The following is a 115,343-nucleotide window of genomic DNA, read 5'->3' on the forward strand; positions in this document are numbered from 1 at the left end:
ATGGACGGCGCCGGTCTCTACTGCGAGGGCGTGAAGGGCGAGTGCAACCTCGGGCAGCAGGAGATCGCATTCCGCTACGCCGAGGTGCGCGAGACCGCCGACCAGCACGTGATCTACAAGAACGGAGCGAAGGAGATCGCCGCCCAGCACGGGCAGTCGCTCACCTTCATGGCGAAGTTCAACGAGCGCGAGGGCAACAGCTGTCACATCCATCTCTCGCTGCGCGCCGACGATGGCACGCCGGTGATGGCCGGGGACGGAGAGCACGGGTTCAGCCCGGTGATGGAGCACTGGATCGCGGGCATCCTGGCCACCCTGCGCGAGTTCACGCTGCTCTACGCGCCCAACATCAACTCCTACAAGCGCTTCGCGAAGGGGAGCTTCGCGCCGACCGGTGTGGCCTGGGGCATCGACAACCGCACCTGCGCCCTGCGCGTGATCGGCAGCGGATCGGGGCTGCGCGTCGAGAACCGGGTGCCCGGCGGCGACGTGAATCCGTACATGGGCATCTCGGCGATCATCGCGGGAGGACTGTACGGCATCGAGAACGAGCTGGCCCTGCCTGAGCGGTTCGAGGGCAACGCCTATGAGGCCGGCGTCGATCACCTGCCGACGACGCTGCGCGAGGCTGCGCAGCTGTTCAGCGAGTCGCGGATCGCCAGGGAGGCGTTCGGCGACGACGTCGTGGACCACTATCTGAACCAGGCGCGCATCGAGCTGGAAGCCTACGATGCCGCCGTGACCGACTGGGAGCGCGTCCGTGGCTTCGAGAGGCTCTGAGAGCGCGCCGCTGGTCGGCGTCACCACCTACCTCGAGCGGGCGCAGCAGGGCGTCTGGGATGTGCGGGCGGCATTCCTCCCCGAGCAGTACCTCACCGGCGTGACCTCGGCCGGCGGCATCGCGCTGCTGCTGCCGCCGCAGGATCCGGAGTCCGCGGATGCGGCGATCGCCGGGCTCGACGGGCTGATCCTCTCGGGTGGCGCGGATGTGGCGCCCGAGCTGTACGGGGCGGAGCGGCATCCGACGACCGACCCCGCCCGCGTCGACAGGGACTCCTGGGAGCTCGCGCTGTTCCGCGCGGCCGAGCGCCGGCGCATGCCCGTGCTCGCGATCTGCCGCGGCCTGCAACTGGTCAACGTCGCGCGCGGCGGAACCCTGCAGCAGCACCTGCCGGAGTCTCTGGGGACCGAGCGCTACCGGATCGGTGGAGGCGTCTTCGCCGAGAACCAGGTCGCGGTCGCCCGCGACACCGCGCTCGCCGCCGTGCTCGGAGAGGACGCGGTCTCGGTGCGCAGTTACCACCACCAGGGCATCGACCGGCTGGGCGAGGGGCTCGTCGCCGCGGCACACTCCGACGACGGTCTGGTGCAGGCCTTCGTCGACACCCAGGGCGGCAGTCACGTGGTCGGCATCCAATGGCACCCCGAGGAGGATGCCGAGGATCGTCGGCTCTTCCAGGATCTCGTCACACAGGCCCGTGCGTTCGCGCGGCAGAAGGAAGGCACGTCATGAGCGCGTTCACGGTGATCAACCCGGCGACGGGAGCATCCATCCGCGAGGTGTCCCGCGCGGGAGTGGCCGAGACGGATGCCGCGATCGCCAGGGCCGTCGCGGCGCAGCGGCGCTGGGCGGCGCTCGCCCCCGTGGCGCGTGCCGATGCGCTGCGCTCCTTCGCCCGCACGGTCGAGGGGGCAGCGGAGGAACTCGCGCAGCTGGAGGTGCTCAACTCCGGGCATCCGATCGGGTCGGCGCGCTGGGAGGCCGGCCACGTCGCCCAGGTGCTCAACTACTACTCCGCCGATCCGGAGCGGCTGTCCGGTCGTCAGATCCCGGTGTCCGGCGGGCTCGACGTGACCTTCCACGACCCCTACGGCGTGGTGGGGGTGATCGTGCCGTGGAACTTCCCGATGACGATCGCCGCCTGGGCGTTCGCTCCGGCGCTCGCCGCGGGCAATGCGGTGGTGCTCAAGCCCGCCGAGCTGACCCCGCTGACGGCGGTCCGTCTCGGAGAGCTCGCACGCGAGGCCGGTCTGCCCGAGGGGCTGTTCGAGGTCGTCACCGGCTCGGGTTCCGTGGTCGGACAGCGGCTGGTCGATCACCCCGATGTGCGCAAGGTCGTGTTCACCGGATCCACCGAGGTGGGCATCGAGGTCGCAGCGGGATGTGCGCGCGCGCTGAAGCCCGTGACCCTGGAGCTCGGCGGCAAGAGCGCCAACATCGTGTTCGAGGATGCCGATCTCGAGCGGGCTGCCGGCGCGGTGCCCGGCTCCGTGTTCGACAACGCCGGTCAGGACTGCTGCGCTCGCAGCCGCCTGCTGGTGCAGCGCTCGGTCTACGACCGGTTCCTCGAGCTGTTGGAGCCGGCGGTCGCCGCGTGGCGCGTGGGCGATCCGGGCCGCGATGACACCGACATGGGGCCGCTCATCTCCGCCGGGCACCGGGACACGGTCGCGGACTTCCTCGACGGTGCCGACATCGCGTTCCGCGGCACAGCCCCTCAGGGGGACGGTTTCTGGTTCGCACCGGCCGTCGTGCTCGCGGACCCCGGCGACCGCATCGCGCAGCAGGAGATCTTCGGTCCCGTCGTGGCCGTCATGCCGTTCGACGATGAGGCGGATGCGATCCGTCTCGCCAACGACACCATCTACGGTCTCGCGGGTTCGCTGTGGACCGAGAACCTCGGTCGCGCCGTGCGCGTGGCGCGCGGTGTGCGCAGCGGAGTGCTGTCGGTGAACTCGCACTCCTCGGTCCGCTACGCGACACCCTTCGGCGGGATGAAGGCCTCCGGCCTCGGGCGCGAGCTCGGACCGGATGCGGCCGAGCATTTCACCGAGACCAAGAACGTCTTCTTCGCCACAGACCCCCACTGATCCCTGAACCCCACCCGGAGGAACCATGAGCATCGATCTGACCCAGCGACTCCGTGACAAGGTCGCGATCATCACCGGCGGGGCGAGCGGCATCGGCTTCGCCACCGCGCAGCGATTCGCCGCCGAGGGCGCCTTCGTCGTGATCGCCGACGTCGACCCCACCTCGGGTGAGGCGGCGGCAGCGCAGGTCGGCGGGGTGTTCCGTCCCGTCGACGTCGCCGATGAGGCCAAGGTGAACGCGCTGTTCGACGGCGTCGCCGCTGAGTTCGGCCGCATCGACATCGCCTTCAACAATGCCGGGATCTCGCCGGCAGACGACGACTCGATCGAGACGACCGAGCTGCCGGCCTGGGATCGGGTGCAGGACGTGAACCTGAAGAGCGTGTACCTGTGCAGCCGGGCGGCGCTGCGGCACATGGTGCCCGCCGGCCGCGGCTCCATCATCAACACCGCCTCTTTCGTGGCGCTGCTCGGATCGGCGACGTCGCAGATCAGCTACACCGCCTCCAAGGGTGGAGTGCTGGCCATGTCGCGTGAGCTCGGCGTGCAGTTCGCCCGGCAGGGTGTGCGCGTGAACGCGCTCTGCCCCGGACCGGTGAACACCCCGCTGCTGCAGGAGCTCTTCGCGAAGGACCCTGAGCGCGCGCAGCGCCGCCTCGTGCACGTGCCGATGGGGCGCTTCGCCGAGCCCGAGGAGCTCGCCGCGGCCGTGGCCTTCCTCGCCTCGGACGACTCCTCCTTCATCACCGCGAGCGCCTTCGTCGTCGACGGCGGCATCACCAACGCCTACGTCACCCCGCTGTGAGATCCGCATACCTCGCTGTGACAAGGTGAGAGCATGAGCGAGCACCCCGCGGACGGCGACCTGGTCGAAGTCCGGCGCGCGGTCTATCGGCCGCTGCGGCGCGGCAACGCCCTCGAGGACACGGTGGCTCGCCTGGTGCAGACGATCCGCCTCGGCGTGGTCGCTCCGGGGGAGTCGTTGCCCCCGGAGCGCGAGCTCGCCGCCTCGTTCGAGGTGAGTCGCGACACCGTGCGCGAGGCGATCAAGGAGCTCGCCGATGCCGGGTACCTGATCGCGCGCCGCGGCCGCTACGGCGGCACGTTCGTGGCGGATCCGCTGCCGCAGCCCGCGGAGGCGGCCGGGGTCACGGCGGCGGAACTGGACGACGTGCTCGGGCTCCGGCGTGTGCTCGAGACCGGTGCCGCCCGGGCTGCCGCGAGCCGCTCGCTGGACGCGGCGACCAGAGCGGACCTCTGGGCACGCCATGAGGCGGCACTCCCGGCCGGGCCGGAGGAGTACCGCCGCCTGGACACGCTCTTCCACCTCGCGATCGCCGAGGCCGCCGGCATCCCCTCGCTGGTCGCGCTCGCCGCCGAGAACCGCGCCGATGTGAACGCCTGGCTCGACACCTTCCCGCTCATGCCGCGGAACATCCAGCACTCCGGCGAGCAGCACGAGCGCATCGTGACCGCGATCCTGGCCGGGCAGCCCGAGGCGGCCGAAGAGGCGATGCGCGATCATCTGGCCGGGTCGGAGGCGCTGCTCCGCGGCTTTCTGGTCTGAACCGACCAATCGGTAGCGTGTTGGAGGATCTGCAACGGATATCGTTGCGATTCGATCAAGAGACTTCTGATTTCGCTATACGTCGGGCCGTTCCTATGACAGACTCACCGCAAGTGATTCTCAATGGGGAGGTTTCATGCCCGGTACTCTGCCTGCATCGACGACGCCTGATCCGACGGCGACGGTCGAGACGCCCGCCGTCACCGGCGCTGTCCACATCGACGGCGTCACCAAGCGCTACGGATCCGCGGTCGCGGTCGATGATCTGACGCTCGACGTGCAACCGGGGGAGTTCCTCTCCCTGCTCGGCCCGTCCGGCTGCGGCAAGACCACGACCCTGCGCATGATCGCGGGCTTCGAGTATCCGGATGCCGGCGACATCCGCATCTCCGGACGCAGCGTGCTGAACCTGCCGCCGTATCGGCGCGAGGTCAACACGGTCTTCCAGGCCTATGCGCTGTTCCCGCACCTCACGGTCGCCGAGAACGTCGCCTACGGCCTGCAGCAGCGCCGCGTGCCGAAGGCCGAGCAGCGCGAGCGGGTGAGTGAAGCGCTCGACATGGTGCAGCTGCGCAGCTTCGCCGACCGCAAGCCGACGCAGCTCTCGGGTGGCCAGCAGCAGCGCATCGCACTCTCGCGCGCTCTGATCAACCGGCCGAGCGTGCTGCTGCTCGACGAGCCGCTCGCCGCCCTCGACCGCCAGCTGCGCGAGGAGATGCAGCTCGAGCTCAAGCTGCTGCAGGCGCGGCTGGGCACCACGTTCGTGTTCGTCACGCACGACCAGGCCGAGGCGCTGTCGATGAGCGACCGGATCGCGGTGATGCGGGCGGGCCGGATCGAGCAGCTCGACGCCCCGGCCGCGATCTACGCCGAGCCGGCATCCGCGTATGTCGCCTCGTTCATCGGGCAGCAGAACTTCGTGCACGGCACGGTGCGTGCAGACGGCGCTGCCGTCGACACCGCCATCGGGGCGATCGCCGGCCGCTGGGGTGGGGAGCGCGTCGCCGCCGGGCAGCCGGCCGTCGCCGCCATCCGCCCCGAGTACGTGCGCCTGGAGCACGGGGAGGGAGCGGGCGTGCCCGGACGCGTGCTCGGCGTCTCGCACCTCGGAGAGACCCTGCAGGTCGCGGTGCGTGTCGCGGGAGACGCGACCTTCCTGTCGCGGATGCCGGCGCCGACCGCCCCGAGCGTCGAGGTCGACGACGAGGTGCGCTGCCTGTGGGATCCGGCCGACGCCCGGCTCTTCGCCGCCGACGGCATCCCCACAACCGCCACGCACGTGATCGCGCTGCCGAAGGAGGGCGGCCGGTGACGGGTGCTCCTCCGGTCCGCGTCCTCGCGCACCGGAGCGCCGCGCGGGTGATCCGCACAGAGCTCACCCGTCGCGGGTTCCTCGCCACCGCGCTCGCCGCGGGAGGAGCCGTGCTGCTCTCCGCCTGCACCCCCGGGCAGAACGCCGCGGCGGTGCACGCCAAGGGCGGACCGCTCGAGGACCGGCTGTCGATCTACAGCTGGGGCGACTACGACGCCCCCGAAGTGCTCGAGCAGTTCACGGCCGAGAGCGGCCCCCGCATCGTGCTCGACGCCTTCAACTCGAACGAGGAGCTGATCGCGAAGCTGGTCGCCGCGCGCGGCACCTCCGGGTACGACATCGTGGTGCCCACCGGCGTCTTCGTCGGGCCGATGGCCGAGAACGGACTCCTGCAGAAGTTCAACCTCGATCTGATCCCGAACATGTCGCACGTGGCGCCGGAGTTCCGCGGACGCTCCTGGGACCCGGGCAACGAGTACTCGGTGTGCAAGGCCTGGGGGACCACGGGCTTCGTCTACGACAAGACGGTCATCTCCCGCGAGCTCACGACCTGGAGCGACTTCATCGACGCCGCCCAGAACGAGGCATCCGGGTCGACGTCGGTGCTCGACGATCCCGCGCCGCTGCTGGGCATCTATTTCTGGGCGAACGGCATCGACTGGACGACGACGGATCCGGACGACCTGGATGCGGTCGAGAAGTTCCTGGTGAAGGATCTGGCTCCGCACGTCTCGGCGTTCGACTCGTATCCGGGTGGCTCGTCGATCCCGCAGGGCTCGCACGCACTCCTGCAGTCGTACAACGGCGACGCACGCCTGGGCATCTTCGAATCCGGCGATCCGGACCGCTGGCAGTGGGTGCTCGGCAGCCCGGCGACGGAACTGTGGATGGACAACTGGGCGATCGCCGCCGGGGCTCCGCATCCCGAGGCCGCGCACGCATTCATCAACTTCGTGCTGCAGCCCGATGTGCAGCTCGCGCAGGTCGACTACATCGGCTACGACACCGGGATCAGCGGCATCCGCGAAGAGGCGGAGGCCGCGGGTCTCGAACGGCTCGACATGGTGTTCTTCGACGAGAAGCAGGTGGAGACCATGCATGAAGGCAAGCTCACGGATGCGCAGGACCGCGTCGTCTCGATCTGGAACTCGATGAAGGCGGCCGCCGGTGCCTAAGCTCAAGTTCGGTCTCGCCATCCCCGCGTGGGCCTGGCTTCTCGTCTTCTTCGTCGCCCCGATCTTCATGGTCGTGGTGTTCAGCTTCGGCTACAAGCCCAGCATCTTCGCCACGCACGCCCTCGATCATCTGTCGTTCGACCGGTACCTCGAGGCGCTGTCGCCGACGTTCTTCAGCACGTTCCTGAACACGCTGTGGATCGGCATCCTCGGCACCGTGCTGTGCCTGGTGATCGGCGCGCCGGTGGCCTACTGGATCGCGGTGAAGGCGCCGCCGTCGAAGCGCGGGCTGCTGCTCGCGCTGGTGATGGTGCCGTTCTGGACGAACTTCCTGGTGCGCACGATCGGCTGGCAGGTGATCCTGGCCCCGGAGGGATGGCTGTCGCAGCTGCTGCAGGGCATCGGGGTGATCCCCGGTCCGCTCGATCTGCTCTATTCGCGCGGCGCCGTGCTGCTGGGCGTGGTCTACAACTACCTGCCGCTCATGATCCTGCCGCTGTTCGTCGCGTTCGATCGGGTGTCCGGTCCGCTGCGCGAGGCCAGCAAGGACCTCGGCGCGGGCAGCGTGTCGACCTTCCTGCGCGTCACCGTGCCGCTGGCGCGCCCCGGCATCATCGCGGGCGTGCTGCTGGTGTACATCCCGCTCATGGGCGACTACATCACCGCCACCGTGCTGGGTGGCGCGAAGGGCAACATGATCGGTCAGGTCGTGGCGAGTCAGTTCCAGACCGCGCAGAACTGGGCGCTGGGCTCCGCGATGGCCGTGCTGCTGATCATCGTCATCATGCTGTCGATCGCCATCGCCGCCGGGCTGCTCTGGCTCGTGACGCTGCCGCTGCGACAAAGGAACCGTCTCGTCCTCGGGGAGGGATCATGACCGCCATCGCGGATGCTCCGCAGACGTCCGATGCGTCGCAGAAGAACGCGGCTCCGCGCGCTCGGCGCGGTGCCGGACGGTTCCTGCTGCCGATGTGGGCCGCGCTCGTCTTCGTGTTCCTGTTCCTGCCGATCCTCGTGATCATCGCCTACTCCTTCAACGTCGGGCGCCTGCTCGTGTCGTGGGACCACTTCGGCTTCGAGTCGTTCCTCGCGATCGTCGAGAAGCCCGCGATCCGCGATGCCGTGCTGGTCTCGGTGCGCACGGGGCTGCTCGCGGCTCTGCTCGCCACGGCCCTGGGCACGCTGGCCGGCATCGCGATGGCCCGCAACCCCGGTAAGTGGGTGTGGTGGTTCCTCGGCCTGCTGCTGCTGGTCTCGGTCACGCCCGAGATCGTGGATGCCGTCGCGCTGCTGCCGTGGCTCGTCTTCCTCGGGCAGGACGTCGGGATCGGACTGTTCAACGACGGCACCATGAGGCTCGTGGTCGGGCAGTCACTGTTCTCGATCGCGATCGTGTCGTACATCGTGCGAGCCCGCCTGGTCGGACTCGATGCGCGGCTCGAGGAGGCTTCGGCCGACCTCTACGCCCCGCCGGTGCGCACCTTCCTCAAGGTGACGCTGCCGCTCGCGATGCCCGCCGTGCTCGCCGGGTTTCTGCTGTCGTTCACGTTGAGCCTCGACAATACGGTCGTCTCGGCGTTCGTGCAGGTCTCGGGTACCACGCCGTGGCCGGTCTACGTGCTGAGCGCGCTGCGCAGCGGACTGCGGCCGGAGATCGCGGCGGTCTCGACGATCATGCTGGTGCTCACGTTGCTGGCCCTCGCGCTGGTCGCGGTGGTTCTGAAGAGAGCGGGGGACTCGGCGACCGAGATCGCCCGCACGATGGCAGGAGGATGAACGTGGGATACGCGGATCTGGTCTTCACCGGCGGCGAACGGGGCGGACGGGTGTTCCTCTCGGACGGCGCGCGCACCACCGCCCGGACGGTCGCGGTCACGGGCGGCATCATCAGCGCGGTCGGTCATGATATCTCGGGGCTGATCGGTCCCGACACCGCGGTCGTCGACCTGGAGGGCGGACTGCTCGTGCCGGGGTTCCAGGACGCGCACGTGCATCCGGTCTGGGGCGGGCTCGACATGCTGCGCTGCGACCTCGCGGCACTCGCGACGCGCGAGGAGTATCTGGCGCGGATCGCGGAGTACGCCGCCGCGCATCCGGATGACGAGTGGATCCTCGGCGGCGGCTGGCAGATGTCGGCGTTCCCCGGCGGCACGCCCACCGCGGCCGACCTCGACACCGTGCTGCCCGACCGCCCGGCGTTCCTGCCCAACCGTGACGGACACGGCGCCTGGGTCAACTCCCGGGCGCTCGCGCTCGCCGGCATCACCCGCGACACCCCTGACCCCGCCGACGGCCGCATCGAACGCGACGCGGACGGCGCCCCGAGCGGCACCCTGCACGAGGGGGCGATGGGGCTGGTCAACCGGCTGCTGCCGACCGAAGCGCCCGAACGGTTGGTCGAAGCGCTCCTGCAGGGGCAACGGCACCTGCACTCCTACGGAGTGACCGCGTGGCAGGACGCGATCGTCGGCACCGAGTACGGCGATGCGGGAGATCCGCTGCCGGCCTACCTCAGCGCCGCCGGGTCCGGTGCGCTGACCGGCAGAGTCGTCGGCTCGCTGTGGTGGGACCGTTCGCGCGGGCTGGAGCAGATCGACGACATCGTGCGCCGTCGCGAGGAGAGCACGGTCGGGCGCTTCCGCGCGCGCAGCGTGAAGATCATGCAGGACGGCGTCGCCGAGAACTTCACGGCTGCGATGCTGGAACCGTACTGCGACGGCCACGGGCATCCCCGGGAGGACTCCGGCATCTCGTTCGTCGAACCCGAACTGCTCAAGGAGGCGGCGACCCGGCTCGACGCCCTCGGCTTCACGCTGCACTTCCATGCGATCGGCGACCGCGCCGTGCGCGAGTGCCTGGATGCGGTCGAGGCGGCGCTCGTCGCCAACGGCCCGCGCGGGAACCGGCACCACATCTCGCACATCCAGGTCGTGCACCCCGACGACATCCCGCGCTTCCGCGCACTCGACGTCACCGCGAACATGCAGATGCTGTGGGCGACGCTCGAGCCGCAGATGGTCGACCTGACCCTCCCGTTCCTCGGCGAGCAGCGCAGCGGGTGGCAGTATCCGTTCGGCGACCTGCTGCGCTCCGGCGCCGCGCTCGCCGCGGGCAGCGACTGGTCGGTGAGCACGCCGAACCCGATGGCCGCGATCCATGTGGCCGTCAACCGCCGCTCCGCGCCGACCGAGTGGGAGGGCGACTACGAGCCGTTCCTGCCCGAGCAGTCGATCGATCTCGCGACCGCGCTCGCCGCGTACACGGCCGGTTCCGCGCGCGTGAACCACCTCGACGACACCGGCACGATCGCGGTGGGGATGCGCGCCGACCTCGCCCTGCTCGACCGGGATCCGTTCGAGCATCCGGCCGCGGAGATCGGCCTCACCGAGGTGCGCGGCACCTGGGTCGACGGGGTGCGGGTGTACGACGCCGGGGAGTGAGGGTGCGGCGACCGGGCCGGTGACGAATCGGTCCGCGAATCGTCACCGGCTCCGCATTTCGTCGGGGCGACACGGCGGATGCAGAAGGGCCCGCGCTCGTGAGTACGAGCACGGGCCCTTCGGCACGGATGCTCAGCCGGCGGCGGCCTCGTCGGCCACGGCCAGTGCGCCGTCGATCGCGGTCAGGCCGCGCACCAGGTCGTCTTCGCTGATGACCAGCGGGGGAGCGACGTGCACGCGGTTGAAGTGCGTGAACGGCCAGACGCCCGCCTTCTTCGCCGCTGCCGCGAACGCACCCATCGGCGCGGCATCCGCTCCGGAGGCGTTGAACGGCACGAGCGGCTCGCGGGTCTCGCGGTCGCGCACGAGCTCGATCGCCCAGAACAGGCCACGCCCGCGCACCTCGCCCACGCTCGGGTGGGACTCGGCCCACGCGCGCAGGGTCGGCTCGACGATGCGCTCACCGAGATCGCGCACGCGCTCCAGGATGCCGTCGCGACGGAACACCTCGAACGTCGCCACACCCGCGGCGCACGCGAGGGGGTGGCCCGAGTAGGTCAGCCCGCCGGCGAACGGCATGGTGTCGAACGCCGCGGCGATCCGCTCTGAGATCACGACCCCGCCGAGCGGGACGTATCCGGAGTTGACGCCCTTCGCGAAGGTGATCAGGTCGGGCTGTCCGCCGAACGCGTCGACGCCGAACCACTCGCCGAGGCGGCCAAAGCCGACCATGACCTCGTCGGCGATGTACACGATGCCGTAGCGGTCGCACAGGTCGCGCACGCCCTGCAGGTAGCCGGGCGGGGGCACGAGCACACCGTTGGTGCCGACGACTGTCTCGATGATGATCGCCGCGATGGTCTGCGGGCCTTCGAGCTGGATGGTCTGCTCGAGGTGCGCGAGCGCGCGCTCAGACTCCTGCTCCGGCGTCTCGGCGTGGAACGGCGAGCGGTACAGGTAGGGACCGAAGAAGCGGACGGTGCCGTTGTCGACGCCGTCGTTCGCCCAGCGGCGCGGGTCACCGGTCAGCGAGATCGCGGTCGAGGTGGAGCCGTGGTAACTGCGGTACATCGACAGCACCTTGCGGCGACCCGTGAACTGGCGCGCCATGCGCACCGCGTACTCGTTGGCCTCGGCGCCGCCGTTGGTGAAGAAGACCTTCTCGAGACCATCCGGGGCGACCTCGGCGATCAGGCGGGCGAGCTCGCCGCGCACGTCATTCGCGATCGACGGCTGGATCGTGGCGAGACGCCCGGCCTGCTGCTGGATCGCGGCGACCAGGTCGGGATGCTGGTGCCCCAGGTTCAGGTTCACCAGCTGGCTGGAGAAGTCGAGGTAGGCGTTGCCCTGGTAGTCCCAGAACGTCGAGCCCTCGCCCGCCGCGACGGGCAGCGGGTCGATCAGTGCCTGCGCACTCCAGGAGTGGAAGACGTGGCCGCGGTCGTCGGCGCGCACCTGCGCCTCCGCCTCGGGGGCGGGGAGCGGGTGCGAGACGCCGTGGCGGTCGGTGAAGTTCGTCATCGTGGTCGCTCCTGTCAGTGGTTGCTCGGGAAGCCGAGGTCGATCTGCGACGGCGTGTGATCGGGCCAGCGGGTGGTGACGACCTTGGACCGGGTGTAGAAGTGCACCGACTCGGGGCCGTAGATGTGCGAGTCGCCGAACAGCGAGTCCTTCCAGCCGCCGAACGAGTAGGCGCCGATCGGCACCGGGATCGGCACGTTCACGCCGACCATGCCGACCTCGATGTCGAACTCGTACTGCCGGGCCGTGCCGCCGTCGCGCGTGAAGATCGCGGTGCCGTTGCCGTAGGCGTTGGCGTTCACGAGGGCGACAGCCTCGGCGTAGGTCTCGACGCGGACCACCGTGAGCACCGGGCCGAAGATCTCGTCCTCGTAGACCTTCATGCCCGGGGCGACCTGGTCGATCAGGCTGACCCCGAGGAAGAAGCCCTCGGAGTCGAACTGCTTCTGCGTGCCGTCGACGACGACCTTCGCGCCCTCGGCCTCGGCGCCGGTGACGTAGGAGGCGACGCGGTCGCGGTGCTCGCGGGTGATGAGCGGACCCATCTCGCTGTCGGCATCCGTGCCCGGGCCGATCTTCAGTCCGTCGATGCGGGAGGCGATCGCCGAGACCAGGTCGTCGGCGATGTCGCCCACGGCGACCAGCACCGAGACGGCCATGCAGCGCTCGCCGGCGGAGCCGTAGGCGGCGGAGACCGCGGCGTCGGCGGCACCGTCGATGTCGGCATCCGGCATCACGACCATGTGGTTCTTGGCGCCGCCGAGGGCCTGCACGCGCTTGCCCGCGGCCGAGGCGCGCTGGTAGATCGAGCGGGCGATCGGGGTGGAGCCGACGAAGCTCACCGCCGAGACCTGCGGCGACTCGAGGAGCGCGTCGACGGCCTCCTTGTCGCCGTGCACGACGTTCAGCACGCCGTCGGGCAGGCCCGCCTCGGAGAAGAGCTTCGCGATCCAGACCGCGGCGGACGGGTCCTTCTCGCTGGGCTTGAGCACGACCGTGTTACCGCAGGCGATCGCGGAGGCCACCATCCACAGCGGCACCATCACGGGGAAGTTGAACGGGGTGATCGCGGCGACCACGCCGACCGGCTGCTTGACCGAGTGCACGTCGACGCCGCGCGAGACCTGCTCGCTGCGCTCGCCCTTGAGGAGGTGCACGAGTCCGGCGGCGAACTCGACGTTCTCGATACCGCGCGACACTTCGCCGGCGGCATCCGAGAGCACCTTGCCGTGCTCGGAGGTGACGATCGCGGCGAGCTCGGGCGTGCGGTCCTTGAGCAGCTGGCGCAGGCGGAAGAAGACGTCGGCGCGCTTGATGAGGCTGGTCTCGCGCCACGCGGGCGCCGCGGCGGCGGCGGCGGCGATCGCAGAGTCGACCTCGGCGGTCGAGGCGAAGGCGACCTGCTTCGACACCTGGCCGGTGGCGGGATCGAAGACCTGGCCGGTGCGGGCCGCCTCGGCGGTCTCCACTCCGTTGATGACGTGACGGACGATGTCCACGATGTTCCTCCGACTGCTGGGGAATGCGGGCTCGAACACTCTGACCGGTGTTCGATAGGCTTGTGCTCCTCAATGATCACAGAGCGAAGGAGCGGATCATGATGTCAGAACGTCAGGACTTCCCCTCCATCCGGACAGATCGTCCGACGCGAGACGACGCGCTCCTGACGGTCGCCGATGTGCTCGCAGAGCCCGTGCTGCAGGCCGGTGCTCCCGACGTGATCGTCGGCGGACGTGCGCTCGATGCTGCTGTGCGCTGGGTACACGTGTCCGACAGTGCCGGCGTCGCCCGCCTGCTCGACGGCGGGGAGCTCCTGCTCAGCACCGGGGCCGGCTGGCCGACCGCTGCCGAGGAGCTGCGGGACTTCGCGCGAGGGCTGCACCAGGCCGGGGTCGCGGGCATCGTGGTCGAGCTCGGCTCCGGCCAGGCGCGTATCCCGGATGCCGTCGTCGAGGTGTGCACGGAACGAGGACTCGCCCTGATCGCGCTGACCAGCGAGGTCAAGTTCGTCGCCGTCACGGAAGCCGTGCACCGGGCGCTGATCGCCGCGCAGACCATGGCGCTGCGCGAACGCCAGCACCTGCATGAGCTGTTCACTGCGCTGAGTCTGCGGGGGGCCCCGGCGGACGTCGTGGTCGCCGAGACTGCGCGAGCACTCGGCGCACCGGTCGTGCTCGAGAACCTGGCGCGCGAGGTCATCGCCCACGAGACGCTGCGGATTCCGGTGGCCGAGGCGCTGGGAAGGCTTCGCGAGGCGGATCGTGTGCCCGTGCAGGCGCGCGGTGTGCGGTGGGGGACCCTGCTCGCGTTGCCCGGTCCTGCGCATCCGGCCGGGCGGCTCACCGTGCTCGAGCAGGGCGCGACGGCCCTCGCCTTCGGATGCCTCGCGGACGGCGGTGATTCCGAGTGGTCGCTGCTCGCCCAGCGCGGCCTCATCGACGACCTGCTCGGCGCGCGCTTCGCGAGTCCGGACGACATCGAGGCCCGCCTCGCGACCAGCGGCTTCATGCTGCCAGGGAGGCATTGCCACGGCATCGTGGCCCGTAGTGCGGAGTCCGCCGCACAGCTCGCGTACCGCGCGCGGCAGGCCGGAGCAGCGGTGGTCGCCGCGCGGGTGGGGGATGACGACGTCGCGCTGCTCTCGCTGCCGGCATCCGTCCCGCTCTCGGATGCGATCGCCGCGCGTATCTCCGGCCCCGATCGCACGGTCTTCGTCGGGCCGCCTGCGGATGACGTGCTCGGGCTGCTCGCCTCGCTCCGGGCTGCGCGGGATCTGGCCGCCAGCGACCGCTCGGATGCCGGTCCGCGCGTGCGACGAGTGGACGACCGCCCGCTGGAGCGCTTCGTCGCCTCGCTGCGTGATGACCATCGCCTGCTCGCGCACAGCGAGCGGATGCTGGCGCCCGTCGTCGCGTACGACCGCGAGCGCCGTGGCGACCTGCTCGATGTGCTCACCGCACTCGTCACCCACCCGGGCAACCGCTCGGCCGCGGCGGCAGCGAGCCACCTCTCGCGCTCGGTGTTCTACCAGCGCCTCACCCTGATCGGCGACCTGCTCGACGCCGACCTCGACGACGGGGAGACGCTCGCCGCGCTCCACCTCGCCCTGCTCGCCCGCCGGAGTGAAGCTCCGGGGTGACGCGGTCGGCGACTCGATTCGCGTGCTCGCCCCGTCTCGCGTAAGCTGTTCCGCGGTGACGTGTCCGAGCGGCCGAAGGTGCAACTCTCGAAAAGTTGTGTAGGGTAACCCCCTACCGTGGGTTCAAATCCCACCGTCACCGCCACCACGAAGGCCCCGACTCCCTTGGAAGCACTGGGATGCGGGGCCTTCGTCATGCGGGGAGCGGCGGTCGCGGTAAAGCAGCGGCAACACGATGCGAGATACCCGTCGCCGTCATCCTCGCGACGTCGACCGGCACAGCGACTGCCGCCTCCTCGCGGGGGACGACGCCGGATCACGGGTACTTTGTGGGAGTGACTCACATGCGTGCGGATGGCGTGGCCATCATCGGTCCCGGTGCGATCGGCTCGACGGTCGCCGCCGTCCTCCACGAGGCGGGAAGGACCCCCGGTCTATACGGTCGCACGGCTCGCGACGGCCTGGACGTGCTCGTCGGCGACGATGCCATCCGCGTGCCCGGCCCCGTGCGCACCGACCCGGAGCGTGTCGGCGGCGCGGCAGCGATGGTGTTCCTCGCGGTCAAGGCCACGCAGATCGAGGGTGCCGCGCCCTGGCTCGCGAAGCTCTGCGGGCCCGATACCGTCCTGTGCGTCCTGCAGAATGGCGTCGAGCAGCGGGCGATGGTCTCCCCGCTCGTCCCTGAAGGCACGGTCGTCGTTCCCGCGGTCGTCTGGTTCCCCGCACAGGCGCAGGGCGACGGGTCGGTGCGGCTGCGCGGCGCGGCGCGATTGACCCTGCCGGAGGTGGCGGGCACCGAGCGGGTCGTCGAGACTCTGCGGGGGACGCGCTGCACCGTCGAGGTGGCGTCGGACTTCTCCTCCGTCGCGTGGCGTAAGCTCCTGCAGAATGCCGCGGCGGGACTCATGGCGCTCACCGGGCGGAGGGCGGGGATGTTCGCCAGGGAGGATGTCGCCGAGCTGGCCCTGCGGTACCTACGGGAGTGCTTGCGCGTCGCACGCGCCGAGGGCGCGCGACTGGACGATGGTGTTCCCGAACAGATCCTCGCCGGTTTCCGATCCTCTCCCGCCGACCTGAGCACATCGATCCTGACCGATCGTGAAGCCGGGCGCGCTCTGGAGTGGGATATCCGCAATGGTGTCATCGCCCGGCTCGGCGCCACGCACGGCATTCCCACGCCGATCAGTGACGTCCTCACTCCGTTGCTCGCTGCGACGAGCGACGGGCCGGGTTGAGAGCGCGTCTGCCGAGCCGACGGGGCCTTCGCAGGTCCTGAGTCAGGCGCTACGGAAGCCGAGTGATGGCGCCAGGTGCGCGCTCGAGGGCGCAGTTCGGCGCAGTCGGTGGCGGTGTCGGGTGGCTATGTGTCGCGTCGCGCTGAGGTGTAGTTCTCGATGTCGATGTTGAAACGATGCAGCATGTCCGCAAACGTCGACACCTCGGTGTCGGTCCAGTCGGCAAGGATATGCCCGAGCGCTGTGACAGATCGGTCCCGCACTGCCGTGAGTCTCTCCCTGCCCTCCGGAGTGATCTGGAACTTGCGTGCGATTCCGCCATCCGGGTCGGGAATGCGTTCAAGAAGTCCCGCGCGCATGGCTGAGCCTGTCTGACGCTGAACAGTCGACACGTCGAGCCTGAAGATCTCGCTGAGTTCTCCGATCGACTTCGGTCCCTCCGCGTCGATGCGGCTGAGCAGGAGGTAGGCGCTGCGCTCGATCTCGTCGTCGCTCCTGCGCTGGTGCTGCGCGATCGCATATCGGCTCTGCACCATCTGCTCGTACTCGATGTCGGCGATTCGACGTTTCATGCTTCTCCTCATTGGGAACTCGAGTCTATCGCACAATGTGTATAGTACATATGCACTCTACATACTCACTGCATGATGCATATCGCCGACCAGGGGAGACACCGTGTCCGCAGTCACTCGTACGCACCGACCGGGACTGATCGTCGCGGTGCTGGCTTTCGCCGGCATCGCGTCATCGATCACCCAGACGATGGTCACTCCGCTCATCGCGCAGTTCCCCGTGATCTTCTCGACGTCGTCGGCGAACACCGCGTGGATCGTCACGGCGACTCTGCTCGCCGCTGCCGTGGCGGTGCCGATCTCCGGCCGGCTCGGCGACCTGTTCGGCAAGCGGCGGATGATCCTGATCCTTGCGGTGCCTCTCATCGTCGGCGGAATCGTCTGCGCGATCGCGCCGACGGTCGAGATCATGATCGTGGGCCGCGCGATGCAGGGTGTCGGTTCCGGCATGGTTCCCCTCGGAATCGCGCTCCTGCGTGATGTCGTCCCGCGCGAGAAGCTCTCCTCGGCGATCGCGACCGTGAGCGCGACGCTCGGCGTCGGTGGCGCGATCGGGATGCCGCTCTCGGCGGCGGTTGTCGAGTTCGCGGATTGGCGTGTGCTGTTCTGGGCCGGCTCCGCGATCACAGGTCTCGTCGTCGTCGCAGTCTGGGCGCTCGTGCCCGTGCTGCCTCCCGGTGCCAAGGGCCAGCGATTCGATGGGGTGGGTGCGGTCGGCCTCGCAGCAGGTCTGGTCTCGCTCATCCTCGCCGTCTCGAAGGGATCGGAATGGGGCTGGGGCTCCTGGTGGACTCTCGGCCTGCTCGGCTTCGCGCTCGTCGTCTTCGCGTTGTGGGGATTCTGGGAGACGCGGACGAGGGACCCGTTGGTCGATCTTCGTACGACCGTCCGGCCTCGCGTCCTGCTGACCAACATCGCGTCGATCTTCGTCGGGTTCGGCATGTACGCGAGCATGCTCGTGATGCCACAGGTGCTTCAACTCCCGGCGATCACCGGATACGGCCTCGGTCAGTCCGTGCTCGCGGCAGGTCTCTGGATGGCGCCCGCCGGATTGATGATGCTGCTGCTCTCTCCCGTCGGCGGACGGATGACCGACGCCCGCGGCCCCAAGTTCACGCTCGTTCTGGGAGTCGGGATCCTCGCTGTCGGATACGTCGTCGCGCTCATCGGCATGGGGAGCACCTGGGGCCTCCTGGTCGCCGGCATCGTCATCAACAGCGGCGTCGCACTGGCCTACGGCGCGATGCCCGCGCTGATCATGGGCGTCGTCCCGCGCAGTGAGACCGCGGCCGCCAACGGCTTCAACACGCTCATGCGGTCCCTGGGCACCACCATCGGTGCGGCCGTGATCGGCGTCATCCTGGCTCAGATGACCATCTCGTCGGGCGGCGTGGTCGTTCCGTCGGAGGATGGCTTCCGAGTCGCGCTCGTGATCGGCGCCGGAGTCTCGTTGGTCGCGGCGATCGTGGCTGCATGCATCCCGGCCGACAAGGGTGCCACCCTCGCCGGCATCGAACCGGACCCGGAACTCGCCGCCATCCGGTGAAGGGAGGGCGGATGCGACGCTGTGATGCGATCGAAAGGTTCCTACTTCTCCTATTGTCAAGTGAGATGTGGCATCGGATGCATCGATGACAGTGACTCGTGAAAGAACATGACTCCGACTGAGGGGCAGCGTCGGATCCTCGGCTCCGCGCGCCGAATCGGCGAAGTACAAGCACTGTGGGATGCGAGTAGCGAACGGAACTCACATAGCTAGGAGGAGGAAAGCTGAGTTGCGCAGCCGCAGCTCAGCCTGGCTCCTGATGCGCGCTCGTAGGGGCGCCAGGCCTTCGTCATGCTCAGCCCGCGGCAGCGGCGCTGCGCTCCTCCTCGGAGTTCGGGGTCCAGCCGTACCATCCGTCGTCTGCAGCGATCACGCTCCAGTCGCCGCAGGCGAAGACCGTCTTCGCGGTGTACGGGTCGGGGGCGTCGTCGAGTGCCTGCTTCCCGAGTCATTCGGCATTCGTCCCACGCTGACGCGCGCACGGCTTCGCACCGCCCGACCCCGGCTGAATCAACTCGGCGGCGAGCCATTCCACCCGCAGGATGGCGTTCCTCAGGCTGACTTCGGCGTCCCCTCCGGTTTCTGCGATGACCCCGACGGGTCCTTGCCAGCCACTGTCTTCGATGACGCGCATCATCTCGAGGTCGTGCTCACCGTCACCCGGGAAGAGAGTGGTGTCGTCTTCGAAATGCGTCCCGGCGAGATTGACGGAGGTGACGTACGGCTGGATGCGCGACCACAGCGCATCGAAGTCGACAGTATCGTCGTGGATCTCATCGCGCGCATGGCTGAAGTTGTAGGAGATGCCGATCTCGGGCACCCCCAGCTCGCGGGCCTTCTCGACGACGGCGACAAGGTTGTCGGGGATACCGAACCAGTCGTTGTGCGTATACAGGTCGATGCCGTGGCCGCGCGCGAGCTCCGAGACTCGCAGGGCGCGCTGTGCTTCGAGCTCGATGCGTTCCTGCTGCTGTTCCGCCGTGCGGGGCAGCCGGTCGGGGAGGAGGTTCTCGCCCTGCATGAACCAGAGTCGGGGGCGCACGTCACGGCTCGCGAACGTGTCGAGCGCGTACCTCAACTCCTTCTCGTCCTGCTCCGGCCACCACCACCAACCCAGAAGTTCGATGTCGTGGCGGGCAAGGGCATCCAGCTCCTCACCGAAGTGGGGAACGTTCTCGGCCCGCCAGTCGTAGGAGAACGTGCGGATGCCGAGGTCTGCCAGCATCTGCGCGCGCGCTTCAGGCCCGCGCTTGACCTCGTCGAAAGGTACAACGCACCAGGCGTGCAGGTTGTCTCGATCCCAGATCCGCGTCATCTCAGTTCTCACTCCAGCGGAAGAGGGCTGTCAGTCGGGCCGACGCCGCAAGTCCGTCGTAGATGCGCTGGGCATCCGTCGGATCGGCGCTCTCGGCCAGGCCGTCGACGTTCACGCGGCCCTCCGCGAGCCACTGCATGGCGCCCGCGTGATTCCCGAGGAGGTTGCCGGCGGAATAAGCCTGCGGGTAGAGGGGGAGCTCCCACTCCCAGCCGCTCCGCAGAGTGATGTAGTGGTGGAAGACGACGTCGAGAAGCTCGTGAGCGGAGAGCTCCGTGCGCCGCCGCCACGGCACTCCGACCAGCACGAGCTCGCCGCCGCGCTTGAGCGTCTTGGCGGCATCGAGTACCGCGGCTTCGTGTCCGGAGCAGTCGACGGCGAGATCGAAGACGCCGAAGCTCTCCTCGGTGAACCGTGAGTATTCACCCAGATCGGGAACGTTCGCCCGCACGTCAGGGAGCCCCGCGCTCGTCGCGATGTCGCGACGGCTCTCGACCGGATCGACGGCGGTCACGCGGTATCCGGCAGCACGGAAGATCTGGGCGGCGAGATTGCCCACGAGACCGAGTCCCATGATGAGGACGCGCGACGCGGGGCGCGCTCTCGTCGTGACCAAAGTGGTCCAGCTCACCGCCATCAACCGGCAGAAGACCGCGACGGCAGGGTCCAGGCCTTCGGGAACCGCGACGACATCGCGGGCGACCGCTCTCTGGAACCCGGCGTGGTTACCGAAGCAGAACACGAGTTGGCCCACCTCGAGGTCGGAGACCTCGCTTCCCTTCGCCGTGATGCGGAACACAGCGGCATACCCCGTGGCGCGAGGCGTCTCGTCATCGCTCGCGATCGCGTTCGTCTCGGTGCCAGGACTCACCAGGGAGACGATCGTGACGCCCTCGACCTCGTCAGGACGGAGCGGTTGGGTGGGCATCGCGTGTGACGTGAGCGCGATGCGGCCGCGACCGGTCGCCTCGATGCGGGATGTGGACAGGTCGGGCGCGTGAGTATCTTGGGGCACCCGAGAAATGTATGGTTCGAGGCCCCTTCCGACGTAGCGTCAGAGTCTCAACTGCATATCCCCACCTCTCACTGGGGGACGCCGCGGGCGAGGTCACCGGGATGCGGCCGTGCGGAAATCGCGCGGTGGCATCCCGAACGCCCGCTGGAACTCACGGCTGAAGTGGTAGGGATTGGCGAATCCGACCTCTTCGGCGACTGCCCCGATGGTCCGATCGGTGCGGCCCAGGGTTCGGGCGGCCTCGTCGAGACGCAACCGCTTCAGGTACCGCATCGGGGTGGTCCCGAACACCTGCCGGAAGCGCCGGTGCAGTGTCGCTTCGGACAGGCAGGCGACGCGAGCGAGCTGAGCGACATCGAGCGGATCAGCCAGGGACTCCTGCATGTATCGCAGCAGGGGCCGCAACTGGAACGCGCCCTCGGCGATATCCGCCGCCTCGGGGCGTGGAGTGGAAGCCGTGATCAACACCTCCGCCAGGGTGGCTCCGATCTGCAGCCGTCTCGTGAGGCGTCGCACGGGATCCTCACCGGGTGCGTCCGTCAGCAGCGCGTGGATGCTCTCGCCGACGATCTCTGCGGCACGCCCGTCGAGCCGTCGGGGCAACTCGACCAGATCCCACAGGTCTATCGACCCCCACAAGCTGAACGCGACGTGGGCCCACCGCGAGCGCATCACGCTCTCATCGGTTGCATAGTGGCCGAACGTGAGTCGTCGGTGCGGGGGTGCGATGACGATCGATTCCGGGCCGGCTTCTGTCGATCGGCCGTCGTAGGCGAGGCGGTACCGCCCGGACGTGGCCTGGGCGAGGATCGCGAACGGCACGGTCTTGGCGTCCAGTGCGCCATCGACCGTGTCGACGCCGGCGCCTGCCTCGAGATAGCGCATCGTGAGCGCTTCCGGCCATTCGTCCCGCATCCATTCCATGCTTGAGTATGACAGTCACGGATATCTTCTCCATGTTCGCATCAGCGCTATGATTAACCGGTTAGGTCGGATGTGATCCGACGCGCGTCTCGAACGGCTCTCAGCCTCGAGAGGGACGGCTCTTTTCACAGCCACGAAGGGGAAGTGGGAGATGGATAACAAGAGGCAATCGTCCGATGCGGTCTCGTACGTGCGACCGCAGTTCGATCAGCGCATCGATGTGGTGCATCCGCGGCTCTTCGGTGCTTTCGTCGAGCAGATGGGGCGCTCCGTCTACACGGGCATCTACGAGGCCGATCACCCGACGGCAGACGCCCGTGGATTTCGTGGCGATGTGAAAGAGCTCGTTCGCGAACTCGGAGTCACCACCCTGCGATATCCCGGAGGGAACTTCGTGTCGGGCTACCGCTGGGAAGACGGAGTCGGACCGGTCGAGGAGCGACCCGTGCGACTGGATCTGGCGTGGCACTCGACCGAGCCGAACACGGTCGGATTGCATGAGTTCGCCTCGTGGGCCGAAGAGTCCGATGCGGAGATGATGCTCGCCGTGAACCTCGGTACTCGCGGTCTCGAAGAAGCGCTGGAGCTGGTCGAGTATGCGAACCACCGCGGGTCATCGGAGCTCGCTGATCGCCGTCGCCGGAATGGTCGCGAGGATCCCTTCGACGTGCGGATGTGGTGTCTCGGAAATGAGGTGGACGGCCCGTGGCAGCTCGGCTCGCTGAGTGCCGAGGAGTACGGCCGCCTTGCATCTCGGGTGGCGCGCGCGTTCCGACGATTCGACCCCACGCTCGAGCTCGTCGCGTGCGGTTCGTCGGCATCCTTCCTCCCCACCTTCGGTGACTGGGAGCGGGAAGTGCTCATGCAGGCCTACGACGACGTCGACTTCATCTCCTGCCACGCCTACTACGAGGAGATCGATGGGGATACCGCGGCGTTCCTCTCCTCATCCGACCACATGCAGCAGGTGATCTCCGATGTCTCCGCGACCATCGAACACGTGCGATCGGTCAAGAAGTCCGATCGACGAGTGCGTATCTCCTTCGATGAGTGGAACGTCTGGTACCAGGCGGATCAGGCGCGTCCCGGCGCCGTGCCGACGAGCAATGATGACTGGCCGATCGCCCCGCCCATCCTCGAGGACCAGTACACGGCCGCTGATGCGGTCGTCGTCGGGAGCCTTCTCATCACCTTGCTGAACAACGTCGATGTCGTGCACGCCGCGTGCCTCGCGCAGCTCGTCAATGTCATCGGGCCGATCGTGACCGTGCCTGGTGGTCCTGCCTTCCGGCAGACCTCCTACTTTCCTTTCGCGGAGACCGCCGGCCGCGCGCGCGGCTCCGTCGTGAAGACACTCGTCAGCTCGCCGACGCACGCGGCGGGCGATCGCGGTGACATCGCCAGCATCGTCGCTGCCACGACGTTCGATCCGCTCGACGGCACGGCGACCGTGTTTCTCGCGAACCGGAGCACCACTGATTCGGTCTCCGTCGACGTGGACGTGACTCAACTGGGTGTCTGCGCGGTCGATGCGGCCCGGCTGCTGCACGACCCCGACTTCCATGCGAAGAACACCGCGGCGGAACCGGAACGGGTCGGTCTGATGGACCTCGACGTGGCCGTCGAAGCGGGCCACGTTCGAGCGGAACTTCCGCCGTGCAGCTGGGCGGTCATCGCACTGTCGTCTGGGCGGGCTGAGTTCTCGGCGGAATGAGTCCCGGAGACGCGACCGCGCTGAGTTCGTGAGGGTTCAGTGGAACTCCGCGCTCGTGGTCCAGACAACGCGCTCTGACGGATCCAACACGAACGCGGTCCCGCTCTGAAGCGCCTGCGCCAAGGAGTCGTGGGGAGAGGTGGTGGCCTCGAGCGCAATCCAATGGCTGCCAGGGTCATGCGCCGGCCAGGAAGCCGCGTTGATGCAGACCCCGAGCCACGGCGTGATGTCGGTGGACTGTCGGAGCGTGAGGCTGTGCCCTGAGCGGAATGAGAGCGTCACGGATCCGTCCCACTCGACGAAGAACTTCTTCATCATCGGACCGCGCTCAGACGGAATGCGCGAGATATCGCGCCCGTCAAGTCGTGGCCAGGCTCCCACTCGGCCCGGCAGGCCGAAGGCGGGCGTGACCCTGCCGCCTCGGGGTATCTTCAGCACCGCGTCGTCGGTCCATCGGAACAGGGGGTGGCCGCTGAACAGGAACCGATAGGGGACGTCGGAGGTGTTGGTGAGGACGTAGTCGATCTCGACGATCGACGCATCCTGGTGTAACCGCACCGTCTTCTCGGCGCGGAGGGGATGCGGGATGCCGGTCGTGCGCATCGTGGTGCTCATCGCGTTGACGGCGCTGACTGCCCACGGGCGGAACCAGAAGTCGCCGTGGTCGGCGATCATCCGGTCCCCGCGCGGGTCGGCCTCGGCGTCGATTGAGGGGAAGCAGTCATCCCATCCGCCCCGGGTTCCCTGGTCGAAGGGGATCGGCATATCGGACGTCGGCTCCGGCCGGCCATCGTCGACCAGCCACTCGTGGCCGCGTGGGTCGGTGATCTGGCAGAGGCGCGCACCGACGGTGCTGACGGTCACCGTGAGTTGGCGAGGGCCGCCGCCGAGAGTGAGAGTCGTCACATCGCTTCCTGCCGCTCGTGGATCTGCCGCGTGCCCTGCCCGGCGATCCCCTCGAGCTACCTAACCGGTTAGGTAATGCTATCAGTCGTCGCCGCCCGCAGCTCGGGTCGAAGATGTCCTCGCTGCTCCGCTCCGTCGCAAGTAGGGTGTGGTTAACCGGTACAGCGATTTCTAGGAGTGAGATGCCGCGCGCGACCATCGCAGACATAGCCAAGATCGCCGGGGTGTCGAAAGTGTCGGTGAGCTACGCGCTCAACGGCCGAGCGGGCGTCTCTGACAGCACTCGAGAGAAGATCCTGCGGATCGCGGACGAGCTGGGCTGGACGGCGAACATCGCTGCCCGAGCGCTGACGGGGTCGAAGGTCGGCGCGATCGGTCTGGTCATCGCGCGCGAGCCCGAGCCGTTCGGGGTCGAGGCCTTCTTCATGAACTTCCTCGCGGGAATCGAGCGAGTGCTGAGCCCCCACGGGGTCGCCTTGGTGCTGCAGGTGGTGACAGATCCAGCGGACGAGGTTCCGACCTATCGAAAGTGGTGGGCAGAACGGCGCGTGGATGGCGTGATCGTGGTCGAGGTGAGAAATGAAGATGCCCGGCTCGCGGAGCTCGACAAGATCGGGATGCCCTACGTCGTGACGGGTGGTGGTCCAGGGGCGGGGCCTTCGGCTCGTCATCGCGTCTGGAGCGATACGCAGGAGCCCATGCGGGAGATCGTGCGCTACCTGAGCGAACTCGGGCACCGCAACATCGCCCACGTCGCCGGTATTCGCGACCTCGAGCACACGGTGCTTCGCGTCGACGCCGTCGAGCAGGAGGCTCGGGCCCTGGGTATGTCGTCGATCACCGCATATTCGGACTACTCCGCTGCCGGCGGAACCAGTGCCACGTCGATGTTGCTCGCGACGAACCCTCGACCCACCGCCCTCATCTACGACAACGATGTGATGGCGGTGGCCGGCCTCACCCACTGCATGCATGAAGGGATCGATGTGCCGGGCGAGGTGTCGCTGATCGCGGGAGACAACTCCCTGCTCACCGACATCGTGCACCCTCGACTCACCTCCTTGTCGCGAGATGTCGCGAACTATGGCGCGGACGCGTGCTCGCGCCTGCTCGAGGTCATCGACGGCGATGAGGCGCGTCCTGTGAAGGCGGAGACGGCGCGGTTGCGCGTCGCCGGAAGCTCGGGCCCCGCGCCCCGCGGATGACCGCGGGGCCGGAATTCTCCTCATCAGATCCCCACAAACATTGACGCCGAACCGGTTAAGTGGTTTTATGAATCTCAGGTAGCCGCAGCCCGGCGCTACCTGCACCGCACCGCATCACATCCCGTGCATGCGGCGGCACATCCATGCACGTACACATCCATGACTGGAGTTTCGATGAAGAAACGAGCGCGTTCTCTCGGCGCAGTGATCCTGGTGACGGGGCTTGTCGCCCTCGCCGGATGCAGCGCCGCGGAATCCGGCGGCGACGACGACGGATCGGTCACGATCACGATCGGCAACCTGCCTTCGACCGAGCAAGCAGCATCGAGGGACGCCATCCTGGCGCAGATCAAGGCCTTCCAGAAGAAGTACCCCGACATCACCGTCGAGGCCGAGGAGACCTACTGGGACCCGGCGACATTCAACGCCATGGTGGCCGGCGGCACGATGCCGACGGTGCTGACGGTACCGATGACCGAGATCCAGAGTCTCGGACAGCGCGGGCAGATCGCTGACATCTCGGCAGAAGTCGAGGCGAGTGAGACGCTCAGCGCCCTGAACCCGACGATCATGACGACGGTGACCGGCCCCGAAGACGAGATCTTCGGTGTTCCCATCAACGTCTACAGCCAAGGCCTCATGTTCAACCGCGCGATCTTCGAAGAGGCCGGTCTCGACCCGGACGCTCCGCCCACGACGTGGGCCGAGGTGGCTTCTGCGGCGAAGACCATCACCGACAAGACCGGGGTGCCAGGACTGGTGCTCATGACGAGCGGCAACCTCGGTGGGTGGACGCTCACCGGAATGACGTACGCGTTCGGGGACCTGATGGAGACCAGCGAAGACGGCACGCCCGTTGCGAACGTCGACAATGACAGCGCCATCGCGGCACTCGAGTTCATCCAGGACGCGCGCTGGAAGGACAACTCCCTGGGCGCCAACTTCATCATGACCTCAGACGACTCGCGCAACGAGTTCGGAGCCGGACGCGCCGGAATCGTCATCTCCGGCACGGATCTCTACGGAGACTCCGTGGTGAACCGGGGGATGGATCCGCAAGACTTCGGTCTCGCTCCCATGCCGCAGGCCGAGGGTGGTCTCGGTGCGCTCGGCGGCGGAAACGTCCAGGTCGTCAGCGCCACCGCGTCCGCGGAACAGCGCGATGCGGCGACGAAGTGGATCGACTTCGCGCAGATCGCCCGCTTCACCGACGAGGACCAGGCGGTCGCGGCGGCGAAGGCGGAGTCGGCCGACGGTCTGCCGGTCGGTGCTCCGGGTCTTCCTCTCGTCGGCGCTGATCTCTTCGCGCAGTACAACGAGTGGATCGCGCCGTACGTCAACGTGCCCACCGAGAACTTCGAGTTGTACGCCAGCACGGTGGAGACGATCCCTCTCGTGCCCGAGCCGAGCCAGCACGCGCAGGAGCTCTACGCCGCCCTCGATCCGGTCGTCCAGGCTGTCCTCACACGAGAGGACGCCGACATCCGCGCCCTTCTGGGTGACGTTCAGACGCAGATGGAGACGCTGCTCGCCGATTGAGCGAGCCGTCGCCCGAGACAGAAGCAGCCCGAATGACAACTGAAATCTCGAGGCGATCGCCTTCATCGTCCGTGGTCCGAGTGGCACCAGCCCCTCGGGCCACGGGCCCGCTCCGCCGCTGGTTCACCGGTGGGGGAGCGGCCGCCCTGGCGTTCTCCCTTCCGATGATCCTCGCGTTCGGCTTCTTCTCCTGGTGGCCGATCCTCAACAGCCTGATCCTCAGCTTCCAGCAGACCAATCTCGTCGACCCCGCGGTGTGGGTCGGGCTGTCCAACTTCGCCGCCGTGTTCGCCGACCCTCTGGTGGCGAAGGCGGCGATGAACACCCTGTGGTTCACGGTGCTCTCCGTGGCGGTCGGGTTCCCGCTCCCCATCCTTCTCGCGGTGGCGATCGGCGAGCTTCGCCGGACGCGCTCGATCGCCAGCGGATTCGCCTACCTTCCGGTGATCATCCCGCCCGTGGTGTCGGTGCTCATCTTCAAGCAGTTCTACGATCCGTCGTCGACCGGCTTGCTCAACACGCTGCTGGCCGGGGTCGGTCTCGGACCCGTGCCGTGGTTGCAGACCGCGGCGACCGTGATGCCCAGCATCGTCATCCAGGCGACCTGGGCGGGCTTCGGCGCAGCGACGATCATCTACATCGCCGCGCTGGCTGCGGTCAGCCCTGAGCTCTACGAAGCCGCCGAACTCGACGGAGCTTCGATCCGGTCGCGCATCTGGCACGTGACGCTGCCGCAGATGCGGAGCGTGATGCTGATCATGCTCCTGCTGCAGATCATCGGCGCATTCCAGGTCTTCACCGAACCGTTCGTCATGACCCGCGGCGGACCCGAGAACAACACCCTCACGATTCTGATGCTGATCTACAACTACACCTTCATCTCAGGGGACTATGGGCGCGCGGCAGCGCTGAGCCTCATTCTCGCGGCGATCCTCGCGCTCGTCTCGCTCCTGTATCTACGGGCAACGCGCGGCTGGAGCCAGGGAAAATGACCTCGACGGAACGCCTGTACACGCGTGCGATCAGCACTCGACGAGAGTCTCGCAAGGAGAAGCCCGAGGACACGGACCGGAGCATCCTCTCGATCCATGATCGGAGCGGCCGCCTGCGAGGAATGCTCCTGGCGTTGAAGATCGTTCTCCTGGTCGCCCTCGGGGTCATCTCGGTGGGGCCGGTGCTGTGGCTCTTCAAGTCGGCGACGTCGACGAGCCAGGACATCCTGCGCGAGCCGCTCGGACTCTGGCCCAGCGGCATCCAGTGGGACAACCTGGTTCAGGCCTTCACGACGATCGAGTTCGGCAAATACCTGACCAACACCCTGATCATCGCGATGGGGACGTGGGCCTTCGGACTGCTCGTCGCGACGACCGGAGCGTACGCGCTCGCGGTCCTGCGTCCGAAGTACGCGAAGGTGCTCGAGTTCGCCGTCTTGGCGACGCTGTTCGTCCCGGGCGTCGTGACGCTGACCGCGCTGTTCCTGACCGTGCTCGACGTCCCGCTGCTGCACATCAATCTGATCAACACCTTCTGGGCGGCATGGCTCCCCGCCTCGGCGTCCGCCTTCAACGTGCTGCTCATGAAGACCTCCTTCGACTCGATTCCGCGAGAGCTGTTCGAGGCCGCGAGAATCGACGGTGCAGGCGCGACCCGCATCTTCCTGACGATCGTCCTGCCCCTGTCGCGGCCCATCATCGGCGTCGTCTCCCTGCTCATCATCATCGCCTCGTGGAAGGACTTCATCTGGCCGATGCTGGTGCTGCCGAATGCTGCTCTGCAACCGCTGTCGGTGGCACTGCCGCGGCTGGCGAAGACGGCCGAACTCAGCCTCCTGATGGCGGGCATGTTCCTCTCCGTCGTGATCCCCGTCGCCCTGTTCCTCATCTTCCAGAAGCAGATCCTCCGATCCTCCGGATCCATGGGAGCGCTGAAGGGATGACCGCCGTATCGATCTCCGAGGAGACACAGCAATGACCGGGTCGTCACAGGACTTCTCCTTCGCATTCAGCCAGGATGGCGCGGGCGCCCTCGTCGCCGGTGCGTCATCCGCCGCCCGCATTCCCGAGGTCGTCGTGATCGGGGTGCGCCGTCGCGGAGAGCAGTCGATCATCACGGTCGCGGAGACCGACAGCGTCCGATCGCTGAGCGGGTCCGGCGACGCGACTTTCGTCCACCAGGTCACCCCCGACGAGTCACTCACCGTCGAGGTGCGGGCGGATCAGGTCGGCGCGGAGACCCATCTCCGCTTCGCCGTCCGCAATGACAGCAGCTTCGTGGTGGAGTGGATCGAACTCTGCTCCCTCGAGATCGACGGCGGGCTGGTCGGAGACGGTGGGATCGGAACCATCGTCTGGCCCTGGAACGAGGGCGCGCTCATCGAGTCGCTGAGCGACCGGTCGGGATCATGGTTCGACTATCGCGAGATCCAATACCCCAGTCACGGGGTGGACAGCATCTACCCCGGGGCGATCGAGAGCCAGTTCCTGGCGTACTGCTCGCCGGCTGGCGGGTTCTATCTCGGCGCCCACGACCCCGCAGGGCGAACGAAGATGATCGACTTCCGGGCGACCCCGCGCGGAGTCGAGCTGGTGATCCGCCACTACCTCGCCATCGGTGAGGGGGAGAGCCTTCATGTCGAGTACCCCACGGTGATCGCTCCCGTCTCGGGGGACTGGCATGCGGCGGCGGAGATCCATCGGCGGTGGCTGGACTCCTCGGGCCACCTCGTCGTTCCTGAAGAGCAGGAGCTGCCCGACTGGTACGCCGAGTCGCCCATCGTCGTCGCTTTCCCCGTGCGGGGAACCCACGACACCGGGGACATGGCGCCCAACCGCCTGTACCCGCTCGATCGGGCTGCCGCGACCGTCGATGAGATCGGGGAGGCGACTCGCTCGCAGGTGATGGCGCTGCTGATGCACTGGGAAGGTACCGCGCCGTGGGCACCGCCCTTCGTCTGGCCCCCGTTCGGCGGAGCCGATGCCTTCGGGGCGTTCGTCGACGATGTCCACGACCGTGGTCATCTCGCCGGCGTGTACTGCAGCGGCTTGGGATGGACGCTCGGCAGCAACCTCCTGGACTACGCGCTCCCTCGGGAGCCCGCGACAGCCATGGCCTGCGCCGCCCCGACTCCGGGCGACCTGCGTTCCGTGATCTGCACCGATCAGCGGTCGGGGCTCGACCTGTGCGCTGGTTCTCCCGCGGTGCGCGACATCATCACCGACCAGGTCGCCAAGATGGCCTCCTCCGGTATCGACTACATCCAGCTGATGGACCAGAACCACGGTGGCACCAGCTACTTCTGTTACGAGGAGAGCCACGGTCACGCCTACGGCCCGTCGGACTGGACCGTCGATGCCGTCCGCGAGATGGGGCGCGGCATCCGCGAGATCGACGACGTCGCGCAAGGACGGATCCTGCTCGGATGCGAGTCCGCTGCAGCCGACACCTTCCTTCGCGACTTCGCCTTCAGCGATGCTCGTTTCAACCTGATCTACGAGATCGGGCACCCGATCCCGCTGTATCAGTACCTGTACCACGAGCACGTCCACAACTTTATGGGCAACCAGGTCAACATCCATCAGTTCATCGACATCGGACGCTCGCCGGACAACCTCTTCCTGCGTCTCGCCCATTCCTTCGCCGCCGGCGACATCATGACGCTCACGGTCGACGACGAGGGAAAGGTCGTCTGGGGATGGGGCGTGCCGTGGAGCGATGCGCAACCGTCGACACCGGAGGTCATCGCCTTCGTGGCTGCGCTGAACGAATGGCGATCCTCCGCGTTCCTCGACCACTTCAACGGTGCGCGCATGCAGGCGCCGCTCGCAGTGGCGACGACGACGAACACGCTCTTCCGTGTGAGCAACCCGCCTCTGACGATGAGCGACACAGTCAGCACGCGATGGACGTTGCCCGATGGGGGAGATCGTCAGCTCGTGATCAACTACCGTTCGATCCCGATCGAGGTGACGATCGACGGCGCATCGGCCGCGTTCGCATGGTCGGCAGTGGAACCGGCGGCCGCCTCTCGTCAACCGCTCACCGGGGTCACCTGGACGATCCCCCCGCAGAGCATGCTTCTCCTCGGTTCCGACGCATGACTGCTCCCGCCTACCGGCTGACCCGCGAGACAGGCTGGCGGACGGCCGACCTCGGTGGATCGTCGAACGGCCGTATCGAACTCTCGTCGTTGGCCGGCGCGATCCTCTCAGACCCCCTCTCGATGGCCGAGCTGACGTCGCTGCAGGGGCTGCGCTACGAGTTCGTCCCCGGAGAGTCCGCGCTGACCATCGTCACCATGGACAGCCCCATCCCCATCCCGGATGCCGGCTTCTGGCTCGAGTACGTGCTCGCTCCCGCCGCGGGATCGACCGACCGACGCTCCGGAGCCGGGGTGTCACTGGATCTGGTCTTCGATGACGGTTCGCGGTCGTCTGCCCTGGCACTGCTCGATCAACACGGAACCGCCGCGACCGCGGAGGGCCAAGCCGTCGCGGGCACTCTGCACGTCGATCAGTGGAACTATCGGGCCGTCGAGCTGTCCGCCTGCGTCGGCCGCCGTGTCATCGCGATCGAGCTCGCATCAGCGCCGGGGGACGGCGGAGACGTCGCCGGGTACATCGACGAGATCCGCATCGGGAGCGGTCGCACGCTGGTGCCGTCGCTTGTGGCCTCGACCACGCACCCGGAGCCCGTCGACTACGTCGACACGCGTCGCGGCACGCGCTCCTCGTCGGGATACTCCCGCGGGAACTGCCTTCCGGCCACGGCGAACCCCCGTGGATCCCTCCTGCTCGCGCCTGTCACGGACGCCGGCAGCGTGAACTGGCTGTACACGTACGATGCGGCGAGGGACGAGACAGGACTGCCCTGGCTCGAAGCCTTCTCGATCTCGCATCAGCCTTCGCCCTGGATGGGGGACTGGGGGACGTTCCAGTTCTTCCCGTCTCTCGACCACGAGGGTGTGCCTGGGATGGGACGCCGCGAGCGCGCCCTCCCGTACCGTCATTCGCAGGAGGTGGCGCGTCCTCACCTGTACCAAGTCGAGTTCGAGCAGCCGCTGACCGTGCGCATCGCGCCCACCGCCCATGGCGCGATCGTCGAGATGCGCTTCCCCTCGGAGGTCGGCACCGTGATCTTCGACAACATCGACGACCGCGGGAGCCTGGAGTTCGACGGACCCGTCGTGCACGCGACCTCGTGGGTGGGCGGTGAGCATTCCGAGAACACGCCGCTCATGCACGTGCATCTGCTGTTCGACCAGCAACCGGACGAGGCGGCACGGGTCGAGACAGAGCAGCGACGTGCGGTCGCGGGTTTCGCGCGATTCGCGCTCGGAGCGGACCGGACTCTCCGGTTCCGGATCGGCACATCGTTCGTGAGCGTGGACATCGCTGCCCGCGTAATCGAGGAGGAACTGCCTCCGTCTCTGACCTTCGAGGAGATCTCGGCCGCGTCGGCCGCGCTGTGGAACGACGAGCTGAGCGTGCTCGTCCCCGAGGGCGCGAGCGAGGATCAGCTTACGACGCTCTACTCGAACCTGTATCGCCTGTTCCTCTACCCGAGCGACGTGACAGAGACGAGCCTCGACGGCGCGTCCGTGCACGCGAATCTCGATGGACGAGGGGGTCTCTCCGGCGGTGCCGCCTACGCGAACAACGGATTCTGGGACACCTACCGGACCAGCTGGCCGGCATACGCGTTGCTTCGTCCCCGGCTCGCCGGCGCGCTCGCCGACGGGTTCCTGCAGCACTACCGTGACTACGGTTGGATGCCACGCTGGTCCGCACCGGGGCCGGCGAATGCGATGGTGGGCACGAACTCGGACATCATCTTCGCCGACCTCGCCGTCAAGGGCGTCACCGGATACGACCGGCTGACAGCACTGGAGGCGAGTCTCGCCAACGCGACGATCGTCCCTCCCTCCCCGAAAGTCGGGCGCAAGGGATTGCCGCTCGCGAACTACCTGCAGTACACCCCGCAGTCCATCGACGAGTCGGTGTCGTGGTCGCTCGAGAACAGCCTCAACGACTTCGGCATCGCGGTCCAGCTGGCCGCGGCGGGCCGACCCGACGGCTACTTCCGCTCCCGCGCCGCGCGGTATCAGCAGCTGTTCGACTCTGAGGCGGGCTTCTTCCGAGGGCGTGATGCCGGGGGAGAGTTCCGAGCCGAGGAGTTCGATCCGCTCGAGTGGGGCGGCGACAACACCGAGACGAACGCGTGGACCATGCTGTTCGCGGTGCCGCACGACATCGATGGACTCGCGGGGCTCCTGGGCGGCCCCGGCCAGCTGGAGGCGCGTCTCGACGAGTACTTCGCGACTCCGGAGACGGCGGAGGAGCGGCTCAAGGGGAGCTATCCGTTCGTCATCCACGAGATGCTCGAAGCGCGCGACGTCGATCTGGGAATGTGCGGCCTGTCGAACCAGCCGGCGCACCACGTTCCCTATCTGTATGCGCACACGGACAGCCCGCACAAGATCGGGCCCCTGATCACGTCGGCTCTTCGTCGTCTGTTCGTCGGATCCGAGATCGGCCAGGGGTACCTGGGCGACGAGGACAACGGCGAGATGAGCGCCTGGTATCTGTTCTCCGCGCTCGGGCTGTACCCGGTGCATGTCGGCACCCCGTTCTATGTGATGACCGTTCCGCTCTTCCCCTCGATCACCGTGAATCTCGAGGACGGTGCGCGGTTCGTCGTCGAGGCGAACGTCGCCCCGGAGAACCTCTACATCCAGGGCGCATGGCTGAATGGACGGTGGATCGACCGGGCGTTCCTGCGGCACGATGAGATCACGGCCGGCGGAACCCTGCGCCTCGAGCTCGGATCCTCGCCGTCGGAATGGGGACGCGGAACCCGGATTGCTCTCCCGTCGCTCGGCGGCACGCCGAGGTGGGAAGACGTCGCGACCGCCGAATCGATCGACGGTTCGATCGAGGGGGCGGATGCTCTCGTCGATGACGACAGCGACACCTCCATGTCGATCGACGGGGCGGTGATGATCGAGTTCGCTCTGCCGGAGCCCCGAGAGGTACAGGCGTACACGCTCACGGCATCCGCTGCCGAGCCCGTGGTGCTCAGTTGGGTGCTCCGGGGGCGCACGGGCGGACAGGAGTGGCGCGAGGTGGACCGCGTGACGGATCATCCCGTCGGTCGCGACGTGCGGCTCGTCCCGTTCGTGCCGGCAGCGCCCGGGGAGTTCGACGTCTACCGTTTCGAGTTCGCGGCACACGGCACCGTGGAGCTGGCCGAGGTCGAGTTGCTCGCCGACACCGCGGCGACCGCTGCGGGGGTCACGCGATGACCACCCACATCGTGGTGCTCCCTGGCGGAGGGTACGCCGAACATGCTCCTTCGGAGGGGGAACCGGTCGTGCGCTGGCTGGAGTCGCTCGGGATCGAGGCGAGTGTGTTCCTCTACCCGGTCGGCGTCCATCACCCGGAACCTCACATCGCCGTGTCCGACGAGATCGCGCGGCTGCGTGCCGCCGGCATCGAGCGGGTGGGAGTGATGGGCTTCTCGGCGGGCGGTCATGCCGCGGGCCTCGCCGCGCTCAGCCCGGTGAGTCCGGCATCGAGGCCTGACTTCGCGGTGCTGAGCTATGCGGTCGTGTCGATGGTCCCGCCCACCAACGAGGGCTCGGCGATCAATCTGCTCGGTGCGGACGCCTCGCTCGCCGAGCGCCGGTCCGTGTCGTTGGAGATGCTCGTCTCGGAGCAGTCTCCGCCGATCTTCGCGTGGCAGACCGCCGACGACGTCGCTGTACCGGTCGCCACGCTGTATCGCCTGGGCGAGGCGCTCGCTGCCCAGAACCGACCGCATGCGATCCACGTCTATCCCCGAGGGCCGCACGGTCTCGGTGTCAGCGCCGAGGGACTCGCCCTATGGACCGAAGAATGCGCGCGATGGCTGAGCGCGCTCGACCACCCGTGACGCACCCGGAAACTCCGTGAACCGCTCCTCGCATCTCGAAAGCAGTGACCCCATGGCCCATCATGTTCCCCAGAGAGTGCTCGTCACCGGAGCGGACGGAGTGATCGGTCGCGCGGTTGTCGCCGACCTCATCGCGTCCGACATCGCGGTGACCGCACTCTCGCTGCGCTTCGACGTCGACACAGCTGCCGACCGCTGTGTGATCGGAAACGCCTCGGATGAGGACGTCGTCATGCAGGCACTCGAAGATGTGGACGCCGTCGTCCACCTCGCCGCCATCCCGCATCCGGATCAGGGCACCGCGCGCGAGGTGTTCGTCGGCAACGTCGCCGCCACGTTCACCGTGCTCTCCCGCGCCGCGGCCGCCGGCGTCACGCGCGCCGTCATCGCAAGCAGCGTGCACGCCTCCGGCATCCCGCTGAACCACGCCGCCTACATGCCCGCGTACTTCCCCCTCGACGAGAACCTCCCCAGCGCGATCGACGATCCCTATTCGCTGTCGAAGTCCGTCGACGAGCAGACCCTCCGGATGATGGCGAGCCGGTGGGGCATGTCGGGTGTCGCGTTCCGGTTCCCACTGACCGCCGGTGAAGAGACCCTCCGATGGGCTGCGGCGAGGGACGAGGCGGACCCTTCGCTCCGTGTGCGGGAGGGGTGGGCGCATCTGACGCTGCCCGACTGCGGCGCGGCGATCCGGGCGGCGCTCACCGCGGACTACGTCGGCGCTCACGTGCTCTGCGTCGCCAGCGGGACAACGTTGTTGACCCGACCGACGCAGGAGCTGCTCAGGGAGTACGCGCCGACCGTCCCGGTCAGGTCCGCGATCGAGGGACATGCGCCGGCTGTAGACACGACGGCGATGAGGAAACTGCTGGGCGACATCGACGCTCTGGCCGGAAGGAGTGCCCTGTGAAGATCACCAGGATCGAGATCCGCCGTGTGCCCCCGAGCTGGGTGTGGCTGCTGATCCATACGGATGACGGCCGCGTGGGTATCGGAGAGCCCTACCTCGAAGGGCACGCGAACAGCGTCATCGCCGAGGTCGAGCGCCTCGCGCCGCTGCTGATCGGGGCTGACCCGATGCGGCGCGAGCATCTCTGGGAGGAGATGTATCGGGCGGGCGTCGGCTACCGCGGCGGACCGATCACCCTGAGCGCGATCAGCGGCATCGACATGGCGCTGTGGGACATCGCCGGCAAGGCGCTCGATGCCCCCGTGCATCAGCTGCTCGGCGGAGCGGTGCGCGACCGGGTGCGCATGTATCGCGCGACCAGCTTCAGGCCTCCGTACACCGTGGAGCCGGGCCTGCCATACCGGGCCGCCCCGCCGAGCGCCGCCTCTGTGCCCGACGAACCGACCGCCTGGGCAGCCGCCGCCCGGCAGAGTGTCGACTGGGGCTTCAACGCCCTGAAGTTGCACTTCAACCTGGGTTCTCTCGAGAGTACGAACCGAATCGATTCCGTCGTCGAGCGCTTCGCGGCCGTTCGTGCGGAGGTCGGCGATGACTTCGACCTCGCGGTGGACATCCACGATCCGCACCACCGGCTGGCGATCCAGCTCATCCAGGCGTTGGAGCCGTTGCGCCCGATGTTCGTCGAGGAGCCGGTGCCGCAGGAGCAGATCGGTGCCATCGACCACGTCGCTCAGCACACCTCGGCGGCGCTCGCCGCCGGAGAGCGGTGGATGGGGAGGTGGCCGTTCTTCGAAGCTCTCAAGAACCGCTCTCTGTCGGTCGTGCAGCCGGATCTGGCGCACGCCGGTGGCATCACCGAGTGCCGCAAGATCGCCGCGCTCGCGCAGGCCGTCGACGCGACGGTGGCCTTGCACTGTCCGCTGAGTCCCATCGCGCTGGCCGCGTCGATCCAACTCGATGCGGCGCTGCCGAACTTCCTCATCCAGGAGCACAACGAGATCCTGGACAGTCGCACCGCCGACGGCCGCACCCTCATCGGTCACGGTTACCTCAAGGATCCCTTCGAGCTGGGCGTGGATGGCTGCGTGGCAGTTCCGAGTGGCCCGGGGCTGGGGATCGAACTCGACCTCGACGGCTTGGAAGAGGTTTCGCGGCACCCGTGGTCGACTGAACGCGGGTGACCTGCGCGTCGGGCGCCCGCTATCGACCGAGGTCGATGCCGGGCACCCGACGGCGGATCAGGCCTTCGGCAACCAGACGCGCATCGGCCCCACGACGCGGTTCGCCCAGAGGAAGTAGGGGATCGTCGTGACGGAGCCGAGCACCGCGCCGGAGGCGTCGACGGCGGGTACGACGACGGTATCGATACCGCCGAGGATGTCATCTCGATGTTCGACGGTGAGTTCGCCGGCGACGGAGACGTCGTCGAGCACGATGCCGTCGGGCTGATCGAGGTGCTCTGCGGCGAAGATCAGCGGGCCCCGCTGAATGGCCAGGGAACCTCGTTCGGCGTCAACGATGTCGCGTCCAGGCACGGCCACGGGGTCGAAGGGCAGCGAGAGGCTGACCACATCGCCGGCAGACCAGGTGCGGGTGATGCGGGCGTACTCGCCCGGTGTGGCCGTGACGGCGCGGCCCTCGCTCTGCAGAACAGCGTCGTGCGCCCAGGACGGAATGCGGATGTCGATGTCGAACGGCGTTGCCGGCGCTCGCAGGATCTCGATCGTCACCTCGCCGCTCCAGGGGTAGTTCGTCCGCATCGCGATCTCGATCGGATGGCCCTCCACCTCGCCGCTGATGTGCGCGGAGGCGAACTGGTGAACCTGCACGCCGGTGGCGCTGGTCGAGGCGACATACTCATGGATCGTCGCGATCGTCCGCATCAGGTTGGTCGGGCAGCACGAAGTGCCGAACCAGTGCAGCCGCCCCGTGATCGGGCGGCGGTAGTCGTCGGGCACCGCATCGGAGCGTACTTGCAGGGCGTTGACGTAGAAGTAGGAGTCGCCATCGCGGGAGATGCCGGACAACACGGCGTTGTAGAACTGACGTTCCATCAGGTCGGCGTAACGGGCGTCGCCCGTGGCCAGCAGCAGGCGCCAGCTCCACTGGATCGATGCGATCGCCGCGCAGGTCTCGCCGTAGGCCGTGTCCGACGGCAGGTCGTAGGGCTCGCCGAATGCTTCGCCGTGCCATTCGGAGCCGATGGATCCGTTGACGTACATCTTCGATTCGACCATGTTCGTCCACTGGGTCTGCATGGTGTCGAGCAGCGCGGCATCCTGCGTCTCGATTGCGATGTCCGTCGCTCCGGCGGCGAGGTACATCGCGCGCACGGCGTGGCCCTCCGGTGACGTCGTCTGCCGGACAGGCACGCGGTCGCAGAAGTACGTCGCGTCGAAGTTGCCATCCGGGTCGACCACCGTCGCCTTTCCGCGGACGTCGAGGAAGAAGAGAGCCTGGTCGAGATACCGGGTGATTCCCGTGGTGCGGTAGAGCTCCACCAGGGCCATCTCGATCACCGGATGGCCACAGGTCGTCTGCCAGGCGTCCGGCCCGAAGGTCTCGCTCAAGTGGTCAGCGGCAGCCTGCGCGACCTGCAGAAGGTCGGCGCGCCCGGTGGTGCGGTACTGGGCGACCGCCGACTGGATGAGAGCGCCGACGTTGAAGATCTCGTGATCGAAGCCGAGTGACTCGTACCGGTGCGAGCGGAGATCCCCGATCTGGATATAGGTGTTCAGGTAGCCGTCGTCCTCCTGTGCGGCGGCGACGATCCCCGTGTAGTGCGTGAGAGCGTCGTCGAGCTTCGGGGCCTCGCCCCCACGCCCGCGTTCCCAGGCGACAGCTTCGAGCCACTTGTAGACCTCGCTGTCTTCGAAGGCAGGTCCGTGGTACTCGCCGTCGTAATCTCCCGCCGCCGTGTTCACGAAGTTCGCGAATGCGCCTTCGCTTTCCAGATGAGCCTCGCCGCGTGCGATCGAGGTCGCGGCGTTCGATGACTGGAGGTCGGCGAGGAACCCCTCCGTCAGCGTGACGGCGCCGAACGGAAGGGGGCGGAGAGTCGTCGCGGCGAGGGGGAGCACCGGGCCTTCGCCCGCCCCGCGGAGGGTGTGCGTCGGGAGTGAGTCCGTGGAAGAGGGCTGCGTCATCAGGTTTCCGTTCGTGCGGGTGAGCGATCGGTGCTCGGGACTATGGTCTCAGGGGTGAACCGGTTAATCAAGGTGCTGCTTCGAGGGGATGATTCGTCGTGCGGCGATCCCTCAGACCTGCGGAGGGCGCGCGACCAGGGCGGAGCCGGCGAGGTCGAAGGGTCCTGCGGCGAACGGGACCAGCATCGTCGTCCCCGGCCGCAGAGAGTGGCGCGCCTCCGAAGCGAACTCGAGCTCGGCGGGCTCCAGCGCGACGATGAGGCTGAAGCCGGCAGGGAATGTGGCGCGCCCGTCCACCCGATCGAGCCGGAAGTAGTGCTCCGCCCCGGACGCGAGGGTGGGGCCGGATGACACGTCGCGCCGCACGAGGGCCCGGATGTCGTCCTCGGTGCGTGCCCGAGTCTCCACAGCGGTGAGAGCGACGTCGAAGCCCAGGCCGAGATGGCCGTCGCGGACGCCGTCGAGGTCGAAGCCGTCCCACTCGAGCAGGATGGAGAGATCTTCAGGCTCCTGCACTTCGACGAGCAGGATGCCGGAACCGATCGCATGGAGCACTCCGGTGGGTACGAATACGGTGTCTCCGGGGCGTACCGGGATCTCGTGCATGAGGTTCAGCAGCGCGGAGGAGTCCTGGGCTTCGACCATCTGCCGCAGCTCGGCGGCATCGACCGCGCGGGTCAGCCCGAGGTGCACCGTTCCGGGCGTCAGGATGTACCACGCCTCCGCCTTGCCGTGCGCAGCGGAGAGGTGATCCGCGGCGAAGGTGCCATCGGGGTGCGCATGGATCGGAAGCCGTTGCCCCGCATCGAGGAGTTTGACGAGCAGCATCGTGTCGTCGCCGTAGGACGCGACGTGCGCGGGGCCGAGCCAATCGGACGGGGAGTCGCGGATGACGTCGGACAGCAGTCGCCCGTCGGCGAGCCGCGTCATCCCGGTGGGGGACTCGCCCCGAACGCTCGTGGTGGACCCGACCCAGTCCTCGGGGGTGTTCGGTGGGGGCGTCCGGTCGCCGCGGAAGTCGGCGATGCGTCGGCCGCCTCGGTAGAAGCGGCCCGGCGGCTGGTTCGAGGAGAGAAGAACGGGTTCCATGTCGCGGCCTTTCGGGGGAGTTCGTTAGTCAGCGGGTGAACAGAGGCGCGAGTGTGGCGTCGATGGAGCAGATCGCGTCGCCATCCGGGCGCCGCCCGCTGATCACGGCTGCCGAGCAGGCCGCCGCGAGCGCGAGCGCCTGATCGGGCGATGCGCCCTGACTGATCGCGAACAGCAGGCCGGCGGTGCTCGCGTCGCCCGCGCCGTTGGTGGTGGCGTGATGCGGCACGGCGTAGGGCGGCAGCGTGAGCGTGCGGTCCGCCCAGAGGTCGGCGATCGGGGCGAGAGCTCTGCCTGCGCCACGGAGCCTCGCAGCGGACCCCGTGCGCAGGTGGAGTCCGTGTCGCCCTGCGGAGATCGCGATCACCGCCACGCCGTGCGCGAGGATCTGCTCCGACAGGGAGTCGACGAGCTGCGGAGAGTACGGCTCATCGATGCCGAGGGCGGAGGTGAGGTCGTCGAGACTCGGGCTCGCGATGTCGCACTCCGAGAACACGGACCGCAGCGTCGGCTTCCAGTCGTCGCGGGAGGCGTCGGCGGTGTGGTCGACCACCGCGAGGTCGAGTGACGTCGTCGTGCCGGCCGAGCGTGCGCGCGCGAACAGCTCGTGCAACGGGCGGCCGTGGTCGCTGCGCAGTGCGGGGAGGAGGCTCGGATAGCCGACATGGAGAAGGTCGAAGGAGTTGACCGGGATGCCGGTTCCATCGAACTCGTCGTTGGCGCCCGTGTGCTGCCAGAACGTGCGATCCAGTCCCGGCTTCTCGATCACCAGGCTGTAGGACGTGGCGAGGTGGTCGGAGACGTCGAGAGTGGCGATGGGGAATCCTCGGGACTCGAGGCGGGACCGCAGGAGAGTGCCGAACTCGTCGGCCCCGATCGTGGCGAACGGGGTGATGTCCGCGCCGAGGTCGGCGAGAACGCCGCCGGTGTTGGCGACGGATCCGCCGGCGGAGACCGCGGCAGGACCGATCTCGATGATCTGTCCGGGGCGGATGTCGACGCTCGCCCGGACCTGGGGGGTGATGTCGAGGCAGATGTGGCCGGCGACGGCGATCGAGGGCATGAGTGGTTCCTTCCAGGCGGGACGCAAGCCGCTTTGCGGGGCTAGACAACGTTGTCTCACGCCAGCTACTGTGGCACAGATGCGGCCGGAAACCAACTGGCGGCCATGATCGCAAGGAGTGTTCCCCACATGTCCCAGTTCCGGCTCAACAGGCTCTTCAATCCGAGTTCGGGCAGGGCGCTCGATGTGGCCGTCGACCATGGCTTCTTCGGAGAGCCGTCCTTCGTGCGTGGCATCGAGGACATGGATGCCGTCGTCGCGACCCTGGTGCGCGCCAACCCCGATGCGATTCAGCTCACGCTCGGGCAGGCCCGCATTTTGCAGTCGATCCCGGGGAAGCTGAAGCCCGCCCTGGTGCTGCGCACGGACGTGGCCAACGTCTACGGCAACCCGCTCGACGACCACATCTTCAGCCATCACGTCCCGCACGCGGTCGAGGAAGCCGTGAGGCTGGATGCTGTCGCGATCTGCGCGAACCTCATGGACCTCCCGGGCCGCGCGGAGATCCGCGAGGCGAACATCCTCAGCATCATGGCGCTGCGCGAGCAGGCGACACGATTCAACATGCCGCTCATGATCGAGCCGCTCGTCATGCAGGACAATGCGAAGGCCGGCGGCGGGTACATGGTCGATGGCGACACGGATCGGATCGTGGCGCTCGTGCGACAGGCGAAGGAACTCGGAGCCGACCTGATCAAGGCGGACCCGACCGATGACATCTCCGACTACTCGAAGGTCATCGCCGTCGCCGGCGACGTGCCGGTACTCGTCCGAGGGGGTGGACGCGTCGACGACCGCACCCTCCTCGAGCGGACGGTCGCGGTGCTGGACCAGGGGGCGAGCGGGATCGTGTACGGCAGGAATGTCGTGCAGCACCCGAAGCCGGCGGGGATCACGGCGGCCCTGATGGCGGTGCTCCATCGGGGCGAGAGCGTCGAGAACGCTCTCGCGATAGTGGAAGGAAGCGAAGGATGAGCGTGCCCTCCGTCAACATCGCCATCATCGGCGCCGGCTTGATGGGCCGTGAGATCGCCTCGGCGATCCAACGCTGGCCGGCCCTGATCGATCACCCCGTCCGACCGCGCGTGACGGCGGTGTGCGACATCCAGCCCGCGGCTCTGGACTGGTTCGACCAGATCGACACGGTCACCACCAAGGTCACCGACTACCAGGACCTGCTCGCCGATCCGAGCATCGATGTCGTGTACGTCGCGGTGCGCCACGACCTCCACGAACGGATCTATTCGGACGTGATCGCGGCGGGCAAGAGTCTTCTCGCGGAGAAGCCGTTCGGGATCGACGCCTCGGCAGCCGCGGCGATCCTCGACGCCGTGGTCGCGCATCCGGAGAGCTTCGTGCGTTGCTCCAGCGAGATGCCGTTCTACCCCGGAGCGCAGATGGCGATCAACTACGTGCGCAGCGGCGCGCTCGGCACCATCGTGGAGGCGCGCAACAGCTTCCTGCACGCGAGCGACGTCGACGTCGACAAGCCGATCGGATGGAAGCGGCAGAACAGGTTCTGTGGCGAGGCGGGGGTGCTCAACGACCTGGGGCTGCACACCTGGCACGTTCCGCTGCGTCTCGGGTGGGAGCCGGAAGCGGTCTACGGCGTGCTGCAGAACATCGTCGACCAGCGACCAGGACCCGATGGCGCCCTGGTCGACTGCGACACCTGGGACAACGCGGTCCTGCACAGCTGGACGCGACACGAGGGCACCCGGTTCCCTCTGATCACCGAGACCAAGCGCATCGATCCCGGACAGAAGAACACCTGGGTCTTCGAGGCGATCGGCCTCGATGGGGGAGTGCGGTTCAGCACGAAGAACCCCAAGTCGGTGGAGGTCTTCTCGGTCGTCGACGTGCCCGGCTCCGGCAAGGAGCAGGTGTGGCAGCAGATCGATGCGGGAAGCCAGTCCGTCTGGCCCACCGTCACCGGCGCGAACTTCGAGTTCGGATTCTCCGACTCGATCCTGCAGATGTGGGCGGTTTTCCTCGCAGAACGCGACGGCAGCCTGGGCGACCGCTTCGGTTGCGTGACGCCGGAGGAGGCGGTGGCCACCCACGGCATCTTCGCCGCCGCTCAGCTCTCCCATGCGGAGGGGCGCGCGATTCGTCCCCAGGGCATGCGCATCACCGGGTGATGCGACCCGGGCGCCTGCTCGGATGACGGAAAGAGGGGCTGTGCGTCGCGAACCGCGACGCACAGCCCCTCTTTCGTGGCGTCTAGCCCCGGGTCAGCGTCGCCGCCGCGGAGGCTGCAGTGCCCGACGCGTTGTCGAACACGGCGCGGAACTGGGTGCCTGACGGTACCGATGAGACGGGCACCAGCAGGACCGCTGCCGATGCGCCCGATACGTCGGCCCAGCTCGCCGACGAGTTCGCGCGGCTCTGCCACTGCACGGTGTGTGCCGTGGAGCTCACCGCACCCGCCGTGAACACGGCGATGGAGCCGACGGCGGCCACCTCATCCCGCGGCTGAGTGGTGACGGTGGGCGACGCGGGGGTCGACAGGTACGAGTTACCCGTCCACGTGGCGTTCGTCGTCTCGGTCGACGAGGTGGCGCCACCCCCGAAGAAGCTGTTGCCCGTCAACTCGATCAACGACGCCGTCGGTGCGGTCAGCGTGACGCCGACCGTGCTCGCGCCGGAGAACGCGTTGTCTTCGATCAAGGTCGGCATCGCCGCCGTCGTCTCGAGCATCAGGTAGGTGCCGCTCTGCCCGGAGACCGTGTTGTCGGAGATCGTGATGTCCCGGGGGATGTCCCCGCCGACGGCCGGCGTCTGGTCGGGACGGTTGACCCAGTATGTGTCGTAGGTCTGCTCGCGCACGTAGACGCCTCGATGACCGCCGGAGATCACGTTCTGGCTCACCACGACATCTTCGGTGTTGCCGGTGATCTCGATCGCATTCGGCGTCACTCCGCTCGGGAACACGACGTCGGATCGGATCTCGTTCTCGGTGATGTCGATCCGCGCTGTCGGCGGGTTCGTCGAGACGCCCCAGTCCGGGTGCACGAAGATCCCGACCGTCTGCCCGAGCATCGTTCCTCCGACTCCGTGGGGAGCATTCCAGTTCAGCACGCGGTTGCCGCGGACCGTGATGTCTTCCGAGTTGAAGATGTCGATGCCGTGCGCCCAGCTGCCCTCGATCGTGGAGTTCGTCAGAGAGACGCGGTGGTTGTAGAAGCCGATCACGACTCCGGTGTCCCAGTTGTCGCTGGTGTGGATCCGGTCGACCGAGATGTCCCAGTTGCCGTATCGGCCCCCGTCGTAGTGGCCCTGCACAGTGATCCCGTGGCGCGCGCCCTGCGAGTCGACATCCTGCACGGTGACGTTCCGACTGTGCGCGATGTAGACGTTGTCGTGCTGGAAGTCCGAGACCTCTACGTCGTGAACAGACGAGTCCCGAACGCCGATGAGCGAGATGCCCTGCGTGAACTGCAGGTTGTTGCCTGGGTCGGCGTTCAGTGGATCGTTGGCGACCCGCAGATCGTGGATGCTGATGTGGTGCAGGTTCCACACGCCGTAGGCGGCGGAGTTCTTGATGGCCGTCACCGGTGAGCCCGCGGCCACCTGAATCGTGCTTCCGGCCTCCCCGTAGAGCTCGGTGTACGACTTCGTCAGCTCGATCGTGCGCGTGATCTTGTACGTGCCCGCGGGGAAGAAGATCGTGCCGCCGTCGTCGACTGCGGACTGGATGATGTCCGTGGCGTCCGCGACACCGGTGGGATCGGCCCCGAGTGTGACGACGTTGCGGGTCGGGAGCGTGCTGATGTCGTCGTCGTCATCGAGGACCACGGGCGTGAACGAGACATCTCCGTCCGTCACGCTGGCGACCCCCGACGAGGGCGCGCCCTGCAGCTGAAGGCGCAGGTAGACCCGGTCGACGTTGGCGGGGATGGTGACGCTCTCGCCGGCAGTGTTGAGATCGTGCGTTCCGACCGTCGCGGGGGTGGTGTCGATCGGCCGCTGCCACATTCCGTCGTTCGACACCCAGTAGCCGGAAGGCCAGGCGACCTGCGTGTGGCTGTAGGCCGTGTCGAATCCGACCTCCATGGCGATGGCGGCTGCGTATCCCTGGTCGATCGTGAACTGCGGCACCATGCGGTAGGCGGAGTCATCGCCGTCTTCGCGTGTCCACAGGAAGGTCCAGTTCGCGTCCTGCTGCGCGCTGAGGCGGAGAGTGGTGGTCGTGTCTCCGCCGAACTGGGAGTGCGCCGACTCCCATTCGATGGGATTGCCGGTCGCGGTGGTTCCCAGAGGGGAGCCGGTCTCGGTGTTGTCCGGGCTGTCCCAGAAATACTCCGTGCCGGCATAGGCGGCTGTCGAGGAGCCGATCGCGAGTGTGATGGCGGCCAGTGCCGCGATCGCGATCCCTCCTGCGCGTGTGGACTTTCTCATTGATGTCTCCTTTGACTCGTTTTGTCGATCCAACTCCCCTATCATTTACTTAACCGGTTCGCTTGTCGAGGGCTATCTCGACAACGACCACGTTCAATGACGAAGGGACAGCCGCGTGAACGACGCGTCCACAGACAGAGGGGCCGGTGCGCCCGATGCTCTGACCGAGAGCAGCCGTCTCGCCGAGCGACCCACGACCATGCGCCGACTGCGCTATCGGGGGGAGGGCCGCGTCGAGATCGAACACGTGCCGCTGCCGGTGCGTGCGCCGGGTGAACTCCTGGTCCGGATCGAGGCATCGGCCGTGTGCGGGAGCGAGCGTCACGATCTCCTGACCGGTGTCGACGGCAACTTCGGCCATGAAGCCGCGGGTGTCGTCGCGGAGGCTGATCCGGACAGCCCGGTCGCCGTCGGCACCCGCGTCGGCCTGTACGCCGTGAAGGGGTGTTCGGAGTGCGGGCACTGCCTGCGCGGACGCGAGACGATGTGCGAGCGCACGCCCGAGATTCTGTCGGGCTGGCATGCGGAATATGCCGTGGTGCCCGTGCGATGCGCTCGGCCGCTGGCGGACGACATCGATGCGGGGGTCGGAGCGATGATGACCGGAGACCCCCTGGGCGTGCCGGTGCGCGCTGCTCGGCGCGCACCGTCTCCTGACGGTGGCGATGTGGTGGTCGTCGGGCTGGGACCGGTCGGACTCGCTCACGTGCTCGTGCGGGCGTTCCGAGGGGCGCGCGTCATCGGCGTCGAACCGTCACCGTTCCGTCGACAGCTCGCGCTCGCCCTCGGAGCGCAGGAGGTCTACGCCCCCGGTGAGCGGGATCTGAGTGCTGCCCTCGTGATCGAGTGCACCGGCATCGCGCCCGTCATCGAGCAGTCCCTCGCCCTTGTCGAGAACGGCGGCGTCTTCCTGCAATCCGGTGAGTGCGGCGACCCGGTGACCCTCGTGCCCAGCGAGGTCCTCATCCATCGTGAGGTCGAGCTGAAGGGGTCTTGGTACTACGCCTCGGAGGACTACGGCACGATGAACGAGCTCGTCGCGGACGGGCTTCCGCTCGGGCAGCTCGCGACGCACGATGTGCGTGCCGAAGACGCGCAGGAGGCGGTGACCGCCTTCCTGGAAGGGGCGACCGGGAAGGTGCTGGTGCGCTGGTGAATGCGATGAAGGTGGCCTTCGTCGGTGCCGGCCCGCGCGCTGTGTCGCAGGCGGAAGCGCTCATGTCGGCGGGGCTCGGAGACGTCGTCGGGGTGTGGAACCGCTCGCCGGAGCGCGCGCACACACTCGCGAACTCTCTGCCGTACGCATCCGCCCATGCCACGGTCACGGAGATGGTCGAGGCCACGCGCCCCGATGTCGTGAGCATCGTGACCCACCCCGCGTATCGGATTCGGGCGCTACGGGATGCGATCGACGCGGGAGCGCGCACGATCCTTCTCGAGAAGCCGATCGCGCTCACGCCGCAGGAGCTGGCGGAGGTCCGGGCGATGGGCGAGGAGTGCCTCATCGTCGTGAACACGCAGTATCCCTGGATGACGCACTGGCGGGAGATCCGTCGGCTCGTCGCGGAAGGCGCCCTCGGCGAGATCCGCAGCATCCGGGCGAGCACGGGTGTCGACCTGTTCGAGCAAGGTCCGCATCTTCTGAGCCTGGCGCTGTCGACGGCGCGCGCTGCTGGCCTACCTGATCCGAGCTGGATCCTCGCGGCGGGCGATGGCGAAGCGTCGTTCGGCGACCTCACGGTGCCCGCTCACACCACCGCGGTCGCCGATCTGGGCGCGGCACGGCTGCAGTTGCTGACCGGCGACGTCTCGCCGCGCGTGCCGGGCGAGACGAACATCTTCTACCAGCAGCAGGTGGAGGTGACGGGCTCGGAAGGGCGCGTCTGGGTATCGCTGAACCAGGGGTGGGAGTTGTGGACGAGTGCCGGGGTGCGGCGAGGGGTCTCGGCGTGGCCGCGCGATGACATCCAGTCGCAGGCGGACCTGTTCCGCGATCTTCGTTCGGTCGTGATCGACGGCGGGTCGCCGGATGCTATCCCCACTCGGATGAGCGTCGCCGGTGCCGATGCGGCATTGCTCTTCGCCTGGCGTGAGTCCATCGACACCGGCCGGATGGTCATGTTGTGAGTGGTGACTTCTTCGGCGAGGGCTTCGCCGAGCTGCCGGTGATGGGGATCTTCCGCGGGTTGTCGCCAGAGCGGACGGTGGAGCTGTGCAACGCCGCCTGGGACGTGGGGGTCTCGCTCGTCGAGGTGCCGGTGATGTCGCCGAGGGAGATCCCGGTGCTCGAGGCGGCTGTGGCGGCAGGGCGTGATCGTGGCCGATCGGTCGGGGCAGGGACTATTCTGAGCGCCGATCAGTTGGAGTCCGTCGCGGCGGTCGGGGCCGCGTTCACGGTCGCTCCGGGTGTCGATGTGGATGTCCTCGATCGGAGTGTCGAGTTGGGGATCCCGCATCTTCCCGGGGTGGCCACCAGTACCGACATCGCCACGGCGGTGTCGCGGGGGTGGGGGTGGGTCAAGGCTTTCCCTGCGGCGCAGTTGACGCCCGGGTGGGTGCGTGCACAGCGGGGCCCGTTCCCTCGGGTGCGATTCGTGGCGACCGGGGGTATCACCAGCGGGAACGCCCAGGCGTTCCTCGATGCCGGCTGCAGTGCTGTCGCGGTCGGCTCTGCGTTGACGGATCCGGACGCTGTGTCGTCGTTCATGGGACTGGTCGCGGGTGGTCCGGTGAGCGAACGCCGGCAGCGAACCTAAGCGCGCAGCTCGGAGCCCCGCAGGATCAGTCGGGTGTCGAGCGTGTGCACCGTCGGCTCTGAGCTGTCCCCGTCGATCCGCGACAGGGCCAGCTCGGCAGCGGTGCGGCCCATGAGAGCCACGTCCTGGCTGACGACGGAGACGGCCGGCGTGACCAGTGGGGCGGCTTCGAAGTCGTCGAAACCGATCAGCGGCACGCGCCGACCCAGGGTGCGGAAAGCGAGGACAGCACCGATCGCAGCGCGGTTGTTCGCGGCGAAGATGGCATCCGCGGAACCGTTCTCCAGGAGCGTGGTCACGATGGCCGCCGCATCCTCCAGGCTGTGCGCTCGGGTGTGGACCAGCGCGTCTGCATGTACGGCTCCCGCATGTTCCAGGGCCGACAGGTACCCTCGGTGCCGTTCGCTCATCGTGTAGATCGTGAGCGCATCGCCCACGAAAGCGACTCGCTCGGAGCCCTGTGCAAGGAGCTCCTGCGTGGCCGCGAACGCGCCGCCGGCGTTGTCGGCGAGCACGACATCGGCCCGCACCCCCGGTGCCGGCCTGTCGATCAGGACGAGCGGGGGAACGGGAGGAGGAACCTGATCCCACGTGCGCGCGACATTCTTGGGCGGGACGATGATCAGCGCGTCGACGCGCTGTTCCATCAGTCGATCGACGAGTCGGTCGTGCCGGTCGCCGTTCTCGTCCGAGCTCGCTGTCGTCAGGAGGAATCCGTGGGCGTCGACGACGGACTCGACAGCGCGGGCGATGGTCGAATAGTAGGGGTTGGAGAGGTCCCCGATGACGAGACCGATGACCCGGCTCGTCCTCCCGGGGCGGATGCTCGCCGCGGCGAGGTTGCGCCGATAGCCGAGGCTCGTGATCGCATCACGGATGCGTTCGGCCATCTGCGGATTGATGTTCGTCTCACCGTTGACGTAGCGCGACACTGTCTTCAGTGCCACGCCGGCCACCCGAGCGACATCGTTCATGGTCGGGCTACTGCTCATTCGGCCTCCAGCGATGTGACCTCAATCGTAGTGTGCCGACGCGCCTCTCTCAGGGCGGCCGGTTGCCTACAGGACCTGCCTCGGCAGCTCCCTCAATGCCCGTGCGCGCGACCGGTGGGGACGGTCGCCCGCAGCCCCCATCCATCGGTCGTCCGCTCGGATTCCAAGGTCCCTGCACAGTCGAGGAGGCTGGGTGAGCGACACCTGCCTCACGGTCTCATCGGGTTGCACGGGCAGCGCTCGGGCGTGGAACAGGATGAGGGTGAGGTCGTGCGCGATACCGTCGTGGAGTTCATCGGCGATGCGCTCGTTGTCCTCTCGGGCGATCGTCCGGCCCTGGGGTGGCGCTGGCCCTGGGGCGGCGGTGGGTCTCTGGGGTACGTTCGGATTCAGGCTGCATGAGGGCGATCCGCTGCCGTATCTGCCCCGATCCATCCGTAGGAGCGAAACGTGACCGCGAACACCAGCAAGGCCCGTCAGTCGACCAACGTCGATCCGACCCTGAGCATCAACCCCGTCTTCGTCCGGCCGGGCGAGGCCACGGAGTTCGACAAGTTCACGTTGCCGGCGGGCCCGAGCCTGCCGGAGACGGCGTACCAGATCGTGCATGACGAGTCGATCCTCGACGGCAACTCGCGCCTCAACCTTGCGACCTTCGTCGGCACCTGGATGGACGACGAAGCCAAGAGGCTGTACCTCGAAGCCGCCGACAAGAACATGATCGACAAGGACGAATACCCTGCCACGGCGGCGATCGAGGACCGCTGCTGGCGCATCCTCGCCGACCTGTGGAACATCCCGGACAAGGACGACACGATCGGCACCTCGACGATCGGATCGTCGGAGGCGTGCATGCTCGGCGGCCTCGCGCTCAAGCGCCTCTGGCAGGAGAAGCGCAGGGCGGAGGGCAAGTCGACCGAGAAGCCGAACCTCATCATGTCGGCGGCCGTGCAGGTCGTGTGGGAGAAGTTCTGCAACTACTGGGATGTCGAGCCGCGCTACGTGCCGGTGTCGCGAGACCACATCGTCTTGGACGGTTACAACCTCGAGGACTACGTCGACGAGAACACGATCGGCGTCGTCTCGATCCTCGGTCAGACCTTCACCGGCCTGTACGACGACACCGTGGCGATCTCGAAGAAGCTCGATGAGATCCAGGCGAAGACCGGCCTCGACGTCAAGATCCACATCGACGGGGCATCCGGTGCCATGGTGGCGCCGTTCTGCCAGCCCGATCTGGTCTGGGATTTCCAGCTCGACCGGGTCAACTCGATCTCGACCTCCGGGCACAAGTACGGACTGGTCTACCCGGGTGTGGGCTGGGTCGTCTGGCGCAACACGGCGGTGCTCCCGGAGAGCATGATCTTCCACGTCAGCTACCTCGGCGGCGACATGCCGACGCTCGCGCTGAACTTCTCCCGCCCGGGCGCCCAGGTGCTGCTGCAGTACTACCAGTTCCTGCGCCTCGGCTTCGAGGGGTACCGGGCGGTGCAGCAGAACTCGATCGACGTCGCCACCTACCTCTCGAGCGAGATCGCGAAGATCGGCCCGTTCGAACTGGTGAGCAAGGGGGACACGATCCCGGTGTTCGCGTGGGTGCTCAAGGAGGGCCACACCGACACGTGGACCCTCTATGACCTCGCCGACCGTCTGCGCATGAAGGGCTGGCTCGTGCCCGCCTATCCCATGGCCGACGACATGGCCGATCTCATCCTCCAGCGCATCGTGGTCAAGGTGGGCCTCAGTCGCGACCTCGCCTCGGCGCTCCTGGCCGACATCAGGGGCGAGGTGCAGTTCCTCGAGTCCTTGACCGTGCCGCTGCCCGACAGCGCCAACGGATCGCACTTCCACCACTGAGGCGAGTGACTCCGCTGCGAGGAGGCGATCGGCTCCTGGGAAGCCCCAAGGATCGCACCGTAAGGTGAGCGTCATGATGTCTGGGGACGGGGCTGTCGCGAGCTCGGACGGCATGCCCGCCGACGACGCTCGGCTCGCCCTCGTGCTCAGTGGTGGCGGCGCGTTCGGTGCCGCGCACGTCGGTGTGCTGCAGGTGCTCGCCGAGCGCGGCATCCGTCCTGGTATCGCCGTCGGGACGAGCTCCGGTGCCCTGGTCGCGGCGGCCTATGCCGCCGGGTTCTCCGTCGAGGCGATCGAGCGGGCGGCGCGCGCGTTCCGGTGGCGACAGATCGCACGGTGGACCGGCGCTGCGCGCTGGGGGCTTCTCGACACCGTGGCGACGACAGAGGCAGTGCAGCGCATCTTCGGCGAGGATCCGCTCATCGAGGATCTCCCTCGCGCCTTCGGTGCCTACGCGACGAACCTGCGCACCCGTCAGGGAGTCATCCTCGATCGCGGACCGTTGAGCATCGCACTGCGCTCCACCATCGCCGTGCCGGGAGTGCTGCCACCAGCGCGCCATCAGGGGATGCTGCTCGCCGATGGCGGGATGGTCGACAACGTCCCCGTCGAGGCGGCGCGTGCCCTCGGCGCGGAACGCGTGATCGTGGTGCGCCTGCATGCCAAGTGGGAGAACGTGCGGATGATGAGGACCGTGACCCGCACGGCTGCGCTCGCCGCCGACGAGTCGGTGCTGCTGATCCAGCCCGAGATGGAGAAGCTGGCGCAGTGGACGATGGGCGATGTGCCGCAGCTCATCGCGGAGGGGCGCCGTGCGGCAGAGGCGGCGTTGCGGGAGACGTCCTTCGTGCCCGGTGCAGACGGCAGCGGAGCGGTCGGCCACCCTCAGGGCTGACGTCGCCGCGCGCCGGGGTGTGCCGTACGAAGAAAGCCCCGACTCCCCGGAGAACGAGGAGCCGGGGCCTTCGGGACGCGGTTACTGCTGACGCATGCGTCGACGCGTGAGCAGGAGCCCGCCGAGCGCCAGCGCTGCGAGCGCGATCCAGACGGCCGACACGAGGAGCTCCCCGCCGGTCTGCGCCAGGCCGTCGGCACCCTCGCCCTGAGCCGCGGTCACGGTCACCGCGATCGCCGCGGGATAGGCGTAGTGCGGGGCGTCCGAGGCCGTCGATCTCTGCAGAGACGCCGAGGATGAGCGCGGCGATCGCGTTCGTCGTGCCGTAGTCGAGAGCGACGCGGGGCACGGTCGAGCGGGTGCTCGTTTATTCGTTCTCCTTGCCGCCGAAGCTGAACGCGAAGAACGGCTGATCGATCGCCACCAGATGGTCAGCAGCCTTCGACATCAGCGCATCGATCCACTCGATAAGACGCACCTTCAGGTCATGCTGACGGGCAGTCGTCGCCGACGCCGTCTGATTCGCCCGCTCGAACGACAGGCCGGCATCAAGAGCGATCGCCGGCACCGACGACGGGGCGACCTGCAACGCCCGTGGGGCGTTCCGAGGAGCGCCGGCGCCGGCGCCGATGAGTTCAATCGCGCGCGCACGGATTCCTAGATCGGGCGACCTTGAGCCATGGTTTACCTCGATTGTGCGTCACCTGGACGCGTTACGTGCGGCTATTGGGCCGATCTTGCTGGGTCTGGGATGCTATGGGGATGAGGAACTCAGCCGACGAATTGCACGCTCTCTTCGCGTTGTGGCGCCAGAGGGTGGTGGATAGTCCGGGAGCGAACATGGGGTCGCTGGTGGACCCCGTGGGGCCGGGCCAGTCCGAGATCGCGAAGGTGTACCGTCTGCTGGATGTTCTCGATCAGCAGCTTAGATATCTCGGAGAGCGTGGGGCGAAGGTAGCCGTGCATCAGCGGAATCTGAGCAAGTGGGGTCGGGTGCCGTTGATGCTGGACATCGGATGGAGCGCAGGCGTCGGCAACCCTGAACATGTGGTCACTGAGGCGACGCTGGATCAGATCGAAGGGCTGAGTTCGTTCTTGGACGGCAAGGTCCTCACATTTGACGACACACGTCTGCCGTCGTTACGCCGGATCGTGGATCAGGCGGACGCGCTACTCACCGATGACCCACATCTCGACCCGACTCTCGCGTCGTACCTCCGGCGACTTCTCGCCGCAATCCGGTCGGCACTCGACGATGAAGCGGCCGGTCGACTGTTCGACTACACCTCTGCCGTCGAGCAGTTGCTCGTCGCGTTCCAGGCCGCCGCCGAGACTGCTGGACCGGAGAACAAAGAAGGGTGGCGGTCGATGGCGAAGCAAATTGTCGTAGGTGTTGCGGTCGGGCTCGGGATCGAGGCTGGCAAGATGCTCGGCATCGAGTCGGCTAGCTGACGAGTGAAATCCCGGTGTCCTCGTAGTGAGGGCCGGCGCTTCGGTCTGGGCGGACTTGTCCACCATCTACGCTCTTTCGTTGCGGGTCTCGCGAACTAATGCGCCTTTCTGTTCTTGGTGGCGCCTACCGATAGATCGCGAGGATGTCTAAGACAAGAGCTGGCCCCCGAACCCAGCTGTCATCCGATTCGCTCGAGGGGCCCTTGCGCGCGATCTCGCGTCTCTTCTCGCGGGACATGACGCTCGATCCGGGCAGCGCCATAAGCGGGTGGGATTCGCCAGCGTGAATCCTCCGCTTGACCTTGCCGACAACTCTGACGTCACCTTCGAGATCTTCCATTTCAACCCGCTGGTGGGCTGGGAGGAGTTGACCGGTGATCCGCCACGCATCGCTATCGGGGGAGCCGATTATCATCAGCCTGTCGCCGAGCAGGTTAGTCATGGTCTCGAGCATCGTCAGTTGGCTAACGTCGATGTTGGCGGCGTTGGGGATGATATCCGAAAGGGCAGAGAGGGACTTCATCGTGTCCACCAACCCCGATCCGCGGTTCAGCATCGACACGAATGCAGGGATTTGGATGTCGCACTCGACGTCGATGAGCGATCCGGTCCCCAGGGTGGGGAACTCAGAGTCCGGATCCATCACCTCTACCCAGCCCGCAGCCTCTGGATCAGCTGAGACCAGGCGCATCAGGCGCTCGAACTGCGCCGGTGGGGTGTCCTTCATCGAGACTGTCTGCTCGCTCTCGTGAGCGGCCTCGCCGCCGCCGCCGAAGCCGCCGAACCCTGCTTTGCCGTGCGCTCCGCGGCTATCCGTGCGGCGATCGCCCACCGCGCTGCGAATTCCCCCTTCGAGTGCGCTCACGTAGTCGGACAGCGCTGCTTCATTGAGGTAGAGGAAATTCTTGAGCATGCTCGATGCCTTTCGTCGCGTCGGGTGTCTGGAGCCTAGCGTGAGTCGACGGGCGCCCCGCCGTGCCGCGGGGGACGCCCTCGCCGAACGCTGGGCTTGATGCGGAGCACAGCCTTCGACAGAACAACGACGACGCCGTCGGCACGTGTCCGGGTTGCGAGCCTGCCGGCGTCGATCCACCTGTACACCTGGGATACGTGCCGTCCGATCAGCGCAGCGACTTCCTTCGCGGTGACCCGCTCCTTGGGTTCCGGCACGCGCGCGGCCAGTGCGTACGCAGATATAGTCCGAATCATGCTGAATGCCTCTGCGTACGCACTACCGGTCACATTTGGGCCACACGAAGCTGACTGGTGGATGGTGGTTGTCACCTCGATAGGAGTAGTCGGCACAATCGTCACGGCAATCTTCGCGATCGTGAGTGCTAGGCAGGCACGTGCCATAGCGGAGGCATCGGAGAAGGCCCGTGTAGAGGCAGAACGCCGTCGGATCTGGGAGGAGTACGAGCTTGCACTGCGTGCGGCAACTGTCGATTTGCTTCGTAGCCTCGGCGAGTACAACGTAGAGCACGACCGGGCGAGCAAAGCGGGAGAGGCGAAACCAGCGCTCTTCTCCGTAATGAGCTCGCTACAAGCATTCGGACTGATCGTCAACGAGAATGACCTTCCGGCGTTTCGACTTTTCTGGCGATGGATGAACGTGGCGCAGAAGAACGTAGCGGAGCGCCGAGTACTGATCCGACGTCTGATGAACTGCATTCGCAAGTGGAAGAGGGGTGAGGTTTCTATCGCCGAAATTGATGCCCGCGTCACAGAGCTCGAAGCAGCTTCCGGGGCGACTCGTCCAGAAGGTTTCTGACGGCGCGTCATTGCATTCAAGGTCATGATGCGTGCTCCAGTTCCTCGTATTCGTCTTGGTTCAGGGCATGGTGGCACTCGTCGTTCGAGCCCCCCGGAGCTGCTGCGCGCTCTCGTGGGAGCCGAGATACCGCTCGCGCTCGTCACCTCATCGCCCCGGCACTGGGTCGACGGATTCGCTCAGCGCGTCGACTTCTCGGCGTTCCGCGCCGTGGTGACCGCCGACGACACGGCCCGCACGAAACCGGCGCCCGATCCGTACCTCGACGGGGCAGAGGCGCTCGGGCTCCCCGCCGCACGCTGCGTCGTCATCGAGGACTCCCTCGTCGGAGCGTGGTCGGCCGTGTCGGCCGGATGCGTGACCGTGGTCGTGGGGGACTCCGCTCGCAGCCTGCCGCCCGGAGCCCATAGGGTCGCGTCGCTCACCGAGGTCGATGTGCCGATGCTGCGCAGGATCGTCGGAGTCGGGGGCTTCTAGGGCCGCAACGCCCGCTGCTACTTGGCGCGTCGGCGGAGGAACCCGACGACGATGAGGATCACCCCGACGATCAGGACCACGGGTCCGATCGTGCCCCACAGCGACGATCCGCTCATCGCCGAACCGCGCAGCACGTTCAGGCCCTGGAGAGTCCACACGGCTCCGATGACGCACAGGAGGATTCCCGAGAGGAGGAACGGCCAGAGTCTCTTCATGATGCACCTCGTTCGATCGGGGGAGACGGCTGTGAACGGGAGAACCGTTCAGATCCTGGCCTCCACGTTCATCATGCTCCTCTGCGGCGAAGATGGCACTGCTGCGTGACGAGTTCTGCATCCCGGCGCTGGTGCACTTCGCTCTCTGGGGCGTCTCGCCCCTCAGATGATCGAGGACAGCCGCTTCTTGCGCAGATTCTCCTTCACGATCCAAGCGACGTCGGGGTCGTCCGTCGAGAGCTCTCGAAAGGCGGCGAGCCCGCGCTCCGGGTCGGCGGCGACCGCGATGCTCCAGCAGTAGCCGAGCGCCTGTCGGAGGTTCCGGGCCGCAGGCTCGGCCCTGCGCTCGCGGGGAAGGGCGATCAGATGCCGGGTGGTTCGGCGGCAGACGTCGATCGCCGAGCCGGCCGCCGTGCCGCTGCGCAACAGCCGCGGCTCGCAGATCGCGGCGGCGGCCACGCGCTGCACGTAGAGGTCGGGGTCATCCGCCCAGGCGTGCACGATCCCGATCAGCACGTCGGGCGACTCGTCTCCGAGGAGTTGCAGGCCGATGACGACGCCCTCGCGCACGCGCCACCGCTCATCCGTCGCCAGCGTGCGGGCCTGTGCGGCGGAGGTCGGCGTGGTCGCTTGTCGGGCGATCGCCGCGGCTGCGCACATCATCGGGTACTCCCCGCCGTCGCGCAGGAGCGCATCGATGGCGGAGCGATCGGCGATGCGGGCGACCGCATCCACCAGGGTCAGGTTGGCGCGCGGGCCGGGGAGTCCGGAGCGGGCCGTGAGGAATTCCGGCCACTGCTCCGGGGCCAGCGCGTGCAGTTCGGCGTGCAGTGCCTGTGACGTCGACATGGCCCGAATGTACTCCTCGTCTCCCGGTCCTCTTGTTCCGCTCGGCTCGGTGGGCGCGTGCGCAGCGCGTCGGCGACCGACAATGAGAAGGCCGGAATGCTATCGACACTCGCCCCGTGGATGAACAGGAAGGCCCCGCCTCTCCTGGGCCGGGAGGCGGGGCCTTCATCGCTGCGAGACGAGGATTCGGGTCACGTCTCGCAGCCGCTGATACGGAGGGGGGATGCCGTATCAGCCGACTCCGTCCATCGCCGAGGTCTCGGTGTTGCCGATGCGGGCGATCACTTCGGGCTGGCGTGCCTTGAGGTACCAGTACCGGGTGAGCGCCGCGAGCACGCAGATGATGAACACGTAGGGGATGACGTTGAACGGGAACGCCGGAACCGGGAACACGTTCGCGAAGAAGACGTAGGCCATGGTGGCGACGGCGATCGTCGCGCAGACCCACACGAGGCCGTTCCGCATGCCGGCGCGCTGCGTGTAGACCACGCAGGCGATCGCGACGAGGGCGTACGCGACCATGTAGCCGTAGGTGCCCCAGGTGTTGACCCAGACCAGGATCTCCATGGGGTCGGCGCCTGCGGTCAGGAAGACGATGTCGACGACGACGGCCAGGGCTCCGGCGGCCAGCAGCACGCGGTGCGGGGTGAGGTGACGTTCGTGCGTGCGACCGAACCGCTCGTGCACGACGCCCTCCTTGCCCATCACGTACACGATGCGGCCGATGACGTTGAGCGGTGCGACGACCACGGCGAAGAACGACGCCGCGACGCCGAACGTCAGCACCGGCGCGAACCAGGCCGGCATGCCGATGAGCTCGGACATGCTCTCCAGCGGGCTCGCCGCGGTGGCCAGGTCGTCGCCGAGGACGGCGATCTGGGTGTACGCCGCGAACACGTAGAGGATGCCGACCGTGAGCGCACTCCACATGATCGCGCGGGGAATGGCCTTGTACGGGTTCTTCGCCTCACGACCGAGGGCGTCGGCCGAGGAGAATCCGACGAAACCGAGGATTCCGAGCACCATGCCGGCGGCGATGCCCTGGAACGAGGATCCCTCGGCCAGCAGCTGCGCCGGATCCCATGCTCCTGGTCCTGCCCAGACGAGCGCGGAGATCAGCAGCACGAGGATGATCGCGACGGACAGGAGCTCGAGCACCAGGGACACGCGTGCGGAGAGTCGGATGCCGCGGATGGTGAACAGCGTCGCGAGACCGCCGAGCACGATCGCGAGGCCGATGCTCCAGCCGAGACCGGATGCGGGGACTCCAAGCAGGGTCAGGAACTGGCTCATGTACGAGACAGACCCCATGAGGGACGCGGCCGCGATGCCGAAGCATCCGATCAGCAGTGTCGCGCCGGCGAGGTACGCGCCGGCCGGGCCGAGGCCCTTCGACACGTAGGTGTAGAGCGAGCCGGCGGACGCGTGCTTGCGGGCGAACACCACGACGCAGTAGCCGACGCAGAGGATGACGATCGTCGCGAGACCGAACGCGTAGATGGTGCCGTTGCCGGCGCCGAGGAAGATCGCGGCGGCGGTGAAGGCGATCACGGCGCTGGGCGCGATGTTGGCGATCGCCTGGGCGGCCAGCTCGGGGCCGCTCATCACGCCGCGACGCAGGCCGGCGTCGGTCGGCGTGCCGGGTGGTTGCTGCGGGGCTGTCGTGGTCAAGGGGTGCTCCTTCGCATCGGGTCTTGTCGGAGTGGGGGAGTGCGGGGTAAGGGAGGGGACGGAGTGCGGGTCAGGGGATGAGGAGGGTGCGCAGCGCCTGGCCGGATTCCAGCTCGGCGAACGCCTCGGCGGCCTCTGCGAGCGGGCGACGGGAGGAGATCAGCGGATCGAGGATCAGCTGGCCGTCCATGTACCGGTCGACGAGTGCCGGGATGTCGATGGCCGGGCGCACCGAGCCGTAGTTCGAGCCGAGGATGCGCTGGTCGGCCTCTGCCAGCACCAGGGGCTCGAACGACGCGCGCGCGCCGGTCGGCGGGAGGCCGACGATCACGGCGGCACCACCGAGACCGAGCATCTCGATGGACTGCTCGGTGGTCACGGTGCGGCCGATCGCGTCGAACGCGTAGTCGACACCGTCGGGGAGGAGTGCGCGCAGCTGCGCGACCGCGTCGCCGTCGGGGGCGACGATCTGGTCGGTGGCGCCGAACTGCGCCGCCAGGCGGGTCTTGTCCTCGCGCACGTCGATCGCGATGATCCGCTCAGCGCCCGCGAGGCGTGCGCCCTGGATGACGTTCAGGCCGACGCCGCCGCATCCGATCACGGCGACGAGCGCGCCCGGTTCGACGCCGGCAGTGTTCATGACGGCGCCGACACCCGTCGCGACCGCGCATCCGACGACGGCGATGACGTCGAGCGGAGCATCGTCGCGCACCTTGATGGCACCGGATGCGGGCACCACGACTTCCTCTGCGAACGAGGAGACGCCGAGGTAGTGGTGGATCGTCTCGCCGTCCTTGCTCAGGCGCGAGGTGCCGTCGAAGAGCACGCCGTGCGGGGCGACGACCGTGGCCACCTTCTGGCAGCGGGCTTCGTGACCGGAACGGCAGTACCGGCACTCGCCGCACGGCGGCACCCAACTGAGCACCACGTGGTCGCCCACGGCGAGCGAGGTCACGCCCTCGCCGAGTTCGACGACCACACCGGAGCCTTCATGGCCCATGACCATCGGTGCTGCTGCCGTCCACTCGCCGCGCTTGACGTGCAGGTCGGAGTGGCAGACGCCCGCGGCGGCGATCTTCACGCGCACCTCACCGGCAGACGGCGGTGCGAGCTGCACCTCGGTGTGCTCGATCGGACTGTCGGTGTCGCGGAATACGATGGCCCGCATGTGGCCCCCTTCGTTCGTTTAGGTCGGGCCCCATCGTAGGAACGCACCGGCCTTCCTGTCATTCATCCAAATGATGAGTAGCGGCGCTCGATATCGACATTCTTTATACTTCGAGGCATGACGCGAGATCTGGCATCGATCGCTCGACTGCTCGGCGCGACCCTGCTCGACGGTGGTTCGTTGGGCGCACGCGCTCCCGTGTCGAGCGTCGTCCCGCTCGCGGACTTCGCCGTCGTGCCGCATCCGCAGTTCGCGACCCTCGTCGTCGGCGGGCCGGCGGAGGTCGCCTCCGCCCTCGCCGGCGAGGAGCGCGGCGCTCCGCTGCGGCTCGCCGTCGTGGTGGTCACCGGCATGCTGGATCCCGTGCCCGACGGAGTCACCGCGATCGTCGGGCCCGCGATGGATCCGGCTGTCGTGCTGCCCACTCTGCAGGCGCTGCTCGCCACCGATGCGGCGGCGGAGGATCGCGCCGTGCTCGCCGCCACCAAGGTGCTGGCGCTGGCGGCGCGCCGCAGCGGAGTGGCCGGCGTGGTCGCCGAACTCGCCCGGCGCCTCGACGGATGGGCGGTGCTGCTCGATCGCGACGCGCAGCCGATCGCCTCCGCCGGGGCGGGAGCCCTGCATGTGGGGGACGCCGTGGCGGTGGCGTTCAATCGTCCGGTCCGCGTGCGCAGCCGCGCGCTGCAGGTGCACCCGGTCGGCACGGATGAGGACATGTCGGCGTTCCTGGTCGTGACCGCGCGCAGCGGATCCACGAGCCGGGCGCGCGACCTGAGCTCGCAGGCCGCTGCGCTGCTCGATCTGCTCCTGCGAACCCACGACGGCAGCCGTACCGAACGGCTCGGTCGGGCCACGATGATGCGCGTGCTCGAAGAAGGTGGACCCGCCGCACTCGCCTTGGCGAAGGACTGGGGTGTGCGCGACCGCACGCTGGCCGCTTTCGCGCTCTCCGCTCGGTCCGCCGACGTGGATGCCGAGCGGGCGGTCATCCACTGGCTCGAAGATCTCGGGGCGCCGCATCTGCTCTCCGCCTCGCACGGCATCGTGACCGGCTTCGCGCGCGAGGAGCACATCGAGGAGATCGCGCGGCGCGCGGCGGCGTTCACCGTGCCGCTGCACCTCGGGCTCGGCTCGCCGGCCCCGATCGACGCGCTCGCCGGCTCTGTGGAGGAGTCGCGTCGCGCCCACGAGGTCGCCGTGGCCGAGGGGCGCGGGGTGGTGCGCTACCGCGGCATGCCGACCATCGACCTCGTCCTCGACCGGCTGTCGCCACCGGATGCGCGCCGGCTGGCGTCGGTGCTGGAACCCCTCCGGGAGGACGACCTCCTCGACACGCTGCGGGGGTTCCTGGCCGAGAACGGTGCCTGGGGCGCGGCGGCCGCGCGACTCGGGGTGCACCGGCAGACGCTGGCCGCCCGTGTGCGCCGGATCGAGCAGCTCACCGGACTCTCGATGTCGAGCCCCGACGACAGGGCGGCCGCCTGGATCGCGTTGCGGGCGCAGGCGTAGGCGAGCCTCCGAACGGCGAAATATCTGCGGAGTGAGACCTCCGTGCGGATAGATTGAATGCATGTTCAGTCAAAACGAATCCCCGTCCATCTCGCGGCGCGCCGTCATCACCTCCGCCGCGTGGGCGGTGCCGGTCGTGGCGGTGGCGGTGGCGACGCCTCTCGCGGCGGCGAGCAGAGGTGCCGACCAGTTCGCGCTGGCGCTGCAGTCGGCGTCGATCACGCTCCCGCCGAACAACATCTTCCCCGGATTCGCGTACCTCACCGTGACGAACACGTCGCCGTCGGCGCTCACGGCGGTCACGCTGAGTGTCTCGGGGATGGCGCCCGGCGCTTTCAGTGTCGGCGTCGGTGGCGGTGGGCCGTGGCGGATCATCTCGGGTGACGCCTCGACGCTCGTCGTCGGATGGACCGGGAGCATCGCCGAGGGGCAGAGCACTCCGACTCTCACCCTGACGGTCAACTACCTCGGCAGCACGCCGCCGCCCGTGATCGGCGTTCTGACGATCACGCCGGTCGGAGCCTCCGGCGTCTCGTCCGCCACGCTCACGGCGACCACAACGTGACCCCTTGCGGGCCTCGTCCAGGGTGACGAGGCCCGCAACGGGGTGTTCCGCGATGGGAGATCGGTGTGCTCGGGTGCGCACCGACCGTCGCGGGGAACAGGCACCCCTCTCGATTTCTCCGGCTCCCCAGCCGGATTCTCAAGGGGTGCTGCCACCAAGGTGTGGCGCCTCTGTTCCTTGCTTCTCGGTTCAGCGCCCCAGACGCTTCCCCTGTGTAGCCCCAGCTACGTTGATCGAGACTAGCGCGAAAACCCGTGTCCCCCAAATGGGGGACACGGGTTTTTGCTGAGAGTTTCCTGAGGGTCGCCGTCCCTCGGCCGGGGCGGGGTTGCTGCCTGGATGACGGTGCGCGCGGTGGTGACATCCGTTGCCCCTGGGGTGTCTCGACGGTAGGCGGATTCGCCGGCGTAGGCCGCTTCGCGGTGAGGTCTCCTACCGCGGCGCATTCGCCTTCCTGCGGGGCGATCGTTGCGTGGGGTCCATAGTTGCACTTTTGCAACTAATAGGCGTATAGTTGACTCTTATCAACTTTCTACGCAGGAGCTCTTCCCCGTGACAACACCCTCTTCCTCCTCGGTCTCCGAGGCGACGCGATCGCCTCGTGAGGTCTTCACCGCGATCTCCGGACTCGTCGTCGGCATGTTCGTCGCCGTGCTCTCCGGCACCGTGGTCTCGACCTCGATGCCGGTCATCATCGCCGACCTCGGCGGCACCCAGTCCCAGTACACCTGGGTCATCACGGCGAGCCTGCTGGCGACCGCCGTCTCCACGCCCATCTGGGGCAAGCTCGCCGACCTGGTCGACCGCAAGATCCTGGTGCAGCTCTCGCTCATCATCTTCACGGTCGGCACCGTCATCGCCGGCTTCTCGACCGACACGAACATGCTGATCGCCGTGCGCGTCGTGCAGGGCATCGGCGTCGGTGGCCTGATGTCGCTCGTGATGATCGCCGTGGCCCTCATCATCTCCCCGCGTGAGCGCGGCAAGTACATGGGCGTGGTCGGCGGCATCATGGCGCTCGGCACCATCGGCGGCCCGCTGCTCGGCGGCCTGCTCACCGATGTGTGGGGCTGGCGCTCCAACTTCTTCGTCGGCGTGCCGTTCGCGATCCTCGCCATCGTGCTGCTGCAGTTCACGCTGCACCTGCCGAAGCCCCAGCGCGACACCAAGGTGTCGATCGACTACTTCGGCATCGTGCTGCTCGCCGTCGGTGTGTCGACTCTCCTCATCTGGGTCTCGATGGGCGGCAGCCAGTTCGACTGGGACTCCTCGACGAGCATCATGCTCGCCGTGACCGCGGGTGTCGCGATCGCAGGCTTCATCACGGTCGAGTTCTTCGTCAAGGAACCGATCGTCCCGATGTCGCTGTTCCGCAACCGCACCTTCACGCTGTCGGTCATCGCCTCGATCGCCATCGGCGTCTCGATGTTCGCCACCTCGGTGTTCCTGGCGCAGTACTTCCAGCTCGCCCGTGGCGCCACGCCCACCGAGTCGGGCCTCATGACGATCCCGATGATCATCGGCCAGATGGGCGCGTCGATCATCATCGGCCAGCTCGTCAGCCGCTTCGGAAAGTGGAAGGGCTGGATGCTCACGGGCGCCGCGCTGACCACGATCGGCGTCAGCCTGATGTCGACGCTGCGCTACGACACCCCGTTCCCGCTGGTGGCCGTCTACATGTTCGTCCTGGGTGCGGGTCTCGGCATGGTCATGCAGAACCTGACGCTCATCGTGCAGAACGACACGCCCCCGCGCCAGCTCGGTGCGGCCTCCTCGAACGTGAACTTCTTCCGTACGATCGCCGGCACCATCGGCGTCACGGTCATGGGCGCCATGCTCTCGACGAGCGTCGCCACCTACATGACCGACGCCCTCAAGGGCTTCACGCCGACCACGCAGGATGAGGTCGACGCGCTGCAGCACCTCGCCTCGGGTGACGTGCCGAAGGTCACGCAGCTTCCCGACACGATCCGCGCGATCGTCGAGGGGGCATACGGTCACGGCATCGCCGACGCCTTCATCATCGCGATCCCGCTCGCGGTGATCTCGATCATCGCGATCGCGTTCATCAGGAACAAGCCGCTGTCGACCAAGAACGCCGCGGAGCAGCTGCGCGAGCAGGCCGAGGAGTCGGTGATCGAGGTCGCCGAAGCCGAGGTCGGTGCGTCGCTGGCCACCGGGTCCATCCGGATCGCCGGCACCGAGTCCACGACGCCGTCCACCGGATCGGTGACGGTGCTCGAGCGCGAGGACCGGGAGCCGGGGCGCTGACATGGTCACCTCGGAAGCGGCGATGTCTTCGGACGTCGACACTGCCCTCAGCGACCTGCAGACCCATCTGAACCTGATCTTCGCGAGGACGCGGACTCTGTGGAAGGAGTCCGCGGCCCGCATCGATCCGGAACTGCAGGTCGGTGGCTACAAGCTGCTGACGTTCATCGAACGGGCCGACACGGCGAATGCGCACGAGCTCGCGGAACGGTTCGAGATGGACAAGTCCGTCATCAGCCGTCAGGTGCGGATGCTGGAGGAGCTGGGTCTGCTCGAATCGCGTCCGGACGAGCGCGACGGCCGTCAGCGGGTGCTGACGGCGACGCCCTCGGCCCGCGCCGCCCTCAGCGAGCTGCGCCGCGACCACGCCACACGCCTGCGGACCGTCGTGGCAGGGTTGACGCAGGACGAGATCAATGCGGCGTCCAAGGTCTTCCGGCTGCTGTCCGAGGTCTGATCGAAGCCCCCGCCGTCGCTCTGACGGCGGGGGCTTCGCCGTAAGCTGGCGATCATGAGCGCCTCGTCCGACGACCCCGCCCGACCCGCAGCGCCGGACGCCGTCGAGAACCCCGATCTCGATCAGGCGGTCTCCCGCGTCGAGCACGAGCTCGGGCGTCTCTTCGCCCGGATCCGGGTGAGCTGGCGAGAGGCGGCGGCGACCGTGCATCCGGATCTGCAGCCGCTGGGGTACCAGGTCCTGACATCGATCGCGACGGGCAAGGCGACCTCGGCCGGGGCCATCATCGAGCGCCTGCAGACCGACAAGTCCGCCGTCAGCCGGCATGTGCGTCAGCTCGAACAGCTGGGTCTGGTCGAGAGCGTGCGTGACCCGGAAGACCGCCGGGCCCGCGTCCTGGTCGCGACCGAACTCGCACAGGAGCGGGTGGCCCTCGCCCGCTCGCGCTACGAGGCCCGCCTCGGCGAACGACTGCGGCGCTGGTCCGCCGAGGACCTCGATCACTTCGCCGAACTGCTCGCCGCCTTCGGCGACTGAGCGTCGGCAGCACGACGGGACGGAACCGTGGACGACCGCATCGGATTCATCGGCCTCGGCGTCATGGGGCAGCCCATGGCCCTCAACCTCGCGCGCGCGGGCATCTCGCTGCTGGTGTGGAATCGCACGGATGGACGCGCGGAGCCGCTGCGCGCCGCCGGGGCAGAGGTGGCTGCAGACGTCGACGAGGTGTTCCGACGGACCTCGACAGTCTTCCTGATGCTCGTCGACGAACAGGTCACCGATGAAGTGCTCGGTCGTGGGACGACCGCCTTCGCCGAGAGGGTCGGATGGCACCTGATCGTCTCCACCGGCTCGACCTCGCCGGAGTACTCGCGTGGCCTCGCGTCCGATATCCGCGCCGCAGGAGGGCGATTCGTCGAGTCGCCCGTGTCCGGGTCGCGGATCCCGGCGGAGGCGGGCCAGCTCGTCGCGCTCGTCGGTGGCGACGCAGATGACGTCAGCGAGATCGCACCGCTGCTCGAGCCCCTGACGAAGACTGTCATCCACTGCGGTCCGGTCGGTCACGGGCTGCTCATGAAGCTCGCCGTGAACCACTATCTCGTCATCAGCATCGCCGGCCTCGCGGAGGCCGTGCATTTCGCCGATGGGCACGGCCTCGATCTCGACGTGCTGAGCACGGCGCTGAACTCCGGTCAGCTCGCCAGCGACATCACTCGCGCCAAGCTGCCCAAGCTCGCCGCGCGCGAGTTCAGCGTGCAGGCGGCCACCGCGGACGGCCTGGCGAACGCACGTCTCGTCTCGAGGTCCGCGCAGGCTCGGGGTGTCGCGAGCCCGCTGCTCGACGTCTCCGAAGAGCTGTATCGCGAGGCTGTCGCCCTCGGCAACGCGCGCATCGACATGAGCTCGGTGATCGACGCCATCGCGGCGAGGGACTCTGCGGGGCACGCGGGATCGTGACGTCCGAACGTCGCGCAGAGATGCGCGACGTTCGGACGACGGCGGCGCGCGCCCGCGCGATCACCCCTCCGTCGGGTTCGGTGCGGTCAGGTCGGTGTCGTCGCTCTGCTCGGGGCCACGCTCCGGCTTGCGGCGGCGCAGAAGCGCCAGTCCGCCGCCGACGACACCGGCCGTGATTCCCAGGCCGGCCAGAAGCGGGCTGAAGACTCCGCCGGTGTTCGCGAGCGGGTCCGACCCTGATCCGGAGCCGGACGAGTTCCCTCCGCTGGCGGGAGGCCCGGCCTTGCCCACCACAGTGATCGGCGTGGACGTGGTCTCTCCCCACGCGTCGATCGCGACGATCTCGTGCGGGCCGGTCTCGACCTGGGGCACCCGGAAGGTGAGCCGCGCCGCGCCTTCCGCATCGGAACGTACGACGCCCAGCACCTGCGGTGTCGAGTGGAGCTCCACGGTGACGTCGCTGGACGGCTCGAATCCGGTGAGGGAGAGGGTGACGGTGTCGCCGACGCGCACCGTGCTCGTGCTGAGGCTGAGCGCCGCGGCTCCGGGGGTGGGCGAGTCGGCGGGGCCGAGGTCGCGCATCGGCTTGCCCGTGCGCGGATCGGCCGGACGCACGGTGCGGCGCTCCCCGTCGACGACGACCACGATCGGTTCGCTGTGGGGTGCCTTGTCGGCGACCACGTCGTAGGTGGCGACCTTGCCGTCTCGCCAGGTGGCGCTCACGCGGTAGCCGCCCCGGGCGCGCAGACCCGTGAAGGAACCCGATGCGGCCCAGTCCGCCGGCAGCGCGGGCAGGAGTCGGATCACCCCGCCATGGCTCTGCAGCAGCATCTCGATGATGCCTCCGACGATGCCGAAGTTGCCGTCGAGCTGGAACGGCGGGTGGTCCGCCCACAGGTTCTGCAACGTGTTGAACGTCAGGAGACCGCGCACCATGGTCCGCGCACGCTCCGCCTCGCCCAGCCGGGCGAACAGGGCGGTGCGCCACGGCCAGGTCCACGACCGGCGGCTGTCTCCGGACACGGTCGCCGCGGTGAAGGGCACGCCCTCCTTCTCGCCGCAGCGCGCTTTGAGCGACACGAGGGCCGCGGCGGCGAGCTCCGGCGTCTCGGGGGTGATCTGGCGACCCGGGTACACGGCGAACAGATGCGAGGTGTGGCGGTGCAGGTCGTTCGGGTCGTCGCGGTCGGCCTGCCACTCCTGCAGCTGACCCCACTGCCCGATCTTGTTCCCGGCCAGTCGGCCCCACATGTCGGCGACCTTCGTCCGGTACTCGTCATCGATATCGAGCGCGGTCGCGACCTCGATGTAGTTGCGGAACAGATCCCAGATGATCTGCTGGTCGTGCATGACGCCGTCCTCGCGAGGACCGTGCTCGGGTGACCAGCCGTTCGGTGCGACGAGCGTGCCGTCGGGAAGCTCCTTGAGCTCGTCCTCCCAGAACTCGCAGATCTCCTTGATCAGCGGATAGGCGAGGTCGCGCAGGTACTTCTCGTCCTGCGTGAACGCCCAGTGCTCGTAGAGGTGCTGCGCGTACCAGGCGCTCGCGATGGTGTTCCACTCCCAGCCGTTGCCGCCGAAGATGCTCTGCGAGGTGCGGGCGGTCCACCCGCGCTTGTCCGCCCCGAAGGCCTTCTGCGTCGCGACGCGGCTCGGCACGGCGACCTGCTGGATGAAGGCCGCGAGCGCCTCGTGCGACTCCGACAGGTCGGAGGTCTCGGCACCCCAGTAGTTCATCTGGACGTTGATGTTGGTGTGGTAATCGCTGGCCCATGCCGGCGAATTGCTCGCGTTCCAGAGCCCCTGCAGGTTGGCGGGGAGGCCACCCGGCTTCGAGGAGCTGAGCAGCAGATAGCGCCCGTAGGCGTACATGGTCTGCTCCAACGTGGGGTCGGCCTCGCCAGCGGCGTAGCGCGTGAGCCGCCGGTCCGTCGGAAGGGCGAGCACGGCGCCATCCGACTGTCCCCACTCGACGGCGGCGCGCTGCATGAGCCCTCCGACGTGAGCGACGTGCTTCGCGCGAAGGTCATCCCAGGAGCGGCCGGACGCGGCGGCGAGCGCCCGCTCGATCTTCGGCCCCGGTGCCTCTCCTCGCCAACCGTCCGCGGCGCTCATCCTGTAGTCCGTCCGGGCATCGAGCAGCAATGTGAGCCGCGAGGCTCCCTCGACGCGCAGGCCGTTCTGCTCTGCCGTGATCGTGCCGTCGGTGTCGATGATCTTCGCCGCTGCCGCGTACTCGAGGGCATTGGCCATCCTGCCGGAGAAGCTCAACCGCCCTGCCCCGGCGTCTGCGACGGTCTGCGGGCCGTCGTCCTGGTGCGTGCTCAGGGTGAGGAGTGCCGTGAGCGACTTCTCCCGATCGGCGGTGAGTCGCACCACGATGAGATCGGCCTCGCGGCTGGCGAAGGCTTCCCGCAGGACGGTGCCGTTCGGGGTGGCGAAATGAGTGGTGTGCACGCCGACCGCGATGTCCAGCGCGCGGCGGTAGTCGACGACCGTGCGTCGACTCGCTGTGCTGAAGCCCTTGCCGGTGAAGATGATGCCGGCGATCCTGAATGCTCTCGGCGCGACGATCGTCAGTCGGTACACCGCGTACGCGGTCGTGTTGGCGAAGGCGAACTCGCGAGGACCGCGCTCGGCGAACGACTCACCGGTCCGGCTGTCGAGCGTCTTCCAGGTGAGAGCGTCGTTCGATCCCGACACGGTCCATGCGCTCGGATCGGCGCCGGCTCCCGCGGAGGGCGTGAGCACATAGCCGTCGAGGGCTCGTTTCGAGTCGGTCTCGAGCTGCCAGATGGCTCCGGAGCCCGCATCCGCCACTTCCCAGACGGTGGCGGGATCCGCATCCACACTGCCCAGAAGCGAGTCGGCGTGACCGCTGGGCGAGGACGCGAAGACAGTGCCGCTCCCCGCCAGGACGACTCCGCTGAGGGCGATCTCGGCGACCTGGAAGTGACTGACGCCCATCTTCGGCAGGAACACGAACCGGTAGAACGCGAAGGCGGCGGCGTTCGCGAAGGAGTAGTCCTTCGCGAGCTTTCGTGTCGCGAAGGGTGCTTCGGAGCGCTCGTCGAGAGTCACCCAGTCGGAACCGTCGGTGGACCCCTCGAACCTCCAGTCCTGCGGATCCCGTGCCGGCACATCGTTGGCGCTGGTCAGGGAGTATCCGGACACGACGCTGGGCTCCGCCAGCTGCGCCTGCCAGATGACCTCGGCGGGCGGGCCGTCGATGCACCATTTCGAGTCCGCGCTCCCGTCGTACGTCTGAGCGACGGTCTCGCTGCCGGAGTTGTTGTAGGGACCGCCGGGGGCGGTGACCGTGTTGGTGGCGCTGAAGCTCATCGAGAGGTCGCCGAAATCCCGGAAGGACCCGAATCCGGTGACGGACGTGTCGAAGTCTCCGTCCCAATCGTTCATCCCACCCCAGAAGCTCTGCTCGCTGAAGTGGACGATCTCGCGGTCCGGGTTGCCGAAGAGATTCGCTCCCAGTCGCGCGTTGCCGATCGGCAGCGATTGCTGCTCCCAGCTCACCGCGGGAGTGCCGTACCAGAGCGCGTGAGCCGAGAGCTCCGGGCGCGCGATGGCGCCCGCTGCGGCGACCTGAGGTCGGAAGGTCGCAGGGATCGCGCTGGCCGCGGCAGGCCGGGCGGAGAGGAACTGTGGAGCGAAAGCAGCGGCGGCCGCAAGGCCACCCAGCTGCAGTGCGCCGCGACGAGAGATCGGTTCTTTCAACATGAAAATCCTCCGGAGCATCATCGATCAGAGTGAGAATTGCCTATAAACGAGGTAATAGGCGAAACCGGTCACAATCCTTCCTGAAAATTCATCCGATGTCTAGGAGTGCTTCTCCGGGCGGGGACGCCGGCGAGGGGAGGGCGAGCGCGCGCACGACCTCTGGTTCGTCATAGCGGCGCGGGGGAGGATGGACGGATGACTGACAACCCGTACGCATCCCGGCCGTGGCTCAGCTCCTACGCGGAGGGCGTCCCCGCCGAGATCGACGAGCCGACGCAGACCCTGCCCGAGATGATGGCGGCGAGCGTGCGCTCGTTCGGCCGGCGCCCCGCCCTCGAGTTCTTCGGCGCGGTCACCTCCTACCGCGAGCTGGGCGATCAGATCGAGCGCGCCGCCGAGGGATTGCGGCGACTCGGAGTCGGCGCGGGTGACCGGGTGGCGCTCGTGCTGCCCAACTGTCCCGCACACGTCGTGGCGTTCTATGCGATTCTTCGTCTCGGCGCGATCGTCGTCGAGCACAATCCGCTCTACACGGCCCGTGAGCTGCGGCACCAGTTCGAAGACCACGGGGCCCGCGTCGCGATCGTGTGGGACAAGGTCGCCGACACGGTCGCAGGCTTCCCCGCCGACCTCACGGTCGAGCACATCGTGAGCGTCGATCTGACGGCGGCGATGCCGCTGTCGAAGCGTCTGCTGCTGCGTCTGCCGGTGCCGAAGGCGCGCGAGTCGAGGGGCAAGCTGACGGCGACGCCGAAGGCGCATCATCTGACGCCGTGGAAGAAGCTGGTCGATCACCGGAGGCTCTCGCGGCGCATCCCCGGGCCGACGCTGCACGACACCGCGCTGCTGCAGTACACGAGCGGCACGACCGGTGTGCCCAAGGGCGCGATCCTGACCCACGCGAACCTGCGTGCCAACGCGATGCAGGGGCGCGCCTGGGTGCCGGGGCTCGTCGATGGCGAGGAGACCTTCTACGGGGTGCTCCCGCTGTTCCACGCGTATGGGATGACGCTCTGCCTCACGTTCGCGATGAGCATCGGCGCGAAGCTCGTGCTGTTCCCCACGTTCGACCTCGGGCTGGTCACCGCCGCAGCGCGGACGAGTCCGCCCACGTTCCTTCCCGCGGTGCCGCCGATCTACGACCAGCTGGCACGCGCTGCTGCTCGGGGAACCATCGATCTCTCGACCGTCCGGTTCGCGATCTCGGGAGCGATGAGCCTCCCCGTCGCCACGGTACAGCGGTGGGAGGAGGCGACCGGCGGCCTGCTCGTCGAAGGCTACGGGATGACCGAGAGCTCACCGGTCGCACTGGGCAACCCGATGGGACCCACGCGCCGGCCGGGGACTGTCGGGGTGCCCTTCCCGAGTACGGAGATCCGCGTCGTCGACCCGTCAGACACCGATGTCGACGTGCCGGCCGGAGAGCGGGGCGAGCTGCTCATCCGCGGTCCGCAGGTGTTCCAGGGCTATTGGGGTCGTCGCGGCGAGACAGCCGATGTGCTGCTCGCCGACGGATGGTTGCGCACCGGCGACATCGCCGAGGTGTCGGCGGACGGTTTCGTGACGATTGTGGACCGGCTCAAGGAGCTCATCATCACCGGTGGCTTCAACGTGTCGCCCAGTGAGGTGGAGGATGCGCTGGAGGCGCATCCCGATATCGTCGCCGCGGCCGTCGTCGGTCTGCCGCGATCCAACGGCGGAGAAGAGGTCGCCGCGGCGGTCGTGCTGCGCGAGGGCGCCGAGCTCGACGCGGGTGCTCTGCGCGACTTCTGTCGCACCCGGCTCACGCCCTACAAGGTGCCCAAGCGCATCGTCGTGGTCGACGACCTTCCTCGTTCCCTCATCGGCAAGGTGCTGCGGAGGCAGGTGCGGGAGCGACTGCTGGAGGGGCGGTGAGCGGCTTCCGCCGCTCCCTCATCCGTCTGCCGTCTCGCCCAACCGGAACTCGATCCACGCGGTCGTGACCTCGCCACCGTCGAGCGAGGGGCACCGTCCGGCGGCGAGCGCCTCGGTCAGCACCGGCACATCGGATGCCTGGGGTTCGATCGCGCAGGCGATGATGCCTCCGCCGCGACTCTCGCGCAGTGCCCAGAACCAGAGGTAGGGCCAGGCGTCTCCGTCCCACGAGACCTCGGCGCGGATGTCGAGATCCGCATGCGCGATCGCGTAGCGATGCGCGGCGAGCCGCTCGCTGAAGAGCATGGCGTGCACGGCGTCGTCGGGGAAGCGGCGCAGGTCGATGACGTCTCCGGCGACCGTCGGGAACGACGCGAGAGCGCCCGTCGCCGGATCGTGCGGTGCGCTGTCGTGTGCGCCGACGACGACGGTTCCGCGCAGCGGGCCGTCGGGAACATCGATCAGGGCTCCCTGGAGGAAGGCCTCGCCGAAGGTGAGGTGCTGTCCCCAGAGGTAGGGAGTGCGGCGCGCGGAGGTGTTGGTGATGGTCTCCTCGATGCGCAGCACCGCCGCATCGGTCGACAGGGTGATGGTCTTGGAGAGTGCGAACGGCAGATCGGCGCTGACACACGAGAGCGCCACCACGATCTCCGACCCCGCCGCAGCGGTGACCTCGGCCGACCAGACGGCATGCTGCACGTCGCCGTGCGCGGTGAGCGGCCGGCCCCCGAAGTCGCACGCGACACCGGCGTTGGGGAACAGCTCATACCATCCGCCCACGGCGTACCCGCGGGATCCTGCGGGGTCCTTGTAGAGAAGATCCACGCCCGAACGGCGATCGATCAGCGCGTACAGATGGGCGCCATGGTCCACGTTGATCGAGACGGTCATCCGCTCGTTGGACAGGTGCAGGCACCGATCGCCGTCGAGGATCTCGTCGACGACCGCGAGGGTGTCGACCGGCGTCGTCACGCGGATTCGCCGACGTCGAGCCGACGGAAGTTCACGTCGAGCTGCTCCAGCCTCTCCAGGTGCGCGGGAAGCGTGTCGGTGAGGAAGGTCCCGTCGTCGGGGGTGCCCCAGACGACATCCGCGAAGACGCAGGCCCGGGGGAACGCCATGTACTCGACCTGCGCTGTGGTCGAGAGGTACTCGCTCCACAGCTGGAACTGGGAACCGAGGATCCGTGACCGCTGGGCATCGGGGATGCCGGCAGGGACGGGCTGATACGCGCGGACGGCCGCGAGGTCGAGGAGCGGGCCGTGCGCGAGAGGCTCCGTCTCTTCATCCCCCTGGTAGAAGTCGAAGTACGTGTTCTCCTGCGGAGCCATCACGACGTCGTGGCCCAGCGCCGAGGCGATGAGTCCCCCCTCCTCGCCTCGCCACGACATGACGGCCGCGGCCGGAGGCAGGCCGCCCTCGAGGATCTCGTCCCACCCGATCACGCGGCGACCGCGCTCGTGCACGAATGCGGTGATCTGGCTGAGGAACCAGCTCTGCAACTCGTCCTCGTCGGCCAGCCCCTCCTCGCGCATTCGCTGCTGTGCCTCGGCGCTGGCGCGCCACTCGTCCTTCGGGCATTCATCTGCACCCAGGTGCACGAACTCGAAGGGGAAGATCTCGAAGACGACCTCGAGCACGTCACGGCAGAACTGCAGAGTCCGATCCGATACCGAGTACACATGGGGCGAGACGCCCCATCCGCGCCCGACCTCCACTTCGGTGCCGTTGCCGAGCCAGGGGTAGGCGGCGATCGCGGCCTGTGCATGCCCGGGCATCTCGATCTCCGGCAGGACGTCGATCCCGAGCCGCGCGGCGTGCGCCACGAAGCCCTCGAGATCGGCGCGGGTGTAGAAGCCGCCGTGGCGGATGCCGTCGTGCGGCAGGTCATCCGACCACGGAGGGACGTGGCGTCCGCGCACCGTGCCGTCGCGCCAGGCGGCGACCTCCGTGAGCCTCGGATAGGCGGGGATCTCAATCCGCCACCCCTGGTCCTCGGTGAGGTGCAGATGGAACCGGTTGAACTTGTGGAGCGCGATGAGGTCGATGAAGCGATGCACGAACTCCGGCGGCATGAAATGCCGGGCGGTGTCGAGGTGCGCGCCGCGCCAGGAGAGCGCAGGGCGGTCGGCGATGCGCACCGCCGGCACAGACCACACGATGCCCGACCGGAGCTCGGGGGAGAAGGCCTCCGCGGGCAGCAGCTGCCGGATCGTCTGCACCGCGTGCAGTGCTCCGCGTCGACCGGAGGCGTGCACGAGGATCGACTGTGCGTCGACCGCGACGCGGTACTCCTCGTCGGCGAGGCTCTGGTCGACGAGGAAGCGGATGCCGCCGATGTCTCCGACCGTCAAGGGAAGACCTGTCGCCGGGCGCAGCAGCTCGCCGAGCAGCTGCGCCGCGTCGCCGAGCCCCGCATCCGCGCTGATCCTCGTCGAGGAATCGAGCACGAACGGGGGTTCCTCGCACTCGACGAGCGAGACAGGACGCGGCACGATGTGTATCGTCACGGGGCGGGCTCCTTCGCCGGATCGTCGATGAACTGCTCGGTGAACGCGACCGCACGATCGAGGAACGCGTCGACGAGGGTCTTGCCGATCTCCGGCGACGCGCGACGCGGATCACCGAGTGCGCCGTTCGCGGACCAGCGCGAGAACGGCTGCGGCAGATCGACGCGGCCGCCGGGGGAGTCGGTGAAGCCGTCGAGAGGGGCGATCTCCGCCGGTCCCGTCAGGGCATCGGTGTGGACGAGCGAGGGATCGCACTCCAGCGCGAGCGACGTCTCGATCTCGCAGGCGTGGTGATAGCGATGCCCCGGCTCGAAGTAGGCCGGGGTCAGGTCGCCGATCAGCTGCCCCCACATCAGGTGCGCCACGGAGCAGCCCAGGTCACGCCCGATCTCGCGGGCGGCGAGCCGTGTCGCATCGGTGTTGCCACCGTGCCCGTTCACGACGACGACCTTCGTGATGCCGTTCGCCACGAGAGACTCGCACACGTCGCGCAGGAACGCCAGGAGTGTGGCCGGTCGCAGGGTGAGCGTGCCGGCGAAACCGAGATGATGCTCCGACAGCCCGTACGCCAGGGGCGGGCACAGGATCGATCTCTCGCCCAGGCTCTGATCGAGGCGCCGGGCCAGCTCGGTCGCGATGGCGATGTCGGTGCGCAGATCGAGGTGCGGGCCGTGCTGCTCGGTCGCACCGATGGGGATGATCGCCACGGAGGCGCGCGCGAGCGCGCTCGCCGCCTCGACCGTGGTGAGGGTGGACAGCGCGGTCACTGGTCGTCCTCCAGCTGCAGGCGGATCGCGACGACACCCTTCGGGGGGACGCGCGCGGTGAGCGTGTGACCGGAGTACCGCACGGGGAAGGCCACATCGCCGCTCAACGACCGGGCGCCGACGATCCGCCTCTCGGCGGTGAACTGCGCATCGCGGAACCGGTACTCGGTGTTGTGCAGGATGACCTCCGCGCTCGTGTGCGAGGAGACGCCGACGACCACCTGCACGCTCGTGCTCGCTCCGGGCGTGCCGAGCGGCCCGCCGTCGCCGAGACTCGGACGGAGCACGCTCGCCGCCTGCGCCACGAGTGCGCTCGGCGGGAGCTGCATGGGCAGTTCGATCAACCAGGTCTCGATCACCTCGTCGTATTCGGACGAGGGGCGGAAGTCCTGCTGCTGGGCCGTGTGCGCGACCGCGCCGGACTCGCGTTCGGACTGGACGGTCAGTCGCCAGGAGCCGGCGAACTCCAGCGGGGTGCCCACCGGTCCCAACGAGACGACGCGGTCGTGCGACGCATGGATCTCCGCCAGGAGCTCGTCGGGGTAGAGGTCGGGTCGCAGGATCAGCACCGGTCCGCGGACGGACTGGTGCTCTTCCGCCGGGGCGACCGTGCCCACGACGGCTCCGGCACGGAACAGGCTGCTGAGGAGGGTGTGCGTGTGCGCGACGCGATCGTCGATGAACCGCTCGACCTCGGCCTCGAGCGTGCTCGGCGAGTAGAGCAGCGTGAAGCCGCCGGGGTCGACGCGTGGTGCGGCGTCGCACGTGGTGCGCAACCGGTCCAGGTGCGCCCAGACATCGGGGGAGATCCCGTCGGCGAGGCAGTAGAGGCTCGCGTCCAGGCAGGGCGTGCTCTCGGATGCGGCGGGAGCGACGGCCCGCAGCGCGGTCAGCAGGCGCTGGTCGCGCTCGAGCATCGCGGGCGCCGTGTGCACCACGTCCCACTGCTCGTAGGTGTCGTGCACCGAGACCAGCCCCGCGAGCGGAACGTGAGGGAGGTGGGCGCGGATCAACAGGACCGCGGCCATCTGCCCGTGGATCGGCGGGTACGTCGGAGCCTCCAGCATCTCCACGCCGGCTGCGACGGTCTCCAGCACGAAGCCGTCCACGCCGGCGGACACCAGCGTGCGGTAGTCGACGCCGAAGCGGTAGAGGGCTTCGAAAGGATCGCGCATCCACGCGTTGTTGAGCATGACGGTCGCCCCGAGCCGGTGCAGGCTGTCGGCCACCGTCGTCCAGAACTCCTCCCATCGCCGAGCGATGAACGAGATCCACTCCTGGCGAGCGGAGGCCCAGATCCAGGTCGCGCGCTCGGCCGTGAACCCTGCGGGAACCAGCGCTCCGCGGTGCTCCTCGAACTGCGCGATCATGTCATCCGAGAAGTCGGCCGCCCACAGCGGCAGCCGCGGGCTCGACAGTCCGTCGGCGCCGTGCAGCCCGTCGAAACCGTAGTACGCGAACACCGCGGTCAGGCCGGCGACGAGCGTGTCGACATAGGCGCTGCCGTCGGCCAGACGACCGAGCGGGTTGATCAGGCCGTGCCGTTTCGCACCGGTACGGTCGGTGACCGTGAGCTCAGGGTGATCGCGGTTCCAGCCGCCCTGCTGCGTGTGCCCGTCGAGCTCGAACTGGTAGAGGTCGAAGATCGCGAAGAACACCGCGACACCGGCATCCTGCAGTCCGCGCACGAGTCCGCGCAGCTCGGCCCTCGTCCAGTCCTGCCGGGGGCCGCGCACGGCGACCGGCCGGGCGGCGTAGGAGGTGCACTCGGTCGGGATCAGGCCGTCGTCGTCATCGGCGTGCGCGTGCACGAACTCGGCGCTGAACAGGAGCAGGGAGAGTCGCTCGGGGCGCTCGCCCATGTCGCCGAGCACGGCGCCGACGCCGAAGTCGGGGAGCGTGTTGTCGAACCCGATGAGTTCGATCCAGACGTGCTTCGCCGGGGAGGCGGCACGACCGTTCTCGAGGGAGGAGGACGGCATCGGTGACTATCCCTTCACGCCGGTGACGACGACGCCCTGGATGAACCACTTCTGCGCCACGGCGAACAACGCGATGCAGGGCAACATCGAGAACAGCGTCGCAGCCATCATGAGCGGGAAGTTCTGGCTCTGCGCGCCGACGAAGTTGCTGATGCCGAGCGAGAGCGGGAACTTGTCCTGCGACTGCAGGAAGATGAGCGGACCGAGGTAGTCGTTCCAGTACTGCAGGAAGGCGAAGAGTCCGACGATCATCAAGGCCGGCTTCGAGAGCGGCAGGATGATGGTGAGGAAGATCCGGACCGATCCTGCTCCGTCGATGCGGGCAGCCTCGTCGAGCTCCAGCGGGATGTTCAGGAAGAACTGACGCAGCAGGAAGGTGTTGAACGGTGCCGCGAAGAAGGCCGGCACCAGGATCGGGAGATAGGTGTCGATCCAGCCGATGTTGCTGAAGATGATGTACGACGGGACCACCGTCACCCAGATCGGCACCATCATCGTGCTCAGCATCAGGAAGAACAGCGGCTCGCGGAAGCGGAAGCGGAAGCGTGCGAATCCGTAGGCGGCGCAGGCGCTGCTGATCACGCTGCCGGCGACGCCGACGACCGTGAGCACGATCGTGTTCCAGGTGTAGGTCAGGAACGGCGCCTCGGTGAAGATGTCCGCGAAGTTCGCCCAGTCGATCGGGTTCGGGAACCACTTGATCGGGTACTCGTACACCTGATCGGGCGTCTTCAGGCTGGTGCTCAGCATCCAGAAGAACGGCACCATGTACATCACGCAGCCGACCGCGAGCACGGCGTAGGTGATGACCATGATCATGCGACGTCGACTGGTGCGGCTCATGGGCGCGGCGTGCTGCTTGCGGCGCGGTTCCTCGGCGAGCGGCGCGGGCGAGGAACGCGGCTTCTCGGTGATGGTCATCGGTTCTTTCCTCGGTCGGCGGCGTAGAAGACCCAGCGGCTGGAGGTGCCGTAGAAGATCGCCGTGATGATCAGGATGATGGCGAAGAGCACCATCGACAGCGCGCAGGCGTAGCCGAGACGCAGGTCCTTGAACGCCGTGTCGTAGATGTACAGCGAGAAGAAGTAGGAGCCGTAGTCCGGTCCACCCTTCGTCATCACGAACGCCTGGGTGAAGATCTGGAAGGTGCCGATCAGTCCGAGGATGAGCTGCAGCAGGATCACCGGCGACATCATCGGCAACGTGACCGCGCGGAAGGTGCGCCACCAGCCGGCTCCGTCGAGACCGGCGGCCTCGTAGAGCTCCGTGGGGATGCCCTGCAGCCCTCCGAGGTAGATGATGATCGACGAGCCCACGGCCCACAACTGCATGATGACGATCGCCGGGATGACCCAGGTCTGGCTCGTGAGCCAGGGGATCCCCGGGATCCCGACGAGATTCAGAACGCCGTTGATGACGCCGAAATCACGATGGAAGACGAAGCCCCAGAGCACCGTGACCGCGACGCCGGAGAGCACGGACGGCAGGTAGTAGATCGTGCGGAAGACGCCCATGCCGACGAACTTCTGGTTCATCAGCATGGCGATCCCGAGGCCGAGGATCAGACTGAGCGGCAGATACAGCGCCACGAAGATGAACGTGACCTTGAGGGACTGCCAGAACAGCGGATCGTCGGTGAAGATCTTGGTGTAGTTGTCGAAGCCGATCCAGACCGGAGCACCTCCTCCTGACCAGTCGGTGAACGACAGGTAGATCGCGACGCCGATCGGGATCGCCGAGAAGAGCAGGAAGCCGATCAGCCACGGCTGGATCCAGAGGAACCCGGCCCGCGCCTCACGACGCGCATGGGGGCTGGTCTTCCGCACGCCGGACGGACGGCGCGCCTGTGCCGCCGCAGTCGGCTGCGGAGGGAGTCCCGCGGTCGAGACCTGCGGCGGCGCAGCGGTCACCGGTTGGTCTCTTCCTGGATCGCGGTGAGCGTCTCGCGAGGGTCTCCGCCGTTCATCAGCGAGGCCACGCGGTTGCCGTAGGCGATCTCGTACTTCGCCCAGAGCGGCGGGTAGCTGATCGCCGCGGCATCCTCGCCGATGGCCGGGAAGAGGAGATCACGCGCAGGGTCCGTGGTGCGGGCGGTGACCAGGGCGCTCTGCAGGTACGGGATGGTCGACTGCACCGGCTCGGAGCCGAGGTAGTCGAGGAACTTCCACGCGGCGTCGACATTCTTCGCGTCGCGGCTCAGGCCCCAGCCGCCACCTGCGGTCGCGATCTCGCGCTTGCCGGTGGATCCCTTGGGCAGAGCGACGATCTCCCACTCGAACTTGTCGGCGATCGCCTCCTTGGCGCCTGCGGCGTACCAGGAGCCGTTCATGAACATGGCGACCAGGCCGCCGGCGAACGGATCGACACCCGTGGGCAGGCCCTCGGAGCTCGGCACGGCGCCGGCCTTGATCGCCGCGTTGATCTGCTCGAAGGTCGCGATGTTCGCGTCGTTGTCGACGATGGCCTTGCTGCCGTCCTCGGAGAACACCTCGCCGCCGTTCGCCTTCATGACGCCGCGCATTCCCCAGGAGCTGCCGTTGACGAAGCCACCCCAGCGGGTCTGCTTCCCGCCTTCCTTGAGCGTGAACGCCTCGGAGATCTCGTAGAAGTCGTCCCACGTCCAGTCGCCGTTCGGCACCGGGATGCCGAGCTCGTCGAACATCGTCTTGTTGACGTAGATGCCGTACCCCGACATGTCCTCCGGGAGTGCGACGAGCTTGCCGCCGGCCGAGAACTGGGCTTCGACGGCCGGGTAGAAGTCGGCGCGGTTGACGGAGTTCTTCGTGTCCTTGATGAACCCGTCCAGCGGCTGCAGCCATCCGGCCTCGGCGTGCGCGGCGAGCTCGAGAGTGCGGACGTAGTAGATGTCCGGCAGCGTCTTCGCGAGCGCCTGCGTCTTCACCTTGGTGTTGTACTGCTCGCCGTCGGCGATGTTCAGCAGGTTGACCGTGGTCGACGAGTTCTTGCCCTGGTAGGCGGCGATGACGTCGCGGAGCTGCTTCTCCCAGTCGGCCGAGTCGTTCGCGAGCAGCGACACGGTGCCCCCGCCGCCGGCTCCGCCCGTGCCTCCCCCTCCGGGGGAGCAGGCGGACAGCGCGAGCATCGCCGCAGCGGCTGCGGTTCCGCTCAGGAACGTGCGACGTGTCGTCTGGTGGGTGAAAAGTCCTGTGGTGTTCGCCATGGTGGCTCTCCTCGTTGTGGCCAGTGCTGTGGTGGCTGACTGTCGCCGGGTGCGACCTTCAGGTGACGCGTGATGCGATGGGGGATGAAGACGAGTGGTGATCATCAGCGGTGATGATTGGTTCACGTATTAGAACTTCGGGTCAGCTATTTGGACGATCGTATCGACGCCCTGGGTCGGTGTCAATCTTCGACGCGCGAAAACGCCTCGACGGATGCGACGACGGCGCGGGGCCTCCGCGACAGCGGTCGCCAGTCGAGAAGAGTCTCGGCCCGCGACCAGTCGAGGTGACGGCGTTCGTGGTCTCCCGTGATGGTCATCGCCGTGCAGCCCGGCTCATCGCGCAGGATCGCGGCTCCGAACGCCGCGGCGGTGTCCGAGGCGGAGGTCATCACGGTGGCGTGCTTGTCTTCCGAGCTCGACTGCCAGACGTCGTCGGCCATCGGCAGCACGAGGCGGAGGATCGTGACATGCAACCCGTGTTCCCTCGCGGCCGCGCGCGCCACGTCCTCGCCCAGTCGTTTCGACAGGCCGTAGGCGTCGACGGCATCCGGTGTCGCATCATCCGTGGAGGACAGGAAGGCGTCGAACACCGACAGCGAACCCGCGATCACCACGCGGCGCACGCCGGCGCGGGCAGCGGCCTGGAGGGCGTTGTACAGGCCGGTGACGTTGACGTCGAACTGGCTGCGTGCCCATGCCGGACTGTCCCAGCCCTCTTTGGTGCCCATCGCCATGTAGACGATCGCATCCATGCCTTCCGCGGCGCGCGTGAGTGCGTCCTGGTCGAGCACATCGACCTCGATGGTGGTGGCCCACTCCAGCCGCAGATCCGGTATGCGGTCGGCGACCGTCACGCGATGGCTCTCCGCGAGTGCGGGGCCGACAAGGCGGCCGAGGTGTCCGCCGCCGCCGATGATCAGCAGTTTCATGTGATTTCCTCCGTCTCTCAGTTCCATAGGGGGTGTCGTGACGCCTGGCGATGGAGTCCGTCGAAGTCGGCGCTGCCGTCGTCGAGGCGGATCGTGAGGGCGGCCCCTGGCGCCTGCACAGGCATCGTCGCGTTGGTGGTGCAGTCGCGCCAGAGCTGGTTCGTATCGACGTACTGCCGCTCCCTCCCGTCGCCGAGCGCGAAGGTGAGCAGCCGGCGGACGGGCGCGGGTCGGGAACCCCGGGGGACTCTGCGCCGTTCGAGCAGCTCGTCGTCGACCGTGATGCCGAGGCCGGGTCCGGCCGGCACGGTGACATGGCCGCCGCGGATCTGCAGAGGGTCGGTGAGCAGATCATCGCGATAGATGTTCATGGCCGTGATGGCGGGCAGCCGTGCCGACTCCGCGACCGAGCCCACATGGGAGACCCACGCCGTCGTGATCGCGGTACCGCACATCTGCAGGAAGACGTCCTTGTGGAACGCGGCGGCCGTGTCGGACTGCGCGAACGCCGCAGCGGGGTCCTGCCCGTTGACGACGAACCCGTCCAGGGTGTCCTGGGCGAGCCAGGTCGGGGCCAGTCCGATGTCGAAGTGCTCGACGAGCGGCGTCGAGATCGCGGCCCTGATGCGCGCCTGGCCGGCGGTGTCCGTCCGGTTGAGCGGGCTCTCGAACAGGCCTATCTTCTCCTCGTGCTGCAGCTCCTGCAGCACGGGGAGCGCCTGGGCGGCGGTGCCCAGCATGGAGTTCCAGTCCACGTCGATGCGGTACTCATCCGGGGTGACCGAGGAGATCGCCGCGACCTGCTCGCGGATGTCGAACCACGGGCGTCCCTTGATCTTGTGCGACAGATATCCGCCGGCGACCGCGGAGGCGGCCTGCTCGGCCAACACCTCCGGGGGCATCTTGGTGTTCCACCAGGAGATCGGGCATCGATCGCGAACCACGGGCCGCCCGAAGAGCTCGTTCACGGGGACTCCGAGCGCCTTGCCGAGCGCGTCGAACAGCGCCATCCGCAGGGGCGTTCCGATTCCGGGCGTGTGCAGCACCTCCAGCGGCGTGCGTCCGATCGCGAAGGCGGCGAACTCCTCGCTCACCGGCTCGCCGGTGTAGTAGATGAGCGTCTCGCCGTAACCGGTGATCTCCGGATCATCCGTGCGCACCCTCACGACCTCGAGGTACTCCCACTCGTGATTGTGCAACTGGGTCCACGGCGCGATGGATGCGACGAAGGGGAGCCGGATGGGGATGGTCTCGACGTCGACGATGCGGGGCTGCATGCGCACTCCTCTCTGTGAATGGGCGGGTCTGCTAGGGAGTCGGCGTCTTCACGAACGTGAACCTGTCGACGTGGATGGTCGCGTAGTCGGCCGCGTTCCCCGTCGATGCGACGTAGACGTACTCGTCGGCTGTCGGCGAGGGGATGAAGGTGCCCACCTTCACGGTGCGCCACAGCTGGTTCTCCAGTGCGGATCCGGTCACCGACACAGGGCTCGTCACGGCGGCTCCGGCCGTTCCGTCGTAGATGCCCAGGGTGAGCGCGGGCGAGGACGGGCGGAAGATCGTCGGATAGTCGTTCGCGTCGTACGTGATGTCGTGGGCGAAGCGCACCTTCACGTCTGCGTAGACGTCGTAGGAGGCCCCGGGCTCCAGATCCTGCGCATCCCAGTTCCACCGCACGTTGCGGGCGGTGACTCCCGTGGCGACGGGCTCGAGGGCGGTCGATCCGTCGCCGGCGCTCGTGTCTGCCGCCTCGGTGGTGGCGGTGCCGGTCACGGTGAAGTCCGCATCCTCGCCGACGAGATCCGGCGCGGAGGTCGAGAGCTTCACGATGCGTCCTTCTCCCGGAGCGAAGGGGAGGTCGGCGATCACCAGTTGCGAACCGCTGCGCACGGCGGTCACCGCGGTCCCGCTCGCCGCATCGGACACGGAGCTGATCGGCGCGCCGACGGCGTCGGCATCGATCGTGATGGTCACGTCGGCCGCATCCTCGACGTCGTGGTTCACGACGACGAGATAGAGATCGCCGGTCTCATGGTCCACATGCGTGGTGACATCCGCCGAGGCATAGGCGCCGTCACCGCCTCCGCCTCCGGATGCGGTCGCGATATTGGCCACGCGGGTCATGCTCTGGATGACGGGCCGGAGCTCGGAGAGCTCCGCGAACATCTGCTCGATGATGTCGTACCGGGCGGTGTGGTTGCCGTCGGGGTCGATCATGCCGTTCCACGCGTTCGTCGCCTGATACATGAAGTAGTGGAACCCCTTTGCCCCGTGGCCGATCGCCTCATAGGTCATCGATCGGATCTCGGCATCGCTCGGGTCGCGGTACCACCCCGGCTGTTCGAAGGCCTGCAGGATCGTCCAGAAGGGGGCGGAGCTGGAGATGTCCTTCTTGGTCTGGAGGTGGAGGAAGTCGAGCAGCACCTCGTAGTCGATGCCCGGGTATCCGAGATCCGTGTAGTCGCCGGCGGGCTTGCCCCACAGGGCCCCGTACGGGTCGGAGGTCATCGCCTGCAGCCCGAGCTCGGAGAAGTACTTGTCGGCGCTGTGCACGCCGCTGAGATCGACCATGACGGCGTGATCGGGGTCGGCGGTCTCCACGAGCTTCTTCAACTTGCCGATGGTCTCCCGCAGCTTGTCGTTCGCGTGAGGAGGTTCGTCGTACAAGAGGTAGCCGCCGAACGCGCTCTTCGGCTTCAGCTGGTCGACGATCGCCTGCACACGCGCCTGCATCGCGAACTCGTCGCTGTTCATCGGGTCGCTGTAGATGACGTCCCACCAGCGCGGGTTGACCACGACGGTGAGCCCGTGTTCGGCGGCTTGATCCAGGATCGCCGAGGTGACGGCCGGCCGCGTGACGTCGAAGTTGCTGATGATGACGTCGTTCGCTCCGGAAGCGGCGATGTCCGCGAATGTCGTGTCGGTGTAGGCCGTGGCATCCGTGACGTTCTTCGGGATGATCGCACCCTCGTACCAGACGCCGAGCGGGAACTCCTCCTCGGGGTGCAGGTCGGGAGCGGTGGCCAGCGTCACACCTTGGACGGAGCGGAAGCTCACGTCGCGCGTCGTCGAGCCGTAGCTCACTCGCGCGGTGTACGTGCCGGCTCCGACCGGCGCGCCCGCACCATCTTCGCCGTCCCAGTAGGCGGAGCCGGCTTCGGTCACCGCGGCGTCGGTGAGGAGCGTGCGCACCACGTTGTTCGACCCGTCCAGGATGCGCACGGTGGTGGTCTGGGTGCCGGGCACGGAGAACGAGATGGTCGTCCCGTCGTTGATGCCCGCGGAGCTGCCGGCGCTGATCTGATACGGATAGGCGCTCACCTGTTGCGGCAGGGCGTCGGATGTCGCGGCTCGACTGAGCGTGACCTGATCCACCAGGACCGCGGGGTACTCGGCGGCGTTGTCGACCTTCGCGAAGAACACGCGGTTGACGTGCGTGGGGTCGAGCTCCACGGAGGAGGGGAGCGCGACTGTCCAGACGAAGTTGTACTTGGCGTTCTCATCGTCGCGCGGGCTCTCGAACGTGTGCGGAGGGATGAGATGCACCCCGGCGGTCGCGTCGTAGACGCCCATCGTGAACATCTCGCCCGATGAACCCAGGTAGTCGGTGCGCTCCATCCGGATGGCGGCGGTCACGGTGTACGCGGTGTCGGCATCGATCGCGTCGCCATCCACGTCCGCCTGCACGTCCCACGACGGCGTGGAGCCGTTCTCGAGGCGGGCGACGCTGCCATCGGCTGCCGTCGGCTCGTGCTGTCGCTGCACCCCGTTGTAGAGGACGAAGTCGTCATCTTCGATGACATACGGCTTGTACGGGGTGAAGCTGAGGCTGTCCACGGACACCGTGGAGATCTGGGAGGCGTTGTCTCCGCTCGCCACGTAGAAGGAGATGGTGTTGGCGGAGGCGGTCGGTACGTAGATCCCGATGCTGTACTCCGCCCAGGTGTCGTCGGCGGTGCTCGCGGCGGAGATCGTGCGGTTCGGCAGCAGATGCTGCCCTGCTGTCCCGTCGTAGGCCCCGACGCTGAACGCGTCACCGGACGGGGAGGCGACGGCGTGCTCCACCTTGACCCGGAACGACACCTCATACGGCTGATCCGTGACGAGTGCGCTGAAGTCCGCCCGACGGTACTGGATGTTCCAGCCGAGCCCGGTGTTCGCGACGCGGGCCACCGAATCATCGGATGCCGTCGTGTCGGTGACGCGTGCCGCGCCGCCGTGGAGCGTGAAGGCGTCGTCCTGCACATCCGCGCTCTCGGCATTCGCGGCCACAGGGGCGACGGTGGTCGGGATGCTCAGGATGCCGAGGACGATGCCCGTGACGGCGACGATCGCAAACCAGGAGTGCTTCATTCGTTGTTCTCCAGACGGACGAGAGGCGGATGACGGATGCCTTGCGAAGAGCTTCAGGGCGGGGATTCTCTCTCGGGTCAGCTCCCGAGGCGGACCAGGATCTTGGAGGCGTTGCTGGTTCCGTCCGCGAGGTCGGCGAAGGCACGGGGCGCGTCGGCGAGGAGGACGGAGTCGTCGATCAGCGGTTCCAGGGCGGCGGCGTTGGCCGCGACCCATTCGGCGGTGCTCCGGAACTGTGCGGCGGTGTAGCAGAAGCTCCCGATGACCGTGCGCTCCTCCGTGCTCACCCGATAGGCGTCGAGGTCGAGCTGGGGAGAGCCCATGCCGAGCAGCACGATGCTCGCGCCCACCGCCGAGACCTGGAGAGCCTGAGTGAGCGTCGAGCTCAGCGCGACGGCGTCGATCACGACATCCGGTCGGCGACCCAGCTCCGCCTCGACCGCCGTGGCGAGGTCGACATCCGCGGGATTCAGCACGGGGAAGCCGAGCTGGGTGACCAAGGTGGCACGTGCCGCGGAGATCTCGGACACGACCACTCGAGCGCCCAGGCGGCGAGCTGCGAGAGCGGCGGCCTGCCCGATGGGGCCCCCGCCGATCACGAGGACGGCGCTCGCGGGTCCGACGCCGCCTCGGGTGGCCGCGCGGAAGCCGACCGCGAGCGGCTCGACGAGCGCCCCGAGGTCGGCGGGCATGTCCGGGGGAAGGACCACGACGTTGCGCGCGGGGACGGCGATCTGCTCGGCGAAGGCAGCGATGATCAGCGGATCAACGCCGATCACACGACGTCGGGGGCAGAGCTGCTCTCCGGGGTCGAGGCAGACGGCGCATTCGCCGCAGCTGAGGACGGGGTCGATCGTGACGAGATCGCCGAGGGACAGGTGCTCGTCGGCGTCGGCACCGAGCGCGGCGATGCGGCCGACCGTCTCGTGACCCATGATCTGTCCCGGCATGCGCCGGCCGTTCTCGCCCGTGTAGCCGTGCAGGTCGGAGCCGCAGATGCCGGTCGCGATGACCTCGACCAGCACCTCGCCGGGGCCGGCGATCGGATCGGGACGGTTCTCGACCGTCAGTCGATTCGGGCCGTGGTACACGAGAGCTTTCACGAGCACTTCTTCTTTCATGTATGTGAACAGCAAGACAGCTTTATGAACTGCCCGAAGCCTAGCGGCCCGGCGGGCGAAAATGCACGCGTCTCGACGAGATTCCGATGAAATTGGTTCACATAGTCGAATCATGTTTCATGTAGACGAAGTTCTGCTAGCGTTTCCTCAACTTCGTCGACCGAGACGGATGCCCCATCGCCCCCGTCTCTCTGGAGCCACATGTCCACGAACGCCGCGCCGATCCTCATCGAGAACGGTCGCGTCCACGACGCGGAGCGCGGCTGGCGGGATCACGGCAGCGTGCGCATCGCCGACGGTCTCATCGTCGAGTCGCACGCGGATGCCGACGTCGTCGCGATCGATGCCTCGGGACTCCTCGTGGTTCCCGGCCTCGTCGACCTGCACACGCACATCTTCCGCGGGCAGGATGCCGGGGTCGAGCCCGACGAGCTCGGAGCTCGCACGGGTGTGACGACGATGGTCGATGCGGGAAGTGCGGGGGCGCATCTCTTCGCCGCGTTCGAGACCACGACCATCATGCCGGCGGCGACGCGTATCGTCGCGTTCCTGAACATCGCCAGTATCGGCATCACGAGCTTCCGGCTGCGGGGTGAGCTGCAGACGCTCGACTACTGCGACACGGCGGCAGCGATCGCCGCGGTGGAGCGGCATCGTGAGCACCTCGTCGGGATCAAGGTCCGCGCCTCGGCCGATGTCGGGGCCGACAACGCCGTCGAGGCCCTGCGGCGGGCCAGAGAGGTGGCGGACGCGACCTCCCTGCCCTTGATGGTGCACCTCGGCCCCGCGCCGGCGACCGTCGACCAGATCCTCGATCGGCTGGCGCCCGGCGACATCCTCACCCACTGCTTCACCGGCTTCTCCGGAAACAAGGTGGCCGATACGGCGCCGCGCCCCTCGGTCCGCCGCGCCCATGAACGCGGAGTCGTCTTCGACGTCGGGCACGGGGGGAGCGGGTTCGACGCGACCGTCGCCCGCACCATGATCGACGCGGGGCTCCTTCCCCACGTGATCAGCTCCGACGTGCATCACTACTCGATCGACACCATTCCCGGATTGCCCGCGGCGATGTCGAAGATGCTCGCGCTGGGAATGACGCTGGAGTCCGTGATCACCGCAGCCACGAGTACGCCGGCAGCAGTCGTCGGGGTGCGGGAACGCGGCGTCGGCTCGCTCGCGCCCGGATCCGTGGCCGATGTCGCGGCATTCCGACTGGTCGACGGCGATGTCGAGTTCGCCGACGGCCACGGTCATGCCTTCACCGGTACGCAGCAGCTCGTGCCGGCACTCACCATCCGTCGCGGCAGCGTGGTCTTCCCGGCCGACGCCTCCGGGCACTGACAGGAGCATTCATGAGCATCTACGACGATCTCGGCGTCAAGACGGTCATCAACGGGGTCGGGCCGGCGACCCGTCTGGGCGGGCTGCCGGTGTCGGAGCCCGTGTGGGCGGCCATGCGCGAGGCGATGAGCGTGACGGTGCGCATCAGCGCGCTGCAGGCAGCAGCGGGACGACGACTCTCCTCACTCCTCGGGGTGCCGGCCTGCTATGTCACCTCGGGTGCGGCGGCGGCTCTCACGCTCGGCACCGCCGTCGCCCTCACCGGCTCCGACAGTGCCAGGGTCGATGCCCTCCCGAACACCACGGGCATGCCGAATCGCGTCATCATCCAGCGGGCGCAGCGCGATCCCTATGACCACGCGGTCACGGCTGCGGGGGCGGAGCTGGTCGAGATCGGCTATCCGCACACCACGCACACCAGCGAGCTCGAGCGCGCCATCGACGAGCGCACCGCAGCGGTCCTGGTGCGACCCGGCGCGCCCGGCAATCTCCTCACCCTGCGCACGATCTCCGAGATCGCGCACGCGCACGGTGTCCCGGTGATCGTCGACGGCGCGCTGCGGGTGCCGCCGATCGAGCGACTCCAGCAGTTCTTCGCCGATGGCGCAGACCTCGTCGCCGTCAGCGGCGGCAAGAAGTTCCGCGCACCGCAGGCCACCGGCATCCTCTGCGGGCGCCCCGAGCTGATCGCCGCCGTCGCGCTCCATCATCAGGACATGGATGAGCGTGAGCAGACCTGGATGAGTGGAGAGCATGCCGACTCTCCCGAGCCCTGGGCGCCGTCGGCGCCGCCGCGGCACGGGATCGGACGCTCGATGAAGGTCGGACGCGAACAGATCGCCGGCCTCGTCACGGCCGTAGACCGTTACGTCAACGCGCCGGGCGAGGACGATCGCGCCGGGCTCGCCGAACTCGACATCCTGCAGGAGCAGCTCGGCGCGCAGGCGTCGACCACGGTGACGCGCGGTTTCGAGGAGTCGCTCGACGTGCCTGTCCTGCACCTCGATCTGAGCCGGACGGGAGTCGACATCGACACCGTGATCCGGGCGCTGGCCACCGGAGACCCCGCGATCGCGGTCGGGGAGGATCATGCCTGGCGGGGCGTCCTCACGGTGAATCCGCTCGCGCTGCTCCCCGGTGACGGAGCACGGTTCGCGGAGGCCTTCACACGGACACTCGATCGCCTCGGCGCCGAGAGTGCGACAGCGGACGGAGCCTCGGCATGACTCGGATCGCCGGTTCCTCCGCCGCGGTCCCGCCCCCGGCCGGACCCTACTCGCAGAGCGCCCGCATCGGCTCGTTCGTCGCCAGCTCCGGCCAGGCCGGATTCCTTCCGGACGGCTCGCTGCCCGATGGCGTCGCCGAGCAGACGCGCCTCGCCCTCGCGCACGTCCGCGACGCGCTCCGCGCCTCCGGAGCCGGGTTCGAGCACGTGCTGCACATGCGCATCTACCTGACCGACCCGTCGCAGTTCGCCACGATGAACGAGGTCTACACCGAGTTCCTCGGTGCTCCGTATCCCGCGCGCACCACGGTGTACGTGACGCTCCCCGCGGGCATGCACGTCGAGATCGACGCGCTCGCCGTCGTGTGAGCAGACGGCGCCGCGAAGAACGGCGCCGTCAGCGCGGTCTCAGAGCGAGCGGGTCATCCCCGCCGCCGCCGACCGCAGCGTCAGCAGCACCTCGTCGCGCAGCGCGGCGACGTCGACGACGCGGGCGGACGGGATCGAGCAGCTGATGGCCGCGACGACCCCACCGCTCGAGTTCAGCACCGGGACGGCGACGCAGTACAGGCCCTCGGTGTACTCTCCGGTGTCTTCCGAGTACCCGCGCTCACGTGCGGTCTCGAGCACCTGCAGGAGCTCGGGGAGCGAGCTGATCGTCTGGTCCGTGTACTTGCGCATCCGCACCCCGGTGAACCGGCGGATGACCTCCTCCTCCGGCAGGGCGGAGAGCAGCACCTTCCCGAGGCCGGTGGTGTAGGCGGGCAGTCGCTTCCCGACCTCGGAGAAGAGGCGGAGGGGCTGATCCGAATCCTCCTTCGCGATGTACACGTTCTCGATCCCGTCGAGGACCGCCATCTGGATCGTCTCGTTGAGCTGGTCCCTTGCCTCCCGGAGGAACACCTTCCCGGCCGCGGCGAGGTGGTCGGGAAGCACGAAGCCGCGCCCGACCTGCCACGCCCGCACGCCGATCCGATAGACCTTGTCGTCGGGATCCAGGTCGAGATACCCGCGGTACGTCATGACCTGGAGCAGGCCGTGCAGGCTGCTCTTGGGCAGGCTGAGGGCTTCGCGGATCGCACCGAAGCTCTGCCCGTCCTCGTGCTGGGACAGCAGGTCCAACAGGTCCATCACGCGCTCGGCGGATTTGATGGAGCTGCCGGTGGGCGGCTGAGCGCTGCTCGACGGGAGAAGAGCGTCTGTCGTGCTGACGTCGGTGTTCGGCACGGGGCCTCCTTCAGTGCGGGATTGCGCCGAGGCGCCGGGTCGATGGTCGGCGGGATGCCGGGTGACGGATGGGGTCACGGCGTGCCCCCGGACAGCGTGTGGACTACATTCTGCATGGTTCCGCTCAGACCTGTCTCATGGATCGGGATGACGAGGTCGCATTCGGCAAGATAGCGGTCGATGACGCGGCGACAGGTGGCGGCATCCTCGGCGATGCCGATCGGTCGCCGCTGGTCCAGGTTCTCCTGGGTGAACGCGGTCTCGAGGATACCGACCGATCCGATCTCGGTCTGCACGATGACCCCCGCCGAACCGGGGTGGTGTCCACCGGTCGCCTCGAAGACGACACCGGGCACCACCTCCGCGCGCTCGTCGACCAGATGCAGACGCCCTTCGATGCCGAATGTGCGCAGCGCCGCCCACGCGTCCGCCGTGAAGTAGAACTCCGGAGCGGGGTGGCCGGGTGCGCCGTCGAGGAACTCGAGCACCCCGGCGCGGGCGATGTACACCTCCGCGCGGGGGAGAAGGTCCCGGTCCAGGCCGCCGGTCGAATAGGTCACGGCCTGGGTGACGAGAGCGAAGTCGACCTCGTCCGGCGTGATGCCGAATGCGGCGTAGGCGTCCGCGAGCGTGCGCGGTTCCTGGAAGATCGCCTCCGGGTGCACTCCCTGATTCGCGCGGTCGAGCGCGGCGCGATCTGCGGGGTCGAGGGGAAGGCCGGTGTCGATGATGCCGATGTGGTCGGCGGAGCGCAGCAGCCACACCGAGAAGTCCAAGGGGACGAGCGTCGTGTCGTTCTCTCCGAAGAGAACCTCCCAGCGCGGTGCGGGAAGTGTGCCGACACGAAAGGACCGGATGTCGAACATGGGCCTCCGAAGATGCTGAGTGCTCGCCGCCACCCGAGGCTCGGGCGAACGTTGATCACATATCTGAACCAACCTTACATCATTCCCTCGCATTTCCGCCCTACGTCCACTAGTGTGAACTCATGTTCGGACTGACGATCGAGAAGTTCACCGTGATCGCGGTTCTCGCTGCGTTCCTCCTCGGTCCGGAACGTCTCCCCGCCGCGGCCGCAGGGCTCGCGCGCATGGTGAAAGGGCTCAAGGAGTTGGCCGGAGGGGCGCGTGATCGCCTCCGCGACGAGGTCGGACCGGAGTTCGACGACGTCGACTGGCAGAAGCTCGATCCCCGGCAGTACGACCCGAGGCGCATCATCCAGGACGCGCTCCTCGACGACTCGCCTCGTCCGACCACCCCCGCATCGTCGAAGACGACGGCGGTCCCCGCACAACTCACAGAACCGGAGTCCTAGATCATGTTCGGAAACGCCTTCTCTGGCTGGCATCTGCTCATCCTCCTCGCCGTCGTGCTGTTGCTCTTCGGCGCGGCGAAGCTGCCTCGTCTCGCGCAGAGCGTCGGTCAGTCGATGCGGGTGTTCAAGAGCGAGGTGAAGTCGATGAAGGAGGAGAACGAAGCGCCGGCCGCCGGGCTCGACGACGTCGCCCCCGTCCTCCCGGCTGTCGTCGACGCGGCGCCTCCGTTGCGCTCCGAGCCGTCGCGCCAGACCCACGACGCCTGAACAGGCCCGACACGTGGGCGGTGTGCGGCGGGCGCGGGTCCGTGAAAGGCGTATGTCGATCGGCGGACACCTGGTCGAACTGCGCAGGCGGCTCTTCATCTCGGCCATCGCCGTGCTCATCGGAGTGGTCGTCGGGTTCTTCCTCTCGGAGTTCCTCATCATCGTGATGAGCGCGCCCGTGCGCGCCATCGAGGAGGGGCAGGGGCGCGCCTTCCTCAACTTCACGAATGTGACGAGCGCCTTCGACCTGCGGATGAAGATCGCGCTGACCGTGGGGATCGTCGTCGCGAGTCCGGTCTGGCTCTATCAGATCTGGGCCTATCTCGTGCCCGCGCTCACGCGCAAGGAGATCGGCGTCGCCGCCGGCTTCGTCAGTGCGGCCCTCCCGCTCTTCCTCCTCGGCTGCTTCGCCGGGTGGTACGTGCTGCCGCACATCGTCGTGCTCATGCTCGGGTTCACGCCCGAGGCGGCGGGGAACTTCCTCGATGCGGCAACCTACTACGACTTCGTGCTGAAGCTCACGATCGCCGTCGGGGTCGCCTTCGTCCTCCCCGTGTTCCTCGTGCTGCTGAACGCCGTAGGGGTGCTCGCGGCGTCCAGCATCATCCGAGGCTGGCGCTGGGCGATCCTCGTGATCGTGATCTTCACGGCGTTCGCGACGCCGGCCGCCGACGTCGTGTCGATGGTCGTGCTGGCCGTGCCGATGATCGCGCTGTACTTCGCGGCCTACGGAGTGGCGTACCTGCACGATCGGCGGGCCGCGAAGCGCCGAGCGCGCGAAGCGGGGGTCCTGCTCGCCGCGGAAGGACTGCCCGGATGACCACCGTTCGGATCGAGGGTGCGGCCCTCGAGAGGTTTCTCGTCGGAATGGTCGACGTGGAGCACGCCGAGGGCGCGATCACTCCGCTCCGCCTCCCGCGTCGGGCGCACGCGCAGTTCCCGAACGTCTCGCTCGCCCGCATGGTGCGCTGCCCCGTGGGGGTTCGCCTGCGGGTGTCGACGGCCGCCTCACGCATCAGGGTGGACGCTCGCATCGCGCACCACGTGCCGGACGCGGAAGCGGATGTGGAGGTCGTGGCCCGGCGGACGTCACCGTGGCTGGCGACGACCGGCTCCGGTCGTGCACGCAGGGTCGTCGCGAGGGGGGATATCGCGCAGGTCGACCTGTGGGTGGAAGCGGATGACGGCTCGCTGTCGCTGGTGCGTGGCGGGCGACAGGCCGTGGATCTCGTGCTCGACGACGAGGCCCCGAGCGGCGGCCGGGTGGTGGAGATCTGGCTGCCGCACAATGCGCAGGTGGAGCTGCGGGGGATCGAGGCCGACGCGCCTCTGCATCCTGCGCCGGCATCCGGCGCACCCCGCTGGATCCACTACGGCAGTTCGATCAGCCAGTGCAACGAGGCCGTCGATCCGCTGAGCGGGTGGCCGGCGCTCGCCGCACACGCACTCGGGGTCGATCTGCACTCCTTCGCCTTCGCGGGAAACGCGATGCTCGATCCCTTCGTCGCGCGGGCGATCTCCGACGCCGCTGCGGAGGTGATCACGCTGAAGGTGGGGATCAACATCGTCAATGCGTCAGCGCTGACGGCCCGCACCCTCGGGCCTGCGTTGCACGGCTTCCTCGACCGCATCCGAGAGGGCCATCCCGACACTCCGATCGTCGTGATCAGCGCGATCATCTGCCCGATGCACGAACACACTCCGGGTCCCACGGTCTGGTCGCCGGAGGGGACCTTGACCGGCACCGTCAGCGTGCCCCCGCGGGAGGACGAACTCACGCTCGAAGAGACCCGGCGCATCATCGGCGAAGCGGTCCGTGCGCGCGCAGTCGTCGACGGGGAACTGCACCTGCTCGACGGAAGGGAGTTGCTCGGGATCGAGGACGCGACGCGCCTCTACGACGGGCTCCATCCGGATCAGGGCGGGTTCGACATCATGGCGCGCCGCTTCGTGGAGGCGGTCGGTGCTCGCCCCGCCCTGGCCGGGGCCTTCGCTTCCCGCCGGCAGAGTGCTTGACGGAGAGGGGAAAAGACGCCAAGATTCATACTTGAACCTTGGCTCACATACTTGAACCTGTGATCCCCCAATCTTCGGAGGTCCTGTTGTCGCGGATGCGAGTCGGAGTCATCGGTGCGGGCTCCTGGTCCACCGCTGTGCATCTGCCCGCGCTCGCCGCTGCCGATGATGTCGAGATCGTCATCATCTCGAGCAGGGAGCGGGACACGGCGGAGCGCATCGGCTCGCTCTTCTCCGTCGCGCAGACCACCACGGACTGGCGCGACGTGACGGATGCCGGCCTCGACGCCATCGTGGTGAGCAGCCCGCCGAACGCGCACGAGGAGCAGGTCGTCGCGGCGCTCCGATCGGGGGCGCACACGCTCTGCGAGAAGCCGATGGCGCTCACCAGCGCCGGCGCTCAGGCGATGCTCGAGGCATCCGTCGCGGCGGAGCGCGGCCTTCTCGTCGGATTCGGATGGCCGTTCTCGGCGCTGTTCGCACGGGCCAAGCAGGCGCTCGACGCGGATCGGATCGGATCGATCGAGCACGTCGAGGTGCGGCTGCACGCGAACGTGCGCGAACTGCTCACCGGCACCGCCGAGCTGGACTGGCAGCAGGGCGGCATCCGCAGCGAGCAGTCGACGTATCGCGACCCCGCCGTCTCCGGAGGCGGGGCGCTCACCACGACGCTCAGCCATGGACTCGGCATGCTCAGCTGGTTGACGGGGCAGTCGCTCGATCGCGTGTTCGCGACGCCGGGTCGGAACGCGGACCCGCTCGATCTGCATCTCGCGGTCGCCGGCGAGCTCGCAGACGGCGCCGGCGTCGCGATCTCGTGCGCGAGCACGAGCGCACGGTCCCCGGGCGTCGGGTGGCAGCTCGCGCTCGTCGGCTCAGCCGGAGAGCTGCTTCTCGATTTCGCCGAGCGAACCCTCCGTATCGACGGAGCGCGCGCCGAGGTCATCCGGCTGTCGGAGGACGAGGCGGCGAATCGGCCGGAGTCCCCGACCAGGGCTCTCATCGAGGTGGCCAGAGGTGGCGAGGTGCCTGCGGGAGCGAGCGGTCGCCTCGGGGCGCTGGTCGTCGCGACGACGGAAGCGATCGCGGAGAGCATGCGCACGCGTGTTCCCGTCGTCGTCGACCGTCATGGTCTTCCGGCCTCCGGCTGGTGAACGACACGATCCTCTCGGGATCGAGACAGAAAGGCATCCGATGACTTCAGGAACAGTGACATCCGTCACAGGACCGCTCGCCCCGGAGGTGCTCGGCATCACGCACAGCCACGAGCACATCCTGTGGGACTACTTCGATCTGATCAACAGCTACGACGTGATCTTCGACGATGAGAACGTGGCTGCGCAGGAACTGCGCTGGTTCAAGGAGGCAGGCGGCGGCACCCTGGTCGACTGCACCACCACGGGCATCACGCCGCGTCCCGACGCGCTGCGTCGGATCTCGGAGGCGACGGATGTCAACATCGTCCTCGGCTGCGGCTGGTATCGCGAACGGGTCTGGGGTCGCGAGGTCGGGGAGAAGACGTCGACGCAGCTCGCCGACGTGCTCGTGCGGCACTTGACGACCGGATTCGATGACACGGACGTCGTGGCGGGATTCATCGGCGAGATCGGCACCGAGCGCGGCGTCATCTCGCCCGCGGAGGAGCGCGTGTTCCGTGCGGCGGCGCTGGCGAGCATCGCGACCGGATCCGCGATCATCACCCACACGACGCACTTCGGTGAACTCGCGCTCGAGCAGATCGACCTGCTCGAAGAGGTCGGCGTCTCCCCGGATCGCATCGTCATCAGCCACCTCGGCGACCGCGAGGACACGGATCATCTGCTCCGGATCGCCGACAGGGGCGTCTACCTCAGCATCGACAACGTCGGCTACGAGAACGACGGATATCCCGACGACAGTGTGCGGCTGCGCAGTCTGGACGCCCTCATCGCGAACGGGCACGCGGACCGCATCGTGCTCGGCACCGACATCGCGCAGCGCTCGGCGCTGCGGTCCTACGGAGGGCGCGGCTACGACTGGCTCATCCGGGACTTCGTCCCCAAGATGCGGGCGGCCGGCATCAGCGAGGAGCACATCCTCGGTGCCACGACCCAGAACATCGCGCGGGTCCTCACGCGGCGGTGACGTCGCTGCGCGCCACCGCCACGCCGCTCAGTTCGCGACGACGGTCAGCAGGTTCGACGTGACGTGCGTCGTGTCGGCGAGGAAGGCTCGGGCGACGAACGTGTGGGCGCCCTTGCTCAGAGTGATCGCGGTGCGGTGCGGGGCGTACAGGGAGGTCTCGATCTCCCTGCCGTTGTCGTAGACGACGTAGGAGTGCACGTCCGCCGGGGCGGCGAGGGAGGCGTTCAGGATCACGACGTCTCCTTCGGCCTTGATCGCGCCGTGCGCCGGGCCGGAGAGAGACAGGACGGCACTCGAGACGGCGACCGGCTTGACGGCGAGGTCGAGGAAGCCCGAGTAGCGGCACAGGTCGTACCCGAGCCGATTCCCCGCGTTGAACTTCGCCTTCGCGTTCACCAGTCCGTCATAGGCGCCGGGGAACGGGGCTGCCGGATTCCACCAGGTCATCGCTTCGCTGTAGATCCAGGTGTACCGATCGCTCTTCAGCATCGAGTGGTAGACGTTGTGCTCGTACCACTTCTGCACATCCGTCGCCGTGAGGGACGAGTAGTACGCGTACTTCGATGCGATCCCGGCTCGCGCGTGGCCGAGCGTGTTGTCGACGTAGACAGTCGAGCCCATCTCGATGCGGCCGTACGCCTCGTGCTCGGTCGCGGGGAGCAGGTACCAGGCGCCCTCCTGGTACTGCCGGCTCCGCAGGAACTGCGTCGTTTCGTCGTGGTAGTAGTCGTCCTCACTGCCGTCGACGATCGTGACCGTGTCCGCCATGGTCGACAACATGCCTCCGACGAACGCGGGGAAGGTCGCGTAGGGGGAGTCGTACTCGTGACCCTCGTAGTTCTCGGACTGATAGCGCAGCATGACCCCGAGGAAGTAGAACAGCACGATCACATCGGGCTTCGCGGTCTGCAGCGCCGTCATGAACTGGGCGCCGCGGAGGCGCACCTGTGCGCAGACCTGTGCGTAGGTCTTTCCGGGGAACTGTGCGGACGAATAGATCCAGGTGTCGGCGCCGTAATCCTCCGGATCCAGGGCGATGCCCTTCGCGCCGGACGCGGAGAGAGCCTGTCCGAGGAGTGCGATCTTGGCTGCGGAGTTGTTCCAGATCGCGTCATCGAACCAGTCGATGCCACCGGCCTCCTGCGCGTACGCGTACGCGTAGATGAAGTTGTCGGTGAAGGTTCCCCATTCGATCGCCTCGAGCACGTCGATCTTCATGTCGGCGAGGGTCAGCACCTGCTGGGGGCCGAAGACGTCGAATGCCTGGACGTACTTCGTCCCGGGATTCTCCATCAGGTTGAACACGACGCCGTCGAACTGCGTGAGCTGCATCGTGGCGATGTTGTCGCGGACGAAGACCGCGCCCGGCATGTCCCAACCGGCCTCGATCAGCTTGCGCTGGCCGGAGTTGCGTGGCGCGCGCCGCGCCGCGCGGGTCGAGCGGAAAGCGGAGTGTGCCCCCGCCCCTGCGGTCGGGCGCTGCGCCGTCGCAGCGCTCGCCGGGTGGGCAGCGAGGCCGGCGACCGCCGTCGCGAGCGTGACGCCCCCGGCGCCGAGAAAAGCACGTCGTCCTATTCCTGTCATGATGACTCCCTTTGATGAGATCAACATGGTTCACGAATATGAACCACGTTTCCTGTATGGTGACGCTCAGCGTGGCGACTATTCGACTCGCTGTCAAGGGGCCCTTTCTGCGCAACTCTGTTGACGCGCTCCTCGACGGATGCAATGATCGTGAATCATGGTTGCGAACGCTAGTTCATATATCAATACCCCTCCCGCTGTCGGCGCTGCATCGAACCCGCCGGGGCGGTCTCGGATCGCCCCTCGCATCACCGCCGTCGAGCGGTTCCTGGTGCGAGTGCCGTTCGCCACCGCCGTCGCGCGCTGGAACAGCCTCAACAACGCCCAGTGGGAGCTGCTCGAGATCGTGCGCGTGCGCACCGAGGACCCGGAGGTCGTCGGCTTCGGCGAGGCGCTCTCCTGCTACGCCGAGTTCTGCACGACCGCCGAGGCGATCGAGAGCGTGGTGGGGGAGTTCCCCCTCGACCACGCCGCAGACGATCGTCTCGGGCTCTCGCTGCAGATGGCGCTCTACGACGCCGCCGGGCAGTCGTTCGGCGTACCGGTGCACCGGCTCTTCGCGCGTCCGCAGCTGCGGGATCGCACTCCCCTCGCGTGGTGGAACACCAAGATGCCGGCGGAGCTGCTGGCGCAGGAGGCGTCGCGATCGGTGGAGGCCGGCTACCTCGCCCAGAAGATCAAGGCCCGACCCTGGTTCGATGTGCGCGAACAGCTGGCGGCGGTCGACAGCTCCACGCCCCCGGAGTTCCGTGTCGACATCGACTGGAACTCGATGCTCCTCGATGCCGCGCACGCGATCCCCGTGCTCGCCGAGATCGCGCCCCTGCGGAAGGTCGGGCTGTTCGAGAGCCCGATCCGGCGTGATGACGTGGCAGGGCAGCGGCGCATCCATGACGCCGTGCCCACGCTGCTCGCCGAGCACTTCGATCCGACGCTGTTCCCGGTGTGGGTGCGCGACGACGCCGTGGATGCCTTTGTCATCAGCCCGCCCGGCGTGACGAGCATGCTGAAGCGGGCCGATGCGGCCGACCAGCTGCACAAGGATGTGTTCCTGCAGGTCTGTGGAACGGGGATCACGACGGCGTTCACCGCCGCGCTCAATGCGGTGCTGCCAGCGGCCCGCCTCCCCGCCGTGACCGTGATGAACACCTATTCGGATGACCTCCTGCACACGCCTCTGCGTGTCTCAGGAGGCCACGTCGAGGTGCCGGAAGGCGTGGGGCTCGGCGTCTCGGTCGACGAGGAGGCGCTGGAGCGCTACCGCGTCGATGACGGTTTCGTCGTGCCCACCCCGCGGCGCCTGCTCACGGTCGACTACGGTGACGGTCGTGCGCGGAGCTTCGTGAGCGCCAAGCAGCTGTGGGATGACTTCACCGAGCTGACGACGATGCCCGTGCAGCCGCCTGGGTCTTCGCTCGACATCGCCGACGACGACGGGAGTGCGGAGTTCGCCGCCCTTCACGCGCGGGCGCGCCGGCATCCGCAGTGGGTGGAGTAGGGAATACCGCACCCCATCCCCGCCTTACCTCCCACTGTGAGTCTTTACGAGCCCGCCGTCTTCGGCGCCCTGCAGCTGTCCAACCGCGTCGTCATGGCGCCGCTGACCCGCACGCGTGCCGACGCCGACGGTGTGCCGACCGATGTGATGGTCGAGTACTACCGGCAGCGGGCCGGCGTGGGCCTCATCATCACCGAGGGCACCTGGCCGGCGGCCGAGGGCAAGTCGTACCCGGGACAGCCCGGGATCGTCACGCCTGCGCAGATCGAGGGATGGCGCCGCATCGCGGATGCCGTGCACGAGGCCGGCGGCACGATCGTGATGCAGCTCATGCACGGCGGACGCGTGGGGCACCCGGCGATCTCCGGGGAGCCTCGGGTCGTCGCACCGAGCGCGCTCGCGGCGCCGGGGCAGACCCGCACGCCCGAGGGCAAGGCCGACCTGCCGGTGGCGCACGCCCTCAGCGCCGAGGAGATCCCCGCCGTGGTCGCGCAGTTCACGCAGGCCGCGCGCAACGCGATCGCCGCCGGGCTCGACGGCGTCGAGGTGCACGGTGCGAACGGCTACCTCGTGCACGAGTTCCTGTCGCCGGTGTCGAACATCCGCGACGATCAGTACGGCGGATCGCCGGAGAACCGCGCGCGCTTCGCGATCGAGGTCGCCACGGCGGTCGCCGAGGCCGTGGGGGCGGATCGCACCGGCATCCGTCTCTCGCCGCAGCACAACATCCAGGGGGTGCTGGAGGAGGATGACGCGGACGTCCGCGCGACCTACACCGCGGTCGCCGAGGGACTCGCCCCGCTCGGTCTCGCGTTCGTCGACGTGCTCCAGGCCGCGCCGACCAGCGAGCTCGTGCAGCACATCCGCCGCACCGCCGGCGCACCCCTGATCGTCAACACCGGCTTCGGCGTGCCCACCACGCGCGTCGCCGCCGAGGCGCTGGTCGCCGACGGCTGGGCGGATGCGGTCGCCGCCGGGCGTCCGGTCATCGCGAACCCCGACCTGGTCGAGCGCTGGGTGCAGGACGCGGAGCTCAACGAGCCCCGCCCCGAGCTGTTCTACGGCTTCACTGCCGAGGGGTACACGGACTACCCGTTCCTGGAGACGGTGCGCGCGGGCGCCTGACCGCCGCGCGAGAGGAGTCGCCCTCGGTGCTTCGTCATCTCGAAACTGCAAACTGTTGACAGTTTCTGGCATGATGATGACGAGCATCGAGGGACCGACGCTGCGCGCGGTCCGGCAAGGAGAGATCAACGGTGAAGATCCGAGAGATTCGTATCGCCGGGCTGAGGGGCGCGACTCCCCGAGGTGGATGGACGATGGAGTTGAAGCCGGAGTCCTCGCTTCACACCGTCGTCGCTGTGCACAGCGACGACGGGCGCGTCGGCATGGGAAGCGTCTTCACCCACGAGGCGCTCGTCGCAGGAGCGATGGAGGTTCTCGAGGAGCTCATCATCGGACGGGAGTTCAGCTCTCCGACCGCGATGACGGAGGAGCTTCACCAGCACACCTTTTGGATGGGCCGAGGTGGATCCATAACCCACGCCATCAGCGGCATCAACATCGCACTGTGGGATCTCGCCGGACAGGTGTGGGGCGCCCCAGTCTCGCACCTTCTCGGAGGCAACCACCGCGATCACGTTCGCCCGTACGCATCGCTTCTGATGGATGAACCGGCGCGACTCCGCGAGAACCTCCTTGCACTGTCCGCCCAGGGGTTCGCAGCCTTCAAGATCGGCTGGGGGAAATTCGGCCGGGAGGATGCGCGAATGGACGAGCTCTTGGTGCGCACGGCGCGCGAAACCATCGGGGACGACGCGATCCTCGCGGTCGATGCGGGCGGAAGCGACGGCTTCTGGCGTAACGGCGTCCGGTGGGCGTTGGACACCTCGCGGATGCTGTCGGATCACCGGGTCGCGTGGTTCGAGGAACCGCTGAACCCGGACGACATCGACGGGTTCGTCCGGCTCACGGCCGCATCCGCGGTGCCGATCAGTGGGGGAGAGACCTACACGCGCCGGCAGGCGTTCACGCCTTTCGTGGACCGGGCGGCCTTCGACATCGTGCAACCCGATGTGACGAAGGTGGGTGGCATCGATGAGATGATGAGTATCGGACGTCGTGCTGAGGACAGCGGAATGACGCTCATCCCCCACGGGTGGAACACTGCGATCGGGCTCGCTGCCGACCTGCATGCGGCGGCAGCGCTTCGTTTCACGGACCTCGTCGAGTACTGTACGGGGTCCGCGTACATCGACGACCTCGTGGTCGGTGGCTGGGTGCTCGACGCAGACGGTCGTCTCGCCGTGCCGAACGCGCCAGGACTCGGAATCGAATGGGATCGCGAGGCGCTGCTCCGTTACACCGGAGGAGTCGACCTGCTGTCCGTCTGAGCCCGGCGGGCTCGACCGGGAATGGCCATCACGTGCTCCCGCACGCGCTCGGTCAGGAGATCAGCGTCGGAGGAGCGCAGCGCGTCGAGGAGTTCGACATGCTCCTGCACGACATCGTCGAGTCGTTGCGTGCGTTGCTCCTGGCGGAAGTGGGTTCGGATCCGTGGTTGCAGAGACCGCCAGATCTGGGCGCCCTGCTCCTGTCCTGTCCTGTCGATGACGAAGCGGTGGAACTCGACGTCGAGATCGCCGAGCGCCTCGGGGTCCTGCTCAGCCGCTGCCTTCGCCATTTCGCGGACGATGGCCTCGAGGGCGTCGAGGTCGGATGTCGTGAAAGCGGTGACGGCGCGACGGAATGCATACTGCTCGATCACCACGCGGATCGGCATGAGGACCTCGACGACCTCCTCTTCCGATATCTCGACCACGCGCGCGCTCCGGCGGGCCTGGCTCGTCACCAGCCCCTCCTTCTCGAGATCGCGGAGTGCCTCGCGGATCGGGCCTCTGCTCGTCGACAGCTGGCGCGCGAGTTCAGGTTCGGTCAGTTTCGTCCCCGGCGCGAGGGAGCCGTCGAGGATGCCGGCGCGGAGCGTCGTGAGGACGCGGTCGCGAAGCGACGCGCTGTCCACCGGTTTCAACGTCATGAGGTCTCCCGAGTCGATGTCCTCATTCTGTCAACAGAATGCCGCTGTCGCTGACGATGCTCCGGAATGGCGGGTCAGACCCGTGCGCCCGAGCTCGCTCGCACGATCAGCTCGGGGCGGATGCTGACGTGTCGGGTGGGCGTATTCCCATCGCTCGAGGCCTGCTCGTCGATCAGATCCACGGCGACGCGCCCGAGAGTCGCGTGGGGGCTGCGGACGGAGGAGAGCGGCACGGCAGCCGCAGCGGCGAGATCGATGTCGTCGTACCCGACGACGGCGATGTCCCGAGGAACCATGGACGGGTCGACGGACGTGAAGGTCTTCATCAGGCCGATGGCGACGGGATCGTTGGCGGCGAGCACGGCATCCGGGCGGTCCGCGGGGTCGCGCGCCAGGATCTGCTCCCCCAGCCGCATGCCGTCCTGCACCGACCGGGTGGGAGTGGGGAGTACCTCGAGTGTGACGCCGTCCGCAGACGACACCGCGTCGCGCGCCCCGAGCAGGCGTTGAGCCACGGGTCGGGTGCGTTCCTCGCCGCCGGCGAAGGCGAGGCGTGTACGGCCGACATCGATCAGGTGGGATGCGGCCTGACGCCCACCGAAGAAGTCGTCGACGGTGCAGGACGAGAAGCCTTCCATCTCGGGGAAGGCGTGCAGCAGGACGGTCGGGATCCGCGCAGCCCTGAGCGCATCGAGCGCCTTGGTCGAGGTGAGCCCTGACGCGAGGATCACGCCGTGAACCCGCTGCTGGATCAGCATCTCGACATACATCTCCTCACGGTTCTCGTCATTGTTCGTGCAGGCGACGGAGAGGAAGAGGCCGAGATCATGGGCGCGTCGTTCCATCGACTCGGCCACGGCACCGAAGAACGGATTGTTGAGCTCGAGAGCGACCGCGGCAAGAGTCGTGCTCCGGCCGGTCTTCAGTTGTCGGGCGGCTTCGTTGCGGGTATATCCCAGCGCGTCGATCGCTGCACGGATGCGCTCCTGAGTGGCGGGCGCGACGCGATGAGGACTGTTCAGGAACTTGGAGACCGTGCCCAGTGAGACCTCGGCTCGCGACGCGACATCTCTGATGCTGACCAAGGCGCCTCCTCCCGACAGAGCGCACGCGGATGGTGCGGTGTACTGAATCTAGACGTTCTCTTGACGAATAACAACGTTTCACTCTATGTTTGCGTCACGGGCCGCACGATGGCGTTGATTCCTCCCCGAGAGGCGTCGCGTAGTCAGGTGAATCCGCGACTTGTAGCGAGATCGCGGGGCCCGCGAATGATGAGCTTCTGCGTCACTGCCGACTTGGAGCGGTGAAACGTTGCACTCAACAGCGAGAGGAATGTTATGTCCGGTGTGATCGATCACCCCCGAACGGTCGACCCCGTCTCCCACGGCGCGAACGACGGTGAGTCGTCGCCGGCCGAACGCCGCAGGCGCCGTAGCCCTCGGCATCTGGGTGTCTATCTCGCCCTCGCCCCGCTGCTGATCACCGTCCTCGCCTTCGCCGTCTATCCCGTCGTCTCCGGCATGTTCTGGTCCCTGTTCCACTGGCGGCCAGCGCTCGACTCCGAGTTCATCGGCATGGACAACTACCAGACCATGCTCGGGGACTCCATCTGGTGGCTGTCGTTCCGCAACCTCGTGATCATCTTCGTCTTCGGGGTCGTCGCGTGGATCCTGCCGCTGCTCGCCGCCGAACTGCTCATCACCATCCGCAGCGAACGCTGGCAGTATGCGCTGCGCACGCTCCTCATCCTGCCGATGGCCTTCCCCGGAGTGGTGACGGCTCTGATCTGGGGTTTCCTCTACCAACCGAACTCCGGAGTCTTCAACACGATCCTCCGACAGCTGGGTCTCGGCGAACTGGCCCAGAACTGGACCGGTGACCCCGACACCGCGTTGGTCGCGCTTCTCTTCGTCGGATTCCCGTTCATCGCCGGACTTCCCTTCCTCATCTTCTACTCGAGCCTCCGCAACATCCCGAGGGAGGTGCTCGAGGCGGCGCAGCTCGACGGAGCCGGTCGCATCGTGCGGTTCTTCCGCATTGATCTCCCGCTGATGGCCACGCAGATGCGTCTGCTCGTCTTCCTCGCGATCGTCTCCTCCCTCCAGTACGGCTTCATCGCCTACGTGCTCACGGCCGGTGGACCCGACAACGCCACGATGGTTCCGGTCTTGCGCATGATCAACGTCGCCTTCTCGGGTGGGGACTGGGGCTACGCCGCCGCACTCTCGACGACTCTCTTCCTCATCACTCTCGCCGTCAGCGGAATCGCCGCAGTCCTCGGGCGGAGAGCCACCGCTGACAAGAACGGGGGTGCGATGTGAGCACTCTGGACAGCACCGCCCTGGACAGCACCACTTCGACCAGCACCGTGCGACCCCGTCGCATCGTGGGGCGACACCAGATCGGTGTCAAGACAGCAGTGATCGCGCTGGTCCTGGTCGGCCTCTTGCCTTACCTGTTCATGCTCGTCACCTCGGGCAAGACGAATCAGCAGTTCGCCGAGGGGTTCTGGCAGCTGCAGTTCCCGTTCCACTTCGAGAACTACGCGACGGCATGGAATCAGATCGCGCCGTACCTGTTCAACTCGATCGGCATCGCGCTCGCCTCGACCGTTCTGATCCTCCCGCTCTCCTCGACGGCGGGCTTCGTGCTCGCGCGCTTCCGATTCCCCGGGCGGAGGCTGATCTGGTCGATGATCCTCGTGCTGATGATGATGCCGGGTATCGCGACGCTGATCCCGCTCTTCGTGATGATGCGGGATCTGGATCTGCTGAACACCTACACCGTGCTCGTGATCCAGTACGTGGCGCAGGGCGTCGTGCTCGGCGTCATCCTGATCCGCAATTTCGCGGAGGGGATCCCGCAGGCACTGTTCGATGCTGCCCGGATCGACGGGGCAGGAGGCGTCCGGATGTACGTGTCGATCATGCTTCCGCTCTCGCTCCCGGTCAGTGGCACGATCGGCCTCCTCACGGTGTCCACCGTCTGGAACGACTTCTTCTGGCCGTTGCTCGTGCTCAGCCAGGACCGCCTTCGCACAGTGTCCGTCGGGCTCCAGTTCTTTCAGGGACAGAACGCGACCGAAGTGGGGCCGCTCATGGCGGGCTACCTTCTTGCGAGTCTCCCTCTGGTCGTGCTCTTCACCTTCCTCTCGAAGTATTTCCTCGCCGGCGTGCAGGGCGGCATGACCGGCACCAACTGACGCCCGCCCGTTCCATCCCTCCATCGCTCCACCATTCCTCCCACCCGAAAGAGAGATCATGATCGCTTCTCGCACCTCCGCACGCCGCGTGCTGGTCGGCACCGTCGCCGCAGCCGTCGCAGCGGGAGCACTCGCAGGATGTTCGTCCGACGCCGCAGGCGACGTCGTCACGATCACACTGTCCGGCCCCAACCAGTTCACCAACGACACCAACACCTTCGGCGAGGCCTGGGAGCAGGTCGTCGCGGCATTCGAGGAGGACAACCCGGACATCCGAATCGAGACCAACGTCCTCCCCATCTCGTCCTGGGGGCAGACGTCCTCTGCGCAGCTGACAGCCGGCACCGCGCCGGAGCTGATCTTCGCCCAGACGGCACACACCCCCGACCAGATCTCGCCGCTGACCGAGGAACTCGCGGAACCCAACCCCTTCTCGGACTCCGACCGCCCATGGATCGACGACTTCAAGCCGGAGTTCTTCGGCGGTGAGGGCCGAGTGGGCGCCAACGCGAACGGCGACTACGAGAACATCCCGTTCAATCTCGTCGCGATCGGCCTCTACTTCAATCAGGACCTCCTCGACGAGGTCGGCGTGAACGTCGATGACCTCGGCACGTTCTCGGGCTTCATCGATGCGTGCGGCGCGCTGCGTGACGCCGGCTACTCAGGGGTCGCCATGGACAGCTCGCCGCTGTACCCCGGATGGACGCTCACGACCCTGGGGTCGATGCTGCTCGAAGACGAGTTCACGGCGGTCGACCAGTTCGACGCGGACGGGAATCCGGGTACGAGCGATCCGTTGACGGAGAAGAGCATCGTGCATTCCCTGCTGACCGACGAGGTCGACATGCCGGGTAGCGAGTCGTTCCAACAGACGTTCGAGATCCTGAAGGAGTTCACCGACGAGTGCGCGACGGAGAACTGGTCCGGTATTGCGCCGCAGGGCTCCTTCTCGGGCGGTACCGAGTTCGTGTCCGGCAAGGCCGGATTCGCATGGGGTACGAACTTCGCTTCCTCCGGCCTGGCGGACTCGGACTTCACGTGGTCGACGCTCCCCTTCCCGACGGTCGAGAAGAGCGACGCCTCGGAGGCGAACGGTGAGGACGCCCGTTTCGGCACTCGCAACGGTGGTACGGCGTACATGATCCCCGCGTACATCGACGGCGCGGAGCGCGACGCTGCGGTGAAGTTCCTGCAGTACATGTCGAGCCCGAAGGTGAAGCAGTGGCTGGATGCGACGAACAGCATCTCGGCGCTCGTCGATGTGGAGGACCCCGACACGGTCGCGGCGCTGACCGCAGGAGCCTGGGCGGAGCTGCCGCTCTCGGGACGTGACGGCGGCTTCTTCGGCGTACCGTCCGCCATGACGGGGCAGAATCAGTACACCGGATACCTCATCGGATCGGTCGATCTCGAGTCCGCGCTCGCGACGATCCAGGAGAACGCGCGCGGCTACGCGGCCGAGGTCGCCGCGAACTCCGACTGGACCGAAGAGTGGGCCCAGTGATGACGGGGAAGATGTCCGGGCTCGTTCCCATCCCGCTCGTCGAGGAGCTTCAGGAGGGCGAACTCGTCCTCGACTCCGGCGTCTCGGTCACGGCGGATGCGGCGATGCGAGCAGAGGCCGAATGGCTCGCCGTCGTGCTGAGGGAGAGCACAGGCTGGACCGTGCCACTGGTCGACTCGCAGGATGCGCTGGTGCGCTTCGAGGCGGACGAGGACCGTGGGTCGGAGTCGTACCGACTGGAGATCACTCAGGAGGGCATCATCATCGCCGCGGGCGGACCTGCCGGTGCGCTGTACGCCGCCCAGAGCCTGCGTCAGCTGCTCGGTCCCACCGCGTATCGGCGGGCACGGGTCGGGGCCCTCGACCCGCTGCCTCTCGGAGTGATCGAGGACGAACCGCGCTTCCGCTGGCGAGGGCTGATGCTCGACGTCGCGCGGCATTTCATGCCGAAGAACTCCGTGTTCCGTGTGATCGACGCGATGGCGCTGCACAAGCTCAACACGCTGCACCTGCATCTGACGGATGATCAGGGATGGCGGGTCGAGATCCAGAGGTATCCGCGGCTGACCGAGGTGGGCTCCTGGCGCACCCAGTCGCACATGGGGGCGGTGGAACAGGCGGTCTTCGACACCGCCCCGCACGGCGGCTTCTACACGCAGGACGACATCCGAGAGATCGTCGCCTACGCGGGTCGTCTGCACATCACCGTGGTCCCGGAGATCGATGTGCCGGGTCACGTTCAGGCGCTGCTCGCCGCCTATCCGGAGCACAGCGTGCACGGCGAGCAGCTCCCCGTGCGCGTGCGCTCAGGCCTCAACGACAACGTGCTGCGCGCCGACGAGGACACGGTGCGGATGGTGTGCGAGGTGTTCGACGAGGTCATGGAGCTCTTCCCCGGCCGATGGATCGGCATCGGCGGTGACGAGGTGCCGCGCGTGCAATGGGAGCGCGATCCTCACTCCCAGAGCAGGGCGAACGAACTCGGTCTCCCCGATGCGTCCTCCCTCTACGGCTGGCTCCTCCAGCAGTTCGCGGCGCACATCAGCTCCGCCGGGCGCGTGCCGGTCGCATGGGATGAGATCCTCGAGATCGATGTCCCCGACGACGTCCTCGTGATGTCGTGGCGCGGGTATGACGGTGGAGTAGAGGCGCTCTGGCAGGGCCGGGACGTCGTCATGTCCCCGAACACCGTGCTCTACTTCGACACGTTCCAGTCGGACGGTCCCGATGAACCCCTTCCGATCGGTGACCTGATCTCCCTCCCGCAGGTGTACGCGTTCGAGGTGCTGCCTCCCGGCACGCCTCCCGAGCTGGAGGAGCACGTGCTCGGCGCGCAGGCAAACGTCTGGACCGAGCTGCTGGAGACCCAACGGCGCGTGGACTTTAACATGTTCCCGCGTGTGTGTGCGCTCGCTGAAGCGCTGTGGTCGCCGCGGGAGAAGAGGGACTACGACGATTTCGAGGCCCGGCTGCGTCGGTCGCATCTGCCCCGGCTCGCGGCGCTCGGGATCGAATACCGTCCCTTGGACGGACCTCATCCCTGGCAGAGCCGACCCGGATTCGCGAACTGGGTGGGCGACCTGTCCGAGGATCGCCCGCACCAGGCCTATCCCGAGGAATGGCCGGACGCGGTGGAGCAGACACACCCCGGCGCTGCGGTCATCCCCTCGGACCCACGTTTCACCACCCCCTCCGAGTTCGCACTGACAGCAGAGGAATCATGATGAGCACACCCACACGCAGGGCCGTGAGAAGGACGGCGCTGTCCTTCCTCGCGATCTTCGGGCTCGCGGCGGCGAGCATCAGCGTCGTCGCGGTCGCGCCGGCACCTGTCGCCGCGGCCACCACGACCGCCAGTCAGAGCACGCTGCTCTATGGCTTCGATGACGGAACCACCCAGGGGTGGGCCGCGGGCACGAACGTCGATTCCGTCGCAGCAGTCACGTCGTTCTTGAACACACCGGGGACACCGCTCGTCGGATCTCACGCGCTCCAGGCCATAGCGGCCGGCGTCGCGGCGAACGCTCCGCGCGTGATCGGTGTCGCCCCGTCGACCCCGCTTGACCTGTCGACCGCCGCTGAGCTGAGCGTGGCGGTCAACTCCTTCGGGGGTGCTCCGAGTGCGACGGGCTACGGCGTCACGGTCACGGTGCGCTCAGGGGCATCCACGGTGGTCGGCACGGCGACGGGATTCACCCCCGATCGCTGGAACCGCATCGTCGTCGACGTCTCGGCGTGGGCCGGACGATCATCCGTCACCGGGATCGACGTCAGCTTCGCGGCAGTCGGTAGCTCGACCCCCTGGGGGATGCGTTATCAGATCGATGACGTCGCGTGGAGCGCGGCTTCGGGAGGCACCGTCATCCCCGCGGTCACCACGCGCGGAGTCACGAGCGTGGCCGCCGACGACAGCCAGATCCACATCGCCGGCACGGTCGGCGCGAGCCAGAGCGTCCAACTCCGCGCCGTGGCGCCGACCACCGAGGTGATCACCGCGACGAGCGGTACCGCCGTCGGCTCGACGACGGCGAACTCCGCCGGGTCCTTCTCGGCATCCGTCGCTCGGACCCCGATCGATGGGCTCGACCCGCTGTACCTCCGATTCATCGCTGTGGTGGGCGGAGAGGTCGTCGGCACGTACCGACATGTCGACGACTTCGCGATGACGCCGTCATCGTCGCGGCCGTATCCGGTGGCTGTGAACAAGAAAGGGCTGCAGGTCCACCTCTCCGACGACGCGGAAGAGCTGGGCGTCCAGCATGCGGCCATCAACATCGACCTCACCGAGATCATGCTCGCCGCGGCGGGGCCGACGGCCGACACGATCGTCTTCACCTCGGGCGGGATCGACTACTACTTCGACCGCGCAGCCGTTGCGGCCATGGACGTCCAGATCAAGCCGCTCTCGGACAATGAGTCGATCGTGAACCTGATCATCCTCGCGGGTGACGCGCGTACACGGCCGGAGAGCGCGCAGGTGCTGATGCACCCCGACGCGGTCCTGGGTGCCGGCGGCGGTGTCCTACCCGGATTCAACACAGTCACTGCCGACGGTGTACGTCACTTGACGGCCGCCATGGAGTTCGTGGCACAGCGCTGGAGCGGTGCGGACCTCTCGCACGGTCGCGTGTCGGGCTTCATCATCGGCAACGAGATCGACACGCCCTGGAGCTACTACAACTCCGGACACCTGACGATCGCCGAGTTCGTGCCCGAGTACGAGCGTGCGCTGCGGATCGCGGATGCAGCGACCGCTGCGGCATCGGACACCACCCGGGTCTACACCAGCATGGATCCGGCCTGGGTGCAGCCGCTCGGGGGTGGTCCGACCAAGTCCTATGCAGGCAAGGACGTGCTCACGGCTCTGACGACGCAGACGACGCAGCACGGAGACTACGACTGGAACGTCGCTCACCACCCGTATCCTGAGAACATCGGAGATCCGGCCTTCTGGGACGATGTCCAGGCCACCGCCGACATCGACACCTCGCCGCTGATCACGCTCAAGAACATCGAGTTGCTGCCCACCTATCTGAGCCGCACGCCGTTCACCTTCGACGGGGCGCAGCGCAGAGTCATCCTCTCGGAGCAGGGGTGCGACACCCCCGGCGGGGATCTCGCAGGGGAGCAGCTGCAGGCGGCGTGCTACGCACTCGCCTACTACAAGGTGAAGTTCAGCGATGGCATCGACAACTTCATCCTGCATCGGCACGTCGACCACATGTTCGAGGGCGGGTTCCGCCTCGGGCTCTGGACGTGGGACGAGGATCGCTACGACAACGGCGGTTCAGCCAACGAACCGAACCAGCAGAAGGTGATCTACGAGGTTTTCCGTGACATCGACACGGAACGGTCCCTGCAGGTGACGGACTTCGCGAAGGCGATCATCGGCATCTCTGACTGGAGCGAACTCGTTCCGGGGTTCGACGCCTCCGAGCTCGCCGACCGCCCGCTGCCGGTGACCGTCGGGGCCGCCACCACGGGAGCGCCGTCCACGGGGACCACCGTGCTCTCGGACTTCGCGACCGGCGTCGACGGGTGGCGGGCATCCGACTACTCCTCGGGCGTCGTGAACGCCTCAGGGGCGCTCGCGGTGTCCTTCACCGCGAACGCCAAGGTCTGGCGCGGGACGGATGTCGTGTGGGGTCAGGCCGTCGATGCCAGCGCCGCCTCTTCGCTCTGGCTGCGCGTGCGCACCTCTGCGGCTGACGTCCCGCTCGCGGGCGCGCCCACCGTGAAGGTCAAGCTCTACGGCGCCGACGGGACGATCGCCGAAGGAACGACGGCCATATCGGCCACCGGTCAGTGGACCGATGTCGAGCTCGACATCGACGGTTGGACGGGCCGATCGAGCATCGAACGGATAAAGGTCTGGGTCAAGGGCACGACCAATGTCACCTGGACCGGCACTTTCGAGATCGACGACGTCGGCATCGGCTGACACCCGTCGATCGTGAACAACCAGAGTGGGCTGTCCGGTGTCGTCTCGGCGGCTTCGGACAGCCCACCCACGAGTCGGCGCACCGCCGACGAAGGAGAAGTAACAGCATGACAACTGTCAACGACCTGCGGTTCGATGACCTGCGCGGGGACTCGCACTTCATCGGCTCCGCTCAGCCTCGACTCCACTGGAACGCGGATGTGCACGAGCAACGTGCAGTGCAGATCCGGTTGCGGACCGGGACTGGTGAGGAGTCGATCGAGATCCGGACCGAGGAACGGCACGCGTCGTGGCCGTTCTCGCCGTTGGTCTCACGCGCACAGGGCGACGTCGCGGTTCGCGTACGCGACGACGGGAGCGAGGACGGGTGGAGCGACTGGAGCGAGGCTCGCGCCTTCACCGTGGTCCCGCTCGGCGCCGAGGACTGGTCTGCGCGGTTCATCGGCCCGACCGATGCGGCGCCGGCTGGGCCCGCTCCGGTGCTGACGCGCTCGTTCGACGTGCGCCCCGGCCTGGTGAGCGCGGTCCTGCATATCAGCGCCCTGGGCGCCTACGACCTCGATGTGAACGGGGTCCGCACGAGCGACCGCGTTCTCGCGCCCGGGTGGACCGCATACGATCATCGTCTTCGTCACCACTCCGATGACGTCACCGCACTGCTGCGGGAGGGACGCAACGACATCCGTGCCGTGCTCGGCAACGGTTGGTATCGAAGCGGACTCACGTGGCATCGGCACACCGACCTCTACGGTTCACAGCTCGCTCTGCTGGCCCAGTTCGAGCTCGCCTACTCGGATGGGACACGGGAGGTCATCGGCACCGACGAGCAGTGGTCGGCGCACGAGACCGGCATCCTGGCGAACGACCTGTACGACGGGGAGACCCGCGATCTGCGGATGGAAGACGGACCGGCATCGCCCGTCGTGATCGTCGAGTATCCGCTCGAGCGACTCGTGCCGCCCGAGAGCGAGCCGATTCGCGAGGTCCGACGCATCGCTGCGTTGGACGTGTTCCGATCGCCGTCCGGCAGGATGCTCGTCGACTTCGGCGAGAACATCGTGGGCTGGGTCCGGCTGGTCGCTCGCGTGCCCCGTGCCGGGCAGGAGGTCAGAGTGCGCCATGCGGAGGTTCTCGAGCACGGTGAACTGGGAGTGCGTCCGCTGCGCGGCGCGCAGGCCACCGATGTCTACCTGCTCGGAGATCGCGAGGACACCGTCGAGTTGGAGCCGCGCTTCACGTTCCACGGCTTCCGCTATGTCGAGATCGACGGGCTCGAGGAGGACGATCTGATCGAACTGGATGCCGTGGTCCTCGCCAGCGATCTGGAGCGCCGCGGGTGGTTCGCATGCGATGACCCCCGGATCGATCAACTGCACGAGAACGTCGTGCGCAGCATGTACGGGAACTTCCTCGATGTCCCGACCGACTGCCCGCAGCGGGACGAGCGGCTCGGATGGACAGGAGACATCCAGGTCTTCGGCCCGTCCGCGGTGTTCCTCGCCGATGTGACCGGGTTCCTCTCCTCCTGGCTCCGCGATCTCGCGGCGGAGCAGCACGTCGACGGCATCGTGCCCATGGTGGTTCCCGATGTGCTGCGTGACTGGAGCGAGGCGAGGGCGGCGTGGGGCGACGCGGCCACGATCGTGCCGTGGACCCTCTACGAGGAAACCGGGGACACGAGCATCCTCGAACGTCAGTTCTCGTCGATGACGGCGTGGGTGGCGTGCATCTCGGAGCTCGCCGGGCCGAACCGGCTCTGGGAGGGGTCTCCGCAGTTCGGGGACTGGCTCGCTCCGGACGCGCCACCGGACGACGCAGCAGCCGGCAAGTCGGATCCGGACGTGATCGCCACGGCGTACTTCGCACGTTCGACCTGGATCTGTCGCGAGACCGCCAGGGTGCTCGGACGCAGTGAGGACGAACTGTTCTACGCGCAGCTGCACCGGGAGATCGTCGACGCCTTCGTCAGCGCATACGTCGAGCCGGACGGCCGCGTGTACAGCGACGCGCAGACGGTCTACGCCCTGGCGCTGCAGTGGGATCTGCTTCCCGACGACAGCGTGCGCGAGGCCGCCGGCGCTCGCCTCGAGAAACTCGTCTCCGACGCCGGCTTCCATGTCGACACCGGATTCGTGGGGACCCCGCTGATCCTGGACGCGCTGACCGACGCAGGCTACGTCGATGCCGCGTACCGCATGCTCCTGCAGACCGAGTGTCCGTCGTGGCTCTATCCCGTGACGATGGGTGCGACGACGATCTGGGAGCGTTGGGATTCGATGCTTCCCGACGGCACCATCAATCCGGGCGAGATGACGTCGTTCAACCACTATGCGCTGGGCGCCGTCGCGGACTGGTTGCACCGTCGCGTGGCCGGTCTGACGCGCGGCGAGCCCGGATGGCGGACGGCGCTGATCGCACCGATGCCCGGAGGCGGTCTGTACCGGGCGTCGGCATCGCATGTGACGCCCTACGGCATCGTCGAGAGCTCCTGGGCGATCCAGGAGACGGGAGAGTTCCGCCTCGACGTGATCGTGCCGGCGGGGATGACGGCCACGGTCGTGATGCCCTTCAGTGGCGAACCGATCACGGATGTCCGCGGACGGAGATCCTTCACCGCCGCCATCGAGGCGAACGACGAGACGCGCACCGCACGCAGTGGTGTGGGCGTCGGAACCGCCGGATGACGGAGGCGACTCGCGTGGACACGCATTCGATGAGAATCCAGGAACGACACAGGACGGGATCCATGAGCTGGGAACGCAGTCGGAGCACCAAGATCTATCAGCAGCCGCCGGCGAGCCATCGGCTGATCACGGTCTGGCCTGACCTCAAGGTGACCGATGCGCCGGTCGGGGAGGACCATCCGACGCCGACGGGGGAACATCCGCAGCCGATCATGGCGGACGGTCTCGCTCTCGCGTTCGGGCCGGACTGCCTTCGCCTGCCGTGGCGTGACACTCAGATCTCCTTCCCGGAGGATCGGGCACCGGTCGCCGAGCTCGAAGCCTGGACGCCCGCGGGATTGGATCTCGCGGCGCGACTCGCTGTGGAGCCGGTTGCGGAGCCGGACTGGACCTGGTCGATCGTGCTCTCGAACACCTCATCGCTTCCGGTCGAAGAGCGCGTGTGGATCCTTGTCCGCAGCGGCGACGAGCGTCTGCTCATGGGGGTCGCCTGGGATGGCTACTGCTCCTACGAACCTCCTCTCGAGCACTGGGGCATGGTTCCCGCGGAAGAGCTGCGCGAGGGGGAGGAGAGTCTCGGAGGGCGGCGTCTCCATCTCGATGTGGACGACACCGTCCGCAGGGTGCACCCTGACCCGAGGCTGTTGCCGACCCATGCCCGTGGGGCGATCGTGTACGACGTTCGGCTCACGCCGGGTGAATCGACCAGGATCACTGTGGGCACCGCGGCGGCGGATGCGGAGTCCGTGGCCGAGCGTCAGATGTCCGCATGGCGCGATGCTCTCGCACCTGCCTCGGACGCGGTCCTCGCACTGGAGTCCGCCGATCAGAAGATCGCCTGGCAGTTGCTCGCGCAGAATCTTCAGATGCTGGCGGACTACGGACGCGAGGGCCTCGCTCCGCGCCAAGGAGGCATCAGCCGCGGGATCTGGCCCGTGGAGGCGATCGAGATGCTCCGCGGACTCGATGTGTTCGGACTGGGTGAGTGGGCCGCCGAGGGCTATCGCCATCTCGTCAGTCGGCAGAACGAGGCCGGTGAGGTGTTCGCTCTGCACGCTCCGCAATGGGCGGGGAACACGGGAGCCTTCCTCGCCGGTGTCAGCATTCATCTGCGGTCCGCGTCGGATGCGGACCCGCGCCTGGCCGCCGCCGCACTGCGCGCCTTCGAGTTCATCAGGGACGGCAGGGCATCGGTGGCCGACGAGCCGGGGCAGCGGGCGGGCCTGTTCCGCTCCGCGCAGTCGACCGACTGGGCGGGATCCGCGCAGAACTGGATGTTCACGGATGCGCTCAACGTTTACGGACTGCGTGAGTACGCCCGGTACTGCGCGACCCATGACGTGCAGCGGCAGGGTGAGGTCGAGGATCTGGTGGGCGAGTACCAGGATGTTCTGCGGAAGATGCTCGATGAGAGCGTGACGTGGACCGCTCCGGGGGAGGCGCTCCTCTCGGAATCGGTCGGCATGCCGCCCATCGACCCTCCGATCAGCCCCTA

Annotated in this window: 94 protein-coding genes, 1 tRNA gene and 1 pseudogene (2 of these 96 only partly in view); 61 read left to right on the forward strand and 35 right to left on the reverse strand. The window is 67.7% G+C overall.

Going from position 1 to position 115,343, the window contains the following annotated elements:
- From FB560_RS01265 to FB560_RS01310, 10 genes are all read left to right on the forward strand, one after another.
- Positions 1-780, forward strand: the 3' portion of a protein-coding gene (locus FB560_RS01265) for a glutamine synthetase family protein (protein WP_141870703.1). The gene continues 627 nt to the left of window position 1, outside the view; only the last 780 of its 1,407 coding nucleotides appear in the window; its start codon lies off the left edge, out of view; its stop codon occupies positions 778-780.
- On the forward strand, positions 761-1,513 hold the full coding sequence (locus tag FB560_RS01270; RefSeq protein ID WP_170198003.1) for a gamma-glutamyl-gamma-aminobutyrate hydrolase family protein: 753 nt from the start codon (positions 761-763) through the stop codon (positions 1,511-1,513). Before FB560_RS01265 ends, FB560_RS01270 begins: the two co-directional genes overlap by 20 nt.
- Positions 1,510-2,871 (forward strand): aldehyde dehydrogenase family protein, encoded by a 1,362-nt coding sequence (locus tag FB560_RS01275; protein WP_141870704.1) that lies wholly within the window; start codon positions 1,510-1,512, stop codon positions 2,869-2,871. Before FB560_RS01270 ends, FB560_RS01275 begins: the two co-directional genes overlap by 4 nt.
- A 25-nt stretch (positions 2,872-2,896) precedes the next feature.
- Positions 2,897-3,676 (forward strand): 3-oxoacyl-ACP reductase, encoded by a 780-nt coding sequence (locus tag FB560_RS01280; protein ID WP_141870705.1) that lies wholly within the window; start codon positions 2,897-2,899, stop codon positions 3,674-3,676.
- A 33-nt stretch (positions 3,677-3,709) separates the two neighbouring features.
- Positions 3,710-4,438: a FadR/GntR family transcriptional regulator gene (locus tag FB560_RS01285; RefSeq protein WP_141870706.1), complete on the forward strand. Its 729-nt coding sequence runs from the start codon at positions 3,710-3,712 to the stop codon at positions 4,436-4,438.
- Positions 4,439-4,574: 136 nt separating this feature from the next.
- Complete coding sequence (locus tag FB560_RS01290; RefSeq protein ID WP_188895322.1) at positions 4,575-5,750, forward strand: ABC transporter ATP-binding protein; 1,176 nt, start codon at positions 4,575-4,577, stop codon at positions 5,748-5,750.
- Positions 5,747-6,925 (forward strand): polyamine ABC transporter substrate-binding protein, encoded by a 1,179-nt coding sequence (locus tag FB560_RS01295; protein ID WP_141870707.1) that lies wholly within the window; start codon positions 5,747-5,749, stop codon positions 6,923-6,925. The genes FB560_RS01290 and FB560_RS01295 overlap by 4 nt, the downstream gene beginning before the upstream one ends.
- Complete coding sequence (locus tag FB560_RS01300) at positions 6,918-7,802, forward strand: ABC transporter permease (RefSeq protein ID WP_141870708.1); 885 nt, start codon at positions 6,918-6,920, stop codon at positions 7,800-7,802. Before FB560_RS01295 ends, FB560_RS01300 begins: the two co-directional genes overlap by 8 nt.
- The gene (locus FB560_RS01305; RefSeq protein WP_211349931.1) at positions 7,799-8,701 is read left to right on the forward strand and encodes an ABC transporter permease; all 903 of its coding nucleotides are present in this window, start codon (positions 7,799-7,801) and stop codon (positions 8,699-8,701) included. Before FB560_RS01300 ends, FB560_RS01305 begins: the two co-directional genes overlap by 4 nt.
- On the forward strand, positions 8,698-10,365 hold the full coding sequence (locus tag FB560_RS01310; protein ID WP_229673439.1) for an amidohydrolase: 1,668 nt from the start codon (positions 8,698-8,700) through the stop codon (positions 10,363-10,365). The genes FB560_RS01305 and FB560_RS01310 overlap by 4 nt, the downstream gene beginning before the upstream one ends.
- Positions 10,366-10,497: 132 nt before the next feature.
- Here the strand turns inward: FB560_RS01310 and FB560_RS01315 are convergent, their stop codons facing one another.
- Both FB560_RS01315 and FB560_RS01320 read right to left on the reverse strand, forming a co-directional pair.
- Positions 10,498-11,886 (reverse strand): aspartate aminotransferase family protein, encoded by a 1,389-nt coding sequence (locus FB560_RS01315; RefSeq protein WP_141870709.1) that lies wholly within the window; start codon positions 11,884-11,886, stop codon positions 10,498-10,500.
- Positions 11,887-11,900: 14 nt separating this feature from the next.
- Entirely contained in the window at positions 11,901-13,385 is a 1,485-nt protein-coding gene (locus FB560_RS01320; protein WP_141870710.1) for a CoA-acylating methylmalonate-semialdehyde dehydrogenase, read from the reverse strand.
- A gap of 98 nt (positions 13,386-13,483) precedes the next feature.
- Between FB560_RS01320 and FB560_RS01325 the strand changes: the two genes are divergently transcribed.
- The 3 genes from FB560_RS01325 (at position 13,484) to FB560_RS01335 (ending at position 16,260) form a co-directional block, all read left to right on the forward strand.
- Positions 13,484-15,025 carry a PucR family transcriptional regulator gene (locus tag FB560_RS01325; protein ID WP_229673438.1) on the forward strand — a complete coding sequence of 514 codons (1,542 nt, stop codon included), beginning with the start codon at positions 13,484-13,486 and terminating at the stop codon, positions 15,023-15,025.
- Between the two features lie 54 nt (positions 15,026-15,079).
- A tRNA-Ser gene (locus FB560_RS01330) sits at positions 15,080-15,170 on the forward strand.
- Positions 15,171-15,369: 199 nt separating this feature from the next.
- On the forward strand, positions 15,370-16,260 hold the full coding sequence (locus FB560_RS01335) for an oxidoreductase (RefSeq protein WP_141873069.1): 891 nt from the start codon (positions 15,370-15,372) through the stop codon (positions 16,258-16,260).
- A gap of 125 nt (positions 16,261-16,385) precedes the next feature.
- Here the strand turns inward: FB560_RS01335 and FB560_RS01340 are convergent, their stop codons facing one another.
- A complete protein-coding gene (locus tag FB560_RS01340) occupies positions 16,386-16,832 on the reverse strand; it encodes a MarR family winged helix-turn-helix transcriptional regulator (RefSeq protein ID WP_141870711.1) in 447 nt (148 codons plus the stop codon).
- 103 nt (positions 16,833-16,935) lie between these two features.
- On the opposite strand from FB560_RS01340, the gene FB560_RS01345 reads away from it, so the two are divergent.
- Positions 16,936-18,378, forward strand: coding sequence for an MFS transporter (locus FB560_RS01345; protein WP_141870712.1), 1,443 nt, complete (start codon positions 16,936-16,938; stop codon positions 18,376-18,378).
- A 448-nt stretch (positions 18,379-18,826) separates the two neighbouring features.
- On the opposite strand, the gene FB560_RS01350 is transcribed toward FB560_RS01345, so the two are convergent.
- From FB560_RS01350 to FB560_RS01360, 3 genes are all read right to left on the reverse strand, one after another.
- Positions 18,827-19,693 carry an apurinic/apyrimidinic endonuclease family protein gene (locus tag FB560_RS01350; protein WP_141870713.1) on the reverse strand — a complete coding sequence of 289 codons (867 nt, stop codon included), beginning with the start codon at positions 19,691-19,693 and terminating at the stop codon, positions 18,827-18,829.
- A 1-nt stretch (position 19,694) separates the two neighbouring features.
- Entirely contained in the window at positions 19,695-20,708 is a 1,014-nt protein-coding gene (locus FB560_RS01355; protein ID WP_141870714.1) for a zinc-dependent alcohol dehydrogenase, read from the reverse strand.
- A gap of 93 nt (positions 20,709-20,801) precedes the next feature.
- A complete protein-coding gene (locus FB560_RS01360) occupies positions 20,802-21,632 on the reverse strand; it encodes an AraC family transcriptional regulator (RefSeq protein ID WP_141870715.1) in 831 nt (276 codons plus the stop codon).
- A 151-nt stretch (positions 21,633-21,783) separates the two neighbouring features.
- Here FB560_RS01360 and arfA point away from each other — a divergent pair, with 151 nt between their 5' ends.
- A complete protein-coding gene (gene arfA, locus FB560_RS01365; RefSeq protein ID WP_141870716.1) occupies positions 21,784-23,346 on the forward strand; it encodes an arabinosylfuranosidase ArfA in 1,563 nt (520 codons plus the stop codon).
- 36 nt (positions 23,347-23,382) lie between these two features.
- On the opposite strand, the gene FB560_RS01370 is transcribed toward arfA, so the two are convergent.
- Positions 23,383-24,252, reverse strand: coding sequence for an aldose epimerase family protein (locus FB560_RS01370; protein ID WP_141870717.1), 870 nt, complete (start codon positions 24,250-24,252; stop codon positions 23,383-23,385).
- Positions 24,253-24,434: 182 nt separating this feature from the next.
- On the opposite strand from FB560_RS01370, the gene FB560_RS01375 reads away from it, so the two are divergent.
- From FB560_RS01375 to FB560_RS01410, 9 genes are all read left to right on the forward strand, one after another.
- Positions 24,435-25,457, forward strand: a complete 1,023-nt coding sequence (locus tag FB560_RS01375) for a LacI family DNA-binding transcriptional regulator (protein WP_170198004.1) — start codon at positions 24,435-24,437, stop codon at positions 25,455-25,457.
- 174 nt (positions 25,458-25,631) lie between these two features.
- Complete coding sequence (locus FB560_RS01380; protein ID WP_170198005.1) at positions 25,632-26,996, forward strand: ABC transporter substrate-binding protein; 1,365 nt, start codon at positions 25,632-25,634, stop codon at positions 26,994-26,996.
- Positions 26,997-27,076: 80 nt separating this feature from the next.
- Positions 27,077-27,988: a carbohydrate ABC transporter permease gene (locus tag FB560_RS01385; RefSeq protein WP_229673436.1), complete on the forward strand. Its 912-nt coding sequence runs from the start codon at positions 27,077-27,079 to the stop codon at positions 27,986-27,988.
- Positions 27,985-28,932, forward strand: coding sequence for a carbohydrate ABC transporter permease (locus tag FB560_RS01390; protein WP_141870721.1), 948 nt, complete (start codon positions 27,985-27,987; stop codon positions 28,930-28,932). Before FB560_RS01385 ends, FB560_RS01390 begins: the two co-directional genes overlap by 4 nt.
- A 31-nt stretch (positions 28,933-28,963) precedes the next feature.
- Positions 28,964-31,093 (forward strand): DUF6259 domain-containing protein, encoded by a 2,130-nt coding sequence (locus FB560_RS20610; RefSeq protein ID WP_170198006.1) that lies wholly within the window; start codon positions 28,964-28,966, stop codon positions 31,091-31,093.
- A complete protein-coding gene (locus FB560_RS01395; RefSeq protein ID WP_170198007.1) occupies positions 31,090-34,296 on the forward strand; it encodes a GH92 family glycosyl hydrolase in 3,207 nt (1,068 codons plus the stop codon). Before FB560_RS20610 ends, FB560_RS01395 begins: the two co-directional genes overlap by 4 nt.
- Positions 34,293-34,925 (forward strand): alpha/beta hydrolase, encoded by a 633-nt coding sequence (locus FB560_RS01400; RefSeq protein ID WP_141870723.1) that lies wholly within the window; start codon positions 34,293-34,295, stop codon positions 34,923-34,925. Before FB560_RS01395 ends, FB560_RS01400 begins: the two co-directional genes overlap by 4 nt.
- A gap of 52 nt (positions 34,926-34,977) precedes the next feature.
- On the forward strand, positions 34,978-35,838 hold the full coding sequence (locus tag FB560_RS01405) for an NAD-dependent epimerase/dehydratase family protein (RefSeq protein WP_141870724.1): 861 nt from the start codon (positions 34,978-34,980) through the stop codon (positions 35,836-35,838).
- Positions 35,835-37,019 (forward strand): enolase C-terminal domain-like protein, encoded by a 1,185-nt coding sequence (locus FB560_RS01410; RefSeq protein ID WP_170198008.1) that lies wholly within the window; start codon positions 35,835-35,837, stop codon positions 37,017-37,019. The genes FB560_RS01405 and FB560_RS01410 overlap by 4 nt, the downstream gene beginning before the upstream one ends.
- A gap of 57 nt (positions 37,020-37,076) precedes the next feature.
- On the opposite strand, the gene FB560_RS01415 is transcribed toward FB560_RS01410, so the two are convergent.
- From FB560_RS01415 to FB560_RS01425, 3 genes are all read right to left on the reverse strand, one after another.
- A complete protein-coding gene (locus FB560_RS01415; protein WP_141870726.1) occupies positions 37,077-38,984 on the reverse strand; it encodes a glycoside hydrolase family 127 protein in 1,908 nt (635 codons plus the stop codon).
- A 111-nt stretch (positions 38,985-39,095) separates the two neighbouring features.
- Positions 39,096-40,073: a class I mannose-6-phosphate isomerase gene (locus FB560_RS01420; protein ID WP_141870727.1), complete on the reverse strand. Its 978-nt coding sequence runs from the start codon at positions 40,071-40,073 to the stop codon at positions 39,096-39,098.
- A gap of 28 nt (positions 40,074-40,101) precedes the next feature.
- The gene (locus FB560_RS01425) at positions 40,102-41,136 is read right to left on the reverse strand and encodes a carbohydrate kinase family protein (RefSeq protein ID WP_170198009.1); all 1,035 of its coding nucleotides are present in this window, start codon (positions 41,134-41,136) and stop codon (positions 40,102-40,104) included.
- A gap of 129 nt (positions 41,137-41,265) precedes the next feature.
- Here FB560_RS01425 and FB560_RS01430 point away from each other — a divergent pair, with 129 nt between their 5' ends.
- Together FB560_RS01430 and FB560_RS01435 are read left to right on the forward strand one after the other, a co-directional pair.
- A complete protein-coding gene (locus tag FB560_RS01430; RefSeq protein ID WP_141870729.1) occupies positions 41,266-42,111 on the forward strand; it encodes a class I fructose-bisphosphate aldolase in 846 nt (281 codons plus the stop codon).
- Positions 42,108-43,277, forward strand: a complete 1,170-nt coding sequence (locus tag FB560_RS01435) for a Gfo/Idh/MocA family protein (protein WP_141870730.1) — start codon at positions 42,108-42,110, stop codon at positions 43,275-43,277. Before FB560_RS01430 ends, FB560_RS01435 begins: the two co-directional genes overlap by 4 nt.
- 82 nt (positions 43,278-43,359) lie before the next feature.
- Here the strand turns inward: FB560_RS01435 and FB560_RS01440 are convergent, their stop codons facing one another.
- The gene (locus tag FB560_RS01440) at positions 43,360-45,537 is read right to left on the reverse strand and encodes a NosD domain-containing protein (protein ID WP_170198010.1); all 2,178 of its coding nucleotides are present in this window, start codon (positions 45,535-45,537) and stop codon (positions 43,360-43,362) included.
- Positions 45,538-45,652: 115 nt separating this feature from the next.
- On the opposite strand from FB560_RS01440, the gene FB560_RS01445 reads away from it, so the two are divergent.
- Genes FB560_RS01445 through FB560_RS01455 form a run of 3 tightly spaced genes read left to right on the forward strand, consistent with a single transcriptional unit; the run spans position 45,653 to position 48,293 of the window.
- Positions 45,653-46,693, forward strand: a complete 1,041-nt coding sequence (locus tag FB560_RS01445; RefSeq protein ID WP_141870732.1) for a zinc-dependent alcohol dehydrogenase — start codon at positions 45,653-45,655, stop codon at positions 46,691-46,693.
- A gap of 5 nt (positions 46,694-46,698) precedes the next feature.
- Positions 46,699-47,664, forward strand: coding sequence for a Gfo/Idh/MocA family protein (locus FB560_RS01450; RefSeq protein WP_229673443.1), 966 nt, complete (start codon positions 46,699-46,701; stop codon positions 47,662-47,664).
- Positions 47,661-48,293 carry a bifunctional 4-hydroxy-2-oxoglutarate aldolase/2-dehydro-3-deoxy-phosphogluconate aldolase gene (locus tag FB560_RS01455; RefSeq protein WP_229673434.1) on the forward strand — a complete coding sequence of 211 codons (633 nt, stop codon included), beginning with the start codon at positions 47,661-47,663 and terminating at the stop codon, positions 48,291-48,293. The genes FB560_RS01450 and FB560_RS01455 overlap by 4 nt, the downstream gene beginning before the upstream one ends.
- On the opposite strand, the gene FB560_RS01460 is transcribed toward FB560_RS01455, so the two are convergent.
- Positions 48,290-49,267 (reverse strand): LacI family DNA-binding transcriptional regulator, encoded by a 978-nt coding sequence (locus FB560_RS01460; protein ID WP_233444067.1) that lies wholly within the window; start codon positions 49,265-49,267, stop codon positions 48,290-48,292. The two genes, FB560_RS01455 and FB560_RS01460, sit on opposite strands and share 4 nt — an antisense overlap.
- Before the next feature lie 468 nt (positions 49,268-49,735).
- Here FB560_RS01460 and FB560_RS01470 point away from each other — a divergent pair, with 468 nt between their 5' ends.
- Both FB560_RS01470 and FB560_RS01475 read left to right on the forward strand, forming a co-directional pair.
- Complete coding sequence (locus FB560_RS01470) at positions 49,736-51,142, forward strand: glutamate decarboxylase (RefSeq protein ID WP_141870735.1); 1,407 nt, start codon at positions 49,736-49,738, stop codon at positions 51,140-51,142.
- Positions 51,143-51,215: 73 nt separating this feature from the next.
- Entirely contained in the window at positions 51,216-52,037 is an 822-nt protein-coding gene (locus tag FB560_RS01475) for a patatin-like phospholipase family protein (RefSeq protein ID WP_141870736.1), read from the forward strand.
- Positions 52,038-52,118: 81 nt separating this feature from the next.
- Here the strand turns inward: FB560_RS01475 and FB560_RS01480 are convergent, their stop codons facing one another.
- Positions 52,119-52,265 (reverse strand): LPXTG cell wall anchor domain-containing protein, encoded by a 147-nt coding sequence (locus tag FB560_RS01480; RefSeq protein WP_170198011.1) that lies wholly within the window; start codon positions 52,263-52,265, stop codon positions 52,119-52,121.
- 97 nt (positions 52,266-52,362) lie between these two features.
- Here FB560_RS01480 and FB560_RS21115 point away from each other — a divergent pair.
- Positions 52,363-52,698 (forward strand): annotated as a pseudogene (locus tag FB560_RS21115) (hypothetical protein); the annotation flags it as partial.
- Between the two features lie 101 nt (positions 52,699-52,799).
- Positions 52,800-53,489, forward strand: a complete 690-nt coding sequence (locus tag FB560_RS01490) for a hypothetical protein (RefSeq protein WP_141870738.1) — start codon at positions 52,800-52,802, stop codon at positions 53,487-53,489.
- A 124-nt stretch (positions 53,490-53,613) separates the two neighbouring features.
- Here FB560_RS01490 and FB560_RS01495 read toward each other — a convergent pair whose 3' ends face one another.
- A complete protein-coding gene (locus FB560_RS01495; RefSeq protein WP_141870739.1) occupies positions 53,614-54,402 on the reverse strand; it encodes a DUF6414 family protein in 789 nt (262 codons plus the stop codon).
- A 294-nt stretch (positions 54,403-54,696) separates the two neighbouring features.
- Between FB560_RS01495 and FB560_RS01500 the strand changes: the two genes are divergently transcribed.
- Entirely contained in the window at positions 54,697-55,260 is a 564-nt protein-coding gene (locus tag FB560_RS01500; RefSeq protein WP_141870740.1) for a hypothetical protein, read from the forward strand.
- Positions 55,261-55,287: 27 nt separating this feature from the next.
- Positions 55,288-55,737, forward strand: coding sequence for an HAD family hydrolase (locus FB560_RS01505; protein WP_267901907.1), 450 nt, complete (start codon positions 55,288-55,290; stop codon positions 55,735-55,737).
- Positions 55,738-55,754: 17 nt separating this feature from the next.
- Here FB560_RS01505 and FB560_RS01510 read toward each other — a convergent pair whose 3' ends face one another.
- The 4 genes from FB560_RS01510 to FB560_RS01525 form a co-directional block, all read right to left on the reverse strand.
- A complete protein-coding gene (locus tag FB560_RS01510) occupies positions 55,755-55,952 on the reverse strand; it encodes a hypothetical protein (protein WP_141870742.1) in 198 nt (65 codons plus the stop codon).
- Positions 55,953-56,114: 162 nt separating this feature from the next.
- Positions 56,115-56,801: a HEAT repeat domain-containing protein gene (locus FB560_RS01515; RefSeq protein ID WP_141870743.1), complete on the reverse strand. Its 687-nt coding sequence runs from the start codon at positions 56,799-56,801 to the stop codon at positions 56,115-56,117.
- A gap of 231 nt (positions 56,802-57,032) precedes the next feature.
- A complete protein-coding gene (locus FB560_RS01520; RefSeq protein WP_141873071.1) occupies positions 57,033-58,406 on the reverse strand; it encodes an APC family permease in 1,374 nt (457 codons plus the stop codon).
- A gap of 136 nt (positions 58,407-58,542) precedes the next feature.
- Positions 58,543-59,640: an alcohol dehydrogenase catalytic domain-containing protein gene (locus FB560_RS01525; RefSeq protein WP_141870744.1), complete on the reverse strand. Its 1,098-nt coding sequence runs from the start codon at positions 59,638-59,640 to the stop codon at positions 58,543-58,545.
- 117 nt (positions 59,641-59,757) lie between these two features.
- Between FB560_RS01525 and FB560_RS01530 the strand changes: the two genes are divergently transcribed.
- The 6 genes from FB560_RS01530 to FB560_RS01555 all read left to right on the forward strand — a co-directional run bounded on the left by FB560_RS01530 (position 59,758) and on the right by FB560_RS01555 (position 65,900).
- Positions 59,758-61,149, forward strand: a complete 1,392-nt coding sequence (locus FB560_RS01530) for a PucR family transcriptional regulator (protein WP_141870745.1) — start codon at positions 59,758-59,760, stop codon at positions 61,147-61,149.
- A 61-nt stretch (positions 61,150-61,210) separates the two neighbouring features.
- Positions 61,211-61,714 (forward strand): hypothetical protein, encoded by a 504-nt coding sequence (locus FB560_RS01535; protein WP_141870746.1) that lies wholly within the window; start codon positions 61,211-61,213, stop codon positions 61,712-61,714.
- Positions 61,715-62,353: 639 nt separating this feature from the next.
- Positions 62,354-63,985: a DHA2 family efflux MFS transporter permease subunit gene (locus FB560_RS01540; protein ID WP_407662556.1), complete on the forward strand. Its 1,632-nt coding sequence runs from the start codon at positions 62,354-62,356 to the stop codon at positions 63,983-63,985.
- Positions 63,986-64,007: 22 nt separating this feature from the next.
- Positions 64,008-64,442 (forward strand): MarR family winged helix-turn-helix transcriptional regulator, encoded by a 435-nt coding sequence (locus tag FB560_RS01545; RefSeq protein ID WP_229673429.1) that lies wholly within the window; start codon positions 64,008-64,010, stop codon positions 64,440-64,442.
- 54 nt (positions 64,443-64,496) lie between these two features.
- The gene (locus FB560_RS01550) at positions 64,497-64,979 is read left to right on the forward strand and encodes a MarR family winged helix-turn-helix transcriptional regulator (RefSeq protein ID WP_141870749.1); all 483 of its coding nucleotides are present in this window, start codon (positions 64,497-64,499) and stop codon (positions 64,977-64,979) included.
- Between the two features lie 27 nt (positions 64,980-65,006).
- Positions 65,007-65,900 carry an NAD(P)-dependent oxidoreductase gene (locus FB560_RS01555; RefSeq protein WP_211349932.1) on the forward strand — a complete coding sequence of 298 codons (894 nt, stop codon included), beginning with the start codon at positions 65,007-65,009 and terminating at the stop codon, positions 65,898-65,900.
- 60 nt (positions 65,901-65,960) lie between these two features.
- Here the strand turns inward: FB560_RS01555 and FB560_RS01560 are convergent, their stop codons facing one another.
- On the reverse strand, positions 65,961-69,635 hold the full coding sequence (locus FB560_RS01560; RefSeq protein ID WP_141870750.1) for a glycosyl hydrolase family 95 catalytic domain-containing protein: 3,675 nt from the start codon (positions 69,633-69,635) through the stop codon (positions 65,961-65,963).
- Between the two features lie 195 nt (positions 69,636-69,830).
- On the opposite strand from FB560_RS01560, the gene FB560_RS01565 reads away from it, so the two are divergent.
- Positions 69,831-71,531, forward strand: a complete 1,701-nt coding sequence (locus FB560_RS01565) for a long-chain-fatty-acid--CoA ligase (RefSeq protein WP_141870751.1) — start codon at positions 69,831-69,833, stop codon at positions 71,529-71,531.
- Positions 71,532-71,549: 18 nt separating this feature from the next.
- On the opposite strand, the gene FB560_RS01570 is transcribed toward FB560_RS01565, so the two are convergent.
- The 11 genes from FB560_RS01570 to FB560_RS01615 all read right to left on the reverse strand — a co-directional run bounded on the left by FB560_RS01570 (position 71,550) and on the right by FB560_RS01615 (position 86,359).
- Positions 71,550-72,503 (reverse strand): aldose epimerase family protein, encoded by a 954-nt coding sequence (locus tag FB560_RS01570; RefSeq protein WP_141870752.1) that lies wholly within the window; start codon positions 72,501-72,503, stop codon positions 71,550-71,552.
- Positions 72,500-74,041, reverse strand: a complete 1,542-nt coding sequence (locus FB560_RS01575; protein ID WP_211349933.1) for a beta-N-acetylhexosaminidase — start codon at positions 74,039-74,041, stop codon at positions 72,500-72,502. Before FB560_RS01575 ends, FB560_RS01570 begins: the two co-directional genes overlap by 4 nt.
- The gene (locus FB560_RS20615) at positions 74,038-74,808 is read right to left on the reverse strand and encodes a creatininase family protein (protein WP_170198013.1); all 771 of its coding nucleotides are present in this window, start codon (positions 74,806-74,808) and stop codon (positions 74,038-74,040) included. Before FB560_RS20615 ends, FB560_RS01575 begins: the two co-directional genes overlap by 4 nt.
- Positions 74,805-76,790, reverse strand: a complete 1,986-nt coding sequence (locus FB560_RS20620; protein ID WP_170198014.1) for a hypothetical protein — start codon at positions 76,788-76,790, stop codon at positions 74,805-74,807. Before FB560_RS20620 ends, FB560_RS20615 begins: the two co-directional genes overlap by 4 nt.
- 6 nt (positions 76,791-76,796) lie before the next feature.
- On the reverse strand, positions 76,797-77,711 hold the full coding sequence (locus tag FB560_RS01585) for a carbohydrate ABC transporter permease (protein ID WP_141870753.1): 915 nt from the start codon (positions 77,709-77,711) through the stop codon (positions 76,797-76,799).
- Complete coding sequence (locus FB560_RS01590) at positions 77,708-78,700, reverse strand: carbohydrate ABC transporter permease (protein ID WP_229673427.1); 993 nt, start codon at positions 78,698-78,700, stop codon at positions 77,708-77,710. Before FB560_RS01590 ends, FB560_RS01585 begins: the two co-directional genes overlap by 4 nt.
- On the reverse strand, positions 78,697-79,971 hold the full coding sequence (locus FB560_RS01595) for an ABC transporter substrate-binding protein (RefSeq protein WP_170198015.1): 1,275 nt from the start codon (positions 79,969-79,971) through the stop codon (positions 78,697-78,699). Before FB560_RS01595 ends, FB560_RS01590 begins: the two co-directional genes overlap by 4 nt.
- Positions 79,972-80,153: 182 nt before the next feature.
- Positions 80,154-80,903: an NAD-dependent epimerase/dehydratase family protein gene (locus tag FB560_RS01600; protein ID WP_170198016.1), complete on the reverse strand. Its 750-nt coding sequence runs from the start codon at positions 80,901-80,903 to the stop codon at positions 80,154-80,156.
- 17 nt (positions 80,904-80,920) lie between these two features.
- Positions 80,921-82,180: a mandelate racemase/muconate lactonizing enzyme family protein gene (locus FB560_RS01605; protein WP_141870756.1), complete on the reverse strand. Its 1,260-nt coding sequence runs from the start codon at positions 82,178-82,180 to the stop codon at positions 80,921-80,923.
- Positions 82,181-82,211: 31 nt separating this feature from the next.
- Positions 82,212-85,256, reverse strand: coding sequence for a FlgD immunoglobulin-like domain containing protein (locus FB560_RS01610; protein ID WP_141870757.1), 3,045 nt, complete (start codon positions 85,254-85,256; stop codon positions 82,212-82,214).
- 77 nt (positions 85,257-85,333) lie between these two features.
- Positions 85,334-86,359: a zinc-dependent alcohol dehydrogenase gene (locus FB560_RS01615; protein ID WP_141870758.1), complete on the reverse strand. Its 1,026-nt coding sequence runs from the start codon at positions 86,357-86,359 to the stop codon at positions 85,334-85,336.
- A 219-nt stretch (positions 86,360-86,578) separates the two neighbouring features.
- On the opposite strand from FB560_RS01615, the gene FB560_RS01620 reads away from it, so the two are divergent.
- Genes FB560_RS01620 through FB560_RS01630 form a run of 3 tightly spaced genes read left to right on the forward strand, consistent with a single transcriptional unit; the run spans position 86,579 to position 89,312 of the window.
- Positions 86,579-87,718, forward strand: coding sequence for an amidohydrolase/deacetylase family metallohydrolase (locus FB560_RS01620; protein ID WP_141870759.1), 1,140 nt, complete (start codon positions 86,579-86,581; stop codon positions 87,716-87,718).
- An 11-nt stretch (positions 87,719-87,729) separates the two neighbouring features.
- Positions 87,730-88,944, forward strand: coding sequence for an aminotransferase class V-fold PLP-dependent enzyme (locus FB560_RS01625; protein WP_141870760.1), 1,215 nt, complete (start codon positions 87,730-87,732; stop codon positions 88,942-88,944).
- Positions 88,941-89,312 (forward strand): RidA family protein, encoded by a 372-nt coding sequence (locus tag FB560_RS01630; RefSeq protein ID WP_141870761.1) that lies wholly within the window; start codon positions 88,941-88,943, stop codon positions 89,310-89,312. Before FB560_RS01625 ends, FB560_RS01630 begins: the two co-directional genes overlap by 4 nt.
- A 39-nt stretch (positions 89,313-89,351) precedes the next feature.
- On the opposite strand, the gene FB560_RS01635 is transcribed toward FB560_RS01630, so the two are convergent.
- Both FB560_RS01635 and FB560_RS01640 read right to left on the reverse strand, forming a co-directional pair.
- A complete protein-coding gene (locus FB560_RS01635) occupies positions 89,352-90,170 on the reverse strand; it encodes an IclR family transcriptional regulator (RefSeq protein ID WP_141870762.1) in 819 nt (272 codons plus the stop codon).
- A gap of 74 nt (positions 90,171-90,244) precedes the next feature.
- Positions 90,245-91,036 carry an MBL fold metallo-hydrolase gene (locus FB560_RS01640; protein ID WP_141870763.1) on the reverse strand — a complete coding sequence of 264 codons (792 nt, stop codon included), beginning with the start codon at positions 91,034-91,036 and terminating at the stop codon, positions 90,245-90,247.
- A 122-nt stretch (positions 91,037-91,158) separates the two neighbouring features.
- Here FB560_RS01640 and FB560_RS01645 point away from each other — a divergent pair, with 122 nt between their 5' ends.
- From FB560_RS01645 to FB560_RS01670, 6 genes are read left to right on the forward strand one after another with little or no spacing between them, the layout of a single operon-like run.
- On the forward strand, positions 91,159-91,485 hold the full coding sequence (locus tag FB560_RS01645) for a Sec-independent protein translocase family protein (protein WP_141870764.1): 327 nt from the start codon (positions 91,159-91,161) through the stop codon (positions 91,483-91,485).
- 3 nt (positions 91,486-91,488) lie between these two features.
- Positions 91,489-91,752: a Sec-independent protein translocase subunit TatA gene (tatA, locus tag FB560_RS01650; protein ID WP_141870765.1), complete on the forward strand. Its 264-nt coding sequence runs from the start codon at positions 91,489-91,491 to the stop codon at positions 91,750-91,752.
- A 52-nt stretch (positions 91,753-91,804) separates the two neighbouring features.
- The gene (gene tatC / locus FB560_RS01655) at positions 91,805-92,572 is read left to right on the forward strand and encodes a twin-arginine translocase subunit TatC (RefSeq protein ID WP_141870766.1); all 768 of its coding nucleotides are present in this window, start codon (positions 91,805-91,807) and stop codon (positions 92,570-92,572) included.
- Positions 92,569-93,768: a GDSL-type esterase/lipase family protein gene (locus FB560_RS01660; protein WP_141870767.1), complete on the forward strand. Its 1,200-nt coding sequence runs from the start codon at positions 92,569-92,571 to the stop codon at positions 93,766-93,768. The genes tatC and FB560_RS01660 overlap by 4 nt, the downstream gene beginning before the upstream one ends.
- Positions 93,769-93,827: 59 nt before the next feature.
- On the forward strand, positions 93,828-94,922 hold the full coding sequence (locus tag FB560_RS01665; RefSeq protein ID WP_141870768.1) for a Gfo/Idh/MocA family protein: 1,095 nt from the start codon (positions 93,828-93,830) through the stop codon (positions 94,920-94,922).
- A gap of 55 nt (positions 94,923-94,977) precedes the next feature.
- The gene (locus tag FB560_RS01670) at positions 94,978-95,892 is read left to right on the forward strand and encodes a phosphotriesterase family protein (protein WP_170198017.1); all 915 of its coding nucleotides are present in this window, start codon (positions 94,978-94,980) and stop codon (positions 95,890-95,892) included.
- Positions 95,893-95,919: 27 nt separating this feature from the next.
- On the opposite strand, the gene FB560_RS01675 is transcribed toward FB560_RS01670, so the two are convergent.
- Positions 95,920-97,476 (reverse strand): hypothetical protein, encoded by a 1,557-nt coding sequence (locus FB560_RS01675; RefSeq protein WP_141870770.1) that lies wholly within the window; start codon positions 97,474-97,476, stop codon positions 95,920-95,922.
- Positions 97,477-97,753: 277 nt separating this feature from the next.
- Here FB560_RS01675 and FB560_RS01680 point away from each other — a divergent pair, with 277 nt between their 5' ends.
- The 3 genes from FB560_RS01680 (at position 97,754) to FB560_RS01690 (ending at position 101,367) form a co-directional block, all read left to right on the forward strand.
- Positions 97,754-98,974 carry a mandelate racemase/muconate lactonizing enzyme family protein gene (locus tag FB560_RS01680; RefSeq protein ID WP_170198018.1) on the forward strand — a complete coding sequence of 407 codons (1,221 nt, stop codon included), beginning with the start codon at positions 97,754-97,756 and terminating at the stop codon, positions 98,972-98,974.
- A 36-nt stretch (positions 98,975-99,010) separates the two neighbouring features.
- A complete protein-coding gene (locus tag FB560_RS01685) occupies positions 99,011-100,099 on the forward strand; it encodes an alkene reductase (RefSeq protein ID WP_141870772.1) in 1,089 nt (362 codons plus the stop codon).
- 194 nt (positions 100,100-100,293) lie between these two features.
- On the forward strand, positions 100,294-101,367 hold the full coding sequence (locus FB560_RS01690) for a mandelate racemase/muconate lactonizing enzyme family protein (RefSeq protein ID WP_211349934.1): 1,074 nt from the start codon (positions 100,294-100,296) through the stop codon (positions 101,365-101,367).
- On the opposite strand, the gene FB560_RS01695 is transcribed toward FB560_RS01690, so the two are convergent.
- Both FB560_RS01695 and FB560_RS01700 read right to left on the reverse strand, forming a co-directional pair.
- Positions 101,334-102,011, reverse strand: coding sequence for a GntR family transcriptional regulator (locus tag FB560_RS01695; RefSeq protein ID WP_141870774.1), 678 nt, complete (start codon positions 102,009-102,011; stop codon positions 101,334-101,336). The two genes, FB560_RS01690 and FB560_RS01695, sit on opposite strands and share 34 nt — an antisense overlap.
- A gap of 74 nt (positions 102,012-102,085) precedes the next feature.
- Positions 102,086-103,096, reverse strand: a complete 1,011-nt coding sequence (locus FB560_RS01700; RefSeq protein WP_141870775.1) for a LacI family DNA-binding transcriptional regulator — start codon at positions 103,094-103,096, stop codon at positions 102,086-102,088.
- A gap of 255 nt (positions 103,097-103,351) precedes the next feature.
- Between FB560_RS01700 and FB560_RS01705 the strand changes: the two genes are divergently transcribed.
- The 7 genes from FB560_RS01705 to FB560_RS01735 form a co-directional block, all read left to right on the forward strand.
- The gene (locus tag FB560_RS01705) at positions 103,352-104,335 is read left to right on the forward strand and encodes a carbohydrate ABC transporter permease (protein ID WP_141870776.1); all 984 of its coding nucleotides are present in this window, start codon (positions 103,352-103,354) and stop codon (positions 104,333-104,335) included.
- Complete coding sequence (locus tag FB560_RS01710; protein ID WP_211349935.1) at positions 104,332-105,216, forward strand: carbohydrate ABC transporter permease; 885 nt, start codon at positions 104,332-104,334, stop codon at positions 105,214-105,216. Before FB560_RS01705 ends, FB560_RS01710 begins: the two co-directional genes overlap by 4 nt.
- A gap of 58 nt (positions 105,217-105,274) precedes the next feature.
- Positions 105,275-106,723 carry an ABC transporter substrate-binding protein gene (locus tag FB560_RS01715; protein WP_141870777.1) on the forward strand — a complete coding sequence of 483 codons (1,449 nt, stop codon included), beginning with the start codon at positions 105,275-105,277 and terminating at the stop codon, positions 106,721-106,723.
- Positions 106,723-108,447 carry a beta-N-acetylhexosaminidase gene (locus FB560_RS01720; protein WP_229673426.1) on the forward strand — a complete coding sequence of 575 codons (1,725 nt, stop codon included), beginning with the start codon at positions 106,723-106,725 and terminating at the stop codon, positions 108,445-108,447. The genes FB560_RS01715 and FB560_RS01720 overlap by 1 nt, the downstream gene beginning before the upstream one ends.
- The gene (locus FB560_RS01725) at positions 108,447-111,164 is read left to right on the forward strand and encodes a DUF5722 domain-containing protein (protein ID WP_141870778.1); all 2,718 of its coding nucleotides are present in this window, start codon (positions 108,447-108,449) and stop codon (positions 111,162-111,164) included. The genes FB560_RS01720 and FB560_RS01725 overlap by 1 nt, the downstream gene beginning before the upstream one ends.
- A gap of 107 nt (positions 111,165-111,271) precedes the next feature.
- Positions 111,272-113,848 (forward strand): alpha-L-rhamnosidase, encoded by a 2,577-nt coding sequence (locus FB560_RS01730; protein WP_141870779.1) that lies wholly within the window; start codon positions 111,272-111,274, stop codon positions 113,846-113,848.
- Between the two features lie 62 nt (positions 113,849-113,910).
- Positions 113,911-115,343: the 5' portion of a hypothetical protein gene (locus FB560_RS01735; protein ID WP_141870780.1), read on the forward strand. 415 nt of this gene lie beyond the right edge of the window; the window shows 1,433 of its 1,848 coding nt (coding positions 1-1,433); the start codon lies at positions 113,911-113,913; its stop codon lies off the right edge, out of view.

Source organism: Microbacterium saperdae, from assembly GCF_006716345.1.
GTDB lineage: Bacteria > Actinomycetota > Actinomycetes > Actinomycetales > Microbacteriaceae > Microbacterium > Microbacterium saperdae.

Coding starts and splice junctions, on each gene's coding strand:
- FB560_RS01595 (WP_170198015.1), bottom strand. CDS start 79,971: ATGGCGAACACCACAGGACTTTTCACCCACCAGACGACACGTCGCACG.
- FB560_RS01475 (WP_141870736.1), top strand. CDS start 51,216: ATGATGTCTGGGGACGGGGCTGTCGCGAGCTCGGACGGCATGCCCGCC.
- FB560_RS01405 (WP_141870724.1), top strand. CDS start 34,978: ATGGCCCATCATGTTCCCCAGAGAGTGCTCGTCACCGGAGCGGACGGA.
- FB560_RS01600 (WP_170198016.1), bottom strand. CDS start 80,903: ATGAAACTGCTGATCATCGGCGGCGGCGGACACCTCGGCCGCCTTGTC.
- FB560_RS01280 (WP_141870705.1), top strand. CDS start 2,897: ATGAGCATCGATCTGACCCAGCGACTCCGTGACAAGGTCGCGATCATC.
- FB560_RS01395 (WP_170198007.1), top strand. CDS start 31,090: ATGACTGCTCCCGCCTACCGGCTGACCCGCGAGACAGGCTGGCGGACG.
- FB560_RS01720 (WP_229673426.1), top strand. CDS start 106,723: ATGACGGGGAAGATGTCCGGGCTCGTTCCCATCCCGCTCGTCGAGGAG.
- FB560_RS01460 (WP_233444067.1), bottom strand. CDS start 49,267: ATGAACGATGTCGCTCGGGTGGCCGGCGTGGCACTGAAGACAGTGTCG.
- FB560_RS01630 (WP_141870761.1), top strand. CDS start 88,941: ATGACTCGGATCGCCGGTTCCTCCGCCGCGGTCCCGCCCCCGGCCGGA.
- FB560_RS01310 (WP_229673439.1), top strand. CDS start 8,698: ATGAACGTGGGATACGCGGATCTGGTCTTCACCGGCGGCGAACGGGGC.
- FB560_RS01500 (WP_141870740.1), top strand. CDS start 54,697: ATGCTGAATGCCTCTGCGTACGCACTACCGGTCACATTTGGGCCACAC.
- FB560_RS01340 (WP_141870711.1), bottom strand. CDS start 16,832: ATGAAACGTCGAATCGCCGACATCGAGTACGAGCAGATGGTGCAGAGC.
- FB560_RS01350 (WP_141870713.1), bottom strand. CDS start 19,693: ATGACGCGGATCTGGGATCGAGACAACCTGCACGCCTGGTGCGTTGTA.
- FB560_RS01625 (WP_141870760.1), top strand. CDS start 87,730: ATGAGCATCTACGACGATCTCGGCGTCAAGACGGTCATCAACGGGGTC.
- FB560_RS01515 (WP_141870743.1), bottom strand. CDS start 56,801: ATGTCGACGTCACAGGCACTGCACGCCGAACTGCACGCGCTGGCCCCG.
- FB560_RS01315 (WP_141870709.1), bottom strand. CDS start 11,886: ATGACGAACTTCACCGACCGCCACGGCGTCTCGCACCCGCTCCCCGCC.
- FB560_RS01620 (WP_141870759.1), top strand. CDS start 86,579: ATGTCCACGAACGCCGCGCCGATCCTCATCGAGAACGGTCGCGTCCAC.
- FB560_RS01435 (WP_141870730.1), top strand. CDS start 42,108: ATGAGCGTGCCCTCCGTCAACATCGCCATCATCGGCGCCGGCTTGATG.
- FB560_RS01390 (WP_141870721.1), top strand. CDS start 27,985: ATGACCTCGACGGAACGCCTGTACACGCGTGCGATCAGCACTCGACGA.
- FB560_RS01415 (WP_141870726.1), bottom strand. CDS start 38,984: ATGACGCAGCCCTCTTCCACGGACTCACTCCCGACGCACACCCTCCGC.
- FB560_RS01305 (WP_211349931.1), top strand. CDS start 7,799: ATGACCGCCATCGCGGATGCTCCGCAGACGTCCGATGCGTCGCAGAAG.
- FB560_RS01705 (WP_141870776.1), top strand. CDS start 103,352: ATGTCCGGTGTGATCGATCACCCCCGAACGGTCGACCCCGTCTCCCAC.
- FB560_RS01380 (WP_170198005.1), top strand. CDS start 25,632: ATGAAGAAACGAGCGCGTTCTCTCGGCGCAGTGATCCTGGTGACGGGG.
- FB560_RS01695 (WP_141870774.1), bottom strand. CDS start 102,011: ATGACGTTGAAACCGGTGGACAGCGCGTCGCTTCGCGACCGCGTCCTC.
- FB560_RS01520 (WP_141873071.1), bottom strand. CDS start 58,406: ATGAGCGGCCCCGAGCTGGCCGCCCAGGCGATCGCCAACATCGCGCCC.
- FB560_RS01640 (WP_141870763.1), bottom strand. CDS start 91,036: ATGTTCGACATCCGGTCCTTTCGTGTCGGCACACTTCCCGCACCGCGC.
- tatA (WP_141870765.1), top strand. CDS start 91,489: ATGTTCGGAAACGCCTTCTCTGGCTGGCATCTGCTCATCCTCCTCGCC.
- FB560_RS01610 (WP_141870757.1), bottom strand. CDS start 85,256: ATGAAGCACTCCTGGTTTGCGATCGTCGCCGTCACGGGCATCGTCCTC.
- FB560_RS01540 (WP_407662556.1), top strand. CDS start 62,354: ATGTTCGTCGCCGTGCTCTCCGGCACCGTGGTCTCGACCTCGATGCCG.
- FB560_RS01530 (WP_141870745.1), top strand. CDS start 59,758: ATGACGCGAGATCTGGCATCGATCGCTCGACTGCTCGGCGCGACCCTG.
- FB560_RS01290 (WP_188895322.1), top strand. CDS start 4,575: ATGCCCGGTACTCTGCCTGCATCGACGACGCCTGATCCGACGGCGACG.
- FB560_RS01560 (WP_141870750.1), bottom strand. CDS start 69,635: ATGTTGAAAGAACCGATCTCTCGTCGCGGCGCACTGCAGCTGGGTGGC.
- FB560_RS01565 (WP_141870751.1), top strand. CDS start 69,831: ATGACTGACAACCCGTACGCATCCCGGCCGTGGCTCAGCTCCTACGCG.
- arfA (WP_141870716.1), top strand. CDS start 21,784: ATGGATAACAAGAGGCAATCGTCCGATGCGGTCTCGTACGTGCGACCG.
- FB560_RS01400 (WP_141870723.1), top strand. CDS start 34,293: ATGACCACCCACATCGTGGTGCTCCCTGGCGGAGGGTACGCCGAACAT.
- FB560_RS01525 (WP_141870744.1), bottom strand. CDS start 59,640: ATGCGGGCCATCGTATTCCGCGACACCGACAGTCCGATCGAGCACACC.
- FB560_RS01450 (WP_229673443.1), top strand. CDS start 46,699: ATGAAGGTGGCCTTCGTCGGTGCCGGCCCGCGCGCTGTGTCGCAGGCG.
- FB560_RS01605 (WP_141870756.1), bottom strand. CDS start 82,180: ATGCAGCCCCGCATCGTCGACGTCGAGACCATCCCCATCCGGCTCCCC.
- FB560_RS01430 (WP_141870729.1), top strand. CDS start 41,266: ATGTCCCAGTTCCGGCTCAACAGGCTCTTCAATCCGAGTTCGGGCAGG.
- FB560_RS01730 (WP_141870779.1), top strand. CDS start 111,272: ATGACAACTGTCAACGACCTGCGGTTCGATGACCTGCGCGGGGACTCG.
- FB560_RS01675 (WP_141870770.1), bottom strand. CDS start 97,476: ATGACAGGAATAGGACGACGTGCTTTTCTCGGCGCCGGGGGCGTCACG.
- FB560_RS01495 (WP_141870739.1), bottom strand. CDS start 54,402: ATGCTCAAGAATTTCCTCTACCTCAATGAAGCAGCGCTGTCCGACTAC.
- FB560_RS01335 (WP_141873069.1), top strand. CDS start 15,370: ATGCGTGCGGATGGCGTGGCCATCATCGGTCCCGGTGCGATCGGCTCG.
- FB560_RS01440 (WP_170198010.1), bottom strand. CDS start 45,537: ATGAGAAAGTCCACACGCGCAGGAGGGATCGCGATCGCGGCACTGGCC.
- FB560_RS01690 (WP_211349934.1), top strand. CDS start 100,294: ATGGAGTTGAAGCCGGAGTCCTCGCTTCACACCGTCGTCGCTGTGCAC.
- FB560_RS01420 (WP_141870727.1), bottom strand. CDS start 40,073: ATGGAACCCGTTCTTCTCTCCTCGAACCAGCCGCCGGGCCGCTTCTAC.
- FB560_RS01490 (WP_141870738.1), top strand. CDS start 52,800: ATGAGGAACTCAGCCGACGAATTGCACGCTCTCTTCGCGTTGTGGCGC.
- FB560_RS01545 (WP_229673429.1), top strand. CDS start 64,008: ATGTCTTCGGACGTCGACACTGCCCTCAGCGACCTGCAGACCCATCTG.
- FB560_RS01510 (WP_141870742.1), bottom strand. CDS start 55,952: ATGAAGAGACTCTGGCCGTTCCTCCTCTCGGGAATCCTCCTGTGCGTC.
- FB560_RS01660 (WP_141870767.1), top strand. CDS start 92,569: ATGACCACCGTTCGGATCGAGGGTGCGGCCCTCGAGAGGTTTCTCGTC.
- FB560_RS01715 (WP_141870777.1), top strand. CDS start 105,275: ATGATCGCTTCTCGCACCTCCGCACGCCGCGTGCTGGTCGGCACCGTC.
- FB560_RS01275 (WP_141870704.1), top strand. CDS start 1,510: ATGAGCGCGTTCACGGTGATCAACCCGGCGACGGGAGCATCCATCCGC.
- FB560_RS01645 (WP_141870764.1), top strand. CDS start 91,159: ATGTTCGGACTGACGATCGAGAAGTTCACCGTGATCGCGGTTCTCGCT.
- FB560_RS01725 (WP_141870778.1), top strand. CDS start 108,447: ATGAGCACACCCACACGCAGGGCCGTGAGAAGGACGGCGCTGTCCTTC.
- FB560_RS01585 (WP_141870753.1), bottom strand. CDS start 77,711: ATGACCATCACCGAGAAGCCGCGTTCCTCGCCCGCGCCGCTCGCCGAG.
- FB560_RS01505 (WP_267901907.1), top strand. CDS start 55,288: ATGCGTGCTCCAGTTCCTCGTATTCGTCTTGGTTCAGGGCATGGTGGC.
- FB560_RS20620 (WP_170198014.1), bottom strand. CDS start 76,790: ATGCCGTCCTCCTCCCTCGAGAACGGTCGTGCCGCCTCCCCGGCGAAG.
- FB560_RS01535 (WP_141870746.1), top strand. CDS start 61,211: ATGTTCAGTCAAAACGAATCCCCGTCCATCTCGCGGCGCGCCGTCATC.
- FB560_RS01360 (WP_141870715.1), bottom strand. CDS start 21,632: ATGGAATGGATGCGGGACGAATGGCCGGAAGCGCTCACGATGCGCTAT.
- FB560_RS01550 (WP_141870749.1), top strand. CDS start 64,497: ATGAGCGCCTCGTCCGACGACCCCGCCCGACCCGCAGCGCCGGACGCC.
- FB560_RS01325 (WP_229673438.1), top strand. CDS start 13,484: ATGATGTCAGAACGTCAGGACTTCCCCTCCATCCGGACAGATCGTCCG.
- FB560_RS01375 (WP_170198004.1), top strand. CDS start 24,435: ATGCCGCGCGCGACCATCGCAGACATAGCCAAGATCGCCGGGGTGTCG.
- tatC (WP_141870766.1), top strand. CDS start 91,805: ATGTCGATCGGCGGACACCTGGTCGAACTGCGCAGGCGGCTCTTCATC.
- FB560_RS20610 (WP_170198006.1), top strand. CDS start 28,964: ATGACCGGGTCGTCACAGGACTTCTCCTTCGCATTCAGCCAGGATGGC.
- FB560_RS01285 (WP_141870706.1), top strand. CDS start 3,710: ATGAGCGAGCACCCCGCGGACGGCGACCTGGTCGAAGTCCGGCGCGCG.
- FB560_RS01425 (WP_170198009.1), bottom strand. CDS start 41,136: ATGCCCTCGATCGCCGTCGCCGGCCACATCTGCCTCGACATCACCCCC.